Genomic DNA, 115,343 nt, shown 5'->3' with positions numbered 1-115,343 from the left:
TGGCACCGCAACGGCCGGCTCGCCTGCGAGTTGCGAAACGACGCGTTCGGCCGTCGGTTGACCGAACAACGGTGGGCAGAAGACGGTACTCCCGAGGGTTGAGATCTCGGCAGGCGCGGTCGCACTGTACGCCGCTTCGAACAGAGTCGGCGTAGGCAGGACAGTCAATGCGCTGGCGAGCGGCGAGAGAGGAGAGAACCTCACCGCCCGTCAGTGCCAGCGCGACGCCCGTGCCGACGCCGGGCGCCGCCGCGGCCCCGCCGACCGCCGCACCCGTACCGGTCAGGGCGCTGACGTACATCCGCTCCAGGTTGCGGATCACCCCTGCCGGCGTCGCCTCCGGCTTCCGCTGGCGGGCCCGGGCGATGTGCTTGCGCACGAGCGGGGTCTGCAGGGCGATCGCCTTGTCCAGGAGGTCGAGGACCCGCTGCCCGGGCGCAGCCGCATCCGGAACCGGTGCGTCCAAACCGTCTGTTGTCATGCCCCGAACTCCTTCAGGTCGTCAGGTCCCCACCGACTCGCCGCCCGACCCGTAGGTTGACCAGCCTGCGCCGTGGGCGTGCACGCGCCGTCCAGGTCGGATCGCGGTCAGCACAGGTTGCGTCGTGGTACGCGGCCGTCGTCAGATCTGAAGTGGCATCCAAACCGTGCGAACTCACACGCGGCAACCACTGATCGGCCTGCCCGTACCGCCGGCCGGACGAGTTTGTCGGGGGCGGTGGATACGGTGCGACCGTCGATGCGCCGGTGACCGGCGCCGACCATCTGCCACCCTCGCCCTGCCCCCTCGCCGGAAGGTTCCGCCGATGCCTCAGGAGACGACGTACCTCGAGCTGTCCGAAGACAACGGCAGCGCGCACAAGTTCTACGAGGTGACCGTCGACGACGCCCAGCTGACCGTCCGGTACGGCCGGATCGGGGACACCGGCCAGGTCAAGAGCAAGACGTTCCCGGACAACCAGCGGGCCCGGGCCGAGGCGTCCAAGAAGATCGGCGAAAAGGTCCGCAAGGGGTACGCCCCGGCCACGCCCGGCGTACGCCAAAAGCGCAGTGTGTCGCGTCGGCAGATCGTCAGCACCCGGTCCACCGCGCGTACCGCGCCGGTACTGTGGCGGTACCGCTCCGGCGCCCCGGCGTTCGGCATCTTCGTCGACGACGAGCGGTGCATGGTCGGCAACGAGAGCGGGCTGATCACCACGCTGAGCCACAGCGGTCAGGTGATGCAGCAGTTCGGCCTGCCGGACGGGGTGAAGTGCATCGTCGCCGACGACGACTGGCTCTACGCCGGCTGCGACGACGGCAACGTCTACGACCTCTCCGGCAAGGTGCCCCAGTTGGCGTACCGGATCGCCCCGGACATCGACATCTACTGGCTGGACATCCACGACGGCGTGCTGGGCGTCTCGGACGCGGGCGGTGGCATCGCCGCGATCGACCACGAGGACGAGTTCCTCTGGCGGCGGCAGGGCAACGGCACCTCCGGTTGGATGGTGCGCTGCGACGCCGACGCCGTACACCACGGTCACTCGCGCGGGGTGACCAGCTACGACTGGCGTACCGGTCGGGAGGTCTGGCACCAGCCCACCGGCGCGGTGCTGTTCGGCTGGCAGGAGCCCGGCATGCTGTACGCCGGCACCGCCACCCGCCAGGTCGTCCGGCTCGGCAAGGACGGCCGGTCGGAGCGGACCTACCGCTGCGACGCCCCGGTCTACTCGTGCGCCACCGCCGAGAACGGCCGGTACGTCTTCGCCGGCGACAGCCACTCCTCGATCTACTGCTTCGACGCGGCCGGCAACCGGCTCTGGAAGCTCGGCACCGGCTGCGGGTCGGCGTACTCGATGCAGTACCACCAGGAGCGGCTCTACATCGTCACCACCGACGGCTCACTGGCCTGCATAGACGCCAGCGAGACGGCGATCCGCGCCGCCGAGCAGGGCACCGTGCCCGACGTGGTCGACGTCAAGGCACCGCCGATGCGGGCCGTCGTGCCGTCGACCACCGTCGAGGTGACCAGTGACCGGGGCGGCGGTGTGGTGGTGGAGTGTGTCGAGGTCGGCGGCCGGCTGCGGGTGCACGTCGTCTCCGGCGGCTACCGGTCGGACTGGTCGGTGCAGTTCCCGAAGGGCATCCGCCAGCCGGGCGTGCGGTACCTGGTCACCGAGGTACGCGAGTCGGGCCGGGGCGGCTTCTACCGCGCGTACGGCGACATCCGCCGCCTGGTCTGACCCGGTTCGATTCGGCCACCGGCGGTGGCAAGGTGTTCCGGGCCGGAGCCACGTTCTGAGTCGCGCCCGCTCAGAACGTGGCGATCGGGTTGACCGGGCTGCCGGACGTACCGGCGAAGCGGACCGGCGCGACCGCGAGCTGGAAGTCCCACTGGCCGAGCTCGGCAGCCGCCGTCGCACACGCCTCCAGGTCGCAGTTGTCGAGCAGCCACAGACCCATCGCGACGAGACCCACGGCGTGCACCGGCATCAACACGTCGTCGTACCCCGACGGCTGAACGTCCTGAGGGGTGTCGGCGCCGATCAGCGCGACCTCCCGGTCATACAGCCACGGCAGGCAGGACGCGTGCCAACCGGCCTGGGTGACACCGCCGGCCGCACCCGCCTCGTGCCGGACGCGACCGTGACCGGTCCGCAGGAGTACCGCGTCGCCGGACCGCACCCGCACACCCTGGCGACGCTCGGCCTCCTCGAGATCGTCGGGAAACACCGGCTGCCCCGGCTCCAACCACGGCACATCACGGACCCTCGCGATGTCCAGCAGGACACCGCGGGTGACGATCCCGTTCGCCGCCGCGGTGACGGCCGCCCACCCCGACCCTGTCCCGGCGTCGACCAACGCGTGGGACCGTCCGTTGTACAGCATGCCGTCCCAGAAGATGTGGCACGGCGAGTCGACGTGGGTGACGGTGTTGCCGTGGAAGGTGATGCCGAGCCGCTCGGACGAGAAGCCCCAGCGCCGGTCGGCGTGGAAGACGGGCGGCATCTGCTCGGCACCCGGCATGTCGGCGGCGCACGGGAACGTCGTCGTCGACCGTTCCATCTCTTCCGGTACGCCAACCTCCCACGCGCACGACACGCTCCTGCCGTGGCGTACGGCCCGTGCCGCCGCCAGCCGGACGTCGTCGGTGATGTGGTTCAGGGTCCCGAGCTCGTCGTCGTCGCCCCAGCGTCCCCAGTTCGACAGCGTGTCGAAATAGCCGAGCACGTCGTCCTGGGTGGGCATCGGTCGCCTGGCCGTCATCGCAGCATCGACTCCTTCGGCCCCGCGCCTCAACGTACCGCGGGCAGACTATCCCGTGCTGCTCGACCAGGGCGTGTTCGGAACGGGACACGTGCCTACGAACTGTGCGATGACAGGTAGCGACAGTGGTGACCGGGACGCGTGTTCACTGCCCCGCACGGAGGCGTTCGACAGCCTTCGTCGCCAGCTGGCGTAACTTCGGCTCGTCGCCGCTGGCGTTTTCCCAGCCCAGGTCGGCGAGAACAGTGACGTGGTCGCCGACCCGGGCGATCACCGTCGGTGTGGTCACCACGTGCGCCTCGTCGCCGTAGCTGAACCGTTCGGAGACCCGGACGAGGAGCGACTCGTCGCCGGCGATCCCGGTCCCGGCCACCTCCCACCGGAGCTGTCCGGATTCGAGGTTGCCGGGGCAGCCGCGTACCGCCTCGGCGATCTCGTCGAACGCGGCTTCCGCGTGGCCGGGGTGCAGACCGACGTACTGCAGCACCACGTGCGGGGTGTAGCCATCGGCCGGGCTGACGTACGCCCGCATGGCGACGGCGGCGGTCCGGGTCCGGTCGCTCGGATAGCGCGCGCCACACGGCCGGGCCGGTCGCAGGTGCGCACTCTCGCCCTCCGGCACCGGTTCGAGTTTCGCGCCGTGGAGATCGGCGGGTTGCAGCAGCAACGAACCGGCGATCACGTCCGAGGTCGGCGACGGCGACGAACGGGTCGGTGAGGTCGCCGATGCCGGGGACGTCGCGGTGGTACCGGTGGCAGGCGCCGTCGGAGGGCCACCGGTGGCGACCGGATCGGCGCCACCGTCGGTCGTACAGCCGGTCAGCAGAACGAGGCCCACCGCCACCGCGACCGGGGCCTGCAGACGAGTACGGCGCACCGCGTCCTCCGTCCTAATTCGGACTCTTCGCAACGAACTACCCTACCGCTCTCGGCGGCAAACAGCCGGTAACCACGGACGGCGGCGTCCAGATGTCGAGGCGTCTCGGCGATGTCAGGATCGTCGGCGCCTGGAAGGATGCACGGCGGCGGAACCGATTGGCAGATGTCTCGACCGTGCTGGGGGTCAAGCTGACGTCGATGGCGATGGTGGGCATGCGTCGTTCCGGCGCGGCGAGAGCGGTGTGGCGGTGGTTCCGTCCAGGCGCCCGTGGCCATCCGGTCGACGGCGCCGCACGGGGTGGTGGACGCCCGGGCCGGAGAAACCGGACCGGGTTCCGGATGGTCGGTGGCTCGACCTCTGATCGCCGAGGTGGTCTCGGCTGGTCTGGCCATCAGATGGGCGCTCAACGCCGGGACGAAGGGGCGTACTCGGATTTCATGGCCCGGGATCGGTTCAGACATGATTCCGATCCGGTCATGGTGGGACCGACGAGGTCGCGATGAACCATGACGTACTTCGTCGCGAGGCAGACGGTATCGCTCGTGACTTCATCGGCTTCCTGTCCGCCGTGCCGGATTCGGGCGTCGCTCCGGTCGATCCGGAAGAATTCCGGGCGATGGTCTGGGCTGGAGAAGCGAAGCTGGGGACCGAGACGTTGTGTGAGCAGCTCGAGGAGAACCACGCGGCGCTACCGCCCTGGCTTGTGGGAAGAATCCGTCGGTTCGGCGAGCAGGCTGGCGTCGACATTTCCTACCTGAACCGGATCCCGATCGAGCCGACGTGAGCGAGCTGAGGGTCGGTCTGGCGCTGGAGTTCACGGAAGGGTGCGACGGGAAGGAATCGTGTGATGAAGGATTTCGACGTGGCGAACTCTTCGAACACCGTCGAGCGCGCGAGGTGCGTGCCCGGCAACATTGCGGACCGGTGGTGTACAAACTTCGGTCGGTGGCTGTCTCGGTGTGCTTCGTTGCTTTGGCCCGCGTCTCATTCCCCGTTTTCGAAACGTTGTACAGCTTCTATCCGGGCACCGGATCGATTCGGCCCAGCGGCTCCCCTGAGCGTACCGTTCAGTCGTGGATCGACGACTGCCGACAAGTGGGTCCGGTGAGCAGGCGCGGGCGCGGGTACTGGTGGGCGTGTTATGGACGGTTGGAATCCGCTGGTAATCAGAGGGAGGTCGTGGTCGGCCGGTCCACTGTGAATCCGGCGAGCGTCGAGTCGCTTGTGGAACTACGCGGGACATGTCCGGACGGCCCGGACTCGGAATGCCGGTACGGTCGGTCGATGAATTTTCTTTGGCAATTCTACGTCGAGTCTGTATACATGCTGAGTCGGGCGTTGATTATTGTTCTTCTCCTATGCTTTCTCGGATCTCTCTTGTGGGGGGGGTGCTGGGTGCGCCTCGCTACTTTGCCGTCCTGGCCCCGGTGGCCCCGGTGACGGGTGCGTGCGTCCTTCTTTCGTCTGGAGGTGATGGATCTCCTATGCGGGTTGAACCCGCTTGATTTGATGGTTGGCCTGATCCTTTGATGATTTGGAGAATGTGTTGATGTCGACGGTAGACGCGTACGTGGATGACGTTCGGGCCCGACTGGCTGGTGACGGTTGTGCCGTGACCGACGAGATTATGGGGTCGATGCCCGTTCTGGTCGGTTACAAGGCGCAGATGCGTGCGCTGTAGCGGATGCATGTTTTTGTTGTCGTCGCCAAGGCGGATCGTGTTGGCGAGGCTGACCTGGACGCGTTCGTCAAGGCGGCGGTGAACCTTGCAGTGGAGCGTAAGGGGAACTGGCGGGGCATGCAGTCGGGACTCATCGTGCTGCCCGTGCTGGTCTCGACGGCTGCGGATGCTGGCGCGGTGGCTCTGACCAACAAGGCGTACCGGCTCAACAGCGGCGGATTTGCGGTCATCGCACAGCCGGCGATCGTGGACGTCGGTGAGGGCAAGGTATGGACGTTCCGGGGTACCAGGATCTGGGGCTACGCCTTCAACTCGCTGATCAAGCAGAAGTATGTCGCGTACCTGCCGGAGCCGGTCTCCGGTTGACAGGTGTTCTCCGCACCGGCCGGCGAGCGGGTGCGGAGCGGCTGCCCGCACCGGGAACACGGTGACGGTGCGGGCATAGCCGATCGTCGGCCGGCACGCGCTCGTCGAGCAGCACAGATCCGTGACGTACATCATTTCATCGAGAACTTTAGATGTATTTCGATGACGCTAGGTAGTTTGTTGAGGCTGATCGAGTGAGTAAATCGAGGAATATCGATAGGATTGATCTCGATTGACGGCGGCGATGTTGCACCGCGTTGATGCGGGACTGCGGAGAGTGGGAGTGGGTGTCTAGTCTTCCTGCCACTGTTTCTTGATCGACTTGGTGGTGGGTCGTGGGCCGTCGGTGGCGTCGCGGACTGGCTGTGTGGGTGGCGGCAGTGGTCGCCGGAGTTGGAGTGGCTGTCCCCGGAGGAGGCCCGGCGGCTGCGGCGGCACCGGCCTGTACCGGGGTCGCGGACTCTGATGCCGAAGCCTTCGCGCTTGCCGTCGCGTGCGACGAGCCCGTGGTCGTGGATGGCTCACGCACGGAGTTCGCGCAGGTGGTGGCGCAGCCGGATGGCCGGCTGCAGTTTGAGTCCGCGGTCGTGCCACAGCGCACTCGTACGGCAAGCGGTTGGACGGATGTCGACCTCGGGCTTGTTCGTGGTGGCGACGGTTTGTGGCGGCCGGCCGCGTCGGTGGCGGAGGTGGCGTTTTCCGGTGGCGGTGCGGGGCCGCTGGTGACCCTTTCCAACGGTGGGCGGACGATGGAGATGACGTGGTCCGGGGGCGTTCTGCCCGCGCCGGTTGTCTCTGCTGATTCAGCAACGTACCCGAACGTGCTTACCGATGTGGACCTGGTGGTACGGGCGACGCGAACCGGTTTTAGCCACGTCCTTGTGGTCAAGTCGGCGAACGCCGCGGCCGATCCTGCCGTGCGTCAGATCCGGTTCGGGCTCGGCGGTGACGCGCAGGTGCGGTCAGACCCGGCGGGGCGGCTGCGGGCGTCGGCGGGCGCGACGGTTGTCGCGTCGGCAGAGCCACCGGTGATGTGGGATTCCCGTACCACTCAAATGTCGACGCGTTCGGCTCTGCCGCAGACGTCGGATGTGGAGTTCCGGTCTACGGCCGCTGCGGCTGGGGATGCGGCGCAGGTGGCGCCGGTCGACGTGGAGGTAACGGATGGTGAGCTGGTGCTGCGTCCGGACACGGAGCTGCTCACCGCGCCTGATGTTGTTTTCCCGTTGTACGTGGACCCGGCGTGGTCGGTCGACAAGACGCGGTGGGCGTATGCGACGAACAACGGTTCGTCGAACTCCGACACCGGCCGGGCCCGGGTGGGGCGCGACGAGGAAACCGGTGTCCTCTACCGGTCGTTTTTCGAGTTCCCGACGACGGCGAACAACGTGTCGTTGAAGGGCAAGCACATCGAGTCGGGCTACGTACAGATGAAGCTGGACCACTCCTGGTCCTGCGGAAACACGGTCACGACCCTGTACCGGACTGCGGTCATCAACGCGACGCCGAAGGCGTCATGGTCGACAGCGTTGCGGGCTCACATGGCGAGCGCCTCCGGTCATGCGAACGAGGCCGGCGGATGTAGCTCCATCCAGCCCGACATGATCATGAACTTTTCGGGATCCGGTGTGCTCGACGCGTTGCGGATGGCGTCGGACGAGCGGTGGAACACGCTCACGGTCGGGTTGACGGCTCGTGCCTCGGATGGTTCCGGTGAGTCGACCCAGGACCGGTGGAAGAAGTTCTTCCCCAACGACGCGAAGCTTTTTGCGGACTACGACACCAAGCCCGGCGCGCCCCACAGTCTGGCGGTTGCACGCACTGTCTGCCCGGCCTCGGGCGTGTTGACGGTTGGCTCGTTGACCCCGACGTTGGCGGCGAGGTTCCCAGATGGTGACGGCACCAGAGATTCCCTGACCGGGACGTTCGAGTGGATTGAGGTACCGGCTGCCGGGATGGGGGCGGTGACGGACACATCACCGACCCGTAAGACGCCACCGCCGGCCAAGACAGGTCTCACCCCGGACGCGTGGACGGAGAGCAATCCGCTGTCGATCGTGGCGGAAAGAACGTATGCGTTCCGGGCGAGAGGCACCGACAAGGCGCCGTATTCGTTGACCGGGCCCTGGTCGGCTTGGTGTCAGTTCCGGGCGGACACGACGGTGCCGCCGGTGACGGCGACGATGCTGACGGTGCCGGCAGGCCCCGGTATGCGGGGCCGAGTTCGATTCCAATCAACGGCGACCGACGTCATGAAGTTCAAGTACGGCTGGGGTGGCGCGAGCAAGGAGGTCACCGCCCAGGGGACGGGACCGAAGTACGCCGAGGTCGACCTGATCGCGCCGAAGTTCGGCCGCAACGTGCTGCTGGTGCGGGCAGTCGACGCGACGTTGAACGAGGGCAGCGGGTCGGTCGAGTTCACCGTGGGACGGCCCACACCGCCGATCGCCAAGTGGGGCCTGCAGACCTATCCCGGTGTCGACCAGGCGGCCGCACTGGCCGACGGGCAGCAGGTGCCGACCGATTCGCCACTGACAGCCACGAACGTGACCTGGGCTGATGGCGTGCGGTTGGTTGGTGGACAGACGGCCACCTTCAACGGGTCCTCGTCGGTCGCGACGACCACCGCCAGCGTGGTGAACACCGCCGGCTCGTTCAGCGTCGCCGCCTGGGTGCGCCCAGGTGTCCTACCTACCGGCCACTCGAAGGCCGTTGCTCAGGAGGGCGTGGATGCCGGCGGCTTCGATCTGGGGGTACGGCCGGGTACCGGCTCGACACCGTACTGGGCGTTCGTCATGAAGGACACCTCGGCGCAGTCGAGTACGACACGGGCAGCGGCATCCACGACGGCGATCACGGCATCCGACGTGGGGCGTTGGACCCACCTGGCCGGCGTGTACGACGCCACGGAGAAGACGATTCGCCTGTACGTCAATGGTCAGCTGGTGTCGGAGGCGGACCGTACTGCTGCGCCGTGGTCGGCGTCCGGCCGGTTCGTCGTGGGCCGCGGCTTCGGGTACGGCGGGGCGGAGAACTGGTGGAACGGTTCGGTCGCCGATGTGCAGGTGTTCGACCGGGTGCTGGTGCCGCAGGACTTCACCGGCCAGTTGGCGGCCGATCCGTACTCCGGTGGGTTCAACGAGCCGGGCATTCTGTCGCCGGTTCAGGTGGGGAACTGGGACTTCGAGGCGGCGCGGTCCTGCTATTTGACGAACCTGAAACAGACCTGTGAAGCGCCGGACGCGGTGACCAGCTGGGACCGGTGGCTGGCGCTGACTCGGGGGAGCGCGGTGTCCTCGGGACACACGCTTGGGGGTTCAGGCTTGTGGTTGGACTACGAGTATTTCCCGGAGGATGGCTACACCGAGTCGTCTGAGGAGTACGGCCGCAGCGCGGTCAAGACCGGCGCGACGCCGCCGGATGGTGACGGTAACGAGTTCACCACCTGGCAGGAGACACCGGTGCTACGTACTGACGACTCGTTCACAATGTCGGCGTGGGTGATGCTGGACCGTTTGGACGGGGAGCGGACCGCCGTGTCGCAGCGGGGTGTGCACGAGAGCACTGCCTGGCTGAAGTACTCGCCCTCGGGCGGCGGATGGAAGTTCGCCGTCAGCAGCCATGACAGCACCAGTACGACCACGGCGAGTGTCACGTCGACGTCCATGCCCGAGATCGGTGCCTGGACGCACCTGACAGGCGTGTACGAAGCGGGCCGCAAAGAGATCCGGCTCTATGTCAACGGCGAGTTGGAGGGCCGCCAGTCGCTGGCGTTCACCCCGATGGTGTCGTCAGGGCCTTTGCTTGTCGGACGGACCCTGTGGCATGACCAACTTGTCGACCAGTGGACCGGCGCGATCGACAACGTCGCGGTCTTCCAGGGGGCGATGACCGACACCGCGGCATTTGACTGGTACAACTCGCAGACTCCGGTGGACCCGGGAACCAACACCATGACACGGGGAAAGCTGACCGATGGCCAGTATCTCCGCTCGGACATCGGCAACTACCAGCTGCTGATGCAGCCCGACGGCAACCTGGTCCTCTACCAGGCGGGCTTCCCACTCTGGGAGACCGGGACCTCGGGTAACCCCGGTGCCTATCTGCAACTGCAGGCCGACGGAAACCTGGTTGTCTACAGCGCCGACGATGTTGCCCTCTGGAGCTCCGGGACTGCGGATACCCCCGGAGACCGGCTCGTCATCCGCGACGACGGTGACCTGGTTCTGCTGGACGTGAACGGACAGGTCCTGTGGCGCAGGTGACCGGGCGCGACCGTCGACGTCGCATCCCGGACAACCGTCATGCGACATCGGGCGACACTCATCAAACCTCTTCCGCAACTCCGTCACGGAACCCGCTCTCCGGGAAGGAACAGCTGATGTTCGCAGGTTCGGCGCGCCGTTCGTGGCGCGGGCGTCGGGGCCTTTCCACCACCGACCGCCGGCGCTCGGTTCTTGTCGGAGCGCTCGTGGCGGCATTGCTGGCGGCTCTCGTGCCAGGTGTTCCGGCGCTGGCCGCACCAGCGCCGGAGGCACGGAAGCCGTCGGCACCTCCGGTGGAGAAACTGGACGACGATGGTGGACCGGTGACGGGCAAGGCCTGGTCGCAGCAGCGAGTCACCTCCTCGCCCGCGCCGGAGCCGGTGTGGCCTGAGCCGGAGCGGGCCCGGGTCGATCTCGCTGCGGCGTCCGCGCGTACCGCCGGAGCACGGGGAACGCGGGCGGGAGACCTGCCGGTCTGGGTGAGCCCCGCCGACAAGGCGTCAGGTGATCGGCTTTCGAGCCTGGACCTGCAGGTGGTGGATCGGGAACGGGTTCCGCAGGCCTGGCGGGACGGCCTGGTGCTGAAGGTGGCCACGCCGTCCGGAGAGCCGGGCGGTGCGGCGAGGCTGTCGGTGGACTACAGCGGATTCCGGCACGCGGTCGGTGGCTCCTGGGCGTCCCGGCTGCGGTTGTGGCAGGTGCCGGAGTGTGCGCTCACCACACCGGAGGTGCAGGGATGTCGGGCGGCACCGCTGCATACCTTCAACGATCTCGCAGCGGGTGTAGCGTCGGCTGAGGTGGACGTACCGGCGCAACCGTCGCGACCCACTGCCCGCTCTGCCGACTCCGCGCCGCAAACGGCCTCCACGTTCGTGGTCCTCGCAGCCGCGGCCTCGGGCAAGGACGGCGACTTCGGCGCCACCGATCTGGCGCCGTCGTCGACCTGGACGGCCGGTGGGTCGTCGGGTGACTTCTCCTGGAGTTACCCGCTGCGGGTGCCGCCGGCGACGGGGCCGGTCCCAAACATCGGATTGTCCTACTCCTCGTCCGTCGTCGACGGCCGGTCGGAAGTGACCAACAACCAGCCGTCGTTGATCGGCGAGGGCTTCGACTACTCACCCGGTTTCATCGAACGTCGATACGTGCCGTGTGCGGAGGACACCAAGAACGGCGCGAACGGCAGCGAGACCAGCGGTGATCAGTGCTGGCGTTCGGAGAACGCGACGTTGAGCCTGAACGGCCGCGGTGGCGAGCTGATCTTCCAGACCGGCAAGGGCTGGCACTCCCGCAGCGAGGACGGCTCAAAGATCGAAAAGCTGACCGGCGCGTCGAACGGTGACGCCGGTGACTCGGACTACGGGGACGTCGGCGAGTACTGGAAGGTGACGACCACCAACGGCACCCAGTACTTCTTCGGCCTGCACAGCCTGCCTGGCCAGACGGCGAAGACGAACTCGACGCTGACCGTTCCGGTGTTCGGCAACCACTCAGGGGAGCCCTGCCACGAGAGCACGTTCGCTGGGTCGGACTGTAAGCAGGCGTGGCGGTGGAACCTGGACTACGTCGTGGACGTGCGCGGCAACACGATGTCGTTCTGGTACGAGAAGGAGACCAACAAGTACGCCCAGAACGCCACCGACTCCGACGACGTCAGCTACGACCGGGCCGGTTACCTGACCCGAATCGACTACGGCACCTACGACCGCACCACGGCGACGCACGGGGTGACCGAGCGTAACGTCACACCGTACGCCCAGGTGGTGTTCGAAACCGACAACCGCTGCTTCTCCGACTGCGGCACCGAGTCGGACCCGACAAAGGAAAACTGGAAGGACACGCCCTGGGACCAGGCGTGCAAGGACTCGGCGACGTCGTGTCCGCAGCAGTACTCGCCGACGTTCTGGTCCACGAAGCGGCTGAAGAAGATCACGACCCGGGTGTGGGACACCACGAAGACGACTCCGGGCTGGCAGGACGTCGAGTCCTGGACGCTTTCACACACGTTCGCCGCCACCGCCGACTCCACCCATGAGGGACTGTGGCTGGACCGCATCGACCACGCCGGCCTGGTCGGCGGAACGGTCAACCTGCCACCGGTGACCTTCGAGGCGTATTCGCTGCCCAACCGGGTGTTCACCAAGCACAGCCCGACGGACAACTGGCTGCGGATCGCCAGCATCGTCACCGAGACCGGTTCCCGGATCAAGGTCGACTACTCGGAACCCGAGTGCACCGAGGCGATGGTCGAAAACCTCCCGCCGCACACGAACACAAAGCGGTGTTACCCGGTCAGGGTGCCGGATCCGAACGACCCGACCGGCAAGGCCCTGGTCACCGAGTGGTGGCACAAGTACCGCGTCGAGCATGTCGCCGAAGACGACGTCCAACTGGTCGGCGCCAGCCCGGCGCCGTCGAAGCACACCTGGTACGAGTACGTCGGTGACCCGGCGTGGCACTACGCCGACGACGACGGCCTGTCCAAGCCCGACCGAAAGACGTGGGGTCAGTGGCGCGGCTACGCCCAGGTGAAGACCCGGGTCGGTGACGACCCGGCCACCCAGACGTTGGCCGTGACAACCTTCATGCGCGGCATGCACGGCGATAAGGCCAGCCCGTCAGGTGGCACCCGCACCGTCACCGTCCCCGCCTCCCTCGGGTCCGAAACCGTCTACGACGAGGACCAGTTCGCCGGACAAATCCGCGAACAGGTCGTCTACAACGGCGTCGACACCAAACCGGTCTCCAAGACCGTGAACGTTCCGTGGCGATCCAACCCCACGGCCAGCCGCACCATCAACGGCGACCTGGTCGAGGCCCGGTACGTCGACACCCGCATCAGCTACACCGCGACCGCCCTCGGTGTTGACGGCGACCGCGGTTGGCGGGTCTCCCGGGGCGTGCAGGACTTCGACCACACCTACGGCACGGTCAACTGGTCCCAGGACGACGGTGACATCGCCGAAACCGGCGACGAGAAGTGCATCACCTACCGCTACAACCGCAACCTCGGCAAGAACCTGACCGGGATGGTCAAGCAGACCACCACCGCCGCCCTGCCGTGCGGTACGTCGCCGACCAGCGTCGACGACGTCATCACCGACGCGCGCAGCTACTACGACGGCGCGACCAGCGTCGACACCGCACCGACCTTCGGCTCGATCAGCAAGTCCGAGCAGCTCAAGGACTGGGCGCCCGGCACCGGAACGGTGTGGCAGACGGTGTCGCAGGCTAGCTACGACACCACCGGCCGCACGTTGACCAGCACCGACATCAAGGGCAACGTCACCACCACCGCCTACACCCCGACCATCGGCGGGCCGGTGACCAAGACGACCACCACCGGCCCGGCACCCTTCAACTGGACCACCAGCACCGAGTTCAACCCGTACTGGGGCTCCACCACCAAGGGCACCGACCAGAACGGAAAGATCACCTCCGAGGCCGAGTACGACGCCCTCGGCCGGGTTGCCAAGGTGTGGGAGTTCGGCTGGCCGAAGAGCGCCAACCCGACCCGACCGTCGGCCCAGTACAGCTACACGTTCGCGACGAACCGGAACGCCTACCCGTACATCCGGTCGCAGGCGATGAACCCAGACGGCAACTACGTCACCTCGTACCAAATCTTCGACAGCCTCATGCGACCCCGCCAGACACAGTCGATCGCGCTCGATGGCAGCGGCGACCGGGTGGTCACCGACACCCTCTACGACGAGTTCGGGCGAGCGGCGACCACCTACGGCGCACACATCGAGCGGGGAACGCCGAGCGGCGAGTTGTGGGGGGAGCCGGCATGGTCGGTGGATGCCATAACGCAGACTCTCTTCGATCGTGCATCGCGTCCCACCAACCAGATCTTTCTGGCCGGCGACGGGGTCAGCATCGTCGAGGAGAAATGGCGTACCGTCACCAGTCACGAGGGCGACCTGACAAAGGTCACCCCACCACGTGGCGGCACACCCACTACCACCGTGACTGACGCCGAAGGGCGAACGGTGGCGCTGCGACAGCACACCACTCCGGCAGGCGTCTCCGGGCCCCACCAGGAAACCCGGTACGTCTACAACCACAAGGACCAGCTCGTCAAGACGGTCGACACCGCCGGCAACGAATGGGTCAACGAGTACGACGTCCAGGGCCGCCAGTGGCGGACGACCGACCCGGACAAGGGCACCACCACCAGCACCTACAACGAATTCAACGAGCTGGTCAAGACAACCGACGCCCGCGGCAAGTCACTGTGGTATGTCTACGACCAGATCGGCCGTAAGAGGCAGCTACGCGACGATTCCGCCACCGGCGCACTCCGCGCCGAGTGGAAGTACGACACCCTCTTCTCCGGCCAATCCGGGTTCCGAGGCCAGCTGACCCAGGCGATCCGCTACGAGCCGGCCGGCTCAAGCAACGCCTACCGGTGGCAGGTAGCCCAGTTCACCCCCCGCTACCAGCCGAAGGCCGTCGACTACGTCATCCCCGCTGCCGAGACCGGCCTGAACGCCACCTACGGATTCGGCTACGGGTTCTCCGATGCGACGGGTACGCCGACGTCGATCTCGTACCCATCCGGCGGCGGGCTTGTCACCGAGCAGGTGACGACCGACTACGACGCGACGACCGGCCTGCCGGTCCGGCTCGACACCAGCATCACCGGTGGGACGTCCCCCACGACCATGGCCACCGCCTCCTACACCGCCTACGGGGAGCGGTCCGGCGGCATCTACAAGATGAGCGGCGGCTACTTCACGCAGGACACCGTCTACCGAGACGAGGCCACCCGGCGCGTCACCCGCACAACAGTGGAGCGGGAATCCGCCGAAGGAACCGTCTCCGACCGCAACTACCGCTATGACGACGCCGGCAACATCACCTCCATCGCCGACACCCCCACGGACGGTCAGGCTGACACCCAGTGCTTCCGCCAGGACGTCCTCGGTCGGCTGGCTACCGCCTGGACGCCGAAGGACGGCGTGGACTGTGACACCGACCCCACCGTCGCCAACCTGGGCGGGCCGGCACCGTACTGGCACGACTGGACCTTCGACACCACCGGCTCCCGGCTGACCGAGACCAGCCACACGGTCGCAGGTGACACCACCCGCGACTACACGTTCCCCGAGGGCGGTCCGGACGCCGTCCAGCCACACGCCGTCACCGAGATGACCACCACCGCCCCGGGAAAGCCGGCCGCGGTCTCGCAGTACGACTACGACGAGCTGGGCAACACCACCTGCCGGCCGGCCGCCGACACCGCCAACGACTGCACGACCAAGAACGGCAGTCAGACGCTCGAATGGGACGCCGAAGGGCGCCTCGCCACCGTCAGCACCAACGGCCAGACCATCGAAACCAACATCTACGGCCCGGACGGCGGCCGGCTGATCCGCCGCGACGCCACCGGCACAACCCTCTACCTGCCCGGACAGGAAATCCGGCGCGAGGGCGGCGTCAACACCGGCACCCGCTACTACAGCTTTGCCGGCACCATCTGCGCCAGCCGCGCCGGCGGCTCCGGCAGCTCCGCGAACAACGCCCTGACCTGGCTCTACCCCGACCACCAAGGCACCCAACAGGTCGCCATCAACGCCGGGACCCAGGCGGTCACGATCCGCCGGCAGACCCCGTACGGGGAGGCCCGAGGCGAAAACCCGATCTGGGTCAACCCCAAGGGCTTCGTCGGCGGTGACAACGACCCCACCGGCCTGGTCAACATCGGAGCCCGCCAGTACGACAAGACCCTCGGCCGGTTCATCTCCGTAGACCCGGTGATGGACCTCAGCGACCCCCAACAGTGGAACGCCTACGCCTACAGCTACAACAGCCCGATCACCAACTCCGACCCCACGGGCATGCGACCCGAGTGCGGCGGCGGCACCGGCACGTACAAGTGCAGCAGCGGCGGCCCAATGGCCAATAGTGATAGAAGATGGCCTGACACCATCAGTTCAAACACCGAAGCCACCCCGGAGCAGATTGCGCAACATCGCAAACGCGCGGACGATGCGCGTAAAGCTGCGGAAGACGACCGCAAGAAACGCGAATGCCGGGCCAGCTTCTTCTGTCGCCATGCCGGTAAAGTTGGTGCGGCCGCAGGCATCGTTACCGGGGTAGTGGTGGGAGCGGGCTGTTCAGCCGCGAGCTTCGGCGTGGGTACGGTCGGCTGCGCCGCCATCGGTGGCTTTGTCGGTGGCGCCGTGGGCTCCCTTGTCGGCAACGCCCTCGACGGCGAAGACGAGGGCGTTGGGGAACTTGTCGGCGAGGCGCTACTGGATGGCGCTATCGGAGCCGTTGTGGGAGCAGGCGCCGCTGTCGTCGGTGCCGCCGCCTTCGGCGCCGGGGTTGCCTTGAGTTCAGGAATGGGCCTCAAGGCCGCCGGTCAAATGGCGAAGAGTAGCGTGCGTTCGGCTCTTGGGAGGGGATGCCTCAGTAACAGCTTTACGCCCGAGACTCGGGTGGTCATGGGCGACGGTTCGACCAAGGCGATCAAGGATGTCGAGGCGGGAGACTTGGTCCTCGCCACCGATCCGGAGACGGGGAGGTCCTCTATCAAGGCTGTTGCGGCGACGATCGCTGGAGTTGGCAGCAAGAATCTTGTCAGGATCGGCGTCGATTCCGACGGAGAGGGTGGTGACGCCGTAGGCGAGCTGGTCGCTACCGACGGGCACCCATTCTGGATGCCAGCACTCGGCCAGTGGCGTAACGCTAGCGACCTTTTGCCGGGCCAATGGCTGGAAACCTCCGCCGGAACCTACGTACGAATCACGGCAATCAAGCAATGGACGCAAATCGCTCAGGTTTACAACCTTAATGTCGCCGACATTCATACGTACTACGTGTTGGCGAGCGGTACTCCGGTTCTAGTACACAACTGCGGAAAGAATCAGGGCGTCTATATCTTCGACGACCTGAGCAAGCCTGGATACCTGCGTGTCGGCATGACTACGAACTTCGATGTGCGTCTCGCCAGGCATATAAGCGAAGGTAGGTTGCGGAGTAAGGCGGATGCGATCTGTATTCATGTGTGTGGTGCTAATGATAAGCCACTTAGAATCATGGAACACATTATGAAGGTCGAACTGCAGAAGTGGGGTTTCAGACTAAGTAGCGGCATCGAAGGACGAGGGCGGAATCTTTACAACGTTAGGAGTCCTCGGTTTGTGCAGTTGGAGCTTCCGCTAGAATAGGCGAGGCGTGCTGGCTCGAGCCCGGGATGTCTCGCAATCTTCCAGACTCAGGCGGCTCAATGCTTATGGCTAGGCTGGTGTTTTTCTGTGGGTAAGTGGGGTTACGGTCCTTTCGAGAACGACGGAGGCGCTGATTTTCTTGACAGCTTGCCGTTCGTTTCGGAAAGCGATCGCGTTGGTGTGTTAAGGCAGGGGCTTGTCGATGTGGCAACCTCCGTAGAGTGGGTCAATGGATCTGCGGCCGAGGTTGGTTTGGCTGCAGCGGCTATTATTGCGGCTGGATTGGGAGGTGGCGAGGAGTTCCGGCCCCGAGGCCTGAATATTGAAGCAACTATTCCTCCAGTGTCATCTGAGGTCGTAAGCCTGGCTTGTGAGGCTATCGACCGCTTGCTCGTGGGTGACAACGACGTAAGCGAGGATCGGGCCGCAGCGGGTGAGAAGCGCGATCATGATGCCGTGTTGACCCGCTTGCGGGCCGTCCTTAGCAACAATGGTTCTGCTGACCAGCAGACGCTCTGGTAATCGAGTGGGAAGGCTCCGCGACCACCGCTTCGTCCTCGAGCCACCCATGCGGAGGCAGTCGTTCGCCGGATGATCGATTCGGTGTTGCATGATTTTGGCAGGCGGGATTGCTGATCACGTGATCGGGCTTGCTGCGAGGTCAAGTGAAACCGGCACGCTTCCGGCCCTTCGGGCGGAAGGCGTCTGTAGCGCCGGGTGCGGGACGTCCCCTCGGGAAGGGCGGGTCACGGGTGACGGTGCGGGCAGAGCCGATCGCCGGCCGGTACGAACTGGTCGAGGAGATCAACTCCGGTGGCATGGGTCAGGTATGGCGCGGCTACGACGGCGTGCTCGACCGTGAGGTCGCGGTCAAGCTGATCCGGCCGGACGTGGCCGGTACGCCGGAGGAGGCCGACGAGTTCGCCAAACGGTTCCGCCGCGAGGCCAGGGTCACCGCCCGGGTCCAGCACCACGGCGTCCCGCAGGTGTACGACGCCGTCCTGGACCGCCCACACGACCAGGTCTACCTGGTGATGGAGTACGTCCGCGGCACCTCGCTGCGCGCCTTCATCCAGCCCGACCGTCCACTGCCGATCGACTGGGCGGTGGCGATCGCCGCCCAGATCTGCACCGTGCTGTCGCACGCGCACGCCGTACCGGTGGTGCACCGGGATCTGAAGCCGGACAACGTACTGGTCACCGAGGACGGTGCGGTGAAGCTGCTCGACTTCGGCATCGCCGCGATCCTGCGTACCGACGTCACCCGGCTCACCGGCACCGGCGGCCTGGTTGGCACCCACCACTACATGTCGCCGGAGCAGATCCAGGCCGCCCAGGTCAGCCCGCACAGCGACCTGTACGCCCTCGGCTGCCTGCTGCACGAACTGCTCACCGGTCGGCACGTCTTCACCGCCGAGACCGGGTTCCAGCTGATGTACCGGCATGTCAAGGAGCCGCCGCCGGCGGTGCGGCTGTGGCGGCCGGACGTACCCGAAGCGCTGGAGCGGCTGGTCCTGGAGCTGCTGGCGAAGGTCCCCGAGCAGCGGCCTGCGGACGCGTACGCCGTGCACCAGCGGCTGCTGCCGTTCCTGCCGCCGCCCGGGGCCGAGTCGCCGCCCGTCGGTCCCGAGCTGTCCGCGATGCCGGACCCGACCCTGCTCTACCGGCGGCCGAACGCGCCCCGTCCCGCGCCGGCTCCCGCGCCGCCCGCCTCGGCGGTCGAGGAGCAGGCGACCCCACCCGTGGCGGTCCGCGCCGACACCGCGCTCCGCGACGCGATCCGGGAGGCGGTCGCCGAGTCCACCGAGCTGCTGGAGCAGGAGCGGTACGCCCAGGCGGCCGAGGTGCTGGAGAACATCATCGCCCTGGCCGGTGACGCGCTCGGCACGGAGAGCCGGCAGGTGCTGGTGCTCCGGGCCCGGCGCGCCGCCAGCCTGCTCTTCGGCGGCGACTACCGGCGGGCGCTGCCCGAGTTCGACGCACTGGTAGGGGCGTACACCCGGGTCGGCGGGGTCGGGAACCCGGACGCGGTGGACTGTCTGCGGCAGGCGGCGTACTGCCGGGCGGAGTTGGGCCAGGCCACGGCGGCGCTGCGACAGTTCCGGGAGGCGCTCGGCCACGTCCGGGACGAGGGCGGGGACGCGAGCCAGACCGCGCTGGACATCCGCCGCAGCATCGGGCTGCTGCTGCTCTCGGAGGGACGGGAGGCCGAGGCGGTCGCCGAGCTGCAGCCGCTGCACGACGACCTGTTGCTGGTCTACGGCGCCGACGACGAGGAGACCCGGGAGATCGCCGACATCCTCACCCGGCTGCGTCGTCAGCAGCCGTAACGTCGGCCTCCGCGTCGAGGTCTGTCGGCGGGTCGAGGTCGGTCGACTCGTCGGAATCGGTCGGCGGGTCGACCAGGGTCCAGATCAGGTCCCGCAGGTGGCGGGCGAGGGTTTCCTCGTCAGCCTCACTGAGCGCCGGGGTCGCGACGACCCGGCGCATCAGCCACACCCCAGCGATCAGGGAGAGCAGCAGCTCCGCGCGGACGGCGGCGTCCGCGCCGCCGAGCAGGCCGGTGACGTGGCTGCCGACGTGCCGCTCGATGCCGGCCCGGATGATCTCGGCGGCCCGCGGGTTGGCCGCCGAGCGGAGCATCAACAGGAACGGGTCGAGGTCGTCGGCGTCCGACGCGGTTCGCGCGGCAAGGGTGCTCGCGGTCTGCTCGGTCAGCGCCTCCCGGTCGGTGCCGACGACGGTACGCGGCGCGAAGGACCGGTCCACCACCTCGGCGAAGAGCTGCTCCTTCGACCCGAAGTAGCGGTTGACCAGCATGGCGGTCACCCCGGCGTTCCCGGCGACCTCGCGTACTCCGGCGCCGTCGTAGCCGACCCGGGTGAAGGACTCCTGCGCAGACCGCAGGATCGCCTCTCGGGTGGCGGCGGCGTCCCGCCGTCGGGTGCCGGGACTTTTCCCAGCTCCGGGTGCGTTGTGGCTCATGTCTACGAGCGTAGACTACTTCTTCCATCAGGTCTACGGTTGTAGACATAGCAGACTGATGCACAGACGAAACGGGGAAAATCTCATGGATCTGCAACTTTCGGGCAAGCGTGCCCTGGTGACCGGTTCGAGCTCCGGGCTCGGCGTGGCGATGGTGCGACTGCTCGCCGCCGAGGGCGCCGCGGTGGTCGTGCACGGACGGGACGAAGGACGTGCCCGGGCCGTCGCCGACGAGATCCGGGCAGCGGGTGGCACCGCCGACGTCGCGACCGGTGACCTGACCACCGACGCGGGCGCGGACAAGGTGGCGGCGGAGGCCCTGGCCGGCGGACTCGTCGACATCCTGGTCAACAACGCCGGTGCGTACCAGCACCTGTCCTGGACCGACGCCACCCCGGACACCTGGGCGGAGACCTACGAGGGCAACGTCATCTCCGGGGTACGGATGATCCAGCGCCTCGTGCCGCAGATGCGCGAGCGCGGCTGGGGACGGGTGATCACCATCGGTGGCGGCCTCGGCACGCAGCCACTGTTCCAGCACCCGCAGTACAACGCCACCCTCGCCGCCCGGCACAACCTGGCGGTGTCGCTGGCCCGTGAACTGCGCGGCTCCGGCGTGACCTCCAACGTCGTCGCGCCCGGCGCGATCCTGGTCGACGCGGTCAAGGACCTGCTCACCGGACTCGCCCCCGAACGCGGCTGGGGCGAGACCTGGGAGGAGATCGAGCAGGCCGCCACCAACGACCTGGTGCCCAACGACATCCAGCGGATGGGGCGACCCGACGAGATCGCCTCCGCCGTCGCGTACCTGGCCAGCCCACTCGCCGGCTACATCAGCGGCGCCAACCTGCGGGTCGACGGCGGCACCATCCGCAACGTCAACTGACCATCGGTACGTGGAGCACGGCCCGGTCACCCGCCCCTCGAGTGACCGGGCTCCTTCCGTACCTCAGGCGCTGAGCTGCCAGATGGTGAAGTTGAGCGCGGCGGCGAAGGTGACCCAGGCCCAGTACGGCAGCAGCAGCCGCGCGGCCGGCCGGGAACGGCGCCCGAACAGCACCACGGTCACCCCGATGAGCAGCCAGAGCACGACGATGTCGGCGAAGGCGAGCCCGTAGCGGCCGGCACCGAAGAAGAGCGGGGTCCAGATCGCGTTCAGCACCAACTGTGCCGCGTAGACGACGAGCGCCCGGTCGAAGCCGGCCCGCCGCCAGTAGAGCCAGCCGGAGACCCCGATCAGCACGTAGAGCACCGTCCAGACCGGGCCGAACAGCCACGACGGCGGCGCCCAGGACGGTTGCCGGAGGTTCTGGTACTCCTCGGTGGTGCCCTGCACCCCGAGCCCGCCGATCGCGGCGGTGACCGCGACCGCCACCAGGAATCCGAGCAGGACCAACCAGCTGCGGGCCGGCGTCCGACGCCGGGACGGGGTGTGGGTCACCATCCGAGGAGAGTTCCCGGACTCGGCCCCGGACAAACGGCGACAGCGGTGCGACGAACCGGCCACCGCCGGGCGCAGGCGTCGTCGGAGAGGCATGCGATCGTATCCGGCATGACGACGCTGGCCCAGCTCCGCACCACCGCGCTCTCCCTGCCGGAGACCGTCGAGCGTGGCGCCCGGCCCGGCCCGGTGACCTTCACCGTCCACGACCGGGAGTTCGCCTCGGTCGACCCCGACAACCGGGTACGCCTGCACCTGCCAGCCGCCGAGGCGGACCAGGTACGGGCCGAGCACCTGACCGGGGAAACGACGGCGACCGGTGTGCGGGTGCCGCTGCGGGACATCAACGGTCAGCAGCTCAACCACTGGGTACGGCGTGCCTGGCTCGCCCACGCCCCCGAACCGCTCGCCGCGCGGGTGGCCGCCACCGGCACCGCCGCCCCGGGTCAGGTCGGTGACCTGCCCAGGGCCATCGGCAGACCCGCCACCCGGGCACTTGCCGGAGCCGGCATCAGCACGCTGGCCCAGGTCGCCGACCTGACCGCCGCCGAGTTGGCGGCGCTGCACGGAGTCGGCCCGAAGGCGGTCCGGATCCTCCGGGAGGCGCTCGCCGCCACCGGCCGTACGCTCCGGGACGGCTGACCGGCAACCGTCACCGACGGTCGGACAGTTGCCGGCCGACCTGGCCCGGAGCATTGTCGGCTGGCGGCACGACCCGGCACAGCAGGGCCGCGACCGCACCGGTGACCGCGCCGACGAACGCCCCGGTGACGAGGCTGGAGAATACGGCGGCGGTCCGCAGGATGCCCTCCTGCGCCCCCGGGTCGAGGTCGGCGAGGTTGCCGCCGAGAGCCGGGGTGGTCTGGTCGAAGGTCGAGTCCCAGAGCAGTTGGTGGCCGACCGCGAGGAACACGCCGTAGAGCGCGCCGACGAGCAGCACCGTCAGGAACGGGCGGGACGGGCGACGCCACAGCACGGCCGCGATCCAGCACAGCGGCGGCAGGAACACCAGCAGCCCGTTGACCAGACTGCCCTCCTCGATCACCCCAAGGTCGTGCAGCACCACCCGGGGTACGGCCAGCGCGGCCAGCCCGACCAGCACCGGCCAGGAGAATCCGGGGGTACGGGCGGTCCGGCTCATCGTCCGGCCCCCGCGTCCGCCGGAGCCCCCGCGTCCGCCGGAGCCCCCGCGTCCGCCGGGGCAGGCGCGTCCGCCACGGCAGCCGCCCGCGGCGCGGTGTCGCGGGTGAACCGCAGCAGCGCGGTGAACGCGAGCACCGCCGTGACCAGGCCGCCGGCGAGGCGTACCCAGTGTCCGGCGACGAACTCGCCGGCGACCTGACGCAGGTACTCGGGGGAGTGGGTGCCGACCGGGTCGATGAACATGATCTCGTTACGTGGCCAGAAGAAGACCACCGAGAAGAGGAACTCGCAGGCGATGAAAACCGCGGCGGCTCCGGCGACCAGCCAGCGCAGCCGGCGGTTCCGCCAGGCCAGGGCCGTGGCGGCGAGGCTGCTGAGCACCACGGTGGCGCCCAGCGGCGGGAAGTAGTCGCTCGGCCCGCCAGCGACCAGGAACTCCCGGGCCCGGTCCAGCGAGGCGGGCGCGTCACCGAAGATGTTCGGATAGAGCATCACTGTCTCGGCGGCCACCCCGCCGAACGACATCATCGCCGTCCAGACCAGGGCGATCAGAGCAAACCACATCAATCGGGTGCGTAACACTGTGTGCATCCCTTCGGAAGTTGTCGGACAAAGCGGCTCTGTCGAGCCGTCATCGACGCTAGGCAGCCGTACCGCGACCGTCTGCCGCGCGGCGGCGCGATCCGGGGTCGCTTCTCGACGTACGCCGGATCCCGGAACTGACGCCCGGCGACGACAGCGGTCTCACCCCGGGCCGGCCTACGCTCGGCTGCGTGCAGGCCACCCCACCGACCCGGACCGACGCGCTGCTCGGCGCCGCCACCTTCCTGCTGGTCGCCGCCGCCGTGGTGACCGACAACGCCGCACCCGGCCGGGCCGCCCTCGCCTACGGCTTCGCGGTCGGACTCGGCGCCCTGCTGCTCTGCGCCCGGCGGTGGCCGGTGCCCGCCCTGCTGGTCACCGCGCTCGGCATCGTCGCCTACTACATGCTGGACCTGCCGCCGATCGGGCTGGCCGCGCCGGCCGCCGCCGTGCTGTACCGGGCGGCGGAACGTGGCCGGGCGGTGGCGGCGGCCGTCGTCGGCGCGGTGCTGCTGGCGGTCTCGGTCGGCGCCCGCCTGGTCGAGGGCGACGACGTCTCGATCGTCGTCGGCTTCGACCTCGGCTCCGAGGCGGCACTGATCCTCGCGGTCATCGCCCTCGGCGACGCCGTCCGCAACCGGCGGTCACTCCGGGCCGAACTGGCCCGGCAGGCGGCGGTCGCCGACGAGGAACGCCGCCGGGAGGCCGCCCGGCAGGTCGAGGCCGAACGGCTCCGCATCGCCCGCGAGGTGCACGACACCCTCGGACACACCATGTCCGTGGTCACGCTGCAGTCCGCGGTCGCCGAGGAGGCACTTGCCGACAGTCGACCCGACCGGGCCCGAGACGCGCTGGCGGCGATCCGGTCGGCGGGCGGCTCCGCCATGGCCGAGCTGCGGGCCACCCTCGGTACGCTGCGCCGCGACCCCGGCACCCGCGAACCGGCACCCGGCCTCGACCAGTTGGCCACCCTCGTCGACGGCGTCCGCCACAGCGGGCTGGCGGTCGAGCTGCGGGTCACCGGTGACGTCGACACGCTGCCGACCGTCGTCGGGACCACCGCCTACCGGGTCGTCCAGGAGGCGCTGACCAACACCCTGCGGCACGCCGGAGCCACCCGGGTCGAGGTCACCGTCCGGGTGACCGGCGCCGAACTGTCGCTGGAGGTCGTCGACGACGGTCGGGGCGCGCGGGCGGTCCCACCCGGCCCCGACGGACCGCCCGGCACGGCCGGGCAGGGGCTGCGGGGCATGGCGGAGCGGGTCACCCTGCTCGGCGGCACCGTCGAGGCGGGCACCATCGGACCCGGCCGCGACACCCCAACCGCCGGCACCACCGGAACCGCCGACACCATCACCACCACAGGCAACGGCGGCACCGCCGGCACCGTGGCGAGCGGCGGCTTCCGGGTGTACGCCCGACTGCCGCTGCCCGGGAGCCGGACGTGACCCCGATCCGGGTCGTCCTCGTCGACGACCAGCACCTGGTCCGCACCGGACTCCGCGCGCTGCTCGAACGTACTCCCGAGATCGCCGTCGTCGGCGAGGCCGGCGACGGTGCCGGGGGGCTGGCCGTCGTCCGGACGGAACGACCCGACATCGTGCTGATGGACGTCCGGATGCCCGGCACCGACGGGCTGACCGCGACCCGACAGATCCTCGCCGACCCGAAACTGGCCGACGTCCGGGTGGTCATGCTGACCACCTTCGACGACGACGAGTACCTGTTCGAGGCCATCCGGGCCGGTGCCGCCGGCTTTCTGCTCAAGGACACCCCGCCGGACGCGCTCCGGGAGGCCGTCCGGCTCGTCGCGGACGGAAACGCGCTGCTGTCGCCCGCCGTCACCCGGCGGGTCCTCGCCGCGGTGGCCCGGTCACCGGTCGCCGACCCCGGCCGGCTCGCCGGACTCACCGACCGCGAACGGGACGTCCTCGCCCAGATCGGCGCCGGACGCTCGAACGCCGAGATCGGCGCCGCCCTGTACCTCAGCCCGGAGACCGCCCGCACCTACGTCAGTCGGCTGTTGAGCAAACTGCACGCCCGGGACCGTTCCCAACTTGTGGTGATCGCCTACGAGAGTGGGCTGGTCCGCCCCGGTGAGACCTGACCACCGGCCCGCCAGGGGCGAGTTCGCCTGGCAGCCGGACGGGCTCTTCATCCGGCAGGTGACCGACGTCGACACGATCCCGGACGGCACGCCACAGCAGTGGCGGGACAACGCGCCCTTCCCGATGTACGCGCTGATCGGGCTCGACGACACGACCGGCGAGTTCACCATGCTCTACACCGACGGCCGGGGCGTGCACCGGGTCTACCGGATGACGTTCGCGGACGGCGGTTGGCGGATCTGGCGCGAGGCACCCGGCTTCCACCAGCGGTTCACCGGCACGCTCGGCGTCGACGGCAACAGCGTCGACGCCCGGTGGGAGATGTCGAAGGACGGCACGACCTGGAATCTCGACTTCGAGCTGGGTTACGTCCGCCAGCACGGCTGACCGCCGGACCGGCTGACCAGGCGGGGCCGGCGAGCCATCAGGGCGGGGAGCCCGCCGGCTCCGCCGCGAACGGGCCAACCCGGACCGCCGCCGGAAACCTCTCCGGCGTGAAGTGCCGGAACGCCTCGGTCGCCGGGCCCGGATCCAGGTTCAGTGCCGCCAGGATCTCGTGGTGCTGGCATTCGGCGCGCAACCGCGACGAATCGTGCTCGGACACGTCGCCGCGCAGGGCGGCGTGCAGGCGTACCAGGTCGACGTCGCCGACGCCGAGCGGCGCGAACGACGCCGGGTCGTCGCCGGCCGGCCCCGGCGGCGGCAGCGGACCGTCCTCCGGGTACACCGTGCCGTCGAGGCCGATCCAGCACTCGTTGTCGTCGTCGTCCCACCACTCCACGACGTACGACCGGTCCGACACGTAGGAGTGGACCTTGTCGCCGTCGTGGTGCAGGCCGACGCTCAGTACGTCGGAGTCGTGGACGTCGAAGCTCGCGGCGGAGCAGTCGGGTACCAGGCTCAGCAGCCGGGCCAGTTCGTCGGTGTCGGCGTACCCGTGCTCGTCCTCGCGCGGCAGGACAGCCCAGCGGCCCTCGGCGACCGGCGCCACGTACGCCTCTCGCCGGAGCAGGGTCAGCGCGTGGCGGAGGTTGTCGAGGGGGCCGGTCACCAGCACGGTCTGATAGGTCGTCCCCATGCGACGGGATGCTAGACAGCGGCTACGACAACGCCGACCGTGGGGACCGTCAGCCCTGGGCGGTCGGGCGGACCACGATCTCGTTGACGTCCACGTTGCCGGGCTGGGTGATCGCGTAACCGATCGCGTCCGCGACCGCGGATGCCGGAATGGCGAGCTGCTCGGCCGCCGCCCGGACGGCCGCCCGGACCTGCGGGTCGCCACCCCGGTCGGTCAGCTCCGACTCGGTGAAGCCGGGGCTCACCACGGTCACCCGGATCTCCCGGCTCTCCTGCCGCAGCCCCTCGGACAGCGCCCGGACCGCGTACTTGGTGGCGCAGTAGACGGCGGCGGTCCGGTCGACCCGGTGCCCGGCCGTCGAGGCTACGTTCACCACGTGACCGCTGCCCCGGGCCTTCATCAGCGGCAGCGCGGCGGCGATCCCGTGCAGGACGCCGCGCAGGTTCACGTCGATCATCTGGTTCCACTCGTCGACCCGCAGTGCGTCGAGGGTGGACAGTGGCATCACCCCGGCGTTGTTCACCAGTACGTCGATCCGACCGTGCCGCCGGTGGGCGGCCTCGACGAAGCCCCGTACGCTCTCCAGGCTGGTCACGTCCAGCTCCTGGTGGTCGACCCGGCCGCCCGCCGCGCGGATCTCGGCGGCGAGGGCGGCGAGCCGGTCGGTACGTCGGGCGCCGAGCACGACGTGGTGTCCGTCGGCGGCGAGCCGGCGGGCGGTCGCCGCCCCGATTCCGCTGCTCGCCCCGGTGATCAGGACGATCCTGCCGTTGGTGTTCGCTGTCATGGTCACGAAAACTCCTGGTCGCTGTCGCGGTCGCCGCGTGGTCCGCGGCCAGGAGCAATCGTGCGTCGACGGTGGCGCCGGAAGAAGGGCGCGTCTTCCTGGGTGTGGCACCCCCTGGCAGTGCTGTCGGCCCAGGTCAGCGGGACAGGGACGGCTCAGCGCAGGGCGGCGTACGCCAGCGGCAGCGGTGTCGGCTGCCCGTCCCAGCTGCCGGTCAGCACGGCGCCGGTGCCGGTCGGGGGAGTGCCGTCGGCGGCCAGGCAACGGACCACGGCCAGCTCCAGCGGATCCGTCACGATCCGGGTCGGTTCACCCTCGACAACCAGCCGGTGCTCGCCGAGGTGCGGCACCTCGGTACCCGGGTCACCGCTGCTGGCGATCGCCATGCTCGGTGCCCGGACCTCCCGCTTCCCGGCCACCTCGAAGTGCTCTTCCGCCTGACCGGTGGCGGCGAGGACCGCGTCGGCCAGCGCGGCCGCGTAGACCGGATCGCCGCAGCCGTCGTAGACCCAGCGCCGGCCGAGCACGGAATGGTCGGTGGTGCCGATCAGCCAACCGTCGGCACCGTCCAGCGGCGCGTCACGGTAGGTGAGCGGCACCTGGAGCACCGGCCCGTCACCGAAACTGACAAGCATCGTCTCGATCCCCACCCGGCCGGCCGGGTCGTCGAAGCGGTAGGCCGCCACCCGGACCAGTTCGGCGCCGGGCCGACCCTGGTACCAGTCACGGCCGGGCAGCCAGCCGGCCAGCAGTTCGAGCTTCGTGGGACGTATCTCCGCCCGGTGCAGCAGTGCCATGGCGGGATGGTAGTCCCCGTTCCTGGTGGTGCTGCCGTGACGTGACCTACTGGTGCTGTGACGTGACCCGCGTCGCTGCCAGGTAGGTGAGCGCCTCGGCGCTGCGGCTGCCCGGCTCCGGCGTACCGACAAGAAGCTGCTGACCGGGGGCGTCCCGTACGTCGAACGTCTGGTACGTCAACTCGACCCGGCCGACCTCCGGGTGGACGAAGACCTTGAACAGCCGGCCCAGGCCGCGTACCTGCTGGTCGGCCCAGAGTGACCGGAACTCCACCGAGTCCCGCCGCAGTTCGTCGACGAGGGCCCGTAACTGTTGGTCACGCGGAAAGAGGCCGGCGTTGAGCCGTAGTGCGTACACCACGTTCTCGGTCAGGGTCGGCCACTCCGGGAAGACGATCCGTCCCTGCGGATGCTGGAACAACGCCCGGACCATGTTGGTCTGCGGGGCGAACGGGCTCAGCAGCGCGGCGGCGATCCCGTTGGCGGCGAGGACGTCGAACGCCGGACCGAGCACGTAGGCGGCCGAGGTCGGGAAGGCGTCCAGGAGTTGCCGCAGCGCGGGATGGACCCGGTCCGCCGCCCGGTCCGGGCCGAGCCGCGGGTTGAGTCCGGCGAGCCGGAACAGATGTCCCCGGGCGTCCGGTCCGAGCCGGAGTGCCCGGCCGATCGCCTCCAGGACCTGCGGTGACGGGTTCCGCTCCCGGCCCTGTTCCAGCCGGGCGTAGTAGTCGACGCTCACCCCGGCCAGTACGGCGACCTCCTCGCGGCGCAGCCCGGCGACCCGGCGGTCACCACCGCCGCGCAGGCCGACCTCGGTCGGCTCGACCCCGGCCCGCCGGGCCCGGAGGAAGTCGCCGAGCGGGTTGCTGTCGCGGGCAGCGCCGGCCATGCTGACCAGCGTAAACGCTTCTGGTCCAGGACTGGCAGGGTGTGGTGCACCCAGGCGGCGAGACCCTGGCAACCGTCGTACCCGGCGCGCAGAATGGTCCGCGCCGATCAACGGACCACCCGGGAGCAGCAGATGCCCTTCGCCGACGAACTCATCGGTGCGCAGACCGCCAGGGCGCTGGTGAGCGCGGTCGCCGTGGTCGCGCCGCAGGCGCCGCTGTCCGCGTTGCGCCGGGCCGCCGGCGACCTGGCCGGCCGCTCCCTGCGGGAACGCAGCGACCTGCTCGGCGAGGCGCTGCGGCGGGACCTGCCCGGCGACTACGCCACGTTCGCCCGGACCATCCGGGCGGCCCGGGACGGCGCCCTGCCGTTCCACGGCTGGCTGGTCTGGCCGGTGACCGAGGCGGTCGCCGCCGCCGCGGTAGCGGACGGGACACTCACAGCCTTCGACGACGCGATGGCGTTGCTCGCCGACCTCACCTCCCGACTCACCGCCGAGTTCGCCCTCCGTACGCTGCTCCACCACGACCTCGACCGGGCCCTGGCGATCATCCGGGGCTGGACCGACAGCCCCGACCCGGACGTCCGGCGACTCGCCTCGGAGGGGACCCGGCCGTTCCTGCCGTGGGCGAAACGTGTCCCCGGGATCCTGACCGACCCCCGGGCCACGCTGCCCATCCTCGACGCGCTCTACCGGGACGAGAGCGAGTACGTCCGACGGTCGGTCGCCAACCACCTGAACGACCTGAGCCGACAGCAACCGGACATCGTCGCCGAGACGGCCCGGTCCTGGCTGGCCGCGCCAGACGAGAACACCGACCGGGTGGTCCGGCACGGGCTGCGGACCCTGGTCAAGCAGGGGCATCCGGGGGCGCTCGCGCTGCTCGGCTTCACCGCGTCGGCACCGGTCGAGGTGGTCGGGCCGGCGCTGGCGGCGACGGAGATCCCGTTCGGCGGCAGCGTCGGGTTCACCGCCACGATCACCAACACCGGCACCGGGCCGGTGACCCTCGCGGTCGACTACATCGTGCACCACAGGAAGGCGAACGGCAGCCAGCGGGGCAAGACCTTCAAGCTGACCACCATGATCCTCGCCCCGGGCGAGCAGCGTCGGCTGGTCCGTGAGCATTCGTTCCGGCAGATCACCACCCGGCGCTACCACCCGGGCGCACACGCGATCGAACTCCAGGTCAACGGGGTCGCCTCCGGGCGTACGGAGTTCACCCTGCTGCCGGACGTCGACGCCGCAAGAGAGTGACCGTGGCGCCCAGCGGCGGCAGATCCGGACATTCGTCGTACGCGGTCGTACCCAGCACGCTCATCGACCGATGGTGATACCTGCCGTGCCGATTGAGGTCGTGACCAGCGGGTACGCCCGGAACCTCGGACAACGGGAGGGTGGCTCATGGGGGAACGGCACACGATGTTGCGCTCGATGCACGACCTCGGCCTGGCGGCCTGGTTCGGCGGCACGCTGATGGGGGCGGTCGGGGTCAACGGCGCGGCGGAGAAGGTCACCGACAAGAAACAGCGGCTCGGTGTCGCGTCGGAGGGGTGGGCCCGGTGGACCCCGGTCAACGCGGCCGCGATCGGCGCGCACGTGGTCGGCGCGGCCGGAGAGTTGATCACCGAGAGTCCGCGGGTGTTCGCCCAGGCCGGTGTCGGCAAGATGAGCGCCGTCAAGACCGGTCTGACCGTCGCCGCGCTGGCGGCGACCGGCTACAGTCGACTGCTCGGGATGAAGCTGCAGAAGACCGCCGAGGCCCCGGTGGTGGCCGGCACCGCGCCGATGAACGGCACACCGCCGGACGTGGCGGGCCGGCAACGCCAGCTGCGGGTCCTGCAGTGGGTGATCCCGGCGCTGACCGGCGGGTTGATCATCGTCACCGCGTTCGCCGGGGAGCAGCAGAAACCCGGGCAGGTCCTCCGGGGCGTGATGCGGCGGTTCGGCGGCATCAACCACGCGACCAGGGGCGTGCGCCAGGTTGTCGGGCAGGGGATCGGCAAGCAGACGCCGGTGCTGCGCAAGATGGTGGGGATGCGGATCGGGCAGCAGGCACTGGCGAAACTACGCCACTGACCCGGGCGCCCCGCGCTCGATGACCTCCGTCGGCCCTGACCGCAGGGGCGGTCGACGCAGCAGGGCGCGGATCCGGCCCGGTCGCCGTACCTCGACCAACGGGTGCGGCACCGGGCCGTCGGCAACGCCGTCCAACGACTGCTGCAACGCCCGCAGGGCGGGCCACCAGGCAGGGTGAGCCTCCACCACCTCGGCGAGCACCGGACTGTTCCGTAGCATGTGCGCGGGCCACTCGTGCCACTGCTGCGCGAAGTCGAAACCGGGCAGCAACGCCGTCGTCCGCAGGTCGCCCTCGAGAACGTCGGCGAGCAGCTCGGCGAGACTGACCAGCACCGCCCGCTCGTCGCCGCGCGGCGGGCAGGACCGGCCAGCGAAGAAGTACGGTCGCAACGAGGGATCCCTGACCAGGTGTTGGTACCAGCCCTGGGTCAGGGTGGCGAGCCCGCTGGTGGCGGTGACTCTGGTGATGCCGTTGTTGAGCCGGGTCTGTTTCGCCAACTCCCGGGTCTGTACGGCGGCGAAGAGCAACGACACGACCACCAGGACCAGGCCGACAACGTCGACGATCGTCTCCATGAGGTCACCCATCCGATCGACTGGTGTCGAGGCTCGTGGTTCGACCCTAGAACGGGTCTGCAACAGTGCCGGCTCGGAAAAGTCGGTTGATCCCGCCCGGCCCAGGTCGGCACAATCGCGCACCATGCGGGACAGACCGGCGGAGATGACCGAGTCAGACCTGGTCGCGGCGTTGTCCGACGGCTGGGGGCTCGACGTGGCGGGGTTGACGTACCGGCCGGTGGGGGCGGGCAGCTACCACTGGTCGGTACTCGACGACACCGACCGGACGTGGTTCGTCACCGTCGACGACCTCGGCGCCGACCCCGAGGGACGGGACGCCGTCTTCGCCGAGCTCGGCAGAGCCTTCGACACCGCGCTCGTCCTGCACCGCGACGCCGGACTCGGCACGGTGGTCGCGCCGGTTCCGACCGGGGACGGCACGTCGGCGTACCGGCTCGACCCCCGGTACGCCGTCTCGGTCTTCCCGCTGCTCGACGGCGTCGCCGGCAGGTTCGGTCCACACCGGCCGGCCGACCTGCCCGAGGTGCTGGACCTGCTCGTGACACTGCACCAGGCCACCCCGGTGGTCGCCCGGACCGCCGGCCGGTTCGTACCGGATCTGCCCGGCCGGCAGCGGCTCGAGGCGGCCCTCGACGACCTCGACCGACCGTGGCACACCGGCCCGTACGCCGAACCGACCCGGAAACTGCTGACCGTCCAGACCGTACGGATCCACGGGTGGTTGGCCGACCTCGACCGGCTCGCCGCGCGGGTGGCGCAGACCGGTGCCGAACCGGTCGTCACGCACGGCGAACCGCATCCCGGCAACCTGCTGCGGACCGCCGACGGGTTGCGGCTGGTCGACTGGGACACGGTCCGGCTCGCCCCGCCGGAGCGGGACCTGTGGCTGGTCACCGAGGATCCCGACCTGCTCGCCGACTACTCCCGGGCGACCGGACGCCCGGTCGACGTCGCCGGGCTGGCGTTCCACCGGCTGCGGTGGAAGCTCGCCGACATCGCGATCTACGTCGACGAGCTGCGCCGGCCGCACGGGGAGAGTGCGGACAACGCCGCCTCGTGGAGCTATCTGACCAGCTACTTCGACTGACCAGGCTCGGCGCGGCGGGTCGCGCCGGACCGCGAGCACATTGTCACGGGGTTGTCGGGATGCCGCGCTCGACGATTCGGATGATTCGTGGTCGCCGATCGTTTCGTTTTCGGACGGCGAAACTGGTGACGCTGTCGAAAATGGTCCCGCCTGCGGGACCAGGTCTTCCCGCGATGCGGGAGGAACTGTCTGTCCCCGACCCCTTCGTGCGCTATTGGCGGAGCCGCAGGATCTGCGCCCGAGTTGACCTCCGGTGCTGTCGGGGTGCGGACTCAACGGTCCTGCGCCGGGTCGTGACCAGGCGTCATCAGCCAAAGGGGAGCCGACCTCCGCTGTCGGGTAAACGGGCGGGGATTGCGGCCATAGATTCCAGGTGCGTTGCTGTCAATGGACTGATGACCGATTTTAGTCCGCCCTGATCGGGTCTGGCATCAATAACGGTCAACGCGGTTATCTCGGCACGCAGGCTTTCCGATGCCCCCGGAGGTGCCGTGTGTCGATCCAATCTGTCCCGGAACCGTCCGCCGTCCCGAGACCCGCTGTCGGAACACCCACCGCGACGAGATCCGCCGCCGGCCCGGCGGTATTCGTCGGGCGGGACGACGAGTTGGCCCGGACGGTCAGACTGCTCGACGACTCGTCGCAGCCACGCTTCCTGACCCTGGACGGCGAGCCCGGCATCGGCAAGAGTCGACTCCTCGCCGAACTCGTCCGAACCGCCCAGGGGCGCGGACGTGTGGTGCTCTCCGGCCGGGCCACCGAGTTCGAACGCTCCCTCCCGTACGGCGTGGTGCTCGACGCCCTGGCCGGCGTACCCGCGCAGCGCACCGAACTGCAGGCGTTGCTCGACGCCGTCGCGGGCCGGGACCTCGACGCGGCCGGCGGGCCCGGCGCCGAGCCGGTCGGCGCCGGTCCCGCGGCGGCGGTCGAACGGCACCGCCGGCACCGGCGGCTGTGCGAACTGCTCACCGCCCTCGCCCGGCCGGCCCGGCTGCTGCTGGTCTTCGACGACGTGCAGTGGGCCGACGACGCCTCCGTCGAGTTCTTCGGTTACCTGCTGCGGCACCCGCCGGGAAACGGTGTGCTGGTGGTCTTCGCCTACCGGACCGACCAGTGCCCGGACCGGTTGGCCGACGGACTCGCCCACCTCACGCCCGCACCCACCCGGATCCGACTCGGGCCGCTCTCCGGACCCGACCTCGACCGCTGGCTGCCGGCCGAACCGCCGTCCCGCCGCCGGCTGCTCCACCAGGTCAGCGGCGGCAACCCGCTCTACCTGGAACTGCTCGCCGGCACCCCGACCCAGGTGCTGGCCGCGCTGCGGCGGGGCGACTTCCCGGACGAACCGGTGAGCACCGCCCTGCACGGCGCGATGGCGGTGGAGGTACGCGGGCTGAACCCCACCGAGCGGCTCGTCCTCCAGGCCACCGCGGTGGTCGGCACCGGACTCGACGTGCCGGCGGTGGCCGCCGCCGCCGAACTCGACCTGTGCCGCACCGGCGTCGTCCTCGACAACCTGGTGGCCCGCGACCTGCTGCGCCAGGCCGGTGGCACGTTCGACTTCCGACATCCGCTGGTCCGGGCGGTGGCGTACTGGATGGCCGGCCCGGCGTGGCGGCTCGCCGCCCACCGGCGGGTCGCCGCGCACCTGCAACAGCGGGGCGCACCGTTGACCCTGCGGGCCCACCACCTCGCCCGGGCCCTCGAACCGGGTGACGAGGACGCCGTCGAGGTGCTCACCCTCGCCGCCCGCAGCACCATGGGCAGTGCACCGAGCACCAGCGCCACCTGGTTGCGGGCCGCGTTGGCGGCCCTGCCCGACCGCCCCGACCAGGCCGACCGGCGGGCCGAACTACGGCTGCTGTTCGCCAAGGCGCTCAGCGTCACCGGGCGCTTCGACGAGTCCCGGGCCGTGCTGCACGACCTGGTCGCGATCGCCGGACCGCACCGGCACACCGCCGTCGAGCAACTCGCCGTGCTGGAGCGGCTGGCCGGCCGGCACGACGTCGCCAGCACCCTGCTCAGCGCCGAACTGGACCGGCTCGGCGTCACCGGCGCCAGCCAGGCGATGCTCCGGCTGGAACTGGCGGTCAACGAGATGCTCGCCGGTCGCTGGCGATCCGGTGCCCGGCACGCGGCGAAAACCGTCGAACGGGCCCGGCGTGGCGGGCACCGGGGGTTCGAGGCGGCGGCGAGCACCGTACTCGCCGCCTGCGCCCTGGCCAAGGGCCCGTTCCCCACCGCCCGGGTACGGATCTCGCACGCCGGCCGGATGATCGACGCCCTCGGCGACGTCGCGCTCCGGGACGAACTGGGGGCGATCGCACTGCTCGCCTGGGTCGAGGCGATGGTCGACCGGTACGCCGACGGCCTCGCCCACGCCGAACGCGGCATCGACGTCGGGGTGCGGTTCGGCCGGATCCACGTCCTGCCGGTGCTCTACGCGGCACGGTCGGTGCTGTACGGCGCGGCCGGCCGGGTCGACGAGTCGCTCCGGGACGCGGAAGAGGCCGAGGAGATCGCCCGCTGGCAGGGCAGCGCCGAGGCGGCGACCCTGGCCAGCGCGGTCCGGCTCCGGCCGCTGCTCTGGGTCGACGGCCCGGAGGCGGTACGCCCCGTCCTGGACCGGCTGCGGGGCAGCGCTCCGCCGCGCTCCACCCTCTACCGGGCGGTGGTGCAACTGCACCTGGCGGAGGCGTGCCACGCGCTCGGCGAGTACGACGACTGTCAGGAACTGCTGGCGGACGCGGAGACGTACCGCTGTCTCGGACCGGCCGAGGCCAGCGTCCTGGCGCTACGCGCCCTCGCGGCCGCCGGTGCCACCCCGGCCGGGGCGGCGAACGTCCCCCCACCCGCCGGTGCCGGCCCGGCCACCAGCGCCGGATCGGCCACCGGTGCCGGCACGTCGGCACAGCTGCGGCGCTGGCTGGGCCGGGCCACGGACGTCGCCGCCGGCATGCCGGCCCGGCTCGGCCACGTCGGCCTGGCCCGGGCCGGACTCCTGATGGCACAGAACCTGCCCGCCACGGCGGTTGCCGAGATCACCCCGACCATCGGCTGGTTCACCCGGGCCGGCACACCCGTGGCCGAGGGACAGGCCCGGATGCTGCTCGCCGAGGCGGAGTTCGCGTCCGGACATCCACAACCGGCCCGGGAACAGCTGGGCCGGGCCAAGAAACTCTTCGCCGGCAGCGGGGCGCGCTGGCTCGCCGGTCAGGCGGACCGGGCCCAGCGTCGACTGGCGGCCCGACTGCCCCGGCAACGTACCGAGGGCCCGGTGACGCTCTCCGCCCGCGAGCGCGAGGTCGCCGAACTGGTCGCCCAGGGCCTGACCAACCACCAGATCGCCGGTCAGCTGGTGCTGAGCCCACGCACGGTGGAAACCCACGTCACCCGGATCATCGCCAAACTCGGCGTCCCGTCCCGGGCCGCGGTCGCCCGCCAACTCGGCGACCACTGACCGCACGGAAGGGGTCCTTCCCGTTGCCGGGTGGCAGTCGGCGCTGCGGAAGGACCCCTTCCTGACCGGTCGATCCCGGGGGGCGGCCGTCGACGACTCAGCGTGCCGGACCCGTACGGGTTCCGTGTTTCTCCGGATCCTAGGGCGGCCGACGGCGGGCAGAGTGGGGCACCTACTCGTCGAAGGAGGTGAATCCCATGTCCCACCCGCAGACCCGGCCGCTGAAGAAGCTCGTGGTGCGCAAGGCGGGCCCGGTCCGGCTGACCGCCGCCGCTTCCGCGATCTACGGCGACACGTGCGGCCCGTCCCTGCCCGGTCCGATCTGGCCCTGGGTGAACTGATCCGCCGGAGTCGCCCGGCCGGGGCAGGCCCGGTTGGCCGGTCAGGTGGCCGGTCACGCGGCCGGGCGACGCCGTGGACGCGGTGGGCGTTCCCGCGGCGGTGCCGCGGATGCGGTGCCGTTTCTGAGGCGGTGCCGTGGCGGCGGTCGAGTCGCGAGGGTGATAGGAGGGACCCCGATGGAGACCGGTCAGCTCGACCGGGTGGTACGCCTGCACCCGCTCGTCTACCTCGAGGAAGCCGACGCGGTCACGGTGGGCCGGCCGGACGTCGACTCGTACGCGATCTTCCCGCCCGACGGCGCGGAACTGGTCCGCCGGCTCGCCGCCGGGACCACGCCCCGGCAGGCCGCGCAGTGGTACGCCGACACCTACGGCGAGCCGGTCGACGTCGCCGAACTGCTGGACACCCTCGCCGAACTGGAGTTCATCCGCCCGGCCGGGGACGACCGGCCGGCCGGCGGCGACGGGTCGGCCGGCGGCGACGGGTCGGCCGGTCCGGGCGGATCGTCCGACCTGGCCACGGCACCGGGCCCGGTGCGCTGGCAGCGCCTCGGCCGGGCCCTCTTCTCCCCGGTCGCCTTCGCCGGGTACGCGCTGCTGGTCACCGCCGCGATCGCGGTGATGGTGGCCCGACCCGACCTGGCACCGCACTACGACCACATCTTCTTCACCGACTACTACTCGGTCATCGAACTCACCCTCTTCCTCGGGCAGATTCCGCTGATGCTGCTGCACGAGGGCGCCCACGCGCTCGCCGGCCGCCGGCTCGGGTTGCGGTCCCGGCTCTCGCTCAGCCACCGCCTCGGCCGGCTGGTGCTGGAGACGTCGCTGGACGGACTGGTGGTGGTGCCCCGCCGCAAGCGGTACCTGCCGATGCTGGCCGGGATCGGTGCCGACGTACTCACCGTGGCAGCGTTGACGCTTGTCGCGGCGGTGCTCCGGGAACCCGACGGCAGCATCCCGCTGGCCGGTCGGATCTGTCTGGCGTTGGCGTTCGGCACCGTGCTGCGTACCGTCTGGCAGTTCTACTTCTTTCTCCGTACCGACCTCTACCACCTTTTCACCACCGTCTTCGGCTGCGTCGACCTGCACACCACGGCAGTGCGGATGCTGCGCAACCGGGTCAACCGATGGCTCGGCCGCCGGGACCGGCGGTACGACGAGTCGCTGTTCCATCCGGTCGACCGCCGGATCGGCCGCTGGTACAGCTGGCTGGTGGTGGTCGGCTACGCGGTCGGCCTGTCGACGCTCGTCTACATGCTGCCGGCGGTGTACCGGTTCGCCAGCGGCGTCCTCGGCCGCTTCTTCACCGAACCGGACCTGGTGGGCCTGGCCGACTCGGTCGTCTTCCTCGGCCTCAACGTCGGTCAGCTGGTCCTGCTCGTCGCGGTGATGGTCCGGGAGCGCCGGAACCGTGCCCCGCAACCCCGTCACGTCATCGCCTAGGGAGGCGCGACCGCATGCCTGACATCGAACCGGCTGGCGCACCAGCCGGGCCGCCGGACCCGCCGGACCGCCGGAGCCGACCGGCAGGCGACGGGCCGTCGGGGCCGGCGCACCACTGGATCAGGGCCCGACACCGGCACGACCGGCGGCGGTTGCTCACCGCGGTCGCGGCGGGCGAGGTGCTGGTCGGGGTGGACGCGCACCGGAGCCGGTTGCCCGGTGCCGTGCCGGCGGGGACGATCCCGGCGGGGGCGGTGCTGGCCGAGGTGGACGCGCACCGGAGGCGTCGCGGGCCGTACACGGCCGCGGGTCAACTGCTGCGGACGGTGGTCCCGGAGGCGTGGCGCCGCTACCCGGAGCTGGTCAGCCGGCACGAGGTGGAGGTGCTCTCGCTCGCCCCGGAGCTGCGGGACCTGATCCCGGCGACCCGGCACACCCTGACCTCGCTCGCCGTTCCGGAGGAACGGACCCGGTTCTACTCCCGGCTCCGGACGCTGCGGATCGCGCACGGTCTCGTCGAGTTCCTCAACGACCACCTGCGCCGGCTCGGCGGCGGACCCCGGTATCTGCTGGTCGACAACCTGCACCGGGCCGACCCCACCGACCAGGAACTCTGCGCCGTCCTGCTGCGCCGCGCCGACCCGGAGCTGCTCCGGCTGGTGATCGCCACCGACACCGACGACCTTGTCGCCCCGCCGGGTCCGCTGGCGGCGTCCCTGTCCGAGGCGTTGCGCCGGTACGCCACCGAGGTGGTCGCCGCCGCGACCCCGCCGCCGGGGCTGCCCGAGGGGTCCGACCTGGACCTGGCCCGCCGGTACGTCACCGACGACTGCGTCGACGACGACCCCCGGGTACGGGCGGCGTACCAGCGGCTCGACCCGGCGGACCGGGCCCGGCTGCACGACGAGCGGGTGGCCGAACTGACCGGGCATCCGGAATGGTCGGTGCGGCTCGGCGCGCTCCCGTACCACGCCGAGCACGGGACCGACCCGGCCGGCGCCGGTGCCGACGCGCTGCGCGCGGCCCTCGACTACTGCGTCGACATGGGCTTTTACCACGCCACCGTCGACTACGGGGAACGCGGACGCGCGGCCGTCGACTGGACCGGGCAGCTCGACCACTGGTGGGCGTTCACCACCAAGATGACCACCTCACTGGCCGCGCTCGGCCTGCCCGAGCAGGCCCTGGCGCTCTACCACGAGGCCCGGGCCCAGACCACCGCCCCGATGGTGCACCTGCAGGCGGCGTACGCGACCGCCATGCTGCACACCCGCTACCTGCCGAAGGAGCACCAGGACCACCACACCGCCCGGGGCTGGGCCAACCTGGCGATCGCGATCGCGCAGTGCCTGCCGGACCCGAAGATCCGGGCGTTCAAGACCGTCTTCAACCAGAACGGGCTGGCGCTGGTCGCCGTGCACGAGGGCCGGCTCGACGAGGCGTTGACCCTGGTCAGCAACGGCATCGACCGGCTGGAGCAGGACCTCGACGACACCGAGCACGCGTTGCACCGCTCGGTGCTGCGGCACAACCGCTCGCAGGTGTACGCCGCCCTCGGCCGGTACGACGACGCGTTGACCGACCTCGACGCGGTGATCGCCGCCGACCCGCACTATCCGGAGTACCACTTCGACCGGGGCAACCTGCTGCGCCGGCTGGGCCGGCCCGCCGAGGCGGTCGACTGCTACGAGCGGGCGTTGGCGCTCTCCCCGCCGTTCCCGGAGGTGTACTACAACCGGGGTGACGCCCGGGTCGAACTCGGCGACCTGGCCGGGGCGCTCGCCGACTTCGGGTACGTGCTGGAGCTGGACCCGACCCACCTCGACGCGTACGTCAACCGGGCCGGGCTCCGCCTCGACCTCGGCGACGCCGACGGCGCCTGGCACGACGTACGGGACGGGCTGGCGCTGGATCCGGAGAACCCGCACCTGCGCTGTGTCCAGGGGCAGCTGCTGACGGCCGACGACCCGACGGCGGCGACCCGGGTGCTGACCGGACTCGTCACCACACATCCCGACTTCGCCGACGGTTGGGCGGCCCGGGGCGCGGCCGCGTACGACCGGGGTGAGCTGGCCGACGCGGTGACCGACTTCGGTCGGGCGCTCGCCCTCGCCGACAACCCCGCCGTCCGGTTCAACCGGGGCACGGCACTCGCCGGAGCCGGCCGGTACGAGGAGGCGCTCGTCGACTTCACCGAGGTCCACGCCGCCACCGGTGACCCGGAGGCGCGGACCCAGATCGGAATCTGCCTGGAGCGGCTCGGCCGGGCGACGGTGCGGATGGGGTGAGTGGTGGTGACCCTGACGGTGGACTTCCCGGGTCCGGCGCCGTTCGTGGGCCGGACGGCGGAACTCGCCCGGATCGAGGCGGCGGTCCGTGGGCTGGACACCGGACGGCAGGGGATCGTCGAGGTGGTCGGCGGCCCGGGTACCGGCAAGTCCCGGCTGATCGTCGAGGCGCTGCGCCGGCTGGACCGACCCGGCACCACGGTCTGTGCCGGGTCGGCGGCCGAGGCGGAGCGGCGGATCCCGTTCCACGTCTTCCTGCACGCTTTCGGCGACGAGGTCGCCGAGCACCTGGGCGCGAAGCACCAGCTGTGGGCGGTGGTGGCCCGGGAGGGCTGCGGCGAGCGGCTCAGCGTGGCCCGCTACCAGCTCTACCGCGCCTGGCGGCGGGCGGTGGCCGCCCGGGTCGGTTCGGGTCTGGTGCTGGTCCTCGACGACCTGCACTGGGCGGATCCCGCCTCGGCGGACCTGATCGCGCACCTGGCCCGGTATCCGGTCCCGGGGCCGCTGCTGCTCGTCCTCGCCGGCCGGCCGGGCGCCGGACCGCCGCGTCGGCCCCGGTGCGCGGTGGCCGAGCCGGTGCCCCGCTGCCGGATCACCTTGGACACCCCACCGTCGGTCGGTGCGGATCCGCTGACGCTGCTGACCGACCGGGAGCGTGAGGTCGCCGGGTTGACCCTGACCGGGGCGACCACCCGACTGATCGCCCGACAGCTGCAGCTCAGCCCCCGTACCGTGGACGCGCACCTGATGCGGATCTACCGCAAGCTCGGGGTCGCCTCCCGGGCCGCGCTGGTCTGCCTGCTGGCCGCCCGGACCTGGGACGCGGCCGGATGACGGGACACCCGGCGACCCGGTCCGTCGTTACCGGGCCCGGTGTCGTGGCCGGGACGACGATGACACCGATCCGTGACACGGTTGCGGGGCGTCGGCACGGTCCGGCGCCAACCGAAGATCCAACGCCGCGACCGGCCGATACTCGCTTCGACGGTGGTGCATTCCGGACGCCACCGCCGGGGTGGTGGGAGGCCAGCGTGGAACGTCGGCGACAGGGGTGGGCACTCGGACTGGTCCTGCTGCTCGGTCTCGGCGGCTGCGGCGCAGACCAGGCGGTGTCCGCCGGCGGCACCCCGTCGGCGGCCGCGTCGGGATTCGGCGCGACCCAGGCGGCCGAGGTGCTGGCCGCGTTCGACGAGGGCGACTCGGCGGCCTCCACCGCCGGCGACCCGGACGCGCTCGCCCGGTTCGAGACCGCCCCGGCCCTTGACGCCAGTCTCGCCGGGGTCCGGCGGGCCGATTACCACAAGCGGACCCAGCCGGCTTTCCAGCACGTCGACCCGAAGTTCGCCCTGCCCGGCACCGACCCCCGGTGTTTCCTGGTCAGCGCCACGCTGCGGATCACCGGCGAGGAGTCGACCTACGTCGACTTCAGCCAGTTCGTCCGTACCCCGGTCGGCGACTGGAAGCTGAGTCACCACGTCCAGGTGAGTCGGGAGGCGGTGCCGGCGATCGGTGACCTGTCGGCCAGCCCGGCGGTGCCGTCGGCCGAGGCGGTCGGCGAACGCAGCCGCAAGGCGATCGCCACCGAACTGCTGGCCCGGACCATCGCCACCGACCGCGCGGACACCTCGCTGGTCGCCTCCAGCCCGCTGCTCGACCAGCAGTTCGCCGCCGGCTGGACCATCTACCAGCAGCAGATGGCGGCGGCGAGGATGACGGTCGAGCGCACCATGCAGAGCGCCGAATGGTCCGCCTGCGCGGCCCGCACCCCGGGCGGCACCCTCGCCCTGCTCACCATGTACGTCACCGACCGGGTCGCCCCGGCGGCCGGCAACCGCGCACCGGTCGTCCTGCCGGCCGAGAGCCCCGACATGATCGCCCTCGGCGAGCGGGACGGGGTACGCGGTCCCGCCGTGTCGGTGTCCCGGGTGGAGGTCTTCCTGCTGCTGGTTCCGGACGCCGAGGGCTCCCCGGCCCGGGTGCTCGGGCTCAGCGACGCCCCGACCAAGGTGACCACGTCCTGACCGACGGTACGGCGACCCGGAGGCACCGATGCGACGACCACGGTTCCGAGCCGACTACCAGCCCGTGCCGGTTGCCGGCGACGACGGCGACTACCTGGTCGTGGTCGGCGAGGAACGGAACCTGCTGATCGAGGACCCGGTCGCCGCCGAGTTGGCGCCGCTGCTGGACGGCACCCGGGACGTCGGGGTGCTCACCGCCGCGCTCGCGCCCCGCCATCCGGTCGCCGCGGTGGCCGGCGCGCTGCGCCGGATGGCGGAGCTGGGACTGCTGACGTACGGGCCGACCGGGGTGGGGGCCGCCCGGGCCGCCGGCTGGGACGCCCGGGAGATCGCACCGGACGCCGCCGAGTGGTGGGGCCGGACCGGGCAGGTGCTGCTGGTCGACGCCGGCTCCCCGGGCCTGCGCGGACTCGCCGCCGCGCTGACCGGCTGCGTCGACCGGGTCGAGGTGGTCGACGTGACGGCCCGGGACCTGACCCGACGACTCCGGGATTTCGCCCCGACCGGCGCCGCCCCGACCGACGCCGCCCCGACCGACGCCGCCCCGACCGGCGCCGCCCCGACCGGTCCGGCGGACGGGCATGGGACAGCGGCGGCGGGACCCGTCGTCGGTCCGGCGGGGCTCGTCGTCGCCGTACCGGGAAGTGTGCTGGACCCCCGACTGGCCGCGCTGAACCGGGCCTGCCTGGACGCCGGTGTGCCGTGGACGCTGGTCCGACCGCACGGCGGCGTCCTCGTGCTCGGCCCGCACCTGGTCCCGGACGAGACCGGCTGCTGGGAGTGTCTGCGTCAGCGGTGGACGGACAACGAGCAGGTGGAGAGCTTCCTCGCCGGCCACGCCCCGGACCGGCCCCGCCCGGTCGCCGCCCGGGCCGCGCTGCCGGCGACCAGCCTGGTCGCGGCCGGACTGCTCGCCGCCGAACTGCCGGTCCTCGGCCTCACCGGCCGGTCCGCCCGGCTGACCGGCCGGATGCTCACCTTCGACACCCGCGACCACACCGCCACCCAGCACGAACTGGTCCGGCAGCCACAGTGCCCGGCCTGCGGCGACCCGGACCTGACCCGCAAGGCCGACGCCCGGATCGTGCTCACCGGCGGCACCCCGACCGGCGAGACCGACGGCGGCACCCGGCTGCGGGACACCGCCGACACCTACCGGCTGCTCTCCCGGCACGTCAGCCGCTACCTCGGGGTGGTGACCCGCCTCGACGCGCTCGACGAGGAGGAGAACCTCACCTACAGCTACCTCTCCGGGCACAACTTCGCGCTCGCCCGGCACCCGGTCGGGCTGCGCAAGAGCCTGCGTGGCCTCTCCGGCGGCAAGGGCCGGACCCGGCTGCAGGCCAAGGTCAGCGCGATCGGCGAGGCGATCGAACGGTACAGCGCGGTGTGGCGCGCCGACCGCCCGGTGCACCGGGCCAGCTACGCCCAGCTCGGCGCGGACCGGGCGGTGCACCTGCGGGACCTGCTGCTCTTCTCCGACCGGCAGTACCGGGACCGGGACCGGTTCAACCGCTCCGGCGGCCACTTCCACCAGGTGCCGCTGCCGCAGCCGGACGATCGCGAGATCGACTGGAGCACCGGCTGGTCGCTCACCGCCGACGCGCCCCGGGAGATCCCGGCCGCCTACTGCTGGTACGGCCACCCGGAGGTCAACCTCGGGATCTGCGGCCCGGACTCGAACGGCTGCGCCGCCGGCGCCACCGTCAGCGAGGCGATCCTGCAGGGCTTCTGCGAACTGGTCGAGCGGGACGCGGTGGCGCTGTGGTGGTACCACCGCTCCCGGGTGCCGGGGGTGGACCTCGACTCGTTCACCGACCCCTGGATCGACGCGCTGCGCCGGCACTACGCCGACACGCTGGCCCGGGACCTGTGGGTGCTGGACGTCACCGCCGACCTGGGCGTCCCGACGTACGCGGCGGTGTCCCGGCACACCGCCCGCCCGACCGAGGACGTCATCGTCGGCTTCGGCGCCCACCTGGACCCCCGGGTCGCGCTCGGCCGGGCACTGACCGAACTCAACCAGTTCCTGCCGATCGTCTCCCGGTTCCTCGACGGCCGGACCCGGTACGGCGTCACCGACCCGGACACCGTGCGCTGGTACCGCACCGTCCGGGTTGCCGAGCAGCCGTGGCTGGCACCCGACCCGACGACGCCGCCGAGCACCGTGGCGACCCGGCCGTCGCTGACCACCGGCGACGTCGCCGGGGACGTCCGGCACTGCGTGAGCCTGGCCGCCGACGCCGGGCTGGAGGTGATCGTGCTGAACCAGTCCCGGCCGGAACTGGAGCTGGCGGTGGTCAAGGTGCTGGTCCCGGGACTGCGGCACTTCTGGCGGCGGCTCGGCCCCGGACGGCTCTGGACGGTGCCGGCCCGGCTCGGCCGCACACCGTACGCGGCCGACGAGGACGCGGTGAACCCGCTCAGCGTCTTCTTCTGACCTTTTCGTGTGAGGCGACGACCTCTGACCGACGGTGGGAGTGTGGAAGATGAGGGACCCCCACGACGCCGGGGCGGCCACCGACCGGCCCCGGGTCCGGGAGAGCTACCGGCTGCGGACCGACGCCCAGCTGCTCGCCGCCGACGGCGGACTGGCGTTACGGCAGACCCGGTTCCGGCTGCCGTTGGACAACCTCGGGGTCGGCGGCCGGGCACTGGTGCTCCGGCTCGCCGAACGGTGGGTCGACGACCTCGAACTGCACCGGCTGGTCAGCGGCCTGGAGGGGGAGGGACAGGTGCTCCGGGCCCAGGTCCTGTTACGTCGACTGGTCGCGCACTCCTGGCTGCGGCGCCGGCTGACGGTGGCGGACCGGGTGCTGCTCGACGTCGTACCCCGGGGACTCGGCGCCGGCAGTGCCCCGGTCTCCCGCCGCCACGATCCGGCGACCACGTACCGGCTGAGTCGGTTCGCGACGCTGTGCCCCGGCGACGACGGGCTGACCGCCCGGACCCCGCTCGGCCGGACCGTCCTCGACCGTCTCGACCCGGCCCTGGTCACCCTGCTCGGCCTGGCCGCCCGGGGCGTCACGCCGACCGATGCGGCGACCGCCCTCGACGTCGACGAGCAGACCGCCGGACGGGTCCTCGACGAACTGCTCACCGCGGGGATCCTGGGCACCGCCGCCGAGCGGGCCGAGGAGGAGACCGACCCCCGGTTGGCGTACTGGGCGACGGAGGAACTGGCGGTGCACGACCGGTCCCGCCCCGGCGGGCACGTGGCACCGGTCGGCGCCACCTACCCGTTCCGGGACACCTTCGCCCCGGCGCCGCTGCGCCGGGTCTTCCCGGGGGTCCGGACCGTGCCGCTCGCCGTACCGGACATGGAGCTGGCGGCGAAGCGTGACGACCCGCTGACCGAGGTGGTCCGGGCCCGACGCAGCATCCGGGAACACGACGACGCCAACCCGCTCACCGTCGACCAGCTCGCCGAGTTCCTCTACCGGGTGCAGCACACCATGCACCTGGGCGAGGCCGCCGGGCAGCAGGTGGGGCGGCGGCCGTACCCGACCGCCGGCAGCCTCTGCGAGCTGGAGATCTATCCGGTGGTGACCCGGTGCGCGGGGCTGGCCGCCGGGCTCTACCACTACGACGCGGTCGGGCACCGGCTGGAGCTGCTCGCCGAGCGCGCGGTGGTCGGCAGCAAACTCGTCGAGTACGCCCGCAGCGCCGGGGCGATGACCGCGCCACCGCAGGTGCTGCTCGTGGTCACCGCCCGGCTGGAGCGGTTGAAGTGGAAGTACGAGGGGCTGGCGTACCCACTGCTGCTCAAGGACGCCGGCGTGCTGACCGGCCTGATGTACCTGGTGGCGACCGCGATGGGACTGGCGCCGTGCGCGCTCGGCGCCGGCCAGTCCGCGGCCTTCGCCGACCTGGCCGGGGTCGATCCGCTGGTCGAGCCGAGCGTCGCCGACTTCCTGCTCGGCTCCTGCCGTGCCGCGACGGCCGCCGACGGATCCGGATCGCGGGAGGGACGGGCATGAAGTACCGACGGCAGGCGCTGCGCCGGCTCGACGCACCGGAGCAGTTGGACGAGGCGGTCCGGCTGGCCGGGGTGCCGACCTGGCTGACCGCGGTGGCGCTCACCCTGGCGGTCGGCTTCGCCGCCACCTGGTCCACCACCACCGAGGTACGGCGGGTGGTGGAGGCGGCCGGGGTGCTGATCCACTCTGCCGGGGTCTCCCCACTGGACGCCGTCGAGGGCGGCCAGGTGATGGAGGTGTGGGGGGCACTCAACCACCGGGTCGCCAAGGGCACCCCGCTGTACAGCCTGCGTACCGCCGACCAGCGGATCGTGATCGTCAACGCCCCCTGGGACGCGTACGTGGTCAGCTGGATGATCTCCGAGGGGCAGCTGCTGCAGCCCGGTACCCGGATCGCCGACATGGAACGGCTCGACTCGCCGGACGACAACCTCCAGGCGGTGGTCTACGTCGCCGCCTCCTCGGCACCGCTGCTGCGCCCGGGCAACCAGGTCGAAGTGGTCGCCGAGGCGGTGCCGAGCACCATCTTCGGCAAGCTGCGCGGCACCGTCGCCACCGTCGGCGCGTTCCCGGAGACCGAGGAGTCGCTGCGGGCGTTCCTCGGCAGCGGTGCCGACGTACGACGGCTGCTGGCCGGCGGCAGCGTGATCCGGGTCGCCGTACCGCTGGAACCCGACCCGGACTCCCCGACCGGGCTGAGCTGGTCGAAACAGTCCCCGCCGTTCCAGCTCAACTCGGTCAGCGCGGTGACCGCGAGCTTCACCGTCGCGGTCGAGCACCCGATCGACTGGTTGCTGAAGCGGTGACCGCGCCGACGATCGACCTCGGGGACGTCGCCGCCCCGACACCGCCCCGGCCGCGTCGGCGGCGGGTCCGCACCCCCACCCTGATCCAGATGGAGGCGGTCGAGTGCGGGGCCGCCGCGCTCGGCATCGTCCTCGGCCACCACGGCCGGCACGTGCCGCTGGAGGAACTGCGGGAGACCTGTGGGGTGAGCCGGGACGGCTCGACCGCGGCCAGCGTGCTCAAGGGTGCCCGCCGGTACGGCATGGAGGCCAGGGGCTTCCAGATGGAGATCTCCGGGCTGGCCGACGTACCGCTGCCGGCCGTGCTGTTCTGGCGCTTCGAGCACTTCCTGGTCCTCGAGGGACTCGGTTGCAAGGTCTGGCTCAACGACCCGGCGACCGGTCCCCGGGCGGTGAGCTGGGACGAGTTCGACGGCTCGTTCACCGGAATCGTGCTGACCATGCGTCCCGGGCCGGACTTCGCCCGGGGCGGCAGCCGGTTCCGGGTGCTGCGGGCGCTCGCCCAACGCTGGCGCAACCTTGGCTCGGTGCTGCCGCTGACCGTCCTGCTCGGACTGCTGATCGCGGTGGTCGGCCTGACCACCCCGGCGCTGGTCCGGGTCTTCGTCGACCGGGTGCTGCTGGCCGGCGACGACTCCGCGTTCGCCGGGCTGGCCGCCGCGATGGCGGTCGCGGTCGGCTTCACCCTGGTCGCCGGGCTGGTCCAGCAACGGCTGATGGTCCGCGCCGAGTCCGCGCTGGCGTTGTCGGCCAGTGCCCGGTTCTTCCGGCACCTGCTGCGGTTGCCGATCTCCTTCTTCAACCAGCGGCAGGCCGCCGACCTGGCCCAACGGGTCCGCGGCAACGAGGTGGTCGCCGAGGTGCTCACCCGACGGGTCGCCACCACCGTCGTCGACTGCGCGCTGGTCGGCGCGTACGGGATCCTGCTCTGCCAGTACGACCTGCTGCTCGGCCTCTGTGCGGTCGCCTTCGCCGGGCTCAACGTGCTGGTGCTGCGGCAGGTCTCGGCGACCCGGTCCACCGCGGTCGCCAGCCTGCAGGCCGACCGCGGCAAACTCTTCGCCAGCGTCTACACGAACATCCAGATGATCGAGACGATCAAGGCCGGTGGTGAGGAGGAGGTCGGCTACCAGCGGTTCGCGGCCCGGGGGGCGGCCGTCGCCTCCGGCCAGCAGCGGCTCGGGGTGCCGACCGCGGTGCTCTCCGTGGTGCCGGCCCTGCTGGCCGCGCTGAACACCGCCGTGCTGCTGATCCTCGGCAGCGAACGGGTGGTGGAGGGCGCGCTGTCGATCGGCGTACTCGTCGCGATGCAGGGCCTGGTCGCCGCGATGAACCGGCCGGTGGCCAACCTCACCGCGCTCGGCTCCCGACTGCAGGACATGAGCGCCGACCTGAACCGGCTGCGGGACGTGGAACGGTATCCGCTGCCCGCCCAGCCGGCACACGTCGGCCCACTCGCCCCGCTGGAGGGCCACCTGCGGATCGAGAAGCTGACCTTCGGCTACAACCCGCTGACCGCGCCGCTGCTCGTCGACTTCGACCTGGACGTGCCTCCGGGCAGCCGGGTCGCGCTGGTCGGCGGCTCCGGCAGCGGCAAGTCCACCATCGGCCGACTGGTCGCCGGCCTCTACCAGCCGTGGTCCGGGCGGATCACCGTGGACGGCCGGCAGCGGCTGGAGACCGACGTGGAACTCTGGGCCGCTACCGTGGCCATGGTCGACCAGGACCGGCTGCTGTTCGAGGGCACGGTCCGGGACAACGTCACCCTCTGGGACCCCACCATCGACGACCAGCAGGTGATCGCCGCGCTGCGGGACGCCGCCATCCTCGGCGAGGTCGCCGGCCGGCCGGGCGGGTTGGCCAGCCTGGTCAAGGAGGGCGGCCGGAACTTCTCCGGCGGGCAGCGGCAGCGGCTGGAGATCGCCCGGGCCCTGGTCCGCAACCCCCGGGTGCTGATCCTCGACGAGGCGACCAGCGCGTTGGACGCCGAGACCGAGCAGCTGATCGACCGGAACCTGCGCCGCCGGGGCGCCACCTGCCTGATCGTGGCGCACCGGCTGTCGACGATCCGGGACTGCGACCTGATCGTCGTCCTGGACCGGGGCCGGGAGGTCGAACGGGGCAGCCACGACGAGCTGATCGCCCGCAACAGCGCGTACGCGCGACTGGTCCGCGAGCACTGACGCGTCCACAGGAGAGGGCAGGGATCGCCGTGCACACCGTCAACGCGCGCAGGATCGCCGGCTGGGAGCGGCTGGTCGGCCTGGCCACCCCCGCACCGTCCGGCACGGTACGACTCGACGGCGGCCAGGCCGCGTACGTCGTACTCGGGGGCGAGGCGGACCTCTTCGCGGTGCGGGCGGACACCCCGGACGGCGGGGGCGGAGCCGCCGGAGCCGCCGACGAGAGCCCTGCCACGGTGCCCGTCTCCCGGCGGCACTTCGTTGCCCGGCTGCCCGAGCAGGCGATGGTGCCCAGCCCGGCGGTGCTCGGCCGGTGGCGGCTGATCCTCGTACCGCTGCCCGGCACCGAGATCCGCTGCCTCGACGAGCCGGGCCGGCGCCGGATCGAGGAGGCGGCCCGGGCCGACCCGGCCGAGGACGGCGCGGCCACCCAGACCGGGCGCGCCGCGGTCTTCGCGCTGGAGCGGGGGCTGACCGCGGTCGCCGACTCGCTGCGCCGGGGCCAGGCCCCCCGGACCGCCGCGACGCTGCGCCCCCGGGAGATCTCGTCGCTGGCCGGCGGCGCGACTCTGACCGGTGCCGCCGGCCTGTGGTGGTTGCGGATCATCGGCGGGACCGTGGTCCGCAACGACGGCGGTCCGGCCGACACCTGGGGCAACGACGGGCTGCTGCTGCTCGCCCGCCGGGACTGGATCTCGGCGCGGGCGGACTGCACCGTCGAGGCGCTCAGCGGCTGGCAACTGCTGCGGGCCGGGCAACTCTGGGACGCCCTCGACGACCACTTCGTCCGGCTGGTCGAGCTGATCGGGGTCCGGATCGCGGCGGCGGACGTGGACCTGGTCGCCGGGCTGGACCGGCGCAAGCGGGTCAACGCGGCGGTGGTGGCCGGCGCGGCCCGCCAGGCGTACGGCGTGGTCGGCGGCGGCGGCCGGGGCGCGCCGACCGCCGAGGTCGCCCACCTGGACCTCTACCAGCGGGTCGCCGCGGTGCTCCGGCTGCTCACCGCGGAGACCGGGGTGACGGTGAGCGAACCGGCCGACCGCCGACTGGCGGTCCCGGACGAACGGGAGGCGATCCGGGCGGTCGCCCGCAGCTCCGCCCTGCACCTGCGCGACGTACGCCTGCCGGCCCAGTGGTGGCGGCGGGACCTCGGCCCGCTGATCGGCTGGTGCCGGCCGGCGCCCGCCCCGGCCACGTCGGACGGGACACCGACCACGTCGGACGGGACACCGACCGCCGGTACGCCGGAGCCGGCCGTACCCGACGAGGCGGCGACCGACGACGAGCCGGGGCCGCCGACGGCGGTCGCGCTGGTGTTCCGGCGCGGTCGGTACCGGGCGGTCGACCCGCAGACCGGGGCCGCGGTGGTGATCGACGCCGCGCGGGCCGGTCGTTACGAACGCGCGGCCACGGTGATCCAGCTGCCGCTGCCGCAGCGGGCCGGGTTCGGGCACCTGATCCGGGCCGCGACCCGCAGCGGCCGCCGTGACCTGGTCGGCCTGTTCGGCGCGGCGGCGGTCGCCGCGACCCTCGGGCTCGCGGCACCGATCGTCACCGGCAAGGTCCTCGGCTCGGTAGCCAGCGACAACGCGTCGATCGGGCTGGTCCAGCTGGCCAGCGTGCTGGTCGCCTGCGCCCTGCTCGCCGCGCTCGCCGCGGTCGTGCAGAACCTGCGGCTGCTCCGGCTCGAGGGCCGGGCCGAGGTCGGCGCCCAGCTTGCACTCTGGGACCGGCTGATGCGGCTGCCGGTCCGGTTCTTCACCCGGACCTCCAGTGGGGAACTCGCCAACTCGATGCTCGGCGTCACCTTCGTCCGGGAGTCGCTCAGCGGCCTGGCCCCGGCCGCGGTCACCGCGCTGGCCACCGTCGTCGCCGACCTCGTGCTGCTGGCCGTGGTGAGCCCGCCGCTCGCGGCCGGCGGTCTCGCGATGGTCGCCCTCGCCGCGGCCTTCACCGCCGGTATCGGCCGGGCGGTGATCCGCCGGCAGCGTCGTGCGCTGCCCGCCGAGCACCGGGCCGCGGCCCGGACCAACCAGCTGCTCGGCGCGATCAGCAAGGTCAGGCTGGCCGGCGCCGAGGACCGCGCCTACAGCTGGTGGTCGGATGCCAGCTCCGCCGCCCGGGCCGAGCTGCAACGGGTACGCCGGGTGCAGGCGACCCTGGCCGCGGTCGCCGGCGCGCTGCCGATCGGCGGCATGCTGGCGATGTTCGCGCTGCTCGCCGGCCCGCTCGACGGCGCGGTCGACGCGGCCGGCTTCTTCGTCGTCAACCTGGCCTTCACGCTGCTGCTCGGCGCCCTGCTGGTGCTGGTGATGACCGGGGTCGAGGTGGTGGCCGCGGTGCCCCGGCTGGAGAACCTGCACGACATCCTGGCGGCCGAGCCGGAACGGCAGCCGCAGCGGACCGACCCGGGTGAGCTGCGGGGCGGGGTCGCGATGCGGGAGGTGACCTTCGGCTACCACCCGGACGCGCCGCCGGTCCTCGACGACGTCTCCTTCGAGGTGCAGCCCGGCGAGTTCGTGGCGATCGTCGGCCCGAGCGGCTGTGGCAAGTCGACCCTGCTCCGGCTGCTCCTCGGCTTCGAACAGCCGCGCAGCGGCGCCGTGCAGTACGACGGCCAGGACCTGACCGAACTCGACCTGCAGGCGGTACGTCGGCAGTGCGGGGTGGTCCTCCAGGACGGGATGCTCTTCGCCGGCACGTTGCGGGAGAACATCTGCGGCGCATCGAGCTTCACCCTGGACCAGGTCTGGGAGGCGGTCCGGCTGGCCGGCCTGGAGGAGGACATCGGGCAGCTGCCGATGGGGCTCGGGACGATGGTGCCGGTCGGCGGCGGCACCCTGTCGGTCGGCCAGCGCCAGCGGGTCCTGATCGCCCGGGCGCTGATCAACCGGCCCCGGATGCTCTTCTTCGACGAGGCGACAAGCGCGTTGGACAACCGGACCCAGGAGGTGGTGACAGCCAGCACCCGGGAACTCGCGGCGTCCCGGATCATCATCGCGCACCGGTTGTCGACGGTGATGGACGCGGACACCATCCTGGTGATGGACCGGGGTCGGATCGTGCAGCGCGGCAGCTACCGCAGCCTGATGATGGACGAGAGCGGGCTGTTCCACCGGCTCGCCTCCCGCCAGCTCCTGCAGGCCAGCTCCCAGGCGCTGGACACCCCGGAGGCGATGGACCGGGAGCTGGGCGGGGAGGGGTGAGCCGACCGGGGCGGGCCGGACCGACCCGCCCCGGTCAACCGTTGTCGACCGGCTGTCCGTCCTCGATCTGCAGGTCGAGGGCGACCGGTGCGGCGACGAACTCGGCGATCGCGGCCTCGCCCGAATTCTCGGCCACCACCCGGAACGCCTCGCTGAGCAGCCCGATCAGGCTGCGGGTCAACGCCGTCGTCTCCTGGTCCAACTGCTCCCACGAGGTCGCGGTCGGGCCGGTACGCCGCAGCGCCAGCATCCGGGTGCCGGTGCTGCGGACCACCTCCTCGGCGACCACCCGCAGCGTGTCCAGCACCTCGCCGAGCAGGGCCAGCGCGGCCGGGACCGGCACCCCGGCGTGCCGCAGTTCGAGGGCGGGCTGCACGGCCCGGGCCCGGGTGACCCGGATCGAACCGTCCCCGGTGCGCTCCAGCACGCCGTGCCGGGCCAGGGTGTAGACCAGCGAGGGATGGTCGGCGGCGAGCCGGGAGAGCGCGGCGGCGAGCGGCTCGGTCGGGGTCGCGGTGGGCCGGCGTACCCCGAGCATCGCCTCGATGGCGACCAGGTTGAAGCCCTGCCGCTGGAGCAGTTTGATGCTCTCCAGCCGGCGTACGTGCGCCGGCGTGTAGTAGGCGGTCCGGCCGACCCGGGTCGGCGGGGCGAGCAGCCCCCGGGCCTGGTGCGCCCGGATGTTGCGGGGCGACATGCCGACCGCCCGGGCGAGACCGTCGATCGTGTACCGCTCGGGGACCGGGGCGGCACCGGCGCGGTCGCCGACGGGGGACAGGCTCGCCGTCATGGCACTCCTCGGGTCGCGCGGGCGATGCGAACCTATCAATGCGTACGGCCGACGGGTATAGGTGAAACTACTACTGCCGGGCGCCGGTCCGAATCTCGTACAATCCGAGCACGGACGACCCGTGTGGTATGTGCGTGGGCGGAGTGGGATCCGACACCGATTCGTGCCACGCGTCGCGTCGTCGTGGACCGTATTCGTGCCGTCCGGTCTCTTCTCTGGCGCGTCTCCACCATCTGGTCGCAGTATTTTCCGTGCCGGCCGTACCCATTTTCGTCACGGCTGGCGGCGTATCCGAAACGGTCCAAGGAGGACAACTGATGGCGCCGAAGGACAGGGCGATGTTCATCGCCGCGTACAGCAGGCTGGTCGCCGAGGTCTGGGCCGACCCGGCGGCCGAGCGGCAGCTCACCGACGACCCGCGGGGCCTGCTCGCCCAGCACGGCCTGCCGGTGCCGGAAGGGGTCGAGATCCGCGTCGTACGGGAGACGGCGGATGCCGAGCCCAACATCGACGTCCAGGTACGGGCCTGGGAGGCCGCCGTGGACAGCGGTGTCCTCACCCTGTTCATCCCCCGCGTCGAGCCGCTCGCGCCGGGGGAGCTCGACGAGGACGAACTGGACCGGGTGGTCGGCGGAATTGACGCGAGTTGCGCCTGCTGCTGCCCGTGCTGCAGCACGACCTGACGATTTCACGGATCAGTGGCAGCAATGACCCGTGCCGGCTCGGAACGATGTAAACCGCACCCGTTTCCTTGAGTCGGCGATTCCGTCGCTTGTACGTTTTCGACATCAGCCGGGACTGCCAGTCGTCAATCCCTGCGGAAAGGAAGCGCCGTGAGTGCCGAACAGGAAGAGTTCCTGAGCAAGTACACCACCATCATGGGCAAGGTGTGGCAGGACGAGGCGGAGGAGCGCAAGCTGCTCGCCAACCCGAAGAAGTACGCGATCGAGGCCGGCCTGCCGGTGACGCCGGACGCCGAGGTGGTCCTCGACCGCAGCCAGGCCGACGGGCTGTTCGCCTCGGCGCAGCTGGTCGACGACTGGAACAGCACCCCCGGTCGGCACATCCTGCACGTGCCGGCGGCTCCGCTGGTCGACCTCAGCGAACTCGACGAGAAGGAGCTGGAGACCGTCGCGGGCGGTGGCGCCGCCGCCGACGCGCCGGTCGTCATCATCGCCTGCTACGTCAGCACCTGATCGACCACGCGTCACCGGACGGCTCGACACCGGCGGCCCGGGCGGCTCACCACCGCCCGGGCCGCCCGGTTTCCGCCACCGGTGACGGTGACGGGCCGGTCGGGGTCGGGTGTGGAGAGGAGCCGAGATGTCGTACGAGCGGGGAGCGGCGGTGGCGGTGGCGCCGCCCGGCACCGGGCCGGTGACCAGTCCGTTCCGCAGCGCGAGCCCGGAGCAGACCCGGGAGCGGGTCCGGCCGGTCCTGTCCCGGTTCGGGATCACCCGGGTCGCGGACGTGACCGGCCTGGACGAGATCGGACTGCCGACCTGTGTGGCGTACCGGCCCTGCGGGCGGACCCTGTCGGTGAGTCTGGGCACCGGACTCGACCCCGTGCAGGCGTGGGTCAGCGCCGCGATGGAGAGCATCGAGACCTGGCACGCCGAGAACGACCGGCTGACGGTCGTGGCCCGGGGCGCCGCCCGTGACGTCGGCGTCGGGTACGACGTACGCGCGCTGAAGCTGGCGCAGCGCTCCCCGCTGACCGACACGACGGTGCTGGACTGGGTCGTCGGCCGGGGCCTGCTGACCGGGGCCACCTACCTGGCGCCGATCGACCTGGTCCGGCTCGACTTCACCGGCGTGCTGCCCTGGCACGACGTGCTGTTCCACCCCAGCAGCAACGGCCTGGCCACCGGCAACACCGCCGCCGAGGCGACCCTGCACGCCCTGCTCGAGATCATCGAACGGGACTCGATCACCCCGTACTGCACCACCCCGCTCGCCGAGCGCCGGTACGTCGACCCGGAGACCGCCCGCCACCCGGTCGCCGAGGCGGTACTCGCCGCGCTGCGCGGCGCCGGCTGCTGGGTGGAACTGGTCGAGGCGACCGGCCGGCTGGGCGTGCCCACCTACGCCTGCTCGATCTGGTCACCGGACCTGCCGATCGTCTGCGGCGGTTTCGGCTGCCACCTCGACGCCGGGCTCGCCGCGGCCCGGGCGATGGCCGAGGCCGCCCAGTCCCGGCTCGCCGTCGTCTCCGGGGCCCGGGACGACATCGACGCGGCGCACTACGTCACCGCCGACCCGCTGGCCAACCCGAACGTGCACCGCCGGACCCTCGGCCCGGTGACCGGCTCGGTCGACGTCGGCGGCCACGACGTCGAGGCGACGGTACGACACTGCGCACGGCGGATCATGGACGTCACCGGCATGGAACCCTTCGTGGTCGACATGACCCGGGCCGACGTCGGCATCCCGGCCAGCAAGGTGATCGCGCCGGGGCTCGACTTCTACACCCTGCACGAGATGTCCCGACGGCCGGGAGAACACTGATGCCCCACGACTACGTCTTCGTCGGTCCGACCCTGCCGGCGGCCGAGGTCACCGCGCTGCTGCCCGGCGCCACACCGCTGCCGCCGATCCGGCACGGCGACCTGCTCCGGCTCGCGCCCCGCGCGAACGACCGGGTGCTGATCATCGACGGGTTGTTCCTGCTCACCGCCCCGATTCGGCACAAGGAACTGCTCGACGCCCTGGACCGGGGAGTCGTCGTCGCCGGCAGCAGCAGCATGGGCGCGCTGCGCGCCGCCGAGCTGTGGCCGTACGGGATGCGGGGGGTCGGCCGGATCTTCGAGTTCTACCGGGACGGCGTGGTCACCGACGACGACGAGGTGACCATCGTGCACGGGCCGGCCGACGAGGGCCACCGTCCGCTCAGTGAACCGCTGGTCAACCTGCGGGTCTCGCTCGCCGCCGCGGTCGACGCCGGGGTGCTCGACCGGGCTGGGGCGCACGCCCTGCTCGACTGTGCCCGGCAGGTGCCGTTCCGGGCCCGGGGGCCCCGGATGTTGCGGCGTCGGGCGTACGCGGCGGGGCTGCGGGACAGCCACGACCGGTACGCCGCCTGGGCCGCGGCGCACCCGATGGACGCCAAGGCCGACGACGCCCGGGAACTGCTGCGGCTGGCGGCGGCCGGGGACCCGCGGCTGCGCCCACGGGACGAGGCCGACACCCCGATCGAGTCGGTCGGCACGGTCTTCTTCGAGGCGTGGCGGACCCGGCACCACGGTGCGACGGTCGGGGAGCGCTGGGTGAACGACGCCAAGGTGATCAACGCCCTGATGATCCTGCATCCCGAGTTCCCGGTCCTGCACCGCCGGCACGTCCTGCGACTGCTGGTCGGCGCCGATCCACGGACTCCGCTGCCGGAGGTCGAACGTCGGGCCCTCGACCTGGCCCGGCAGCGGGGGCTGACCGACGAGGGGATCGCCGGATCGGGCTGGCTCACCACCGACGAGCGGGACCTGCCGGCGGCCGAGGCGATGCTGCGGGTGCTGGTCCGCGCGTTCGGCACGGTCAACAGCAAGGTCCTGCCGTACCGCTGTCTGCCGCCGGAGCTGACCGGCCCGGAGGTGCGGGAGCGGACCCGCCGGATCGTCGCCTCCGCGCTGCGGCTCACCGACCGGCTGCCGCATCCCGACCCGCACCGGCCGCTGTTGCGGCTGCGCTACCGGCCGGCGGTGGTCGACGAGGTGCTCTGCCGGTTGTGGGGGTGCCGTCCGGAGACGCTGGAGGCGGCCGGCTGGGACCGCGGATTCGGCGACCTGGGGTGGCTGCGCGGCAACGCCGAGCCGCTGGTCTCCTGGCTGAAGGTGGCCACCGCCCGGCCCGAACCGCGGTATCCGCCGACCGGCACGGCAGAACCGACGCTCGTCCCGGGCTGACCGCCGTCCGGCCTGACCGCCGTCCGGCCTGACCGCCGTCCGGCCTGACCGCCGTCCGGCCTGACCGCCGTCCGGCCTGACCGCCGTCCGGCCTGACCGCCGTCCGGCCTGACCGCCGTCCGGCCCGGCCACCGCCCGGTCCGCCGGGATTCGCTGGAACCGTCCGGAACCCCAGGATGCCCGTGATACACCTCGGGGAGGCGACCGGGGGCGGGTGGAGCGTCGGTGACTGGATCTCCTTCGTCCGGGATGCGTGGGCGGACGGTGTGGCGGGACGACATCTCCGCCCCGCTGCGCCGGTTCCTGCGCACCGAGTCGGGCAGCGCGGGCATCCTGGTGGCGGCGATCGTCGCGGCCCTGGTCTGGGCGAACGTCGACAGCCACTCGTACGAGACGCTGTGGGGGACCGACCTGTCGATCCGGCTCGGCAGCGTCGGCGTCACCCAGGACCTGCGCACCTGGGTCAACGAGGGGCTGATGACGTTCTTCTTCCTCGTCGTCGGCCTGGAGGCCCGCCGCGAGTTCGACCTGGGAGACCTGCGGGACCGGCGACGGTTCGTGCTGCCGCTCGTCGCCGGCCTGGCCGGCATGGTGATCCCGGTACTGATCTACCTGCTGCTCAACCGGGGCGGCGCCGGAGCGCACGGCTGGGGGGTGGCGATGTCCACCGACACCGCGCTCGCCCTCGGCCTGCTCGCCCTGCTCGGTCGCAACGTCCCCCAGCAGGTACGGGTCTTCCTGCTCACCGTCTTCGTGGTCGACGACCTGGTCGCGCTGGTCGTGATCGGGGTCGTCTACAGCGAGAACGTCAAGGTGACCCCGCTCGTGGTCGCGGTGGTGATGTTCGCGGTGCTGCTCGGGCTGCGCCTGCTCGGGGTCCGGCGCGGGCTCCTCTACCTGCCGTTCGGTGTCGCCCTGTGGGCGGCGCTGCTGGCCGGCGGGGTGGAACCGGTGGTCGCCGGTCTCGCCCTCGGGCTGATCTCCTCCGCCTACACCCCGAACCGCGGGGCGCTGGAACGGGCCAGCGAACGCTTCCGGCTGTTCCGCGAACAGCCGACCCCGGAGCTGGCGCACTCCGCCGCCTGGGGGCTGGCCCGGTCACTGTCGCCCAACGACCGGCTCCAGCGGATCTACCACCCGTGGGCGAGCTACGTGATCGTCCCGATCTTCGGCCTGGCCAACGCCGGGATCAGCCTCGGCGGGGGGTTCCTCGCCCACGCCTTCACCGCCCCGGTCACCCTCGGCATCATCCTCGGCTACGTCCTCGGCAAGCCGATCGCGGTGGTCGGGATCGCGTGGCTGCTGAGCCGGCTCACCCGGGGCCGGATCCGCCCGGCGGTCGGCTGGGCGGCGGTGCTCGGCAGCGGCACCATCGCCGGCCTCGGTTTCACCGTCTCACTGCTGATCGCCACCATCGCCTTCGACGGTCCCCGGCTCGCCGAGGCGAAGGTCGGGGTGCTGAGCACCGTGTTGATCGCGTCCCTGGTCACCTGGGTGGTGTTCCGGATCACCGCGGCCCTGCCGTTGCCCCGGCGGGCCCGTGCCCTGCTCGGCGACGTCGACCAGCTCGTCGACCTGGTACCGCCGGTCGACCCGGACCGGGACCACGTGCGGGGGCCGGCGACGGCCTCGGTCACCATCGTCGAGTACGGCGACTTCCAGTGCCCGTACTGCGGGCAGGCCGAGCCGGTGGTCCGGGAACTGCTCACCGACGCCGACCTGCGCTACGTCTGGCGTCACCTGCCGCTCTCCGACGTCCACCCGCAGGCCCGGCTCGCGGCGGCGGCGGCCGAGGCGGCGGCGGCCCAGGGCGCCTTCTGGCCCATGCACGACCTGCTGCTCGACCACCAGGACGCGCTGACCGCCGACGACCTGATCGGGTACGCCGACGAACTCGGCCTCGACCGGGACCGGTTCTCCGCGGACCTGCTCGGCGGCGCCCACGACGACCGGATCTCCGACGACATCGACTCGGCCGACGTGAGCGGGGTCTCCGGCACACCGACGTTTTTCATCAACGGCCGCCGCCACTACGGCGCGTACGACATCGGGACCCTGACCAGGGCGATCAAGACGGCCCGGGCCCGGGCCCGGATCCAGGCCGCCCGGCGTCGGAGCGGCGACGGGCGGTGACGCGGTTCGTCGGCAACCCGCCCGACCCACCAGATCCACCCGGTGCCGCCGGTGGCGCCGACTGGGCCGACCAGCCCGGCCGACATATGCTCGGCACATGGGGCCGATCAGGATGACCGGCGGTCTGGCGCCGTCTCCGCCTCACCGGCACGTCTGCTGGTCCTACGACAACCCCGCCGCGTTCGACGCCCGGGCCCGCGAGTTCCTGGCCGAAGGGCTCGCCGCCGGTGAACGGGTCTGGTATGTCGGGCCGGAGGAGCCGGACCGGCTGGTCGAACGGATGCGCGACATCCCCGGGTTCGCGGACGCGCTCGGTCGCGGCGCCGCCCGGGTCGTCTCGTCGACCACCGCGTGCGCCGACCGGGTGGTCGACCCGCCGGCGCAGGTCGCCGCCTACACGGCCGCCACCGACGAGGCCCTGGCCAGCGGCTACACCGGGTTCCGGGTGGTCGCCGAGGTGACCTCGCTGGTCCGGACCCCGACCCAGCTCGCCGCCTTCTCCCGGTACGAGCATCTCGTCGACCGCTACATGCGGGTCCGCCCGATGTCGGCGATGTGTGCCTACCACCGCCCCGAGTTGGGCGACCGGGCGATCGCCGAGCTGGCCTGTCTGCATCCGCAGACGAACGCCGAGGACGTCCTGTTCCGGTTGCACGCCTGTACGCCCGACGAGGGCGTCGCCGCGCTCCGGGGAGAGGTGGACAAACTGCACCAGGAGCTGTTCGTGACCGCGCTGGAGCGCGCCGACCTGGCACCGGTCGACGGTGAGTTGGTGGTGCAGGCCCACGACCTGCGGTTCGTCGACCACCGCTGCCTACTGCAGTTGCGGGAGTACGGCCGCCGACGCGGCGCCGAGGTGGTGTTGCGCGGCGGTCGGACCTCCGCCGCCCGCCTGGTCGACCTGCTCGGCCTGACCGGCATCCGGGTGGCGGCGGTCTGATGAGGACCGGCGCCGCAGCAAGGCACGACGGCTACTACCACGAGGCCGTGACGTACGCCTCGCCCGAGGAACTGCTCGCCGTCGCGGTGCCGTTCCTGCTCGGCGGGGTCGAGGCGGGCGAGCCGACGGTGGTCGCCTTCGGTGAGCGGAACGCGGCACTGCTCCGGGCCGTGCTGCCGGCCGACTCGGGGGTGTCGTTCCTCTCCGGCGGGGACGTGTACGCCCGTCCGGCCGCCGCGATCCGGTCGTACCGGGAACTGCTCGCCTCGTACGTGGCCGGAGGCGCCGGCCAGATCCGGATCATCGGCGAACTGGACCCGGTGGTGTTCGGCCCGACCTGGGACTGGTGGGCCCGCTACGAGTCGGCGATCAACCACGCCTACGACGACTTCCCGCTCTGGAGCATGTGCGCGTACGACACCCGGATCACCCCCGATCCGGTGCTCGAGGACGTGCTGCGCACCCATCCCCGGGTCGCCACGGCCGACGGCCGGCACGTGCCGAGCGTCGGCTACGTCGAGCCGAAGGCGTACCTCACCGAGCGGCGGTCGGTGCCGCCGGATCCGTTGCAGGCGACGACACCGCTGGTCGAGTTGACCGACCCGACCCCCGCCGAGGCCCGGCACGCGGTCCAGGGCGCCGACCGGGGACAGGTGCCGGCCGACGAGGTCGAGGACCTGGTCGTCGCGGTCAGCGAGACGGTGACGAACGCGCTGCGGCACGGCGAGCCGCCGGCCCGGTTCCGGATCTGGACCGGGGACGACCGGATCGTGGTGGAGATCAGCGACACCGGCGACGGGCCGGACGACCCGTTCGTCGGTCTGCTGCCGACCGGTGACGGCGCCCGGGGCGGGCTCGGCCTCTGGATCACGTACCAGGCCTGCAACCATGTGGCGTTGAGCCGGGAGCGGGGCGCCTTCACCCTGCGGCTGACCGCCGGCAACCCGCACGGGCCGGGCCGCCCGGTCGGCTGACCCCAGGACGGGGCTGCGTAGGCTTGCCGGTTGTGCTGATCCTGTTGCCGCCCTCGGAGGGAAAGACCGCCCCGACCACCGGCGGCCGGGCCGAGCTGGCCGGGCTGGTCCGGCCGGACCTGACCGCCGCCCGGGAGCGGGTGCTGGACGCGCTGGGCCAGCTCTGCTCCGGCGCCGACCGGGAGCGGAGCCGGGCGGTACTCGGGCTGAGCCTGGGGCAGGACCCGGAACTGGACCGTAACGCCGCACTGCGGTCCGCGCCGGCCCAGCCGGCGGGCCGGATCTACACCGGGGTGCTCTACGACGCCCTCGACCTGTCGGGCCTCGGCGGGTCCGCCCGCGACCGGGCCCGGCGCGACCTGCTGGTCTTCTCCGGGTTGTGGGGCGTGCTGCGGGTGGCGGACCGGATTCCGGCGTACCGGCTCTCCGGCGGGGTCACCCTGCCCGGGGTGGGCGGGCTGGCCTCGTACTGGCGGAAGCTGCTCGGCCCGGTGCTGCCCGAGCTGGCCGGCGGCGGCCCGGTCCTGGACCTGCGCTCCAGCGGGTACGCGGCGATGTGGCGGCCGACCGGCCCGGTCGCCGAGCGGACGGTGACCGTACGGGTCCTGCACGAGCAGGTCGTCGGCGGGGTGGCCCGGCGGTCGGTGGTCAGCCACTTCAACAAGGCGACCAAGGGGCGGCTGGTCCGCGACCTGCTCTGCGCGGGTCCGGCGCCGCGCACCCCGGCGAAACTGGTCGAGGCGCTGCGGGACCTGAAGTACACCGTCGAGGAGCAGCCGGTCGCGGCCGGCCGGCCGCGTCAGCTCGACGTGGTCGTCACGGAGCTGTAACCCTGATGGGCATGCCGGACCACTCCGAAGACCACCCGACGGTTCCGGACGACGCCACGCCGCCCGGCCGTCGACCGCCGCTGCGGACGATGCTCGCGCAGGCGCGCACCGGCATCCTGCTCTTCGCGGTCACCCCGCCCCGGCGCAGCGCCTCCGCCGAGCAGATCGCGGAGGTGGCCCGGGTCACCGTCGGCCGGCTGGCGCCACTGGACCTGGACGGGCTGGTCCTCTACGACATCGACGACGAGAGCGACCGGAACCCGGCCGACCGCCCGTTCCCGTACCTGCCGACGATCGACCCGGCGGTCTTCCACGCCGACCATCTCGGCGACTGGCGACGTCCCGTGATCGTCTACCGCTGCGTCGGCAAGTATCCGGAACCCGAGCTGGCGCGGTGGCTCGGCGGGGTCGACGCCGACCGGGTGGCCGGCGTTTTTGTCGGCGCCTCGTCCGGGCAGAAGACCGTGCACACCCGGCTGCGGCGGGCCCACGAGCTGCGCCGGGAACTGCGGCCCGAGCTGCCGCTCGGCGCGGTCGCGATCACCGAGCGGTACAGCCGGAGCGGGGACGAGCACCTGCGGATGCTGGCCAAGCAGGAGGCCGGCTGCGACTACTTCGTCACCCAGGTGGTGTACGACGTCTCCGCGACCAAGAGCCTGCTCTCCGACTACCGCTACGCCTGTCGGGAACGGGGCCTGGCCCCCCGCCCGGTGATCCTCACCCTCTCGGTCTGCGGCTCGCTGAAGACCCTCGCCTTCCTGCAGTGGCTCGGTGTCGAGGTGCCCCGCTGGCTGGAGAACGCCCTCCGGCACGCCGAGGACCCGCTCACCGAGTCGTACGAGCAGTGTCTGGCGACCGCCGCCGAGCTGATCGCCTTCTGCCGGCGGCTCGGTCTGCCGTTCGGCTTCAACGTGGAGAGCGTCTCCATCCGGAAGGTGGAGATCGACGCCGCCGTCACGCTCGCCGCCGAGCTGCGCCGGATGCTCGCCGCCGCCGGCTGAGCATCCGGCACACCCGGGCGGGTCACCGCAGCCGTGACTCGATGGCCTCGATGACCCGGGGACGAAGCTCGGCCGCCCGGATGACGGCGTCGACGGAACCGACCTCCACAGCCCGCTGGATGTTGTGGATCCGGTCGAACTCGGCGGCCACCTCACGGAGTTTCTCCGTCCGGACCGTCGAACGGATCTCGTCGAGTTCCGCGGTCAGCGCCGCGCGTTCGGTACCCGAGGTGGCCGCGGCCCGGGTCTCCAGGTCCCGTACCCGTGGGTCGGCCGCGGTCCGGGCGTCGACGTCGCCGGCGAAGACCACCGCGGCGGCCGGCGCGCCGCCGAGCACCGAGGCGAACGAGCCCTCCAACGCCAGCACGGTCATCTCCGGGTTCAGCGCCTTCGAGAAGACCACGAACGCGCCGCCGTGGTACCGCGAGATCACGCAGAACACGATGGGGCCGCGGAAGTTCACGATCGCCCGGCCGATCTCGGCGCCGTACTCCAGTTGCAGTTTCCGCATCGACTCGGGGGAGCCGTCGAAGCCCGACAGGTTCGCCAGTACGACGAGCGGCCGGTTGCCGCTGGCCGCGTTGATCGCCCGCGCCGCCTTCTTCGACGACCGGGGGAACAGCGTTCCCGCCGTGTAGGTGTCCGGGCCGTCGGTGGGCGGGAAGCCGCGCCGCGGCACCGCCCGGGACTCGATGCCGAGCAGGCAGACCGGGATGCCGCCGAGGTGCACGTCCTGCACCACCGCGGTCTCCGCGTCGGCCATCCCCGCCCAGCGTTCCAGCACCGGGTGGTCCTGGTCGGCCAGCGCCCGCATCACGGTCCGGATGTCGAACGGCTTCTTGCGGTCCGGGTTGCTCTCGGCGGAGAAGATCTCGCCGACGGTGGTGAAGTCGCTGCCGGCCACGGAGTGCGGGAAGGTCGAGATGTCGCGGTCCACGGGGTCGGTGGTGGTGGTCCGTCGTGGTGCCGTCTCGCCCGGGGCGACGTACGTGTGGTCGTAGTGCGACATCAGCACGTCCCGCGCGGCGGTCAGGTTCGGCGCCCAGTACTGCGCCTGGCCGTTCGGGCCCATCACCCGGTCGTAGCCGCCGATGCCGAAGTTGTCCTCGGCGGAGACGCCACCGGAGAAGTCGAGTGACTGCTTGCCGGTGAGCACCATCGCCGAGTCCGGGGTCATCACCAGGATGCCCTTGGTGTGCATGAGCATGGTCGCCTCGGCGTTCCAGTACGGCTGCGCGCCGACGTTGATGCCCGCGACCACGATGTTGATCTCACCGCCGGCCTGGGTGAACTCGACGATCCGCTTGAGCGCCGCACCCACCCAGTCCATGTTCTCGGTGCCCGACGTCATGGAGATCCGGGCACCGGCGGAGAGCGCGTACCACTCCAGCGGCACCCGCATCCGTTCGGCCAGGTCGAGCGCGGCGATGACCCGGCGGCACTCCGGTTCGGAGAGGGCCCCGAGCGACTTCGTGGGGTCGCCGAGCAGCACGACCCGGGTGACCCCCTGTGGGTGCCGGGACGTCGGGGTGGTGACCACACCGGCGACGATCGCCGCGCTGTTGCGCCCCTTCGGCCGCTCGACCGGCACCAGGACGTGGTTGTCGTCGAGGTCGTGTTCGACGAAGTCGCCGAGCAGACCGGTCAGCTCGTACGGGTACACCGTGTTGCGGCTGCTCGCCCGCAGCACCTTGAGCCGGTAGTCGTCGAGCGGCTCGACCGGGTCCACCGGTGGCTCGCCGACGGTCAGCTGGGCGGCGCCGGTGGCGTCGAAGGAGATCCGTACGGCGATCTTGATCAGCTCGCCGGTCGTCCGGTCGCGCTGCCGCGCGATGAACAGGATCTCCTCCAGTCCCGCGCCAGCGGTCGTCGGGCGGACCCGCCCGGCGATCGTCTCCATCTCCTCGCGGGTCAGGTTGCTCGGCGGCCAGACGTAGATCACGATCCGGTTGGTGTTGAACCGGGTCTTCGACGGTCGCCGGGACTGGGCGCGGCGGATCGAGTCGAGGCAGGCGGCGACGGTGTCCTCGGTCGTCGGCAGCGCCACCAGTCGGCCGTCCTGCTCACGCAGTGCGGTCAGGTCGCGTACCTGCGCGAACGCGACGAGACGCTGGTCCGACGGGTTCTCCCGGGCCACGCACTGGAAGAGGTAGACCTCCTCGTCGGCCGACGGCAGCCGGGTCAGGTCGAACCTGTGCAGCCGCTCCAACTGCATCCGCTGGGCGATGTACGGGTGCAGGCCCCGGATCAGCCGGTCCTCGACCATCCCGGACTCCGCGGGCCGGAACGTGAAGTGGTGGTGCATCACCGCACCGGCGCGTCCCGCGACGGTGGTGGTGAGCCGGCGGATCCGGTCCGGCAGCGGAGCGGCGGTGATGGCCGCGAGCAGGCGCTCGGCCATCGTGTCGAAGTCCTCCGGCTGGTTTTCCCAGGCGAGGTAGATGTCGGCGTCGACGGCGTCCCCGCCAGCCGCGAGTTCGGCGAGCCCGCGCAGCGCCTCACCCAGCGCGTCGAACCGTACCCCGGCGGAGACGACGGCCGAGTCGGCGCGCTCGGCGACCACGAAGGTGCAGTCCGCGACGGTCCGGGTACGCACGGCGGTGAGTCCCTTGTTGCCGTAGTACCGCCGGGTCAGCACCTCCAGCATCACCGCGTTGTCGAGGTGGTCGCGGACCAGTCGCCGGCCGAGCAGCCGGACCAGGGGTTCGGTGCTGCGGACCATCTCGGCGATCCGTTCGGCACGGTCCGGCGCGTCCGGGTGGGTGTCCAGGTGACGCAGGTGCTCGCGGACCTTCGCGTAGACGGTGGCGCGGTTGCGGCGCAGCAGCGGCTGGGCGAACCAGGCGAACACCACACCCCGGGCCAGGTCGGCGATCACCGGGAAACGGACCTGGGTGGCGGCCACCAGCCGCTCCAGGGCGAGACCGGCGGGCTCGCGTACCGTCTCGTCCGGCGGCGGCTCCTGCAGCCAGCTACGCAGCAGCGCCGTCACGATCGAGGCGTCCACGGCGGCGCGCTGCTGGGCGAGGAAGATCCGGAAGACGGCGGCTTCGAGGTCGGGGGAGCGTTCCAGGTCGGTGACCCCGTAGTGCCCGAGAGCCCGGGCGAGTCGGGCCTGGAACGCGGCCGGCAGCCCGGCCCGTTCGACGTCGAGGCTCTGCAGGTACGTGTGGAAGTACTCGCGGTCGCTGTGGACGTGGCTGCCGGCGCCGCTGTCCTCCCCGGTCGGGCGGTTACGGCTCAGCACGGCGAGGTCGGCGAAGACGTCGAGCAGGTCGAGTTCCTCGGCCAGCGGCCGGTGGCCCTGCGCGACGACGGCCCGCCGGGCGGTGAGGTACCCGTCGAGTACCCGGCGCTCGTCGTGCGGGTCGACGTCGAAGCCGAGCAGCAGTCCGCGCAGGTCCTCCTGCCCGCGTGCGGTGCGCTGGCGCGCCGGGACCTCACCGGCGGCCCCGGGCAGGTCCAGTTCGACGGACGCGCCCGACCCGGCGGGGTCCTGGCCCGCCCCGGTGTCGTCGGCGAGCGGCTCCAACCGCAGCAGCGGCGCGCCGGCCTCCACCTGGCTGCCGACCGAGACGGGGCACTCCTTGAGCCGTGCCCGGAACGGTGCCCGCAGCACCGTCTCCATCTTCATGGCCTCCAGGACCAGCACCGGCGTGCCCGCCTCGACCTCGGCGCCGACCGGCACCGGCGTGGCGACGACAAGCGCGGGCATGGGGGAGCGGACAACGCCGCCCTCGTCACGGCTGACCCGGTGCGTCACCCCGTCGACCTCGACCAGGTGGATCGGCCCGTGGGTCCCGCTGACCACGCGGTACCGGGCGTCGTTGACGACGATCTGTCCGGTGTGCCGGTCGAAGCGGTCGAGTTCGACGTCGGCGGTGTGTACGGTGCCACCGACCTCGATGCCGACCCGGAACCGTCGGGCGCCGGTCCGGGCCACCCGGGTGCGGTAGCCGACCCCGCGCAGCTTGAGGTCCAACGGCCGGCCGCTGGCGTGCCGGACCTGCGGGCGTCCGCCGGAGGCGGTGGCCAGCAGCCGCTGCCGTTCGGCGCGCTCCTCCTCCTCGTACGCCTCGATGGCCGCCGCCGCCAGCGCGACGCCGGAGTGCCGTTGCGCGACGAGCCGGCCCTCGCCGCGGACGCGGTCGATCCAGCCGGTGTCCGCGCTGGCGTCGATCACCTCGGGCTGGTCGAGCAGGTCGATGACGAAGCTCTTGTTGGTCGCGCCGCCCTCGATGATCACCCGGGTGTCCGCCATCGCCCGACGCAGCCGGCCGAGCGCCTCGTCGCGGTCGCGGCCGTACGCGATGATCTTGGCGATCATCGAGTCGAAGGCGGCCGGGATCGTGTCACCCTCGCTGACGCCGGTGTCCACCCGGATACCCGGCCCGGCGGGCAGGTCCAGCCGCGCGATACGGCCCGGCGAGGGCGCGAAGTCGCGGTCCGGGTCCTCGGCGTTCAGCCGGGCCTCGACGGCGTGCCCACGCTCGACCGGCGGCTCGCCCTCGAGCCGGCCACCGGACGCCACCAGCAGCTGCGCCTTCACCAGGTCGAACCCGGTGGTCGACTCGGTGATCGGGTGCTCGACCTGCAGTCGGGTGTTGACCTCGAGGAAGGCGAACATCCGCTCGCCGGGGTGGTACAGGAACTCGACGGTGGCCGCGCCGCGGTAGCCGACCGCGAGGGCCAGCCGCTCCGCCGACGCCTTGAGCTCGGCGGCCTGCGCCGGGCTGAGCACCGGCGACGCCGACTCCTCGATCACCTTCTGGTTGCGCCGCTGCACCGAACAGTCGCGGACCCCGAGCGCCCAGGCGGTGCCCTGCCCGTCGGCGATCACCTGGACCTCGACGTGCCGGGCGCCGGTGACCAGGCGCTCCAGGAAGACGATGCCGCTGCCGAACGCCCGCGCCGCCTCCTGGCTGGTGCGCTCGTACGCGTCGACGAGCTCCGCCTCGGTGGTGATCAGGCGGATGCCGCGCCCGCCGCCGCCGGCGGTCGCCTTCAGCATCAGCGGATAGCCGATCTCGGCCGCCGCCGACCGGGCGGCGTCCAGCGTGCCGACGGCACCCCGGCTCCACGGCGCGACCGGAACCCCGACCTCCTCGGCGAGCAGCTTCGCGCCGATCTTGTCGCCGAGCTGGCGCATGGCCTCCGCGCTCGGTCCGACGAAGGTGACCCCGATCTTCTCGCAGAGCTCGGCGAACGCCGGGTCCTCGGCGACGAAGCCCCAACCCACCCAGGCGGCGTCGGCGCGGGTCTCCACCAGGGCCCGCTCCAGCACCCCCAGGTTCAGGTACGGACGCGCGGAGGCGGGACCGAGGTCGTAGGCGACGTCCGCGGCGCGGACGAACATGGCGTCGCGGTCGACGTCGGTGTAGAGGGCGATGGTCTCGATCCGCGTCGCGGTCTCCGCGGCCAGCTCCTGGACAGCGTGGATGAGCCGCATCGCGGCCTCACCACGGTTGACGATGGCGATACGGCTGAACACTCGACCGATCCCTCTGGTAGGCCTGCGACGGACGCGCCGGAGGACGGCAGCCCTCGGCAATGATCACTTTCCTGGCTACGGGCCTGCGGCGCCATGCCGTAACCACTGAACCCTGTGCGCTGGCCATTGTAGGAACCGAACAAAATCCTTTGGTGATCAGCGTCCCCGTTGTGGCGTCGCTGACGGTGGCGCCGCCGCCGGGCCGGCGGTCTTGCCCGCCTTGCCGTGCTGGCGCATAGTGTGAATGCGCTTTCAGCGGACCGGCCTCCCCGCCGGACCCTGTACCCCGTACCCCGTCGGCACGGTTCGCCGGCATCCCGCCCGAGAAGGAAAGGAACCCGGTTCCTTCATTGAGCACTGTTCCCACTGTCTATGACGTCGCCGAGCGGTCCGGTGTCTCGATCGCCACCGTGTCGCGGGTCTACCGCACCCCGGAATCGGTCCGTCTGCAGACCCGGATGCGGGTGCTCGAGGCCGCTCGTGAGCTCGGTTATGTCCCGAGCGGGAACGCCCGGGGATTGGCCAGCCGCTCCACCGGAGTGCTCGGGCTGTGCTTCCCGGACTACTCCGATCCGGACGCCGAGCACGAGGTGGGCGACGACGAGGACGACGTCGCCATGCTCTACTCCGACCAGATCATCCGTGGGATGGAACGGGCCGCCCGGCGGCACGGCTACGCGTTGCTGATCGCGGCCTCGCTGAAGGGCGGACCGGAGAGCCTGGTCGCCAAGGTGGCGGGGCGGGTGGACGGGTTCGCGGTGCTGGCCGAGACCGTGTCGACCGAGGAACTGGAGGCGGCGTCGCGCCACCAGCCCGTGGTGGTGCTGGCCGGCCCCGGCGAGGACGGCCAACTGGACCACCTCGACCATATCGCGGTCGCCAACCGCGACGGCCAGCGGGAACTCACCCGGCATCTCATCGAGGACCACGGGCTGCGACGGCTCGCCTTCGTCGGCGGTGACAAGATCTCGCCCGACGCGCAGGCGCGGTTCCACGGCTACCGGGAGGCCTGTGCCGCGGCCGGGATCGTCGTCGGTGACGAGCCCGACCTCCGGGCGGACCCGATGACCCAGGCGGAGGGCGCCCGGGCGGCGGAGGAGTTGCTCGACCGGGGCGGGCAGCCGCCGCAGGCCATGGTCTTCGCGAACGACCAGATGGCGGTGGGTGCGCTGCACACCCTGGAACGCCGCGGTGTGCGGGTGCCGGAGGACGTCGTGGTGACCGGATTCGACGGCCTGCCGCTGGGCCGGCTGGTGCGGCCCGCGCTGACCACCGTCCGTCAGCCCATGCGAAGTCTGGGCGAGCAGGCCGTCGAGTTGCTGGTACGCCGGCTGAGCGGCGGACAGGCCGAGTCGCCCCGGTCACTTGTGCTCCCGGTCACGGTTGTCTGTCGCGAAAGCTGTGGCTGTTCCCGCTGATTCCGGTCGATCCGACAGAATTCGCCCCTGATTCCGCCCCGGGGTAAGCCGGGTGTCTGCCGGGCGTCCGCCCGGATGGAGGGGGCCGTGTGAGGTGTCCCGCCGGCGCTGCCCGCACCTCCCGTTTTTCTGCGTCGCCGTCCTGACCAGGGCATCCATCTGTCTCGCGCTTGTTACAAGAGTGTGACCAACGCCCACTTGTGCGGACCGGCATCGTGCACAAGGGTTCATGTATGCGCTTACAGGAAGCGCTTACATGTCGTGTATGCGTACATCGGAGTCGTATATGCGTTCAAGGAGGAACACGCTCATGCATCGCGCCGTCAGAACCTCAGCGGTCGCCCTCTCCATCGCCGGGCTCGCCCTGGCCGCTGCCGCGTGCGGTGACTCCAGCGGAGGCGAGGGAGTCGCGGCGGACCAGAAGCAGACGCTCACGGTCTGGGGCATGGGGACCGAGGGCCAGAAACTGGCCGAGGTCGCCGCGCGGTACGAGGCGCAGCACCCCCACATCACGATCGAGGTGACGCCGATCGGCTGGGACGTTGCCCACCAGAAGCTGGTCGCCGCGGCTGCCGCCCGTACCCTCCCGGACATCGCACAGATGGGCGGCACCTACGTCGGCGAGTTCGCCGACCTGGGCGTACTGGAGCCGGTGGACACCACCGTCTTCCACCAGGAGGACTTCTTCAAGGCCGGCTGGGACCAGGGTGTCGCCGACGGCACCGCCTACGGCGTCCCGTGGTACGTCGACACCCGCGTGCTCTACTACCGCACCGACCTCGCCGAGAAGGCCGGCATCACCGAACCCCCGGCCACCTGGCAGAAGCTGCAGGAGGACGCGGCCGCCCTGCAGCAGAAGGCCGGCAGCCGTTGGGGCATCTACCTGCAGCCGAGCGGCCTGGACACGGTGCAGAGCTTCTACCCGTTCCTGTACTCCGCCGGCGGCGCGGTCATCGACGACAGCGGCAAGGCCGCCATCAACAGCCCGGCCGCCGTCAGGGCGTTCGAGTACTACGGCAGCTTCTTCGACAAGGGCCTGTCCCGCAAGAGCGTGCAGCCCGGCTACGACGTCACCAAGGACTTCAACAGCGGCGACGTCCCGATGTTCTTCTCCGGCCCCTGGCACATGGGCATCCTGAAGGAGCAGTACCCGCAACTGGACGGCAAGTGGGCGATCGCCCCGGTTCCGGCCGACCAGTCCTCCACCTCGATGGCCGGCGGATCCAGCCTGGTGATCTCCGAGGACAGCGAGCACAAGGCCGCGGCGAAGGAGTTCATCAAGTACCTGACCGACGCCGAGAGCCAGGCTGAGTGGTACAAGCTCACCGCCGACCTCCCGGCCAACAAGGCCGCCTGGAACTCCGGTGACCTCGCCCAGAGCCCCCAGCTGCAGATCTTCCGCCAGCAGATGGAGACCGCGAAGGCGGCGCCGACCCTGCCGAACCTGACCGAGATCACCTCCAAGGTCGACGACGCGCTCGGTGCGGTGGACCAGGGCAAGTCCTCCGCGAAATCGGCGGCGGACACCGCTCAGTCCCAGATCGAGAGCCTCGTGAAGTAGGGGTCATGAGCATCCCGACCGAAGTCGCCGCGAACGCGGCGACAAGATCCGCCGGGCCGGGGGCGCGTCCCCCGGCCGGCGGGCCGCGCCGGCGGCGCGGCTCGCTCGGCGTGCAGAACCTGGCAGGATGGCTGTTCTCCACGCCGTTCCTGGTGCTGTTCGGCGTCTTCATGGCCCTGCCCATCATCGCCACCCTGCTGATGAGCTTCACGGACTTCAGGCTGCGCGACGTCACCGACCCGTTCCACGCCCGGTTCATCGGCGTCGACAACTACGTCAAGCTCTTCCAGGACGACAAGTTCCTCACCGCCCTGTTCAACACGGCGTACTTTGTCGTCGTCGGCGTACCGTCGACCATCGTGCTGGGCCTGCTCGCCGCCCTCGCGCTCAACAACGGCATCAACCGGGCCCGGACCTTCTTCCGGATCGGCTTCTACGCGCCGGTCGTCACCAGCATCGTCGCGGTCGCCGTCATCTGGCGCTTTGTCCTCGACCCGCAGGACGGCCTGATCTCCGGCCTGCTGGCCGAGATCGGCGTCACCGCCCCGGACTTCCTGGGCAGCGGGGCGCTGGCGATGCCGTCGCTGATCGTCATGGCGGTGTGGCGCAACCTCGGCACGGTCATGGTGCTGCTGATCGCGGGCCTGCAGGCCATTCCCGCCGAGGTACGGGAGGCCGGCCGGCTCGACGGCGTCGGCACCTGGCAGGAGCTGCGCCGGATCACCGTCCCGCTGCTACGGCCCACGCTGCTGTATGCGACGGTCATCACCACGATCGGTTACCTCAACGTCTTCGAGGAACCGTTCGTGATGACCCAGGGCGGCCCCGGCAACCACACCCTGACCGTCTCCCTGCACATGTACCGCGAAGGCTTCAACTTCTTCCACATGGGCTACGCGAGCGCGATGGCGTACGTCCTCTTCGTGGTGATCCTGGCCATCACGGCGCTCCAGCTCCGACTGCTGAAGGACAACACCCGATGAGCGTGACCCGCACCGAGGCGGCGCGGACCGGCCCCGGCTTCCGCAGGCCGCTGATGTACGTCCTGCTCTCGGTGGCCCTGCTGGTCATGTCCGCGCCGTTCCTGTGGATGGCCCTGTCGGCCTTCAAGACCAACAGTGAACTGACCGCGTCACCGCCGGTGTGGATCCCGACCGAGTGGACGTTGGACAACTTTCGCGAGCTGCTCGACCGGCTCGACCTGCCGCGCCACTTCGCCAACTCGGTGATCGTCGCGGTCCTCACCACCGTGGCCAACCTGCTGTTCTGCTCGATGCTCGGCTACGCCCTGGCGAAGCTGCGGTTCGCCGGACGGAGCAAGGTCTTCGGGCTCGTGCTCGGCGCCCTGATGGTGCCCGGCAACCTGATGCTGCTGCCGTTGTTCGTGCTGATGAGCAACCTCGGGCTGCTGGACTCGTACGCCGGCCTGGTGCTGCCGTTCGCCGCCGGCGCGTTCGGAGTCTTCCTGATGCGGCAGTTCATGCAGTCGATCCCGGACGAACTGCTGGAGGCGGCCCGCCTCGACGGAGCCGGCGAGTGGTACATCTTCTGGCGGGTCGCGATTCCGCTGGTCAAGCCGGCGCTGGCGACGCTGTCGATCTTCACGTTCCTGGCTTCCTGGAACAACTTCGTCTGGCCGCTGATCGCCACCAACGATCCGGAGAAGTACACCCTCCCGGTCGCTCTGGCCACCTTCGCCACCGACCCCAACCGCTCGGCGGGGTCGAACGGCATGCTGATGGCCGGGTCCCTCCTGATCGTCCTGCCGGTCCTGGTCGTCTTCGCCGCCCTGCAGCGGCACTTCACCCAGGGCATCGCGACGGCCGGCCTCAAGTAGCCGACACCACCCCCGGCCCTGTTCACCGGGCCGGATCCGCCCGGGGCCGGTCCCGCCGGCCCGAACCTTCCCCATACCAGAAAGACGCAGCGATGACGCACGCCGTGACCCCCTTCCCGGACGGTTTCCTCTGGGGAGCATCCACCGCCGCCCACCAGATCGAGGGCAACAACACCAACAGCGACTGGTGGCGTAAGGAGGTGGCCGGTGCCGCGGGCATCAAGGAGCCCAGCCTGGACGCCTGTGACAGCTACCACCGGTGGCGGGAGGACATGGACCTGCTGGCCGAACTGGGCTTCACCGACTACCGGTTCAGCATCGAGTGGGCCCGTATCGAACCGGCCCCGGGCCACTTCTCCCGGGCGGAACTGGCCCACTACCGCCGGATGGTCGAGGGCGCGATCGAGCGCGGGCTGCGACCGATGGTCACCCTCCACCACTTCACCGTGCCGCAGTGGTTCGCCGACCGGGGCGGCTGGACCGCCAGCGGCGCCGTGGAGCTGTTCGAGCGGTACGTGACGGCCACCGCACCGGTCATCGGTACCGGCGTACGGCACGTTTGCACCATCAACGAGCCCAACATGATCTCGGTGATCGCCGGCCTGGCCAAGTCCGGTGAGCACGGCTTCCCGCCGGCCGGTCTGCCCGCCCCCGACGCGGAGACCACCGAGGCGGTCATCGCCGCCCACCACGCGGCGCGGGCGGCGGTCCGGGCGATCAATCCCGAGATCCAGGTCGGCTGGTCCGTGGCGAATCAGGTGTACCAGCCCCTGCCCGGTGCGGAGCAGGTCACCGCCGCCTACCGCCACCCCCGGGAGGACGTTTTCATCGAGGCCGCCCGCGGCGACGACTGGATCGGCGTGCAGTCCTACACCCGGACGAAGATCGGACCCGAGGGTCCGGTACCGGCGCCGGCGGATGTCGAGCGCACCCTCACCCAGTGGGAGTACTACCCCTCGGCGGTCGGCCACGCGCTGCGCCACACCGCGCGGATCGTCGGCGACGTACCGCTGATCGTCACCGAGAACGGCATCGCGACCGCCGACGACACCCGCCGGGTCGACTACTACACCGGGGCCCTGGACGAGGTTGCCTCGGCCCTCTCCGACGGCCTGAACATCCAGGGCTACCTGGCCTGGAGCGCCCTGGACAACTACGAGTGGGGCTCGTACACCCCCACCTTCGGCCTGATCTCCGTGGACCCGGAGACCTTCGCGCGTACCGCGAAGCCGTCGGCGGTCTGGCTCGGCGCCATGGGCAGGTCCCGGGAACTGCCGCGTGTCACGAACTGACCGGTGACGGATCCCGACCGGCACCCGCCCGCGCAACCGTTCGTACTCATCCCGCCGCGGATGACGCCGCGAGGTGGGCGTCGAGTCACGCCCCACCCGACGAACCCACCCGTACGCGGTGTTCAGGTTGACACCGGCCTCCCGCGCAGCAGCAGCCACGCTCCCGACCCGATCGAGAATCTCGAAGAACTTCACCTTGAGTTCAGCGGATACGGAGACGGTCCTCGCAACGGGGCACAGTCAGTCGACCCAGGGGATCTGCGGCGACCGGTAGAAGTTCACCTCCTGGGCCGTCCAGCGCGGCGCCTGCTGGGCCAGTCGCTGCCGGAACGACTCCCAGTCGTGGCTGTGTGGCGTCGACCAGCCGAGCTCGGCGATGGCCGGCAGCCGGGGGAAGGCCATGAACTCGATGTCGTCGATGCTGCGCAGGGTCTCCGACCAGAGCGGCGCCTCGACCCCGAGGATCGACTCCTCGCCGACGCCGGGGACCCGGGTGGCGGGATCCCAGTCGTACGCGTCACGGACCTCGATCAGACCGGCCCAGCTCAGGCCGAGCGGGGTGGAGCGGTCGTACTTCATGTCCAGGTAGGCGCGGTTGGCCGGCGACATCAGCACCTTGTTGCCCCGGGCTGCGGCGGCGGCCACCGAGGCGTCGGTGCTGCCGGTGCCCCAGTACTGCGGGACGACCGAGGTGGGGGGCGAGACCTTGGCGATCTCGTGCCAGCCGAAGGCCCGCTTGCCGTACCGGGCGACCATCGGGATCACCCGGTCCATGAAGGTCCGGTACTGCTCGTCGGTGGTGGCGTGCGCCTCGTCACCGCCGATGTGCAGATACGGGCCGGGGGTCATCGCGGCGAGTTCCCGGATCACGTCCTCGACGAAGGTGTACGTGAGCTCGTCCTCCACGCAGAGCGAGCTGTAGCCGACCGCGATGTCGGTACGCGGTGGCACCGCCACCCCGTCACAGTTGAGTTCCGCGTACGTCGACTGGGCGGCGTTGGTGTGCCCCGGCATGTCGATCTCGGGCACGATCGTCACGTACCGGGCGGCGGCGTACGCGTTCAGTGCCCGGTACTCGGCCTTGGTCAGGTAGCCGGCGCCGACCCCGTCCACTCCGGTGCCGGGGCCGCCGCCGACCGTGGTCAACCGGGGCCAGCTGTCGATCTGGATCCGCCATCCCTGGTCGTCACTGAGGTGCAGGTGCAGGTGGTTGACCTTGTACTGGCTGATCAGGTCGATGTAGGTGCGGATCTCCGCCGGGGTGTGGAAGTGCCGGGCCAGGTCCAGCATGGCGCCCCGGTAGCCGAACCTCGGCTGGTCGACGATCCGTCCGCCCGGCACCGTCCAGCTCCGCCGGGTCGGCCGGGGCGACTCGATCGCGGCGGGCAGCAGCTGCCGCAGCGTCTGGACGCCGTTGAAGAGCCCTTCGCCGGAGGTGGCCCGGATGGTGACCCCGGACCGGGCGACGTCGAGCTGGTAGCCGCCCCGACCGACCCGGCCGTCGGCGCCGCCGAGCAGCAGGGTGATCCCGGCGGGACGGGCGGAGACCGCCGGCACCACCGGCAGCGGGTAGCCGGTGGCGGGACGCAGCACCCCGGCGAGGTGTTCGCCGACCCGGCGCGCCTCGGCCGAGCCGAACTGGGTCCGGATCAGGGTGGCCGGGCCGAGCCGGTAGTCCGCCCTCGGGTCGGCGGCGGTCTGCACCGGCGCGGGGATGACGCTGTCGAGGGCGCGGACGTCCCCGGCGGTGGCCGACCCGCCGCCCAGGGCGGGTGGTCTGGTGGTCGCGGGACCGGCGGTCGCGGGGCCGGCCAGCGCCGGGCCGGCCAACAGGGCCAGGAACAGGGCGGACGCCCTGCGTAGGACGGTCGAGGGGGAACGCATCAGCACCTCCGGCAGGCGGTGGCGCCAGATCGCCGCTCGACCTGCCCGGGCGCCGCCGCGTCGGCTCAGGCTACATGCGGGGCGGTCGATCCGTAAGCCTTGTTAAATATTTTTGGGGTCGAGCCCGGTGGCGGCGACGGACGCAGCGGCATCGACCACCGCTACCCGCTGGCGCTGGCCTGGCTCGCCGGGCGCCTCGCCCGGTAGCGCCGACCACCAGCGGGGCACAGCCGGCCCGCCGGCCACCAGCGCGGCAAGGGGCGGTCCCGGAGCGGGCCGTCACCGGTCGGCCACATCGGCGGCCGACCGGTGACGGTGAGGCTCAGCGGGCGAAGGTGGTCAGGAAACGGTCCCGGAAGTCGTCCATCCGCCACACCGGGGCCGGCGCGCCCGGCCGCAGACCGTCCTGCCACCTCCAGTCGGCGATCCGGTCCAGCGTCTCCCGGTCCCGGGTGACGATCGAGATCGGTACGTCCCGACTCGCCCCCTCCCCGGTCACCACCGGAGCCGGCTGGTGGTCGCCGAGGAAGATCAGTACGAGGTCGTCGTCGCCGTACGTCTCCACGTAGGAGACCAGGCTGCTGACCGAGTACTCGATGGAGAGCCCGTACTGGGTGCGGACCCGGGCCGGGTCGCGGTACACCTCGTCCTTCGACGGTCCCGCCTCGGCCATCGGCCGGAAGATCGAACCGTTGCCGAGTTCGTCCCAGCCGACCATCCGGGGCAGCGGGGTCCAGGGCGAGTGGCTGGAGATCAACGGAATCTCCGCCATCACCGGCGCGTGCTCCGGATCCGCCCGCTCCAGCCGGTGGAACGCGGCGAGGGTGTACTGGTCGGGCATGGGTGCGAAGCTGAACTTCGGGCCCCGGTAGCCGAGGTCCTTGGCGCCGTACAGCCGGTCGTTCTGGAAGAAGCCCGCCTCCGGCCACGGAGCGGTGAGCGCCGGCATCACGGTGACGGTCCGCCAGCCGGCCCGCCGGAACGCGCCGTTGAGGGTCAGCCGGTCGGTGGCCAGCAGGTCCCGATACCGCTGCTGGTTGTCGGTCCACGCTCCGGAGAGCAGGGTGGCGTGGGCCAGCCAACTGCCACCACCGGCGGTCGGCGAGGTGAGGAAGGCGCTGCGGGTGCCGTACCCGGCCGCGGCCAGCCGTCGGGTGCCGTCGTCGAGCACCGCACCGACCCCGGCGAACTCCGGCTCCTCGACCGCGTCGCGCCCGTAGCTCTCGACGAAGGCGATGATCACGTCCTTGCCGCGCAACGCGGTCAGCAGTTCACTGCCCGGAGTGTCGTGGAACGCGTCGGCGGCGGTCTCGGCGGCGAACTTCTCCCGGTCCTCGAGCCCGGCGCGGACCTGCAGCACGCGGTGGACCGCGAGGCCGCCCGCGCTCTTCGCCGCGACCGGCAGATCCGGCACGATCTGCACGCCGAGCACCACACAGACCAGCCAGGCCGCACCGAACGCCAGGCCGGCCCGGCCCGCCACCCGCCGGTGCCGTACGACCGTCCGGGCCAGACGCCGCAGCGCGAGGACCATCAGCACCGGGAGGGCGACGGCGAGCAGCACCGCCGCGGCCACCGCGCCGATCGCCCCGGCCCGGCCAACCGCGTCGGTGAGGAAGTTGACCGCGTCGTCGAGCAGCATCCAGTCGACCAGCGGGTCGAACTGGCGGTCGAAGGCGGTGTAGAAACCCATGTCCAGGAACTTCAGGATGCTCAACAGGCCGAGGCCGACGCCGATCAGCACCGCCGCGACCCGACGCGCCCGTCCGGGCAGGACGAGCAGCAGGGCGAGCGCGAGCAGTGCCTCGACCGGGATCCGGGCGAACTGTCCGGGGGTGAACCGGCTGGGCTGGTTCGGGGCGACCAGGGCGACAAAAACCAGCAGACCGGCCAGGCTGGTGAGGACCCCGGCGGCGATCCGCCGCACGATCCGACGCCGCGGCGCGGGCGCCGCCGTCGTCTCCTCCGCCGTCCCGGCCGGCGCCCCCTTCTCCGGCGTCCGGTTCTCGGCCACCTCGGCCGGCGTCTCGACCCCGCCCGGCGTCCCGACCTCGGGCGCGGCCGTCGGGGCGGGCGGCGTCGGGTCCTGCACCGGCGTCGGGGCCTTCACCGGGCGAACCCGGCGGCCGGGGTACGGGCCTGCTCCACCCGGGCCAGCGGGGCACGACCCGGCCTGCCGCCGTCCCGGTGCCGCCACCGCCAGCGGACGTCCCGGCTGAACGACTCGACGAGGAGCAGAAGGGCGGCGGCGAGTGCGGCGAGGGCCAGCGGCCGGGGGAGCACCTCGGCGGCCGCGAACACCAGGACGATTCCCTGGGTCGCCGCCACCACCTTCCGCCAGTACCGGGGCGGCAGCGGTCCACGCAGCCAGGGCAGCACCCACAACGCCACGACGAAGGCGTACCGCATGCCGCCGATCGCGAGCACCCAGGCGCCGACGCTCGGTGCGACGTAGACGCTGAGCACCATCAACAGGACCGAGTCGATCTCCATGTCGAACCGGGCGCCGAGCGGATTGGCCGTACCGGTCCGTCGGGCCACCTGACCGTCGACCCCGTCCAGGGCCAACGCGACTGCGGCGAGCACCACCAGCAGGGTGACCGGGATCGACCGGTGCAACGAGTCGACGGTCAGGGCCGCCACGCCACCGACGAGGGTGCCCCGGGCCGACGTCACCCAGTCGGCCGGGGCGAACCCGGCCGCACCGGCGGCGCCCAGGCCCCGGACGAGGGCGGCGCAGACGACCACCCCGTACGCGATGCCGACCAGCCAGCCCACGACGCTCAGCCCGACGGTCCCGGCGAGGCCGGCCAGCACCAGGATCTGGACGACGAGCCCGGCCAGCGGGCCCCTTTGAACCTTTGCCACCGTTCCTCCGTGTCTATCGTTGCGCCCCTGATCATGGGTACGGAAAATCCGGCCGAACAGTTCGACGGGATTTCGGATGAGTCGAGGTGAGTTCGGGTGATGGATCCCGGAAGCGGGTTGACGTGGTGCGGATGAGGAGGAGCCGGTGAGCCGGCACGCCGACGCCTTCTGGCTCAGCGCCCCCGGCGAGGGCGAGATCCGGTCGACGACGCTGCCCGAGCCCGGCCCGGACGAGGTCCTGGTCCGCAGCCTCTTCTCCGGGATCAGTCGGGGCACCGAGACCCTGGTTTTCTCCGGCCGGGTGCCGCAGAGCCAGTACGCGGTGATGCGCGCCCCGTTCCAGGAGGGCGACTTCCCCGCCCCGGTCAAGTACGGCTACCTCAACGTCGGGGTGGTCGAGGCGGGTTCGGCGGAGCTGTGCGGGCGTACCGTCTTCTGTCTCCACCCGCACCAGACCGCGTACGTCGTCCCGGCCACCGCCGTCGTCCCGGTGCCGGACGGGGTGCCCCCGGCCCGGGCGGTGCTGGCCGGCACGGTGGAGACCGCGGTCAACGCGCTCTGGGACGCCCCGCCGCTGGTCGGCGACCGGATCACCGTGGTCGGCGCCGGCATGGTCGGCGCCTGCGTCGCGGCCCTGCTCGCCCGCTTCCCCGGCGTCCGGGTCGAACTCGTCGACACCGACCCCGGGCGGGCCGGGCTCGCCGCCGCGCTCGGCGTCGACTTCGCGCTTCCGGGCGACGCCGCAGGCGACCGTGACCTCGTGGTGCACGCCAGCGCCACCGCCGCCGGACTGCGACGGTCCCTGGAACTGCTCGCCGCCGAGGGCACCGTCCTCGAACTGAGTTGGTACGGCGACCGTGAGGTCACCCTGTCGCTCGGCGGCGCGTTCCACTCCGGGCGGCTGGCGATCCGGGCCAGCCAGGTCGGCACGGTGGCGCCGGCCCGCCGGTCCAGTCGCGGCTACGCCGACCGGCTCGCGCTCGCCCTGGACCTGCTCCGGGACCCCGCGTTCGACACCCTGCTCACCGGGCGTTCCCGGTTCGAGGAGCTGCCGGACGTCCTGCACCGACTCAGCTCGGGCGACCTGCCCGCGCTCTGCCACCTCATCGAGTACGACGGAGAGTGATTCGTGTTCAGCGTGACCGTCCGGGACCACATGATGGTCGCCCACAGCTTCCGGGGGGACGTCTTCGGGCCCGCCCAGCGTCTGCACGGGGCGACGTTCGTCGTCGACGCGACGTTCCGCCGGGCCGAGCTCGACGCCGACGGGATCGTGGTCGACATCGGACGGGCGGCGACCGAGCTGAAGGACGTACTCGGGGAGTTGAACTACCGCAACCTCGACGACGAGCCGGCGTTCGCCGGGACGAACACCACCACGGAGGTCCTCGCCCGGACGATCGCCGACCGGCTCGCCGAGCGGGCGCACGACGGACGGCTCGGCGCCGGCGCCGACGGGCTCGCCGGGATCACCGTCACCCTGCACGAGTCGCACATCGCCTGGGCGAGCTACGAGCGGCCACTGTGAACAGCCCGGCCCGGCCGGGTCCGCGGACCCGGCCGGAGACCGACATGGTTCCCGCCCGGCCGGAGACCGGCACGGATCCGACCCGGCCGGTCGTCGGTGCCGATTCCGCACCCGGCCGTACCCGGCCGACCGTCGGCACCGACGTCGTCCACGTCGTCCTGCCGAACGACATCGACGATCCGGCGACGCCCAGCGGCGGCAACGTCTACGACCGCCGGCTCTGCCAGGCGCTGACCAGGGCCGGCTGGGCGGTCCGGGAACATCCGGTCTCCGGCGGCTGGCCCCGACCCGGTGCCGACGAACGGGCCGGGCTCGCCGGTCTGCTCGACGGCCTGCCCGACGACGCGGTGGTGCTGCTCGACGGGCTGGTCGCCTCCACCGTGCCCGAGGCGCTGCTCCCGAGGGCACACCGGCTGCGCCTGGTGGTCCTGCTGCACATGCCGCTGGACGCCGAGGATCCGACGCTCGGCCGGGCCGAGCGGACCACCCTGGCCGGGGTCGCCGCCGTCGTCACGACCAGCGACTGGACCCGCCGCCACCTGCTAGACCGGTACGCGCTGCCGGCCGACCGGGTGCACGTGGCGACGCCCGGCGTGGACCCGGCACCGCTGACCGTCGGCACAGACACCGGGACGCGGCTGCTCTGCGTCGCGGCACTCACCCCGAACAAGGGGCACGACGTCCTGGTCAGCGCCCTGGCCTCGGTCGCCGACCTGTCGTGGAGCTGCCGCTGCGTCGGGTCGACCGGACGGGACCCGGCGTTCGTCGCCCGGCTGCGGCGGCAGGTCGACGCGGACAACCTCGCCGACCGGGTACACCTGCCCGGCCCGCTCACCGGGGCCGAACTCGCGGCCGCGTACGCCGGCACCGACCTGCTGGTGCTGGCGTCCCGGGGAGAGACGTACGGCATGGTGGTCACCGAGGCGTTGGCGCGGGGGATCCCGGTCCTGGTCACGGCGGCGGGCGGGCTGCCGGAGGCGGTCGGTCGGACCCCGGACGGCCGCCTGCCGGGCCTGCTGGTGCCACCGGACGACCCGACCGCGCTGGCCGCCGCGCTCCGCCACTGGCTCGGCGACGCCGGGCTGCGCCGGGCCCTGCGGCAGGCCGCCCGACAACGCCGGGACGCCCTCACCGACTGGACCGTGACCGCCGCCCGGGTCGCCGACGTGCTGACCCGGGTACGCGCGGCCGGCCCCGTCGGGCGGCCCCTGTCACCGGCCTGAGCCAGGGGTGTCCCGCCCCCGGACTTTCCCGGCTTCCGACGACACACGTAGCGAGGAGACAGATGAGCACCGAGACGCTGGGATTCGCCGCCTGGCTGGCCCTGCGCGAGCCCGCCGACGCGGCGGCCCGGTCGACGGACCTCGTCGAGCAGGTCCGTCGCCACCTGGGGGAGACCGGCCCGATCGTCGTCCACGACCTCGGCACCGGTACCGGCTCGATGGGACGCTGGCTCGCCCCCCGGCTGCCCGGTCCGCAGCACTGGGTCATGTACGACCGCGACCCCGACCTGCTGGCCCGGGCCCGGGCCGGAATGGCCGGCCGGGCCGCCGACGGCAGCCCGGTCAGCGTCCGGACCAGGGAGTGCGACATCACCCGGCTCACCGCCGACGACCTCGACGGCGCCTCGCTGATCACCGCCTCCGCGCTGCTCGACATGCTGACCGCCGACGAACTGGACCGGATCGTGGCGACCTGCGCCGACACCGGCTGCCCGACACTGTTCACGATCTCGGTGCTCGGCCGGGTCGAGTTCACCCCGGCCGACCCGCTCGACGGGGAGATCGCCGAGGCGTTCAACGCCCACCAGCGCCGGACGGTCGACGGCCGCCGCCTGCTCGGACCGGACGCCGTCGACGCCTGCGTCGAGGCGTTCCGCCGGCGGGGCGTACCGACCGTGGTCCGGTCCAGTCCGTGGCTGCTCGGCCCGGACCAGGCCGCGCTGGTCGGCGAGTGGTTCACCGGCTGGCTCGACGCGGCCGTCGAGCAGCGACCGGAACTGGCCGGGCGGGTCGACGCGTACGCCGACCGGCGCCGGGCCGAGGCGGCAGCCGGCGCACTGGAGGTGGTCCTCCACCATCAGGACATCCTCGCCGGTGGGGGAATGAACCTTTGACGGTCCGACCGCGTATAGCAGGTCGATGTTCACCACGGAGAGCACGCTCGCGCGGCGTCCCGGCAGCGTGTCCCCGGCGCCGACGCCGACGCCCGGGACACCCACCCGTCGGCCCGGCTCGACAACCCCGGACCGCCGGCCGGGCTCGGCCGGGCCGGGAATCCCCGACCGCCGTCCCGGCCGGGTCCTCCGGCCGGTCGGTCGTCGACGCGGCCACCGGCCCGTCCCGGCACCGGCTCCGGCCGGAAACCCGGCCACCCCGGCCGCGTCGACCCGACGCCGTTTCGGCTGGGCCTGGCTGCGACTGGTCGCCGCGGTGGGGATCCTCGGCTTCCTGGTCTGGCGACTCGGCGCCGGCCCGTTCCTCGACGGACTGCGCCTGATCGACGGCGCGGCGATCGCGGCGGCGCTCGGCATCGGTCTACTGACCACGGTATGCGGCGCCTGGCGGTGGAGTCTGGTCGCCGGCGGCCTCGGCGTACGGCTGCCGCTCGGCAGCGCCGTCGCGCACTGCTACCGGGCGCTCTTCCTGAATGCGACGCTGCCCACCGGGGTGCTGGGAGACGTGGATCGCGCGGTGCGACATGGACGGGACGCCGGCGACGTCGCCCGCGGCCTCCGGGCGGTGTTCTGGGAACGGCTCGCCGGGCAGGCCGTGATGGTCGTGATCGCGCTGGGGCTGCTGCTCGGACTCCCGTCACCGGTGCGGTCGTACCTGCCGGGCGCCGTCGTGGCGGTGACGGTTGTCGGGATCGGCGTCGCCGTCCTGCTCCGCGTACTGTCCCGGGACGGCGGGGCGCGGTGGACCCGGCCGCTGCGTACCGCCGTGGCCGACGTCCGCGACGGGGTGCTCGCCCGTCATACCTGGCTGGGGGTCCTGCTCGCCTCCACAGTGGTGGTGCTGGGTCACCTGGCGACCTTCCTCGTCGCGGCCCGTACCGCGGGCGCCACCGCACCGCTGTCCCAACTGGTGCCGCTGACCCTGCTGGCCCTGCTGGCCATGGCGGTACCGGCGAACATCGGCGGCTTCGGGCCACGGGAGGGGGTGGCGGCCTGGGCGTTCGCCGCCGCCGGCCTGACCGCCGCCCAGGGGGTCGCCACGGCGATGGTGTACGGGGCGCTGGTGCTGGTGTCCAGCCTCCCCGGTGCCGCCGTCCTGCTGGTCCGTCGACGCCGACGCGGTCCGGCACCGTCCTAACAAAGGAGAACAATGTACGCACCACTGCCCGCCGCCACCATCCGTACGCAGGTCACGGTCCCGCTCCGGTTCCCCGACGGGTACGCCACGACCGCCCGGGTCTTCTCCTTCGACGGGCTGGTGGATGGCCGGGAGCATCTCGCGTTCGGGCTCGGTGACTGGGTGGGGGCGCGGGACCGGGACGGTGTCGACGGCGTGGCGCCGCTGGTCCGCCCGCACAGCGAGTGCCTCACCGGCGACGTCTTCGGCAGCCAGCGGTGCGACTGTGGACCGCAGTTGCGGGAGGCGGTGGAGCGGATCGCCGACGCGGGCGGGTTCCTGCTCTACCTCCGCCAGGAGGGGCGGGGCATCGGCCTCTACCCGAAACTCGACGCGTACGCGTTGCAGGACGCCGGCCTGGACACCTACCAGGCGAACGTGGCGCTCGGCCACGGCGAGGACGAGCGCGACTACACGGTGGCCGCGCAGATGCTGGCCGTGTTGGGGGTGTCCCGGCTCGCCCTGCTCAGCAACAACCCGGAGAAGGCCGAACAGCTCGCCCGACTCGGCGTGACGGTGACCGAGTCCGTGCCGACCGGCCTGTTCGTCTCCCCGGCCAACGCCGGCTACCTGGCGGCGAAGGCGAGCCGGGCGGCCCGTACCGCCGACCGGCCGTTCGTGGCCTGAACGGGCCGGCGCCATGAGTGATCGGAGCGAGCGGCCGTACGTGTTGCTCAGTTGCGCGACCTCGATCGACGGTTACCTCGACGACGCCAGCGACCAGCGCCTGCTGCTCTCCAACGACGAGGACTTCGACCGGGTCGACGGGGTCCGGGCCGGCTGCGACGCGATCCTGGTCGGCGCGAACACCGTACGGCTGGACAATCCACGGCTGCTGGTGCGGTCCCGCCAGCGCCGGGACCGGCGGGTCGCCAGCGGGCTGCCGGCGTCGCCGACGAAGGTCACCGTGCTGGGGTGCGGAGAACTCGACCCGGACGCCCGCTTCTTCACCACCGGCGAGGTCGACAAAATCGTCTACTGTCCGTCCACCGCCGTGGAGAAGGCCCGGGAGTGCCTCGGTGACCTGGCCACGGTGGTGGACGGCGGCGAACCGGTGGAGCCCGGCTGGCTGCTGGCCGACCTCGCCACCCGGGGGGTACGCCGACTGCTGGTGGAGGGCGGGGCGACGATGCACACCCAGTTCCTCACCGCCGGCCTCGCCGACGAACTGCACCTGGTGATCGCCCCGTTCTTTGTCGGCGACTGCCGGGCACCACGGTTCGTCGGCGACGGCCGGTTCCCCTGGCACTCCGGGCGCCGGGCCCGGCTGGTGGAGACCCGGCAGATCGACGACGTCGTACTGCTGCGCTACGCCCTGTCCGACCGCTTCCGGAGGTGAGGAAAGCCCTTCCTGTCGATTTCTGGGCTCTTGTGACGTTGTCGTGGGTGGGTTGAGCATGTCGTAGCGGCGCACGCCGTTCTCCGGCCCACGGTTCCGGTTGTCACGACTGGAATCGGGCAGAACGGAGAACGGCGTACGGCGCGCCTGGTACCCATTTGACGACGATCTTGGCCTGGCCTACGCCACCAACTCCTCGCTGAGGGCCCACAGACGCGCGGCGGACCCGGGGTCACGGCCCAGGGAACTCGGCTCAATCTGCTTGCCGCGAAAGAAGTAGCCTCCGGTAACCTCGCCCGCCTCCGGGGCGCTGGCCAGGTAGACCGGGGTGGCCGCGCCGGTCTGGACGGTACCCATGAAAGGCTTGGCGGCGGCGACGAGCAGCTTCACGACGCCGCGGGCCTCACGGCCCAGCTGGGTACGGATGAGGCCCGGGTGCAGGCAGTTGGCGACCACGCCGGTGCCGGCCAGGCGCTTGGCCAACTCGACTGTGAACAAAATGTTCGCCAGTTTCGACAGCGGGTAGCTCGGCTCGCCGCGGGCCAGTTCGTTCCACGGGATCCGCTTGGCCGACCTGTGCACGTTGGACGAGACCGTGATCACGCGGGCCGGTGCGCTGGCCATCAGCCGTTCCCGCAGCAGGCTGGTCAGCAGGAATGGCGCCAGATGGTTGACGGCGAACATGGTCTCGTAGCCGTCGACCGTGATCTGCCGCTTCAGCGTGATCACACCAGCGTTGTTGTCGAGCACGTCGAGCCGGTGGTATTTCTCCAGCACCTCGGCGGCCAGCCGGCGCACTTCGGCCATGCTCGACATGTCGGCCGTCAGAAGCTCCACCTCGGCACCGGGTGCCCGATGCCGGATTTCCTTGACGGCCGCTCGCCCACGCTCGGCGTCGCGCCCGACGACGACCACGGTGGCCCCCAACTCGGCCAGCCGGGCCGCCGTCTCCCGGCCAATCCCGCTGGTCCCGCCGGTCACCAGGCACACCTTGCCGACCATCGTGGTCATCGCCCCTCCGGGAAGTATCTGCCGCGGCGCCGTCTTCGCCACGGCGACGCCCCGGGTACCAGGTGTGGCGCCACGCCGCCAGCTGACCTGCCCTCCCGGTCCGCCCCCTTCTCCTGGCCATCCTCGATGCTGCCGTCAACCGCCGCAACGTCCAGATCGCTGCCGTTACACCGACCCACACACCACCATGTGCCACGACCGAAGCGGTAACAACCTGGACCGCCGCGAGTGCGCTGTCATGCCCAGTTGAGGGAGCGTTCGTATGGTGAGTCACCGCAGTGCTGCTGCGAGTTCGGTGGCGTTGTCGAACGCGGGTGCCGCCCTTTCGGATTCGTCTTCGGTGAGCGTGACGGACCGGGCGCGGGCCAGCATCTCGGCCGCGGTCTCTGGGTCGTGTAGCACCATCGCGAGTTCGGCGCGGTAGACCAGGACCTCTACCTGCTCGACCGGGTCGTCGTCGGCTTGCGGGCGGGCCAACGCGCTGTCGAGGATCCGAACGGCCTGTCCGACGCTTCCCCTGGAGTCGGCCTGTACGACAGCATTCGCCAGGGCCTTGGCCAGCCGCCCAGCAGGCGTGGTGGCCGGCACGGGCGCGGTGGCAGGGTCCCGAAAGACGCGGATCCAGTTGCCGCCCGGGTCGATGACGCTGAACCCGCCCAACCCGTCGGCGTTCTTCCGCGCCCTCGGCCGGGTCATCCGCGGTGTTCCGGACACCAGTACCTTGCCGTACGCGGCGCGCATGCCGGCTGCGAATGCCCGGTGTAGTCCCTCGATGTCCGCGGTGATGACGAGACAGGAGCCGTAGGACTGCTCCGGGTCGAATCCGGCGATCTCGAAGAACTGCAGATGCAGGTCTTCCCGCTGCACCCCCACACACGGGTTGGGCTTGCGCTGCTTGTACGTGGTGCGGAAACCGAGAACCCCGTAGAAGGTTTCGATGTCGTCAATGGATGCGCACGGCAGCAGGGGAACGGTCCGCTCGTTGGTCATGCCTCCTTCCTAAGCGTCGCAGGGTGTCCGTCGCACATGGAAATAGCCGATCGTCGCCTTCGGGCATCCGATCGGCTGATGACCCAGAACGCACGACGTACCCGTCACAGGTGCGCGGGTCGGCGCGACCGTCCTGTGCGCAGCGGCCCGACACGATCCGGGCCAGGCGGTGTGCGGCAGATCGGGGCGCCGTCGGTGAGGGGTGCCAGGAAGCGAGGTCGTCAGGCGGACCCAGGACGAGCGCCGTCATGTCCGACAGCCGTTGGGAGTGGCTCCTCTCGTAGCCGGCCAACTGCGGTACCACTCGGGCGAGGTCCTGCTCACGTGCGGCAAGAACCTCCCACCACCAGTCATCGAGATCGCCGCCGTTGAGCAGCCAGGTACTGATGCAGCCCGCGGCATCGGCATCGAGCGCGTCCGGGTCGTGTGCGTGAGGGCTACTCCGCGAGGTAGCCGGTGGCCGGGTCGACCTCGGCGAGAAAGCCGCGGATGGCCTCCTCCATCTCGGCCCGGCCCATCCGCGGCTCGACGGGTCCGCCGAGGGTGAAGCCGTACTCGTGTGGTCCGGTGAGCCACTCGAAGTCGTACGTGCCCGGCTCGTCGGCGCGTACCCGGACCCGGAAGTCGTGCCCGTCGACGGTGAGCAGGACCGGCTCGCCCCGGTGGGCGGGGCGCAGGTGCTCGGGCGCCCGGCCCGCTTCCGGCCCGCCCATCGCCGCGCCGTCCGGCCCGCCCGCACCCTCGCCGAACGGTCGGAACGCGCCCGGTGTCGGGTAGCGCGACGGCATCGACCGGCCGGACCGCGTCGACGGGTACGCGTCGACAACCGCGAAGTAGTGGTCGAGGACGGCATTCGGTCGTACGTCGACCGCGACCTGGTGCCGGCCCTGCCCGGTGCCGTCCGCGTCCGGCTGCCACACCGTGACCCCGGAGTCCGGACCGGGCTCCCGGACGACCGTCACCTCGCCGGCGGCGAAGGTACACAGTGACGGCGCGACGATGGTCATGGCGGCCAGCGGGTCGTGGAAGGTGACGGCCCGCCGTTCGGTGAACCAGGAGCCGGCCAGGTCGGCGACGGCCGCCAGCAGCGGATGGGCGCCGCACCGGGCCAGGAACGTGTCGGCGTCCATCCGTACCCGGGTGGTGACGTCGAGACCGACGCAGCGGTGCACCGGGACCGGGGTGGCGTACACCCGGGCGGCGGCCTCGGGGTCGCAGCGGACGTTCCACTCCGGGCCGGGCACGGTGTGGAAGGCGCCGCCCATCGTGACCAGGGCGCGCAGCAGCGACGGAAGCTCCGGGTCGGCCGCGAAGAGCAGGGCCACGTTGGTCAGCGGGCCGACGGCCAGCAGCGTCACCTCGCCCGGATGGGCCCGGACGGTCCGGCGCAGGAACTCCACCGCGTCCCCGGTGGGGAACGAGGTCTCGTGGTCCCAGCGGGCGAGCGCGGCGGCCTGCGGCGGCGGTCCCTGCAGCGGTGGACCGACCAGCGGCCGGTGCGCGCCGGGCAGGATCGGTACGTCCCGTCCGGCGGCCCGGCAGAGCACGCTGGCCAGCGCGGCCCGGGCGGTCGGGTCGGCGCTGACCGTGGTGATGCCGAGCAGGTCGCAGCGCGGTTGCGCCAGCAGGTAGGCGAGGCAGACCGCGTCGTCGATGTTGTTGCCGATGTCGGTGTCCAGCAGGACGAGGTGCCGGTTCTGCACGACTTGCTCCACGGTCGGTCGGGGCCGCGTCGGTCGGTTGGGCCGGCGGGTGCTAGCCGAGCGTCGAGCCGGTCACGGTCGGGTTCCGGGCGCCGAGGAAGAAGATGCCGGGAAAGCCCCGCGTCTCGAAGCCGTCGCTGGGATTGCGGCGCAGCGTCGATCCGTTGATCGTCATCGTACCGGTCCGGTCGTTGCTGACGAAGAAGATCGCACCGCCGCCCTCGTTGGCGTGGTTGTTCTCGACGACACTGCCGGCGATCGTCACGGTGAACCGGTTGCCGTCGGTGTAGATCGCACCGCCGCTGCCGCCGCCCGGGGTGCCGCCCCGGGCCGGGTTGGCGCCCCGCCCGACCGCCTTGTTGTGGCTCAGCACGCTGTTGAGCACCACCCAGGAGACGCCGATGCTGCTCAGCGCGCCACCGTTGGCGCACGTGCCGCCCTGCCCTGACGCGCCGCCGAAGGTGCTGTTCACGACGTACACCGGTAGGCCCTTGGACTGGCTCAGCACCCGGATGGCGGCGCCGCCGAGGTCGGGGCCGGTCTGGTCGCAGCGGTTGCGGACGAACCGCGAGTTGACCACCTTGAACCGCCCGCCCCGGACGAAGATCGCCCCGCCGCCACCGCCCTCGACCCGGTCGCCGGTGGAGTTGCCGTCCGCGAAGACCAGATTCTGTACGGTGAGCCGCGGGTGGTCCTGGTCCTGGCAGTGTGAGGTGGTCCAGCCCTGCGCCTGGTCGCAGGTGTTCATGTAGAGGATCCGGCGCTTGCCGCCGCCGCTGAGCGTGACCTTGCCGCCGCCGTCGAGCACGATCCGGGGACCGGTCGAGTTCCGGATCTTCGCGGTGGCCTTCATGGTGATGGTGACCGGGGCGGGACCGCAGGAAAAGGTGATCACCCCACCCTTGGCGACCGCCGAGACCACCGCCGCCGAGGTGCAGCTGGCCGGCGTACCGTTTCCGATCACCCGGTCCGGCTTGCGGGTGTCCTCCGCGCGGGCCTCGGCCGGCACCTCGGCCCGACCCTTCGGGTTGCCCGGCCGGGGCAGCGATGCGGCCGATTTGGTCGGCGACGATGTCGCGGTGGGGGAGGGCCGGACCGAGGCGGAGGCGGTCGGAGTCGGGGCGATGTCCGCACCCGGCGCCCATGCCGGCCCTGCCGCCGGCTCCTCCGACGACGAGCCACAACCCGCCAGTACGACGGCGGCCAGCACTCCGGCGACGGCCGTCGCGGCCGTGATCCTGATACGCATCGGCAGATGGTACGGCCGCCCGGCCAACGCGAGGTCCGGCCGTCGGACCGCCCGACCACCGTCCTGGTTTGTCGGGCCCGCGCCGTCCTGACCGGACGGATGTCCGGTCGGCCCCGATGCCAACTTTTGTCAGTTTAATCAGAACTTCTGTTGGATCGATGGAAAGTGTTAAAGTCGGCGATCGATCTTGGGTGTTACGAGGTCGTAGCAACCGGGGCAGGGAGGAGCCCGCCACCACGCCTCCCTGCCCCGGGATCCGCGCTCACCAGGAGGAACCGTGACCGCACCGAACCGACGGCGCCCGCGCCGTCGTGGCGTGCTCGCGGCCGGGGGTGCCGCTCTGGCGACACTGCTCGCCGGAGTCGCCGTCACCCCCGCCGCGTCCGCGTCCGCCGCCGACATCCCGCCGCAGGAACCCGGTGTCACCCTGCGCTCGTACGACATGGGCACCCCGCTCTCGGCACTGTGCACCCTCAAACCCGCACAGACACCGAACATCGACAAGCTCATGCCGCAGATCAACTGGACCGGCACCGACGAGTTCGGCCTCGCCGACCGGTTCATCAGCCACGTCACCGGCAACCTCACCGTGCCGGTGGACGGGACGTACACGTTCCGGCTCACCAGTGACGACGGGTCGCGGCTGACCATCGGCGGCCAGCGGGTCGTCGACCACGACGGCCTGCACGGCGAGACCGCCATGGAGGGAACGGCCACCCTGACCGCCGGCCTGCACCCGCTGTTCGTCGAGTTCTTCGACAACGGCGGCGGCCAGGTGCTGCGACTCGAGTGGCGGACACCCGGCGCCGACAACTTCGCACTCGTACCGACCTCCGCGCTGAGCACCGACGCCGGCGTCGTCCGCGTCACCGCGCCCGGCTGGAAATACTGTGAGGGCGCCAGCGACTCGGCCGGTGACGGTCTGCCGCTGGACCGGGTGCACCCGGGCTACACCCTCACCGATCTTCGCCCGGACGGGTTCGAGCCGCAGGTCACCGGCATGGCGTTCCTCCCCGACGGCGACCTGGTGATGTCGACCTGGGGCGGCACCGACAACGCGACCGGTGAGATCTACGTGGTCGAGGGCGTCACCGGCCGGACCGGTCCGGAACGGGTGACCCACCGGAGGTTCGCCGACGGGCTGCGGGAACCGCAGGGCGTCGCGGTGGTCGACGGCACCGTGTACGTCAGCCAGAAGCACGAGCTGACGGCGCTGCGCGACACCGACCGGGACGGGGTCGCGGACACCCGCCGCACGGTCGCCACCTGGCCGTGGGGCGGCAACTTCCACGAGTTCGCCTTCGGGCTGCTCTACCGGGACGGCCACTTCCACCTGAACCTCTCGGTCGCGATTAACTACGGCGGTGCCACCACGGTGCCGCAGCCGGCGCCGAACCGTGGCACCTCGATCAAGGTGAACGCCAGAACCGGGAAGATCATGTACCTGGCCGGCGGGCTGCGTACCCCCAACGGGATCGGGTGGGGTCCGAAGGGCGAGGTCTTCGTCACCGACAACCAGGGGGGCTGGCTGCCCGCATCCAAGCTCGTCGAGATCAGGAAGGACGCCTTCTACCACCACTACACCACCCCGGCGGGCCCGTTCGACGACAACCCGGTGACCCGACCGGTCGCCTGGCTGCCGCAGAACGAGATCGCCAACTCCCCGTCCACCCCGGTACTGCTGAGGAAGGGGCCGTACCAGGGGCAACTCGTCATCGGTGACGTGACGTACGGCGGCCTTCAGCGGGTGTACCTGGACAAGGTCGAGGGTCAGTACCAGGGCGCGGTGTTCCGGCACAGCCAGGGCCTGGAGGTCGGCGTCAACGAGGTGACCCTCGGCCCGGACGGCGCACTCTACGTGGGCGGCCTGGGCGCCGGCGGCAACTGGGGCCAGGAGGGCAAGCTGACGTACGGCCTGCAGAAGCTGACGCCGAACGGCACCTCGGTCTTCGAGGTGAAGCGGATGCGGGCGTCCCGGGTCGGGTTCGACCTGGAGTACACCGAACCGCTGTCGGCCGAAACCGCGCAGGAACTCGCCGACGCGTACCAGGTGACGCAGTGGCGCTACGGTGCGACCAGCCAGTACGGCGGCCCCAAGCTCGACCTGGAGACGCTCGACGTCACCCGGGCCGAGCTGTCCCGGGACCGGCGTACTGTCCGGCTCACCATCCCGGGCCTGAAGGAGGACCGGGTGGTACACCTGCGGTCGCCTCGCCCGTTCAGTTCCGCCGACGGCGAGGAGCTGTGGAACACTGAGGCCTGGTACACGCTCAACCAGATTCCGGGTCACGTGACGCAGCCGCAGACGTTCCACGAGGCCGAGGAGGGCCGCACGGCCGGCGTCGGCATGGCGACCGACCACGCCGCATACTCCGGTTCCGGGTTCGCCGCCGGGTTCGCCGAGGACGGCTCGTCGACCAGGATCGCCGTCGAGGTCGGCAAGAGCGGCCAGTACGACCTGGCGATGCGCTACAGCAACGGCCCGAACCCGTACTCCGGCGAGAAGCAGCTCAGTCTGTACGTCAACGGTGAGCGGGTGGAGCAGACAGTCTTCCCCTCCACCGTCACCTGGGAGGAGTGGGGCACCATCAGCACGACGGTGCGGCTGGTCAAGGGCCGGAACCTGGTCGAGTACCGTAAGGAGGCCGCCGACTCCGGCCACGTCAACCTCGACGTGCTCGCCGTCCGGCCGCGGGGTGAACGCATCACCCTCTTCGACGGGAGTGGACTCACCGAGTGGCAGCACACCGACGGACGTGAACCCGAGTGGACGATCGCCGACGGTGCGATGACGGTACGCAACGGGGACCTGCGTACCGTTCAGGCGTTCGGTGACTTCCGGCTGCACGTCGAGTTCAACCTGCCGCTGTATCCGCCGGAGGTGACCGGGCAGGCGCGCGCCAACAGCGGCGTGTACCTCCAGGACCGCTACGAGATCCAGGTGCTGGACTCGTACGGCATCGACCCGCCGCAGACCAACGACGCCGCCGCCATCTACACCCAGAAGGCCCCGGACGTGAACGCGGCCCGGCCGCCGCAGACCTGGCAGACGTACGACATCGTCTACCGGCAGGCCCGCTACGACGCGGCCGGCACCAAGGTCGAGAACCCACGGGTCACCGTGGTGTGGAACGGCGTCACCGTGCACGACGACGTCGAGATCCTCGGCCCCACCGGCGGCAGCCGCCCGGAGGGCCCGGCCGCGGGCGCCATCCGACTGCAGGACCACGGCAACCCGGTGCAGTACCGCAACATCTGGATCGAGCCGCTCGACCGGTAGTTCACCGACCGTCCGGGACAGGGGCGGCCGGGCCGGTTCGCCGGCCCGGCCGCCCGCGCCGGTTCCGGCGGCTCTCCCGGGTCAGGGGCTGCTGTCCGGGTAGACCTCCACGTCGTAGAGCAACTGCACGTGGCGTCGGCCGTTCGTGACGCCCACGAACACCGGATCGCCCGCAGGGGTGCGGCCCTGGCGCCACACCTGCTCGCGGGCGGCCTCCCGGGACTCGTCGTGGACCTTGCCCGCTCGGTGCATTTGCCACACGCGTCGGGCGGTGATTCGGTCGCTGTCGAGGTGGACTCGTATCAGGGGCATGCGGCTCCTCCGCCTGTTCGCCTGCCGGAGCGGTCCAGGCGAACTAACTTACCATCGTTAAGTCAATTGAACGGCGTGCTAGGTTGACTGGGTGATCGCCGCAGAGCCGGACCCCTCGGGGAACGCCACAGACGAGCAGGAGAGCCACGGCAGCACGGTGTCGGTGTGGCTCCGAACCGATCGGACACGTGCCCGACGGGCGCCGCAGCTGACCCTCGGTCGCATCGTCGACGCGGCGGTGGCCGTACTCGACGAACACGGCACGGTGGGCCTGACGATGCGCCGCCTCGCCCAGTTGCTCGACGTCACGTCCACCGCGCTGTACTGGCACGTGAGAACGAAGGACGATCTCCTCGACCTCGCCCTGGACGAGGTCTTCGGCGCCGTGCCCGTACCGGAACCGAGCGAGGACTGGCGGGAGGATCTCCGCGCCCTCGTCCGAGGGTGGCGGGCGGCCATGCTGAGGCATCCGTGGGCACCGGAGCTGATCGGACGCCCGATGCTCGGGCCGAATGTGCTCGCCCGTACCGAGTTCCTGCAGTCGGCGCTCGTACGCGGCGGCTACTCAGGGCGCCAACTCGCGGTGGCAACCCGCACCCTGGCCAACTACGTGATCGGCGCCGCGCTGACGGAGGCCACCTGGCGCCGGACCGCGAACCCCCGGTTGCGGGCTGCGGCCCGCAACCACATCACCGCGAGCGCCGACACCTACCCGACCCTCAACGCCTCCGGCCATATGGACGAGACCCGATGGAGCGACGACCTGCTGTTCGACGAGGGCCTCGACAGCATCCTGACGGCACCCGGACCGGTAGCCGGTGAGCCCGCCGGTGCTGGTGTCGATGACGAACCGGGACAGCTGGATACCGACGACCCGAACTGACGATACGGTCAACCCGGTTCGTCCCAGTCCAGTCGCTCGATCCATCGACGTACTGCGGCAAGATCGCTGTCAGTCAGTCCCTGATGCGGGTCGACGCGGTGCAGCAGCGCCGGCCCTCCGTGGTGTGCGGCCACCCATCGTCGGTCGGCGTCGGAGATCTCGTCGTCGAGCCAGACGAACGGACGTCGTGCCGCCCAGCGGCTCAGGGGTTCGGTCTTCCAGTGCACGCCGCGTGGTGGGTTCCCGTCGGTGTCGGGCCACTCGACGACCGGCAGCACAGGGAGACCGAGCCGGGGTGCGACGACCTCGTTCGCCTCGGCCATCCAGGTACTCGCCCAGACCAGTTCGCCCGACAGGGCGAGCAGACGACGACCGTCGTTGTGGTCGAGACGATCCGCCAGCGGGTTCCCGGAACGGTCGGGAATGTCTGCCGCACCGCTGTTCAACCGTTGATCGGTGCCGCCGGGACGGGCGCGGAACGGAATGAGTACGCCGTCGACGTCGACAAAGACCAACGGCCGACGGCCACCGCCACGCCTGGCCGATCCGTTCCGCTGAGCGTGACCGTGGGCCGATGCGGCCGGAGTCTGCCGGTCCACCGTCACCCGTTCTCCTCCGGGTCGAGCCCGGCGATGGCGGCCAGGTCCTCGGCGGAGATCCCCAGGACTTCCGGTACGTACGCGAGCACCGCCCGATGCGGAACGATGCCCCCGGCACGGAGTCCTCTGATCGTGGACTCCGACCGGAAGCTTCCCCTGGCCATGTCCCGGACAGAGATTCCGCGCAGGTCTATCAGCCGGCTGAAGACCACTCCGAAGGGGTGCGGCTCCGGTTTGCCGGGAGCGGCGACGCTGGGGCCGACGACCATGTCGCCGAGCTTCGCCTGGAATCTGATCAGCCGATCGCCGTCGAACCGGACCTGGGCCGAGAACGGCAGGACATCGTCGCTGCCGCAGCTCGCCGTTCCCGGCACCGAGACCTCGACAACTCCCTGCTCGCGATCGTTCCACGGAGTCTCGTGTGGGTGGGCGGGCTCCACCCGGTCGATCCGCCAGGCCTGGTTCCACCACGGCAGTTCAGCAAGCAGGTCGGTGAAGAAGGGCGGTAGAACCGCGAGGTCCACGGGGGCCGGCCTGACAGAGTGGACAACTCCGGGCCAGTACCGCAACGCCTCGACCACGGCAGGAGTCAAGGTACGCCCGGCGAAGGTCATCAGCAGAGCGTAGCGCCGGCTGTTTAGGGTCACGGTCGATGAGAGACCGGGTACGCAACGCCCTTCGTCGCCACGATGGTCGTGCTGATGTGCTGCGGCGGTCTACTGATACTGGCCGCAGTCAAGATCGCGGCCCAGCACTACCCGCTGGTCGCGATGGTCGTCGTCGGGACCGGCTACGCCGCTCGGCGAGTGGTTCACACAATCCGTGCCCGGCGCACGGCGCGTCGGCTCGGGATCGAGGGCTGGCGACCCGCCCCGATCGACCAACCGTGGCCGTGGCTGCCGTTGAGCGAGCGACCCGACCAGATCCGGGTGCATCGGGCCTGGGCCCGGACCGTCGACCGGCTTCCGCTCACCGTCGGCGAGATCACCTGGAACGGGAACGCGCTCCACGGCTCGGTCCCGGACTGGCAGGGTCGGGGCGTGTTCGTCGTGGTCCAACTGCCCGTACCGGTCGAACCGATGGCGCTGCGTCGACCGCACCGGATGATCGGCACCGCCCGCCGGCTCGACGCCCCCGGAGTTGCACGCCGCGTACGAGGCCAACCAGATTCCACCATGGACGGCCGACCGCGACCTCCTCTTCACTTTCCACGTGACACCCGGATGGATGCGGCCCGGTGAGGTCCACGAAGCGGTGCGGCGTACGATGCTCGTGGTGCGGCTGCTGGACCTGGACCCGGTGCGCCCCGGCCGCGGCAGCCCGGTCCACGGGGACGTGACGTGACCGGGCGTTGTCCGGAGTGTGGGGCGGGGACGGCTCGTGAGGTCACCGAGACGTTCGACGGGGACAGGCTCGGCTGGGCGGTCTCGACGCGCTGCGGCGGCTGTGGCGGTGTCACCGAGCGGTGTGGCCGGGATGAGATGCCCGACGACGTGCGCAGAATCCTCGTCGCCCAGGTCGGCCTGGTCCGGTTGCGGGTCGACCCCGTTGCCGCCCGTCCGATCAGAGTGCGGCTCCTCGGCGTGTTCCGCCGCAGGGGGCCACGATCGCCGAGGCGAGCAGCACCTTCGCCGCGCTGACCAGCGGTGGCATCCTCGGGACGCCCGCCGAGACGAGGTTGCTCGCCGAGCGGCTCACCGCCGTGGGTGCGATCGTCTCGCTGGACCCCCAGCCGGGCCACCGGTCGGTAGGCGGGACACCGGGTACCCCGGGGCCCACCGCTCGAGTCGGACCGCTCGCCCCGGACGGACGAGGCTGAGGAAGCCCAGGCACCCACCAATCTCCTCGTCCTGCACTGACAATCCGCGTCCCCTGTCACGGTACAGAATTCACTGAATACAGCAGTTGCTGTACAGTCCGTGTGTGGAGACGTTGACGCACGGGCAGGTGTTGGCGCGCTTCGGCCATGCCCTGTCCGATCCGGTGCGGGCCCGGCTTCTGCTCGCACTGCGCGAGGGGCCGGGGTATCCGGCGGAGCTGGCTGAACTGCTGGGCACCAGCCGGCAGAACCTCTCCAACCATCTGGCCTGCCTGCGCGGCTGTGGGTTGGTCGTCGCCGTGCCGGAGGGGCGGCGAACCCGCTACGAGCTGGCTGACGCGCGGCTGGCGCACGCCCTGGGGGACCTGCTCGGACTGGTGTTAGCGGTGGATCCGGCGGCGTGTCCGGCCACGTCCGACCAGGGCTGCTGCTGATGGCCACCCCGATCCGGTTGGAGCCGGTCGGCCCGGCGGCGGCCCGGCGGGCTCTGCTCACCCGGCGGGTGCGGCTGCTGGTCGCCGCGACCATCGTCTACAACGTCGTCGAGGCGGCGGTGGCGATCACCGCGGGGTCTGTCGCGTCGTCGACGGCGCTGATCGGCTTCGGGCTGGACTCGGTCGTCGAGGTCGCCTCCGCGACCGCGGTGGCGTGGCAGTTCTCCGCCGCCGACCACGAACGCCGCGAACGCACCACACTGCGGATCATCGCGGTGTCGTTCTTCGCCCTCGCGGCGTACGTGACGGTCGAGTCGGTGCGTGCGCTGTCCGGCGCCGACCGGGCCGAGCACTCCACCGTCGGCCTCATCCTGGCCGCGCTGTCCCTGGTCGTGATGCCGGTGCTGTCGGCCGTGCAGCGCCGTACCGGTCGTGAACTCGGCTCGGCCTCGGCGGTGGCCGACTCGAAGCAGACCCTGCTGTGCACCTACCTGTCCGCGGTACTGCTGGCCGGGCTGGTGGTCAACTCGCTCTTCGGCTGGTGGTGGGCCGACCCGGTCGCCGCCCTCGTCATCGCCGCCGTGGCGGTCAAGGAAGGTCGCGAGGCGTGGCGCGGGGACGTCTGCTGCGCGCCGGTCAACCCCGGGTCCACGCCCACCACGACGGTGGACGGCTGCGGCGACGACGGCTGCACCGGCAGGAAGTGAGTCGATGGCCGCGATCGCACTACTGATCTATCTGCTCGCCCTCGGACTGGCGTTCGGGTGGCGCAGCCTCGCACAGTGGCGCCGCACCGGCGACACCGGACTCCGGCTGGACGCCGGACCGGTCGGCACGCTGCGCTGGTGGGCCAAGCTGCTGTTCGTCGCCGCGCTGCTGCTCGGCACGGCCGGCCCGGTTGCCGCGCTCGCCGGCATGAACCCGGCCGCCGTCGTCGTCGACCGGACCGCGATGTGGATCAGCGGACTGGTGCTCGCCGTCGCCGGAGTGATCGCCGTCCTCGCCGCCCAGACGGGCATGGGCACCTCGTGGCGGGTCGGGGTCGACCCTGGCGAACGTACCGACCTGGTCACCGGCGGAGCGTTCGCGGTGGCCCGCAACCCGATCTTCACCGCGATGATCGTGACGAGCCTCGGCCTGACCCTGATGGTGCCGAACCCGATCTCCCTCGCCGCCACAGTGGTCCTGGCCGTGTCGATCCAGTTGCAGGTCCGCGCGGTGGAGGAGCCGTACCTCGCCCGTGTGCACGGCGCTGCCTACGCCGCCTATGCCTCGCGGGTGGGCCGGTTCCTGCCCGGCATCGGCCGCCTCACCGGACCCGTCGAGGCCGCGGACCACCGATAGCAGCCGACATCAGGACCTGATTTTGGATCGGGGTACGCCGACATTTGTCCAAGACCGGTGGCGGCAGGCCCCCGCACCATCGGGGGCATGAACGTCGACGACGTCGAGTCTCCGCAGGGTCTGCACGTGGTCCACGACGGTTCCCGGCAGGCACCGCCGCTGCTGCTCGTCCACGGTTCCGGGTTCTCGGGAAACTCCTGGCACCCGATGGTTCCGGCGCTCGCCGGTCACCACCACGTCATCCGGGTCGACCTCCCCGGCTGCGGCAAGTCCCCGCCCGCGCCGTCGTACGCGGTGCACGCACAGGCGGGTCGGGTGGCCGCACTGCTCGACGACCTCGGCCTGCGGCGGGTCGCCGTGGCCGGACACTCAAGCGGCGGCTACGTCGCCACCGCGCTCGCCGAACAGCGCCCCGACCTGGTCGGATCACTCGTCCTGGTCAGCACCGGCCCGAGCCCCGACGCGCTGCTTCCCCAGCCGGCCCTGCTCCGGGTCCTGCTCGCCCCACCCCTCGGGCCGCTGCTCTGGCGACGGCGGACGGACAAGATGATCCGCCGGGGGATCGGCCTGACCTGCGTACGCCCGGTGGAGGTCCCGGACGACCTGGTCGCCGACCTGCAACGGACCACGTACCGCGCGACGAGGGGAGTACTGCGGGCCAACAGCGCCTATCTCGCCGAGCGGAGTGTGCCGGAGCGGCTCACCGCCGTCGCCGTGCCCGTACTGGTGATCTTCGGCGCCGCCGACCCGCGCTGGGATCCGGCGTCGGCCCGTCGGTACGACGCGGCGCCGACCGCCCGGGTCGAGATGCTGCCCGGCGTCGGACACCTTCCGATGCTCGAAGTGCCCGACGCGACCAGCGAGGTCCTGCTGAACTTCACGGCGCCGACGGCGAACACCCCGCCCGACAACCGTCGCGCCTAGACTCGGCCCGTGGTGTCGACCGGGACATCGCCCGACTGGGCATCGGTGGAGATCGCGGTCCCGCGCTCGCCGCGACCGCTGCCGGGAATCAGCATGGCCGGCTTCCACCAGCGGGTTCCCGGGCCCGTCGACATCGCGATGGTCGCGCACCCGGCCGTCACCCTGCTCGTCGACCTGAGCGGAGGCGGGTGCCTCGCCTACCGGGCCGGTGGCCGCCGCGAACACGGCAGTGTGGTCATCGGGCTCGCTCCCGGCGACCTGCGGGCCAGCGGCTCCGGAGTCGGCGAGTGCCTCCAGATCCGGCTGGAACCGGTTGCGGCGGCGACGGTGTTCGGAGCCTCGGCCGAGCTCGGTGGGGCACTCGTGGCCTTGGACCAGTTGTGGGGCCGGCACGCTGGCCAGGTCGAGGAGCGGCTGAGCGCCGCGACGTCCTGGGCGGAACGCTTCACCATTGCCGGGAAGATGCTCGGTCGACGCTGGGAGACCCGCCGGCCCGTCGACCCGGAGGTGGCCCAGGTCTGGCGCCGCACGCTCGCCAGCCGGGGACGGGCCCGGGTCGAGGCTCTGGCGGACGAGGTCGGTTGGAGCCGTAAGCGCCTGTGGTCCCGGTTCCGGTCCCAACTCGGGATCACCCCCAAGGGCGCCGCCCGACTGGTCAGGTTCGACCACGCCGCGCACCTGCTGGTCGCCGGGCACGACGTCGCCCGCGTCGCCGCCGAGAGCGGGTACGCCGACCAGTCCCACCTACACCGCGACGTCAGGGCGTACGCCGGGACCACGCCGACGGCCCTGGCCGTCGCGCCGTGGCTCGCGATCGACGACGTCGCCTGGCCCGGCTCGTCACCGGCCCTCCGCCCGTAGCTCGTCGATCAACGCCACGATCGCCGGATCGGCCGGTGCGCGTACGTCCGCGGGCCGAATTACCTCGTCGCCCTGCGGATCGTAGATCGTGAGTTCGTGGCGCTGGGCGAGTTCGTCGATCAGCCCCAGTGCCGGCGAGCCGTGTTCGCCGTAGCTCAGGTGCATGCTGACGTGGTCGATGCCGACCGCCAAGGGCGTCATCATCCACGGTGAGTCGGGATCGTGGGGTGGGACGTCGGGGAAGCAGGCGCGGAGGTCCTCGTAGAATCCGACGACACGTGCGTCCAACTCGCCGTCCGGGTGATCCGGGCTGGTGCAGCGGTCCGCCATGGTGCGTATGTCGGCGTCCGTCGCGGTCGGCTCGACAGCGATTACCACGACATGGAAACTCATGGCCGCATGGTGCGTCATCGGGAGCGACCCGTCGAGCCTCTCCGGACCCGGGCAGGTAGCCGACGGTGCCCGGGCCGCTCCTACTGTCGACTCTCCAGGTGTTGCGCGACCCGGAGCAGCGGACCGACCAACGCGGGAATGTGTTCCGGCATGTCGATCACACCCGGACGGTAGCTGAGCAGCTCGGGACCGTAGACACTCCAGGACGGCACGGTGCCGGCGAGATGTTCGTCGATCAGCGCCGGCCCGATGAGCCGGGAGATCGTACCGGGATCGCCGCCACGGACCCGGTACCGTCGGTCGAACCCGTCGTGCCCGGTGGCCTTCCCACCACCGGTCAGCCGCTGCCCCAGTCGGGACATCGGCGGCCGAGGCTCGACCGTGAGCCCCGGATAGGCGCGCGTCAGCCGTACGACGACAACGGTGAACGAGTGCGTCTGGGTCGTCTGCGTGGTGCTGGTGCCACCCTGACCGTCCGATGTCGTGGTCGTCTGTGTCTCGGTGTAGGAGTACTCCGCGACACTGACCGGCCGACCAGCCACGACCGCCGAGACCGCCAGCGACACCCCACGAGGGTTGCCGCCCGGAAGTCGTCGCCCCCAGTCCACCGCCGGGTACGGCGTGATCGTCCAACCGTGCTGGTGGGCCCACCGCGTCAACCGGTCGCGCCGCTTCCGCTCGCGCTTCGCGGTCGACACCATGGCCACAACAAACAGGACGGTCACTCCGAGGCAGGCGATACCGACGAACAACGGCAGATGATCCACGTCCGTTACTACCTCCCGGTGAGGCCGGGTTCCGCCTCGGTCAGGTCATGACGGCGGTCGGTCAGATCGCTGGTGATGGCACGTGCAGCCGATCAGCGTGCCCAGTCAGGGCCGGACGGGCAGAGCGCACAACCGATGCCACGGTGTAGCACGGCCTCTTCGTGCGGCACATGGTGCGCCTGACGGCGGGCACAGACCACTCCTCGGGTGCATTCGTCGTTCAGTTCGTGGACGACGACCGTGCCTGAACAGACCTTTGAGGCTCGACCTGTCGGGCCGGGCGGAACCTGCGGCGACGAGGCCGCCGGCGACGCGCGGAGTGGTGGCGGCTCGAAGTCGTCGGGAGCTGCCGCGTACCGACGATGGAAGGCTCGTTCGAGCCCGTTCTCCAGGCCGAAAAAGGCGTGGTTGAGCCGCCGCTCCCGCCCGTCGTCGAAGTCCGCGTCGGTGAGCCGCCGGGTCAACTCGGCGAGGTCGGTCAGACCGAGATAGTCGAACGCGTCCGCGGCACGGAGGATCTCTTCGGGGGTGCACGTATCGGCCACGGCCGAGGTGCCGCTGCCCATGATCCGGCCGTACGGCTTGGCCATCGCGTGCAGGTGCCGGTCGCCGACGCCACGCCCCGGCTGGTCGCTCAGCGCGCGGTTCCAGACGAGGTCGGCCGGGGTGAGAACGCTCGCCATAATGCCGAACCTAGCCGACATCCACCAGCTGCTTATGCCGGGACAACGCACGATGCCGCAGGACGGCGTCGGGTGTGACAAGGTCGAGCACCCCGCCGTGGTCACCGGACAGTGCCGCGAGCACTCCGACAGCCCGTCACTCCCGGGCGCCCCGGTTCCGTCTCCACCCGCGCTCAGGGCTGAGCGTACGGGGAACCGACGATCCGCAGGTCGTTCACACTGTAGGCGGGCTCCCGGGGGTACAGCATGGTCTCCGCATGGTCGGTGCGGTACCGGGACAGCGCCGACGCGCTCACCGCGGTGTCGACCAGGGTGAGCTGACGGAGGTCGTACCGCGCGAGGACGGGGAGGACCGCATCGCTGACGGGTGTCCCGCGCAGGTCCAGCGACCCGAGCCGCGTGACACCCTCGAGCAGCGCCACGACCTGCTGGTCGGCGTCGTGGCCGAGCCGGATCCGCAGGTGGTCGAGCTCGGTAGGGAGCCGTGCCGAGCCGGCGATCGCCGGGGCGACGAGCTCCACGTTCCGCACCGACGGGCCGAAGGCGCCGTCCAACCACAACGTCTCGGCCGCGGCGAGGTCGACGCGGGTCAGGCCCGGGGCGACCTCGGCGATCGCGGCCTGGCCCCAGGGGCGCGGCGGCAGGCCGGTGACGGTCAACTCCGTCAGGGTGTCGAGCCGGTCGGCCGGACTGACCTGGAACTCGCTCGGCGTCGCGAGGTGCAGGCGCAGGAGCCGAAGTTTCGGAAAACGGGCGAACGTCGACAGCGCTCCGACGCCCGACCTGCACCGGCCGCACTCGACGATCTCGGCATGGGGCAGCGGCGGCAGCGCGTCATGGTCGTACCCGTCGCCCGCTACGGTCACCGACCAGATCCGGTCGGCGACGCTCGCCAGGTGCCGGAGGTCCTCGCTGTCACCGCACTCGGTACGGGTGTGGAGGCTGAACGGGCTGCCGTCGTGGACCGGAGGCAGCGCCGGACCCAGGACGTGGAATGGGGGTACGCCCTCCCGGATGTGGTAGAGCCGCGACTCGTCGTCGGTGAACCGTCCACAGCAGACCAGCTCGATGATGGTCGCCGTGCCAGTCTCGCCGACGACCGCGACGTTCACCCACTCGGGCACCCGACCGTCACGCCACAACTCGTCCACGACCGTTCCGGCGTCACACCGCCACAACGCGTTCCGGCGGTCAGGCTCACTGTCCTGCGGATAGCGGACCTCGCCGGGACGTGGCGGATGCCCGTCGTACGACTGGTTCAGTCGTACCCGGAACACCAGGGGTGCCGGCAGCCGCTCGACCACCAGCGTCTGCGCGAAGCTCCGGGCAGCCTCGGCCGACTCCGCCAACCGAGCGGCGAACAAGTCTCGATCCATCCGGTCAACCTAACCACCGCTGGGACCTGCGAGCTGCCTCACGAGGTCCGGATGGCGAGGACCTCCGGCGTCGGCGGTGCCGGGGGCAACCGTCACCGCTGCCGGTGGGCCGTGGAGGCACACCGGGTGTCCGGGACACCCGGTGTGCTGATCCGCCTCTGTTAGTTCTGCAGTACGGTAGCGTCGAGGTGACGGCTCACCCGACCGATCCGGGTGAGGTAGCTTTCCACGTTGTTCCAGGCGCCGGTGTGGCCGCCCCGGGCGGTGTTGCCGAAGAACCACGGGCCGCCGCTGTCGCCACCGGCCGAGATGTCGGCGTCGGTGATGTCCAGGCCGCACCACCGGTCGCCGTTGGTGAACGTCTGGCAGGTGTCGGTGTCGGCGATGTAGGAGCAGCGGTATCCGCTGGTGCGGCCCCAGTGACAGACGGCCGAGTTCATCGGCGCGTTGGCGACGGCTGTCACCGTCCGGTCGCCGCCCGCCTGCCGGTTGGTCGCCCGGAACTGCTTGTTCGTCGAGTGACCGTTCCCGGTCAGCGTCCGGTGGAACTGGAAGTCGATCGCGCTGTTCGACGTCTGGGTCGGGCTGGTAGTGATGATCCCCGTGGCGTTGCCGTACCGGAGGGCGTTGGCGCAGTGCCGCGCGGTCAGCACACCCCGGGTGCCGTTGCGGACCGCGGTGAAACCGGCGGTGCATTCGGCGTCGCCGTTGGCCAGGTTGAGGTCCCGTCCGCCTTCGACGGTGCGTTCGGTGACCGCGTCCCGGTCAGGGTCGAGTTCGAGCACCACGTCGATCGGAAGCTGTCCTCCGACGGTGCCCGCGGTCAACGCCTGCTCGAAGATCGAGCTGAGCGCGCTCAGCCGCGACGATCCCTCGACGGGCGCGTACTGGAGGCGCATGACGCGTCGCTCGGGGTCGTAGCGGGTGCCCGCGGACCGGATGACGTCGGAGCGCGCCGCAAGGGACGTGGTGAGCGCGTAGGCCAGGTTGGCCAGCTCCGCAGAGCTTGCCGGCGCGCCGTACTGCACCTCGGTGTTCACCGGCAGACGTTCGAGTTCGGCAACGACGTCGGCGTCCGGCTTCGCGGTGAACTGGATCCAGTTGCTGCCCGCGCTGTCCGGAGCAGCCAGGCCAGCCCGGACGAACGTGTCCGGCCTCGTCTCCTCCAGTTCCGTGACGTAGGCACTGAACTCGTGGATGCCCTGGTGGGCCGCGACGACGGCGGACAGGTCCCGCCCGCTCTCCTTGGCGTACGTGGCCAGGTCCTGCATCGACGCGTCGTCGAGAGCCTGTGCGGACAGACCCGTCCCGGTCACCCGGAACGTGCCCGCCGAGGCCGGCACGGTCCGCACCGGTACGGACGCCTGGACGACGGTTCCCGCGCCGCTGGTGTCGAAGCCGTTGGTGTCGAAGCCGGATAGGGCTGCCTGGGTGGGCGCTGCCGCCACGACCAGCGTCAGGCTGACGGTGACCGTCAGCGCGGTGGACAGGGGGAGAACTCGCCGCATCCGTGGTGTCCTTTCGGAGAAAACTGGTGATTTCCAGCTCGGTGCACTGAAGTACGCTGATCATTGCGTTTCGCGGATCGGCTGTGACCCAACGAATCCGCGAACTTCTGTCGGCCTGGACCGCCGTCCACCTGAGGAGGGCCATGAGCGGCCGGATCGGGCTGTGGCGCGTCACGGAGCTGCCGACGACCAGAGCCGGTGTCGAGCGGGCGTTCTCGTACTTCATCGCGGGTGTCCGCCTGGGCACGGTGGCGCAGATGGCCCCGGCGGTGCACCTCGGCGCGGCGACGTCACCGCACGATGTCGCCTATCTCGCGTGCTGGGCTGCCGCGGCATGCGCGTCCGTCGCGGTCAGCGTGGTGGCGCTGGTGCGCCGCCGCCCGCTGGGCACGGCGGCTTCCGTAGCGGACTTCGCGCTCGCCTGCGGCCTGCTCGTGCTCGGGCCGCTGGTGCTCGCACCGGGGGTACGCCTTGGTACCTGGGTCGCCTACCAGCCGGGCTACGCGCTGTCGGTCATCCTCACGGCCAGCGGTGTCCGCAGCCGTACCCTCTGCGTGGGTGGCCTCGTCGGCATCGTCGTCTGCTACGTGGTGTTCCTTCGCGGCGAGGTCGGGGAGGACATGACCTCGACCGCGGTCGGCAACATCCTCACCTACGTCGTGTATTCGCTGGTCGCGCGAATGCTCTTCGGATACACGCGTCGCATCGCGTCCGACGCCGACGCCTCGCGTGCCCGCGCAGCGGAGCTGGCCCGGCGTGAGGAGGAAAGACGTGCCCAGGTGATGATGCACAACGGCGTCGCCCTGATGCGCCTGCTGACCGAACCGGGGACCGACGCCGCACGCTCCCGGCTCATCGACCAGGCGGAGGTGGAACTGCGGCGCATGCGCTCCTACCTGCGTGGCCAGGCGCCGGAGGAAGACCGGGCCGCCGGCTATCCGGCGGTCGGCTCCGGCTCGCCGGTGATGCTCGCCCCCATGATCGGGCGGGTGTGTGACCGGTTCGCCGACCTGCACGTCGACACACTGCTCGACCTCGGCGCCGAGCTGGAACTTCCCGCCGCGCAGGCCGAGGCTGTCGAACGCGCGCTCGAGAGCCTGCTGCTCAACGTACGCGTGCACGCCCGGGCGGACACCGTCGTGGTCCACCTCGACCAGGGCGGGGACGGGAGCTGGACGTTGACCGTGCGCGACGACGGCGTCGGGTTCGACTCGTCGTCGGTGACGGCCGGGGTCGGCCTGCGCCAGGTTGTCGTGGGCGAACTGCGGCTGCGGGGACTCGACGTCGAAGTCGAGTCAACAGTGGGGGAGGGGACGACGGTGACGATCTCGTCCGGTCTCGGGCCGGCCAGCGTTTCCCCGGACCGGGACGCCTCCGTGGACGCGGCATGAGGCGCCCGGTGGCGGTCGTCGACGACGCGTCGCTGATCCGCGAGTCGATCGGCCTGCTCATGCCCGGCCTCGACGTCGTCGTCGCCGTCGCGACCGTGGAGGAACTGCTGCGCCGTCGCCCGGTGGTGGAGGTGGTCCTGCTCGACCTGCACCTGGCGAACCTCGAACAGCAGCCTGACGTCCGGCAGGGCATCGCCGCGATCCGTGCGCTGACCGGTCGCGGCTACCGGGTCTGCGTCTACAGTCAGGAGGAGCGCCGGTTCGTCCTCGCGGCCTGCATCGCGGCGGGTGCGAGCGGCGTCGTCTCCAAGGCGCTGCCGACCGGCCGGGCCGAGCAACTCCTCCTCGAGGTCGCCGCCGGCGGCACGGTAGTGCCGCAGCCGGTTGTCGGGATACTCGAGGTCCTGGTCCGGCGCGACTGCATCACCCTGCTCAGTGAGCGTCAGCGTCAGCTCCTCCACGGCCGTGCCCGCGGTTTGAGCTACGCCCAGATCGCCAGGCAACTGTTCGTGAGCGAGTCCACGCTGCGTGGCTACTGGCTCGACCTGACCCGGTCGTTGTCCGACTCCCTGCGTAGCCTCACCGCCGGCGAGATCGAACGCGCTCTCGGGCTCGCGCCGGGAGATCTTCTGGAATTCTGGTCCGAAGACGCGGCGGACGCGCGGGACTGGTGGCGCGTCGATACGGGCAGGTGAGTCGATCTGACCGGGCCGCGCCGCAGCCCTTCCCGGACGACCGCGATGACGGTCGTGGCTCGGACGAGAACCGCGCCGGTGTCGTGGTCGAAGCCGGTGATCAGGTCGGCGTCGTGGTCCCAGTGCGTCTGTCCGGTCACGAAGACCCGCCACGACGGCCCGCAGCGGAGGGGCTCTCCGCGCACCACCGCTCGTCGCACCGGCGCGCGAGATGGACGGTGAGGTCGGCGACCACCTCGACCGTCGTCGGCAGGACCCGTCTGATCGCGTCGAACACCTGCTCCTGGTGTGGGCTCGGCAACTCGAGGTAGGCCGAGACGGTCGTCAGGTAGCCGACATAGTCGTCGGCGTCCATCGTCAGCCGGCGTTCGAGCACGGACTGCCGTACGTCGACGAACCATGTCGAGCGTCGAAGCTCCGTACCTGGCCACTGCAGGTCCTGATCCGGTGGCGTGCCGTCGGGGGACGGGATCTCGTCGCTGGCCAGGAACGGCGCCCGGGCCACGCGTACGGCCTCCCGCACCGCCGGGTCAGCCAGTTGCAGTGCTCCACCACACGAGGCGAAGGTCCCGCCCGGCGCCACCAACGCGGCCATCCGCGACCACCGCCGCTCCGGTTCTGTCCAGTGCAGCGCCGCCGCCGCGTAGACCAGGTCGTAGCTCTCGTCGGCTCGGACGTCCTCGAACGCGGCCTGCACGGTCCTGACGTCGGCCGGCACGTGTTTCCTCAGCTCGGCGAGCATGGCCCCGTCCGGGTCGGTGGCGGTGACCGCGATCCCTCGCTCGGCGAACAGCCTGGTTGCCTTTCCTGTCCCGGCGCCGATCTCGAGGGCGGTCCGCACCGGCCTACCCGCGTACGTGAGCACCAGGTCGGCAAGTTCCACCGGATACCCGGGCCGGAACCGCTCGTACGCCTCCGCTACGGCCCCGAAACTCGTCGCCCGACCGGACATGCCGAGCATCCTGACACGATCCACGCCGCCGACGGACGGGTTTTTGCAGGTCCTCCGACCGCCTCACGGTCGCCGGTCCGGACGGCGGTCGGGTGGTTCGGCGCCATCCAACCTGGTCACCGTGATCGACTGTGCTGGTGGGACGGCTTCCGTCGCCACGACTCGTTGTCGAGGCGGGTTCCCCGCCTCGCCGGATGGGGAATTGATCGTGGATTTCAGTGCGCGGGTGCGGTCGGCCTTCCGGCGGGGTAAGACCGACGCGGCGGCGCGGATGAGCGAGGCCGAGATCGAGCGGGCACAGGCGGCCGGCGACCCGGGCGGGCGAGGTCGAGGCCAGGTACGCCCTGGCCCGGGTCGCCGTTCGTCGTGGTGACCTGCCCGGCGGGGCGGCCCGGGCCCGGGAGCCGTACCGGGAGAGCGTTCTGGCCGCCCCAGCACTTCCGCCATGGGAATCCATTCAACGGCACCGCCCGGGTACCGTCGTCTCCCGTGACCCTCTACTGGGACCCGACGACAGCGATGCGGCCCGAGCAGCGGGTCGGCTTTGACGGCAGGTGGGAGGAATTGCTCTGGCTGAACGTGCCCGGCCCCTTCTGGACGGGACAGACCGACAACTGCTGGACCGGACGGCTGCACGCACCCAGCAACGTCTTGTACGGCGGCGAGTACGTCACCGAGTTCGTCTTCCGGCAGCCCCGGACACCAGCCGAGGTCAACGCCCTCCTGGACGCTGCCTGGGAGGACCCGTACGGAGGTTACGGCTGCGACGGCGACGACCGCTGGACTCCCGCCACCGTCCGCGCCTGGTGGCGCGAACGTGGCCGGGTGCGCGAGCATCTCGACGATCTGCTTCCGCGTTGGAGCGCTGGTCGCGCCGAGGAGCAGGAGGCGGCCGAGGGGCTGCGTGACTTCCGCTCCTATCTCGCTGGACCTTTGGCGACCGATCTGCGGCGCTATTTGTTCTGGCTCGAGGAACGCCGCTCGCCCACCCCCGTCGACGTGTTACCTGATCTCTGAGCCTTCACGAACCGTCCAGGCTGATGGAGCTTCCGTTGTCGCCTCCCGCCCGACGCGACCGGCGCGAAGAGGACCTGCGGAGACGTGGTCGCGGCGTCGGCCCAAGCCTGGCTGGCTGGTCTACCCGCGTACCAGCCGGATCCGCCACCACTGACGGACGCCACGGGTTCGGTATCGTGAGTCGAGCCCAGGCGGGACGGCCGCGAAAGGACCTAGGCCGCGATGCCGCACATCGACAGCGCTGCCAGTGACCTACGCGTGCTCGTCGCCGGCCTCGACAGGGCAAGGGCAATCGTCGCGGCCGCCGACGACGAAGCCCGGAGGATAACCACCAGCGCTCTCGGGGGTGGCCTTACCGCCGTCGCTGCCGGCATGTCCCGGGTACGTGACGCCGTCAACGAGGTTCGGGCACAGGTCGACACGGTCGTCAACGCGGTCGATGAGACAGTCCTGTCCGTGACCGCCGCACAAACCGAGGCGTCACCGCAGGCGGTGATTGCCGTCCTGGCCTCCGCGCTGCACAGGATCGACGCCGTACAGATCGGGATCACCAAAACGCTCGGCAGCACCCACGACGTGTCCGGGCTTGTGACCCGGATTCTCCAGGGCGGCGACCCCACGACGATGATGTCGGTGCTCGGCGACCTCAAAGAGGTCCTCCTTGTGGCGCGGCAGCGGGCGGGACAGGCCAGAGAACACCTTCGGGTAGCCGTCAACGCGGCGCGAGAAGTCGGTCGACCGGGAAATCGGCCGGGGCTGGCGGTTCCGGACCGACCAGCCCCTCACCAGCCCAGGGTGCGGATGCGGATCCGAGTCGTTCCGAAGGGGGTGATGTGCCCTGGGCCCGCCGAGCCACCGGCGTTCCAGGTGGTACGCCGACCGGACCCCGTACCCGGATCGCGGCCAACGAGCAGCCCAGAGAACGCCGGTCGCTGGAGTTGGAAAACCAGTGTGCCGACACGATCGCCGGGCAAGGCTACCGGGTCCACCAGAATCCCACCAGGCGTGAGGTCGCCGAAGCGCGTGGCATCACCGGCGATGCCGGCGACCCGCAGAGGGCGCCCGATTACCTGATCGAGGGGCACGTTTTCGACTGCTACTCGCCGACACCGCCGGTTTCGCCGCGCGCTGTGTGGAATGCGGTCTCGAAGAAGGTCAGCAGCGCCCAGACACAGCGGGTGGTGCTGAACCTTCACGACTGGCGCGGCGACCTCGACGATCTTCGGCGACAGTTCGACACCTGGCCCGTGCCAGGGCTCAAGGAACTGGTGGCGGTCACACCATCCGGCAAGATTGTGCAGGTCGTCCGGCAGGACTGAGAAGAGGTCTGGCATGTCCATCCACTACCGGCTGACCCTGGCCGGCGACATCCCACTGGAACGGGTGGCCCAACTGATCCCCGCCGAAGCCACCGAGGTTCCTGCCCCGGGCGGCGACCGGGTGCTCAGCGCAGACCTGGACGACGAGTACGGCTATGTCCTCACCCTCACGTCTGGCGTACACGGCTACTACGAGGCGGAAGCCGACGGCATCATGTGGCAGTGGGAGCCCGAGACGTACGTCGACGTCACCTTCCACATGAACAAGGACCTGCTCACCGACCTGGGCAGGCCTCGGATGCTGAGGAATGTCGCCGAGATCCTCGCCAGCACGACCGAGGACGCGGCCCTGATTCTCGATGACAACTGGTTACTGCTGACCCGCAGCGGGGGCAGGCTCCAGAAGCACAACACCGCCGACTGGGACGACGGGGAGCTTTTCGACAGTCGCTCGGACTGACACGGACATCGTTCGGTGTCGTGGGGTGATGGCGCAGGATCGGTGCTGTTCTCCGGGCCGGGGACAGGAGGTTCACGGGCGACCGCCGCCGTCGCTAGCGTAGGTGCCGTGCAGATTGGTGTGAACGTACCGAACTTCGCCCCGGGCACCGACCCCGAGACGCTGCGACGGTGGGCGCAGACGGTCGAGGACCTCGGCTTCGACCTGCTGATGGTCTCCGACCACATCGCGGTGACCCCGGACGTGGCCGAGCAGTATCCGGCGCCGTTCTACGAGCCGTTCACCACGCTGTCCTGGCTGGCCGGGGTGACCCGCCGGGTTCGACTGGGCACCACGGTGCTCATCGTGCCGTACCGGCATCCGCTGCTCACCGCCCGGATGGCCGCGAACCTCAACCGGCTCAGCGGCGGCCGGCTCGTCCTCGGTGTCGGCGTCGGCTGGGCCCGGCAGGAGTTCGAGGCGCTCGGTGTGCCGTTCCGGCGACGTGGCGCGCTGACCGACGAGTACCTGCGAGCGATGCGCGACGCCTGGCGGAACACCGACGACTACGACACCGCGCCGATCCCGATCTGGGTCGGCGGCAACAGCGAGGCAGGCATCCGTCGCGCGGTGCTGCTCGGTGACGCCTGGCACCCGCTGCGGTTCACACCAGGATGGCTGGCGGACGCGGCCGGGCGGCTGAAGGCCACCGCCGACGAACTGGGCCGTCCGGCGCCCGCGCTGATGCCCCGCATCGCACTGCGGGAGACCCGTGAACCGGTCACCGACCCGGACCGGCTCGCCGGGGTCGGCACCATCCACCAGATCGTCGCTGACCTCGAACAGCTGCGGCTGCTCGGCGCGGAGACGGTGGTGCTCGACCCGTTCAACGGTGACCTGACCGAGATCCGCCAGCCCGAACGCGCCTGGCAGACCCTTGCGGCCGTGGCCGCGTACCACAATTCCCAGGAGGACCGATGAAGCCCGACGACGAGAAGTTCCTCCGCCGTGCTGTGGAGATCGCCGGCGAAGCCGGAGTGCTGGGCGAGCGCCCGTTCGGCTCGTTGCTGGTCGGCGCGGACGGCACCGTCCTGGTCGAGGACCACAACACCGTGGTCTCCGACAGGGACATCACCGCTCACCCGGAACTGAAGCTGGCCCGCTGGGCCGCCCGGGAGCTCACGCCCGACGTGGCGGCGACCACCACCATGTTCACCAGCTGCGAGCCCTGCCCGATGTGCGCGACCGCCATCGCCCGGTCCGGCCTTGGCCGGGTGGTGTACGCGTTGTCCGCCGAGCAGTTCGAGGAGGTCAAGCCGGCCACCCCGCCGCTGCCCCCGGTGCGGTACGAGGGGCCGGCGCTGTTCGCTGAGGCGCGCCAGCCGATCGACGACTATTACTAGGAGTGCGCCCCGGTCTCAGGCCGACGTGTCCGCTGACGGTGTCGGGCTGGCGAAGATCCAGGTCTCCCACTCCTCGCTCGACACGTAGGTGCTGGCCCGGCCATCGGGGGAAAGGGCGACGAAACCCCCTGCCTCCTCCGGCAGCCGCACCGCACTGGCCCGTGGTCGTGGGTCGCCGACCCTGACCCGCAGCCAGGGGAGCTGTCCGGCACCCTCGACGGCGAGCAGCATCGTGCCGTCCGCGCCGAGCGTGCCGTTATGAACGCACAGTCGCCACCACTCGTTGTCCACCCGAACGTCGGCGTCCGGATCGGCGTACGGGATGCGGACCGTTGGCGTGGCCGAGACCAGGATGAACGGCTGCCATACGGCCATCGGCGTCGGCAAGCCCGGCATTTCCAGGAAGTCGTCGACGGTGAAGCCTGCGTCGGCGACCGCCTTCCGCACGCTCTGCGGGTCGACCATGTCGGGACCCTACCTGCTGGTTCTCCGTCGAGACTGCTGGGCGTGCTCGTTATGGCGTACGCCTCCGGGTCAGTCCGGGGGCGTACGCCATGAGTGAGGGGCCGGTCATTGGGGGAGGACGCCGGTCTTGACGGCGGTGACGAAGGCGGACCAGTCGGCGGGGGCGAAGGCGAGGACGGGTCCCGTCGGGTCCTTGCTGTCGCGCAGCCCGACGAGACCAGGCAGGTTGTCGGCGACCTCGACGCAGTTGCCGGCGTTGTTGCTACGGGTCGACTTGCGCCAGGTGGCGTCGGCCAGGCTAGGCACGGGAGTACTCCTCTGCGATTTCTTTGATCATGCTCTTCGACCGGGATTCGGTGAGGGCACGTCGGGTCATGTCGGCCCAGATGAAGTTGTACGCCTCGGTTTCGTGCGGCTTGTCGAGGTAGACCGCACCGGTGACCGATTCCAGGTAGGCGACCGTCGGCTCCACCTCCTTGCCCCTCTCGTCCCGGTCGAAGTCTAAGATCGAAAACGCTCCGGTCATCGCTCCGGCGTGCAGCCCGGCAGAAAATGGCAGAACTTTGATGGTGACGTTCGGTAGTTCTGTTGCCTTGCCGAGCTGGTGAAGCTGCTCGGCCATGATCGCGGGATTACCGACCGGTCGCCGCAGCATCGCCTCGTTCATTATTACGTTCAGTTGCGGTGGGTTGAAGCGGGTGAGCAGTGCCTGGCGACGGCTGCGAAGCTCGATGAGGCGCTCCCGCTCCTCGTGATCATCGGGGCTGATGGCACCGCCGGGCATCCGGAAGATCTCCTCGGCATAGCGGCGGGTCTGGAGCAGCCCGGGTACCAGTTCCGCCGCGTACTCCCGGATCGTGGCGGCGGACGTCTCGAGTCCGATGTAGAGCTGAAACCAGCGCGGCATGCCCGACCCGAGCCAGTCGTGCCACCAACTCTTCTTCTCTCGGGTGGCGGCGGTCATCGCGAGGAGCAGCTCCCGCTGCTCGTCGGAGGCGCCGTAGAGCTGGAGCATCTGCTCGACGTCCGCCTGCCGAAAGCGGACGCTCTCCGCACCGTTTTCGATCCGGTGCAGGGTCACGCGGGCCCGGTCGAGCTGGACCGCCGCCTGGTCCATGGTGATGCCCGCTGCCCGCCGGAGCGCGGCGAACTTCCGACCGATCTGGCGCCGGAGCATCGTCGAGGCGACTACTGGCTGTGACACCGGCTGGCTCCCGTCCTGGGTTTCCTGGTCAGTGGTCCGTCCAAATCAAATAGCCATTGTCTAACCGCGAATAGACACGTGACAGAGTGTACTGACGTTGAGAGATCATCGGCAATAAGTGTCTCTGATGAAACATTGCATTTCCCGTGGGTCAATGAGGTGATCTCAGCAAGGATCCGGGGGCGGTTCGGGATGACACGGGCGTACCGTCCATAGCGGACAGCTTTTGATAAGGACGTGGAGCCATCGGTAGACAGGTTCTTGCGACGGAATCGGTCT

Annotated in this window: 95 protein-coding genes and 1 pseudogene (1 of these 96 running past the window's edge); 62 read left to right on the top strand and 34 right to left on the bottom strand. The window is 71.1% G+C overall.

Annotated features, from left to right (window positions below; all coding sequences use genetic code 11):
- On the top strand, positions 1-102 hold the end of the coding sequence (locus ABGB21_RS23815) for a hypothetical protein (protein ID WP_347655993.1). The gene continues 228 nt to the left of window position 1, outside the view; only the last 102 of its 330 coding nucleotides appear in the window; its start codon lies beyond the left edge, outside the window; its stop codon occupies positions 100-102.
- Positions 103-806: 704 nt separating this feature from the next.
- Positions 807-2,225 carry a WGR domain-containing protein gene (locus ABGB21_RS23810; RefSeq protein ID WP_347679631.1) on the top strand — a complete coding sequence of 473 codons (1,419 nt, stop codon included), beginning with the start codon at positions 807-809 and terminating at the stop codon, positions 2,223-2,225.
- A 70-nt stretch (positions 2,226-2,295) separates the two neighbouring features.
- Here the strand turns inward: ABGB21_RS23810 and ABGB21_RS23805 are convergent, their stop codons facing one another.
- Together ABGB21_RS23805 and ABGB21_RS23800 are read right to left on the bottom strand one after the other, a co-directional pair.
- Positions 2,296-3,249 (bottom strand): cyclase family protein, encoded by a 954-nt coding sequence (locus ABGB21_RS23805; protein ID WP_347679629.1) that lies wholly within the window; start codon positions 3,247-3,249, stop codon positions 2,296-2,298.
- A 145-nt stretch (positions 3,250-3,394) separates the two neighbouring features.
- Positions 3,395-4,126, bottom strand: a complete 732-nt coding sequence (locus tag ABGB21_RS23800) for a hypothetical protein (protein ID WP_347679627.1) — start codon at positions 4,124-4,126, stop codon at positions 3,395-3,397.
- A 502-nt stretch (positions 4,127-4,628) separates the two neighbouring features.
- Between ABGB21_RS23800 and ABGB21_RS23795 the strand changes: the two genes are divergently transcribed.
- The 5 genes from ABGB21_RS23795 to ABGB21_RS23775 all read left to right on the top strand — a co-directional run bounded on the left by ABGB21_RS23795 (position 4,629) and on the right by ABGB21_RS23775 (position 19,949).
- Positions 4,629-4,913: a hypothetical protein gene (locus ABGB21_RS23795; RefSeq protein WP_347679625.1), complete on the top strand. Its 285-nt coding sequence runs from the start codon at positions 4,629-4,631 to the stop codon at positions 4,911-4,913.
- A 900-nt stretch (positions 4,914-5,813) separates the two neighbouring features.
- Entirely contained in the window at positions 5,814-6,176 is a 363-nt protein-coding gene (locus tag ABGB21_RS23790; RefSeq protein ID WP_347679623.1) for a hypothetical protein, read from the top strand.
- A gap of 398 nt (positions 6,177-6,574) precedes the next feature.
- A complete protein-coding gene (locus tag ABGB21_RS23785; RefSeq protein WP_347679621.1) occupies positions 6,575-10,441 on the top strand; it encodes a LamG-like jellyroll fold domain-containing protein in 3,867 nt (1,288 codons plus the stop codon).
- A gap of 116 nt (positions 10,442-10,557) precedes the next feature.
- A complete protein-coding gene (locus ABGB21_RS23780; RefSeq protein WP_347679619.1) occupies positions 10,558-17,619 on the top strand; it encodes a polymorphic toxin-type HINT domain-containing protein in 7,062 nt (2,353 codons plus the stop codon).
- 752 nt (positions 17,620-18,371) lie between these two features.
- Positions 18,372-19,949 carry a serine/threonine-protein kinase gene (locus ABGB21_RS23775; RefSeq protein WP_347679617.1) on the top strand — a complete coding sequence of 526 codons (1,578 nt, stop codon included), beginning with the start codon at positions 18,372-18,374 and terminating at the stop codon, positions 19,947-19,949.
- Here ABGB21_RS23775 and ABGB21_RS23770 read toward each other — a convergent pair.
- Positions 19,921-20,604: a TetR family transcriptional regulator gene (locus ABGB21_RS23770; RefSeq protein ID WP_347655999.1), complete on the bottom strand. Its 684-nt coding sequence runs from the start codon at positions 20,602-20,604 to the stop codon at positions 19,921-19,923. The genes ABGB21_RS23775 and ABGB21_RS23770 overlap by 29 nt on opposite strands.
- An 85-nt stretch (positions 20,605-20,689) precedes the next feature.
- Here ABGB21_RS23770 and ABGB21_RS23765 point away from each other — a divergent pair, with 85 nt between their 5' ends.
- Positions 20,690-21,490 carry an SDR family NAD(P)-dependent oxidoreductase gene (locus tag ABGB21_RS23765; protein ID WP_347679615.1) on the top strand — a complete coding sequence of 267 codons (801 nt, stop codon included), beginning with the start codon at positions 20,690-20,692 and terminating at the stop codon, positions 21,488-21,490.
- 63 nt (positions 21,491-21,553) lie between these two features.
- Here ABGB21_RS23765 and ABGB21_RS23760 read toward each other — a convergent pair whose 3' ends face one another.
- Positions 21,554-22,048 carry a TspO/MBR family protein gene (locus ABGB21_RS23760; RefSeq protein ID WP_347679613.1) on the bottom strand — a complete coding sequence of 165 codons (495 nt, stop codon included), beginning with the start codon at positions 22,046-22,048 and terminating at the stop codon, positions 21,554-21,556.
- Between the two features lie 108 nt (positions 22,049-22,156).
- Here ABGB21_RS23760 and ABGB21_RS23755 point away from each other — a divergent pair, with 108 nt between their 5' ends.
- Entirely contained in the window at positions 22,157-22,687 is a 531-nt protein-coding gene (locus ABGB21_RS23755; protein ID WP_347679611.1) for a hypothetical protein, read from the top strand.
- A gap of 10 nt (positions 22,688-22,697) precedes the next feature.
- Here the strand turns inward: ABGB21_RS23755 and ABGB21_RS23750 are convergent, their stop codons facing one another.
- Together ABGB21_RS23750 and ABGB21_RS23745 are read right to left on the bottom strand one after the other, a co-directional pair.
- Positions 22,698-23,186 (bottom strand): hypothetical protein, encoded by a 489-nt coding sequence (locus tag ABGB21_RS23750; RefSeq protein ID WP_347679609.1) that lies wholly within the window; start codon positions 23,184-23,186, stop codon positions 22,698-22,700.
- Positions 23,183-23,752, bottom strand: a complete 570-nt coding sequence (locus ABGB21_RS23745) for a DUF1772 domain-containing protein (RefSeq protein WP_347679607.1) — start codon at positions 23,750-23,752, stop codon at positions 23,183-23,185. The genes ABGB21_RS23750 and ABGB21_RS23745 overlap by 4 nt, the downstream gene beginning before the upstream one ends.
- Before the next feature lie 209 nt (positions 23,753-23,961).
- Here ABGB21_RS23745 and ABGB21_RS23740 point away from each other — a divergent pair, with 209 nt between their 5' ends.
- Genes ABGB21_RS23740 through ABGB21_RS23730 form a run of 3 tightly spaced genes read left to right on the top strand, consistent with a single transcriptional unit; the run spans position 23,962 to position 26,265 of the window.
- A complete protein-coding gene (locus ABGB21_RS23740; protein ID WP_347679605.1) occupies positions 23,962-25,218 on the top strand; it encodes a sensor histidine kinase in 1,257 nt (418 codons plus the stop codon).
- Positions 25,215-25,877: a response regulator transcription factor gene (locus tag ABGB21_RS23735; protein WP_347679603.1), complete on the top strand. Its 663-nt coding sequence runs from the start codon at positions 25,215-25,217 to the stop codon at positions 25,875-25,877. Before ABGB21_RS23740 ends, ABGB21_RS23735 begins: the two co-directional genes overlap by 4 nt.
- Entirely contained in the window at positions 25,867-26,265 is a 399-nt protein-coding gene (locus ABGB21_RS23730; protein WP_347679601.1) for a hypothetical protein, read from the top strand. The genes ABGB21_RS23735 and ABGB21_RS23730 overlap by 11 nt, the downstream gene beginning before the upstream one ends.
- 37 nt (positions 26,266-26,302) lie before the next feature.
- On the opposite strand, the gene ABGB21_RS23725 is transcribed toward ABGB21_RS23730, so the two are convergent.
- The 4 genes from ABGB21_RS23725 to ABGB21_RS23710 all read right to left on the bottom strand — a co-directional run bounded on the left by ABGB21_RS23725 (position 26,303) and on the right by ABGB21_RS23710 (position 29,429).
- A complete protein-coding gene (locus tag ABGB21_RS23725) occupies positions 26,303-26,956 on the bottom strand; it encodes a hypothetical protein (RefSeq protein ID WP_347679599.1) in 654 nt (217 codons plus the stop codon).
- 49 nt (positions 26,957-27,005) lie between these two features.
- Positions 27,006-27,743: an SDR family oxidoreductase gene (locus ABGB21_RS23720; protein ID WP_347679653.1), complete on the bottom strand. Its 738-nt coding sequence runs from the start codon at positions 27,741-27,743 to the stop codon at positions 27,006-27,008.
- Between the two features lie 155 nt (positions 27,744-27,898).
- A complete protein-coding gene (locus ABGB21_RS23715; protein WP_347679597.1) occupies positions 27,899-28,540 on the bottom strand; it encodes a hypothetical protein in 642 nt (213 codons plus the stop codon).
- Between the two features lie 46 nt (positions 28,541-28,586).
- Entirely contained in the window at positions 28,587-29,429 is an 843-nt protein-coding gene (locus ABGB21_RS23710; RefSeq protein WP_347656015.1) for a helix-turn-helix transcriptional regulator, read from the bottom strand.
- Between the two features lie 132 nt (positions 29,430-29,561).
- On the opposite strand from ABGB21_RS23710, the gene ABGB21_RS23705 reads away from it, so the two are divergent.
- The gene (locus ABGB21_RS23705; RefSeq protein WP_347679595.1) at positions 29,562-30,686 is read left to right on the top strand and encodes a DNA alkylation repair protein; all 1,125 of its coding nucleotides are present in this window, start codon (positions 29,562-29,564) and stop codon (positions 30,684-30,686) included.
- A gap of 147 nt (positions 30,687-30,833) precedes the next feature.
- A complete protein-coding gene (locus tag ABGB21_RS23700) occupies positions 30,834-31,508 on the top strand; it encodes a hypothetical protein (protein WP_347679593.1) in 675 nt (224 codons plus the stop codon).
- Here the strand turns inward: ABGB21_RS23700 and ABGB21_RS23695 are convergent.
- Positions 31,497-32,096: a hypothetical protein gene (locus tag ABGB21_RS23695; protein WP_347679591.1), complete on the bottom strand. Its 600-nt coding sequence runs from the start codon at positions 32,094-32,096 to the stop codon at positions 31,497-31,499. The genes ABGB21_RS23700 and ABGB21_RS23695 overlap by 12 nt on opposite strands.
- A gap of 112 nt (positions 32,097-32,208) precedes the next feature.
- Between ABGB21_RS23695 and ABGB21_RS23690 the strand changes: the two genes are divergently transcribed.
- The 12 genes from ABGB21_RS23690 to ABGB21_RS23635 all read left to right on the top strand — a co-directional run bounded on the left by ABGB21_RS23690 (position 32,209) and on the right by ABGB21_RS23635 (position 52,905).
- Entirely contained in the window at positions 32,209-33,174 is a 966-nt protein-coding gene (locus ABGB21_RS23690; protein ID WP_347679589.1) for a phosphotransferase, read from the top strand.
- Between the two features lie 493 nt (positions 33,175-33,667).
- Positions 33,668-36,634 carry an AAA family ATPase gene (locus ABGB21_RS23685; RefSeq protein ID WP_347679587.1) on the top strand — a complete coding sequence of 989 codons (2,967 nt, stop codon included), beginning with the start codon at positions 33,668-33,670 and terminating at the stop codon, positions 36,632-36,634.
- Positions 36,635-36,831: 197 nt separating this feature from the next.
- Positions 36,832-36,975, top strand: coding sequence for a hypothetical protein (locus ABGB21_RS23680; RefSeq protein ID WP_331216643.1), 144 nt, complete (start codon positions 36,832-36,834; stop codon positions 36,973-36,975).
- A 177-nt stretch (positions 36,976-37,152) separates the two neighbouring features.
- Positions 37,153-38,421 (top strand): hypothetical protein, encoded by a 1,269-nt coding sequence (locus ABGB21_RS23675; RefSeq protein ID WP_347679585.1) that lies wholly within the window; start codon positions 37,153-37,155, stop codon positions 38,419-38,421.
- Positions 38,422-38,435: 14 nt separating this feature from the next.
- Positions 38,436-40,709, top strand: coding sequence for a tetratricopeptide repeat protein (locus tag ABGB21_RS23670; protein WP_347679583.1), 2,274 nt, complete (start codon positions 38,436-38,438; stop codon positions 40,707-40,709).
- A gap of 6 nt (positions 40,710-40,715) precedes the next feature.
- The gene (locus ABGB21_RS23665; protein WP_347679581.1) at positions 40,716-41,543 is read left to right on the top strand and encodes a LuxR family transcriptional regulator; all 828 of its coding nucleotides are present in this window, start codon (positions 40,716-40,718) and stop codon (positions 41,541-41,543) included.
- 197 nt (positions 41,544-41,740) lie between these two features.
- Positions 41,741-42,730, top strand: a complete 990-nt coding sequence (locus ABGB21_RS23660; protein ID WP_347679579.1) for a hypothetical protein — start codon at positions 41,741-41,743, stop codon at positions 42,728-42,730.
- Positions 42,731-42,758: 28 nt separating this feature from the next.
- Complete coding sequence (locus ABGB21_RS23655; protein ID WP_347679577.1) at positions 42,759-45,170, top strand: TOMM precursor leader peptide-binding protein; 2,412 nt, start codon at positions 42,759-42,761, stop codon at positions 45,168-45,170.
- Between the two features lie 49 nt (positions 45,171-45,219).
- Positions 45,220-46,710, top strand: coding sequence for a SagB family peptide dehydrogenase (locus ABGB21_RS23650; protein ID WP_347679575.1), 1,491 nt, complete (start codon positions 45,220-45,222; stop codon positions 46,708-46,710).
- The gene (locus ABGB21_RS23645) at positions 46,707-47,516 is read left to right on the top strand and encodes an HlyD family efflux transporter periplasmic adaptor subunit (RefSeq protein ID WP_347656036.1); all 810 of its coding nucleotides are present in this window, start codon (positions 46,707-46,709) and stop codon (positions 47,514-47,516) included. Before ABGB21_RS23650 ends, ABGB21_RS23645 begins: the two co-directional genes overlap by 4 nt.
- On the top strand, positions 47,513-49,699 hold the full coding sequence (locus ABGB21_RS23640) for an NHLP family bacteriocin export ABC transporter peptidase/permease/ATPase subunit (RefSeq protein ID WP_347679573.1): 2,187 nt from the start codon (positions 47,513-47,515) through the stop codon (positions 49,697-49,699). Before ABGB21_RS23645 ends, ABGB21_RS23640 begins: the two co-directional genes overlap by 4 nt.
- Before the next feature lie 29 nt (positions 49,700-49,728).
- Positions 49,729-52,905: an ATP-binding cassette domain-containing protein gene (locus ABGB21_RS23635; RefSeq protein ID WP_347656039.1), complete on the top strand. Its 3,177-nt coding sequence runs from the start codon at positions 49,729-49,731 to the stop codon at positions 52,903-52,905.
- 34 nt (positions 52,906-52,939) lie between these two features.
- Here the strand turns inward: ABGB21_RS23635 and ABGB21_RS23630 are convergent, their stop codons facing one another.
- Entirely contained in the window at positions 52,940-53,695 is a 756-nt protein-coding gene (locus ABGB21_RS23630) for a MerR family transcriptional regulator (protein WP_347656040.1), read from the bottom strand.
- Positions 53,696-54,012: 317 nt separating this feature from the next.
- Here ABGB21_RS23630 and ABGB21_RS23625 point away from each other — a divergent pair, with 317 nt between their 5' ends.
- From ABGB21_RS23625 to ABGB21_RS23585, 9 genes are all read left to right on the top strand, one after another.
- A complete protein-coding gene (locus ABGB21_RS23625) occupies positions 54,013-54,378 on the top strand; it encodes a hypothetical protein (protein ID WP_347656042.1) in 366 nt (121 codons plus the stop codon).
- Positions 54,379-54,528: 150 nt separating this feature from the next.
- The gene (locus tag ABGB21_RS23620) at positions 54,529-54,891 is read left to right on the top strand and encodes a hypothetical protein (RefSeq protein WP_347656044.1); all 363 of its coding nucleotides are present in this window, start codon (positions 54,529-54,531) and stop codon (positions 54,889-54,891) included.
- Between the two features lie 127 nt (positions 54,892-55,018).
- Positions 55,019-56,203, top strand: coding sequence for a YcaO-like family protein (locus ABGB21_RS23615; RefSeq protein ID WP_347679571.1), 1,185 nt, complete (start codon positions 55,019-55,021; stop codon positions 56,201-56,203).
- Entirely contained in the window at positions 56,203-57,594 is a 1,392-nt protein-coding gene (locus ABGB21_RS23610) for a TfuA-like protein (protein ID WP_347656047.1), read from the top strand. Before ABGB21_RS23615 ends, ABGB21_RS23610 begins: the two co-directional genes overlap by 1 nt.
- Before the next feature lie 225 nt (positions 57,595-57,819).
- Positions 57,820-59,727, top strand: a complete 1,908-nt coding sequence (gene nhaA, locus ABGB21_RS23605; RefSeq protein ID WP_347656049.1) for a Na+/H+ antiporter NhaA — start codon at positions 57,820-57,822, stop codon at positions 59,725-59,727.
- A gap of 97 nt (positions 59,728-59,824) precedes the next feature.
- Positions 59,825-60,667 (top strand): MEDS domain-containing protein, encoded by an 843-nt coding sequence (locus ABGB21_RS23600; protein ID WP_347679569.1) that lies wholly within the window; start codon positions 59,825-59,827, stop codon positions 60,665-60,667.
- Positions 60,667-61,641 carry a sensor histidine kinase gene (locus tag ABGB21_RS23595; protein ID WP_347679567.1) on the top strand — a complete coding sequence of 325 codons (975 nt, stop codon included), beginning with the start codon at positions 60,667-60,669 and terminating at the stop codon, positions 61,639-61,641. The genes ABGB21_RS23600 and ABGB21_RS23595 overlap by 1 nt, the downstream gene beginning before the upstream one ends.
- 32 nt (positions 61,642-61,673) lie before the next feature.
- The gene (gene yaaA / locus ABGB21_RS23590; RefSeq protein WP_347679565.1) at positions 61,674-62,471 is read left to right on the top strand and encodes a peroxide stress protein YaaA; all 798 of its coding nucleotides are present in this window, start codon (positions 61,674-61,676) and stop codon (positions 62,469-62,471) included.
- Positions 62,472-62,482: 11 nt separating this feature from the next.
- Complete coding sequence (locus ABGB21_RS23585) at positions 62,483-63,472, top strand: methylenetetrahydrofolate reductase (RefSeq protein ID WP_347656056.1); 990 nt, start codon at positions 62,483-62,485, stop codon at positions 63,470-63,472.
- Between the two features lie 22 nt (positions 63,473-63,494).
- Here ABGB21_RS23585 and ABGB21_RS23580 read toward each other — a convergent pair whose 3' ends face one another.
- Positions 63,495-68,963, bottom strand: a complete 5,469-nt coding sequence (locus ABGB21_RS23580; protein ID WP_347679563.1) for a carboxyl transferase domain-containing protein — start codon at positions 68,961-68,963, stop codon at positions 63,495-63,497.
- A 350-nt stretch (positions 68,964-69,313) separates the two neighbouring features.
- Here ABGB21_RS23580 and ABGB21_RS23575 point away from each other — a divergent pair, with 350 nt between their 5' ends.
- The 5 genes from ABGB21_RS23575 to ABGB21_RS23555 all read left to right on the top strand — a co-directional run bounded on the left by ABGB21_RS23575 (position 69,314) and on the right by ABGB21_RS23555 (position 75,071).
- Positions 69,314-70,381, top strand: a complete 1,068-nt coding sequence (locus tag ABGB21_RS23575; protein WP_347656059.1) for a LacI family DNA-binding transcriptional regulator — start codon at positions 69,314-69,316, stop codon at positions 70,379-70,381.
- Positions 70,382-70,691: 310 nt separating this feature from the next.
- Entirely contained in the window at positions 70,692-71,942 is a 1,251-nt protein-coding gene (locus ABGB21_RS23570) for a sugar ABC transporter substrate-binding protein (protein ID WP_347656061.1), read from the top strand.
- Positions 71,943-71,947: 5 nt separating this feature from the next.
- A complete protein-coding gene (locus ABGB21_RS23565; RefSeq protein WP_347679561.1) occupies positions 71,948-72,925 on the top strand; it encodes a sugar ABC transporter permease in 978 nt (325 codons plus the stop codon).
- On the top strand, positions 72,922-73,779 hold the full coding sequence (locus ABGB21_RS23560) for a carbohydrate ABC transporter permease (protein ID WP_347656065.1): 858 nt from the start codon (positions 72,922-72,924) through the stop codon (positions 73,777-73,779). Before ABGB21_RS23565 ends, ABGB21_RS23560 begins: the two co-directional genes overlap by 4 nt.
- 92 nt (positions 73,780-73,871) lie before the next feature.
- Positions 73,872-75,071, top strand: a complete 1,200-nt coding sequence (locus ABGB21_RS23555) for a family 1 glycosylhydrolase (protein WP_347656067.1) — start codon at positions 73,872-73,874, stop codon at positions 75,069-75,071.
- Positions 75,072-75,311: 240 nt separating this feature from the next.
- Here the strand turns inward: ABGB21_RS23555 and ABGB21_RS23550 are convergent, their stop codons facing one another.
- The 3 genes and pseudogenes from ABGB21_RS23550 to ABGB21_RS23540 all read right to left on the bottom strand — a co-directional run.
- Positions 75,312-76,955, bottom strand: coding sequence for a beta-N-acetylhexosaminidase (locus ABGB21_RS23550; RefSeq protein ID WP_347656068.1), 1,644 nt, complete (start codon positions 76,953-76,955; stop codon positions 75,312-75,314).
- Between the two features lie 322 nt (positions 76,956-77,277).
- Positions 77,278-79,065, bottom strand: coding sequence for a sulfatase (locus ABGB21_RS23545; RefSeq protein WP_347656070.1), 1,788 nt, complete (start codon positions 79,063-79,065; stop codon positions 77,278-77,280).
- Positions 79,066-79,139: 74 nt separating this feature from the next.
- Positions 79,140-79,823, bottom strand: a pseudogene (locus tag ABGB21_RS23540) (CDP-alcohol phosphatidyltransferase family protein); the annotation flags it as partial.
- Between the two features lie 145 nt (positions 79,824-79,968).
- Between ABGB21_RS23540 and ABGB21_RS23535 the strand changes: the two are divergent.
- The 7 genes from ABGB21_RS23535 (at position 79,969) to ABGB21_RS23505 (ending at position 86,043) form a co-directional block, all read left to right on the top strand.
- Entirely contained in the window at positions 79,969-80,949 is a 981-nt protein-coding gene (locus ABGB21_RS23535) for an NAD(P)-binding protein (RefSeq protein ID WP_347679559.1), read from the top strand.
- A 3-nt stretch (positions 80,950-80,952) separates the two neighbouring features.
- The gene (locus tag ABGB21_RS23530; protein ID WP_347656073.1) at positions 80,953-81,351 is read left to right on the top strand and encodes a 6-carboxytetrahydropterin synthase; all 399 of its coding nucleotides are present in this window, start codon (positions 80,953-80,955) and stop codon (positions 81,349-81,351) included.
- A gap of 44 nt (positions 81,352-81,395) precedes the next feature.
- Complete coding sequence (locus ABGB21_RS23525) at positions 81,396-82,574, top strand: glycosyltransferase family 4 protein (RefSeq protein WP_347679557.1); 1,179 nt, start codon at positions 81,396-81,398, stop codon at positions 82,572-82,574.
- A 62-nt stretch (positions 82,575-82,636) separates the two neighbouring features.
- Positions 82,637-83,467, top strand: coding sequence for a class I SAM-dependent methyltransferase (locus tag ABGB21_RS23520; RefSeq protein ID WP_347656077.1), 831 nt, complete (start codon positions 82,637-82,639; stop codon positions 83,465-83,467).
- Positions 83,468-83,492: 25 nt separating this feature from the next.
- Positions 83,493-84,665, top strand: coding sequence for a lysylphosphatidylglycerol synthase transmembrane domain-containing protein (locus ABGB21_RS23515; RefSeq protein WP_347656078.1), 1,173 nt, complete (start codon positions 83,493-83,495; stop codon positions 84,663-84,665).
- Positions 84,666-84,677: 12 nt separating this feature from the next.
- Complete coding sequence (gene ribA / locus ABGB21_RS23510) at positions 84,678-85,331, top strand: GTP cyclohydrolase II (protein ID WP_347679555.1); 654 nt, start codon at positions 84,678-84,680, stop codon at positions 85,329-85,331.
- A 13-nt stretch (positions 85,332-85,344) separates the two neighbouring features.
- Complete coding sequence (locus tag ABGB21_RS23505; protein WP_347679553.1) at positions 85,345-86,043, top strand: dihydrofolate reductase family protein; 699 nt, start codon at positions 85,345-85,347, stop codon at positions 86,041-86,043.
- Positions 86,044-86,223: 180 nt separating this feature from the next.
- Here ABGB21_RS23505 and ABGB21_RS23500 read toward each other — a convergent pair whose 3' ends face one another.
- The 4 genes from ABGB21_RS23500 to ABGB21_RS23485 all read right to left on the bottom strand — a co-directional run bounded on the left by ABGB21_RS23500 (position 86,224) and on the right by ABGB21_RS23485 (position 90,996).
- Positions 86,224-87,054, bottom strand: a complete 831-nt coding sequence (locus ABGB21_RS23500; RefSeq protein WP_347679551.1) for an SDR family oxidoreductase — start codon at positions 87,052-87,054, stop codon at positions 86,224-86,226.
- 270 nt (positions 87,055-87,324) lie between these two features.
- Positions 87,325-88,044, bottom strand: a complete 720-nt coding sequence (locus ABGB21_RS23495; RefSeq protein WP_347679549.1) for a VOC family protein — start codon at positions 88,042-88,044, stop codon at positions 87,325-87,327.
- Positions 88,045-88,481: 437 nt separating this feature from the next.
- Positions 88,482-89,747, bottom strand: coding sequence for a nucleoside hydrolase (locus ABGB21_RS23490; protein WP_347657059.1), 1,266 nt, complete (start codon positions 89,745-89,747; stop codon positions 88,482-88,484).
- Positions 89,748-89,799: 52 nt separating this feature from the next.
- Positions 89,800-90,996, bottom strand: coding sequence for a hypothetical protein (locus ABGB21_RS23485; protein ID WP_347679547.1), 1,197 nt, complete (start codon positions 90,994-90,996; stop codon positions 89,800-89,802).
- A 277-nt stretch (positions 90,997-91,273) separates the two neighbouring features.
- Between ABGB21_RS23485 and ABGB21_RS23480 the strand changes: the two genes are divergently transcribed.
- On the top strand, positions 91,274-94,276 hold the full coding sequence (locus ABGB21_RS23480) for a family 16 glycoside hydrolase (protein WP_347679545.1): 3,003 nt from the start codon (positions 91,274-91,276) through the stop codon (positions 94,274-94,276).
- Positions 94,277-94,357: 81 nt separating this feature from the next.
- Here ABGB21_RS23480 and ABGB21_RS23475 read toward each other — a convergent pair whose 3' ends face one another.
- Positions 94,358-94,588: a hypothetical protein gene (locus ABGB21_RS23475; RefSeq protein WP_347657063.1), complete on the bottom strand. Its 231-nt coding sequence runs from the start codon at positions 94,586-94,588 to the stop codon at positions 94,358-94,360.
- 91 nt (positions 94,589-94,679) lie between these two features.
- Between ABGB21_RS23475 and ABGB21_RS23470 the strand changes: the two genes are divergently transcribed.
- Positions 94,680-95,471 (top strand): TetR/AcrR family transcriptional regulator C-terminal domain-containing protein, encoded by a 792-nt coding sequence (locus ABGB21_RS23470; RefSeq protein ID WP_347657064.1) that lies wholly within the window; start codon positions 94,680-94,682, stop codon positions 95,469-95,471.
- Positions 95,472-95,479: 8 nt separating this feature from the next.
- On the opposite strand, the gene ABGB21_RS23465 is transcribed toward ABGB21_RS23470, so the two are convergent.
- Positions 95,480-95,986 carry an HAD domain-containing protein gene (locus tag ABGB21_RS23465; protein ID WP_347657065.1) on the bottom strand — a complete coding sequence of 169 codons (507 nt, stop codon included), beginning with the start codon at positions 95,984-95,986 and terminating at the stop codon, positions 95,480-95,482.
- A gap of 86 nt (positions 95,987-96,072) precedes the next feature.
- Positions 96,073-96,594: a hypothetical protein gene (locus tag ABGB21_RS23460; protein ID WP_347679544.1), complete on the bottom strand. Its 522-nt coding sequence runs from the start codon at positions 96,592-96,594 to the stop codon at positions 96,073-96,075.
- 165 nt (positions 96,595-96,759) lie between these two features.
- Between ABGB21_RS23460 and ABGB21_RS23455 the strand changes: the two genes are divergently transcribed.
- On the top strand, positions 96,760-97,311 hold the full coding sequence (locus ABGB21_RS23455) for a hypothetical protein (RefSeq protein WP_347679542.1): 552 nt from the start codon (positions 96,760-96,762) through the stop codon (positions 97,309-97,311).
- 322 nt (positions 97,312-97,633) lie between these two features.
- Here ABGB21_RS23455 and ABGB21_RS23450 read toward each other — a convergent pair whose 3' ends face one another.
- Positions 97,634-97,768, bottom strand: a complete 135-nt coding sequence (locus ABGB21_RS23450; protein ID WP_347657068.1) for a hypothetical protein — start codon at positions 97,766-97,768, stop codon at positions 97,634-97,636.
- 225 nt (positions 97,769-97,993) lie between these two features.
- Here ABGB21_RS23450 and ABGB21_RS23445 point away from each other — a divergent pair, with 225 nt between their 5' ends.
- The 5 genes from ABGB21_RS23445 (at position 97,994) to ABGB21_RS23425 (ending at position 101,452) form a co-directional block, all read left to right on the top strand.
- A complete protein-coding gene (locus ABGB21_RS23445) occupies positions 97,994-98,323 on the top strand; it encodes a metalloregulator ArsR/SmtB family transcription factor (RefSeq protein WP_347657069.1) in 330 nt (109 codons plus the stop codon).
- Positions 98,323-99,030, top strand: coding sequence for a cation transporter (locus ABGB21_RS23440; RefSeq protein ID WP_347657124.1), 708 nt, complete (start codon positions 98,323-98,325; stop codon positions 99,028-99,030). Before ABGB21_RS23445 ends, ABGB21_RS23440 begins: the two co-directional genes overlap by 1 nt.
- A 4-nt stretch (positions 99,031-99,034) precedes the next feature.
- Positions 99,035-99,667, top strand: a complete 633-nt coding sequence (locus tag ABGB21_RS23435; RefSeq protein ID WP_347657070.1) for an isoprenylcysteine carboxylmethyltransferase family protein — start codon at positions 99,035-99,037, stop codon at positions 99,665-99,667.
- Positions 99,668-99,754: 87 nt separating this feature from the next.
- A complete protein-coding gene (locus ABGB21_RS23430; RefSeq protein WP_347657071.1) occupies positions 99,755-100,591 on the top strand; it encodes an alpha/beta hydrolase in 837 nt (278 codons plus the stop codon).
- 9 nt (positions 100,592-100,600) lie between these two features.
- Positions 100,601-101,452, top strand: coding sequence for a helix-turn-helix domain-containing protein (locus ABGB21_RS23425; RefSeq protein WP_347657072.1), 852 nt, complete (start codon positions 100,601-100,603; stop codon positions 101,450-101,452).
- On the opposite strand, the gene ABGB21_RS23420 is transcribed toward ABGB21_RS23425, so the two are convergent.
- From ABGB21_RS23420 to ABGB21_RS23400, 5 genes are all read right to left on the bottom strand, one after another.
- On the bottom strand, positions 101,432-101,845 hold the full coding sequence (locus ABGB21_RS23420) for a hypothetical protein (protein WP_347657073.1): 414 nt from the start codon (positions 101,843-101,845) through the stop codon (positions 101,432-101,434). The two genes, ABGB21_RS23425 and ABGB21_RS23420, sit on opposite strands and share 21 nt — an antisense overlap.
- 80 nt (positions 101,846-101,925) lie before the next feature.
- A complete protein-coding gene (locus ABGB21_RS23415; RefSeq protein ID WP_347679540.1) occupies positions 101,926-102,612 on the bottom strand; it encodes a hypothetical protein in 687 nt (228 codons plus the stop codon).
- A 92-nt stretch (positions 102,613-102,704) separates the two neighbouring features.
- Positions 102,705-103,295 (bottom strand): hypothetical protein, encoded by a 591-nt coding sequence (locus ABGB21_RS23410; RefSeq protein ID WP_347679538.1) that lies wholly within the window; start codon positions 103,293-103,295, stop codon positions 102,705-102,707.
- Positions 103,296-103,468: 173 nt separating this feature from the next.
- On the bottom strand, positions 103,469-104,671 hold the full coding sequence (locus ABGB21_RS23405; RefSeq protein ID WP_347679536.1) for a hypothetical protein: 1,203 nt from the start codon (positions 104,669-104,671) through the stop codon (positions 103,469-103,471).
- 161 nt (positions 104,672-104,832) lie between these two features.
- The gene (locus tag ABGB21_RS23400) at positions 104,833-106,179 is read right to left on the bottom strand and encodes a S1 family peptidase (RefSeq protein WP_347679534.1); all 1,347 of its coding nucleotides are present in this window, start codon (positions 106,177-106,179) and stop codon (positions 104,833-104,835) included.
- 143 nt (positions 106,180-106,322) lie between these two features.
- On the opposite strand from ABGB21_RS23400, the gene ABGB21_RS23395 reads away from it, so the two are divergent.
- On the top strand, positions 106,323-107,570 hold the full coding sequence (locus tag ABGB21_RS23395) for an ATP-binding protein (RefSeq protein ID WP_347657078.1): 1,248 nt from the start codon (positions 106,323-106,325) through the stop codon (positions 107,568-107,570).
- Positions 107,567-108,265 (top strand): LuxR C-terminal-related transcriptional regulator, encoded by a 699-nt coding sequence (locus ABGB21_RS23390; RefSeq protein ID WP_347657079.1) that lies wholly within the window; start codon positions 107,567-107,569, stop codon positions 108,263-108,265. The genes ABGB21_RS23395 and ABGB21_RS23390 overlap by 4 nt, the downstream gene beginning before the upstream one ends.
- A 136-nt stretch (positions 108,266-108,401) precedes the next feature.
- Here ABGB21_RS23390 and ABGB21_RS23385 read toward each other — a convergent pair whose 3' ends face one another.
- Positions 108,402-109,226, bottom strand: coding sequence for a class I SAM-dependent methyltransferase (locus ABGB21_RS23385; RefSeq protein ID WP_347679532.1), 825 nt, complete (start codon positions 109,224-109,226; stop codon positions 108,402-108,404).
- Positions 109,227-109,706: 480 nt separating this feature from the next.
- On the opposite strand from ABGB21_RS23385, the gene ABGB21_RS23380 reads away from it, so the two are divergent.
- Complete coding sequence (locus ABGB21_RS23380) at positions 109,707-110,234, top strand: hypothetical protein (protein ID WP_347657081.1); 528 nt, start codon at positions 109,707-109,709, stop codon at positions 110,232-110,234.
- A gap of 480 nt (positions 110,235-110,714) precedes the next feature.
- On the opposite strand, the gene ABGB21_RS23375 is transcribed toward ABGB21_RS23380, so the two are convergent.
- Positions 110,715-111,020 (bottom strand): hypothetical protein, encoded by a 306-nt coding sequence (locus ABGB21_RS23375; protein ID WP_347657082.1) that lies wholly within the window; start codon positions 111,018-111,020, stop codon positions 110,715-110,717.
- A 110-nt stretch (positions 111,021-111,130) separates the two neighbouring features.
- Here ABGB21_RS23375 and ABGB21_RS23370 point away from each other — a divergent pair, with 110 nt between their 5' ends.
- The 4 genes from ABGB21_RS23370 (at position 111,131) to ABGB21_RS23355 (ending at position 113,395) form a co-directional block, all read left to right on the top strand.
- Positions 111,131-111,553, top strand: a complete 423-nt coding sequence (locus ABGB21_RS23370; RefSeq protein WP_347657125.1) for a hypothetical protein — start codon at positions 111,131-111,133, stop codon at positions 111,551-111,553.
- A gap of 13 nt (positions 111,554-111,566) precedes the next feature.
- Positions 111,567-112,013, top strand: coding sequence for a SitI3 family protein (locus ABGB21_RS23365; RefSeq protein WP_347657083.1), 447 nt, complete (start codon positions 111,567-111,569; stop codon positions 112,011-112,013).
- 108 nt (positions 112,014-112,121) lie between these two features.
- Positions 112,122-112,973: a TIGR03619 family F420-dependent LLM class oxidoreductase gene (locus ABGB21_RS23360; protein WP_347657084.1), complete on the top strand. Its 852-nt coding sequence runs from the start codon at positions 112,122-112,124 to the stop codon at positions 112,971-112,973.
- On the top strand, positions 112,970-113,395 hold the full coding sequence (locus ABGB21_RS23355) for a nucleoside deaminase (RefSeq protein ID WP_347657085.1): 426 nt from the start codon (positions 112,970-112,972) through the stop codon (positions 113,393-113,395). The genes ABGB21_RS23360 and ABGB21_RS23355 overlap by 4 nt, the downstream gene beginning before the upstream one ends.
- A 15-nt stretch (positions 113,396-113,410) precedes the next feature.
- Here ABGB21_RS23355 and ABGB21_RS23350 read toward each other — a convergent pair whose 3' ends face one another.
- The 3 genes from ABGB21_RS23350 to ABGB21_RS23340 form a co-directional block, all read right to left on the bottom strand.
- Positions 113,411-113,860, bottom strand: a complete 450-nt coding sequence (locus ABGB21_RS23350) for a hypothetical protein (protein ID WP_347657086.1) — start codon at positions 113,858-113,860, stop codon at positions 113,411-113,413.
- A 105-nt stretch (positions 113,861-113,965) separates the two neighbouring features.
- Complete coding sequence (locus tag ABGB21_RS23345) at positions 113,966-114,166, bottom strand: DUF397 domain-containing protein (protein ID WP_347657087.1); 201 nt, start codon at positions 114,164-114,166, stop codon at positions 113,966-113,968.
- Positions 114,159-115,037 (bottom strand): helix-turn-helix transcriptional regulator, encoded by an 879-nt coding sequence (locus tag ABGB21_RS23340; RefSeq protein ID WP_347657126.1) that lies wholly within the window; start codon positions 115,035-115,037, stop codon positions 114,159-114,161. Before ABGB21_RS23340 ends, ABGB21_RS23345 begins: the two co-directional genes overlap by 8 nt.
- Positions 115,038-115,343 lie beyond the last annotated feature (306 nt).

The sequence above is a fragment of the Plantactinospora sp. B24E8 genome (genome assembly GCF_039871735.1).
Lineage (GTDB): Bacteria > Actinomycetota > Actinomycetes > Mycobacteriales > Micromonosporaceae > Plantactinospora.
The sequence above is the reverse complement of the archived record's forward strand: the minus strand, read 5'-3'. Positions and strand labels throughout refer to the sequence as shown.

Coding starts and splice junctions, on each gene's coding strand:
- ABGB21_RS23810 (WP_347679631.1), top strand. CDS start 807: ATGCCTCAGGAGACGACGTACCTCGAGCTGTCCGAAGACAACGGCAGC.
- ABGB21_RS23805 (WP_347679629.1), bottom strand. CDS start 3,249: ATGACGGCCAGGCGACCGATGCCCACCCAGGACGACGTGCTCGGCTAT.
- ABGB21_RS23795 (WP_347679625.1), top strand. CDS start 4,629: ATGAACCATGACGTACTTCGTCGCGAGGCAGACGGTATCGCTCGTGAC.
- ABGB21_RS23790 (WP_347679623.1), top strand. CDS start 5,814: ATGCATGTTTTTGTTGTCGTCGCCAAGGCGGATCGTGTTGGCGAGGCT.
- ABGB21_RS23780 (WP_347679619.1), top strand. CDS start 10,558: ATGTTCGCAGGTTCGGCGCGCCGTTCGTGGCGCGGGCGTCGGGGCCTT.
- ABGB21_RS23770 (WP_347655999.1), bottom strand. CDS start 20,604: ATGAGCCACAACGCACCCGGAGCTGGGAAAAGTCCCGGCACCCGACGG.
- ABGB21_RS23765 (WP_347679615.1), top strand. CDS start 20,690: ATGGATCTGCAACTTTCGGGCAAGCGTGCCCTGGTGACCGGTTCGAGC.
- ABGB21_RS23760 (WP_347679613.1), bottom strand. CDS start 22,048: ATGGTGACCCACACCCCGTCCCGGCGTCGGACGCCGGCCCGCAGCTGG.
- ABGB21_RS23755 (WP_347679611.1), top strand. CDS start 22,157: ATGACGACGCTGGCCCAGCTCCGCACCACCGCGCTCTCCCTGCCGGAG.
- ABGB21_RS23750 (WP_347679609.1), bottom strand. CDS start 23,186: ATGAGCCGGACCGCCCGTACCCCCGGATTCTCCTGGCCGGTGCTGGTC.
- ABGB21_RS23745 (WP_347679607.1), bottom strand. CDS start 23,752: ATGTGGTTTGCTCTGATCGCCCTGGTCTGGACGGCGATGATGTCGTTC.
- ABGB21_RS23725 (WP_347679599.1), bottom strand. CDS start 26,956: ATGGGGACGACCTATCAGACCGTGCTGGTGACCGGCCCCCTCGACAAC.
- ABGB21_RS23720 (WP_347679653.1), bottom strand. CDS start 27,743: ATGACAGCGAACACCAACGGCAGGATCGTCCTGATCACCGGGGCGAGC.
- ABGB21_RS23715 (WP_347679597.1), bottom strand. CDS start 28,540: ATGGCACTGCTGCACCGGGCGGAGATACGTCCCACGAAGCTCGAACTG.
- ABGB21_RS23710 (WP_347656015.1), bottom strand. CDS start 29,429: ATGGCCGGCGCTGCCCGCGACAGCAACCCGCTCGGCGACTTCCTCCGG.
- ABGB21_RS23705 (WP_347679595.1), top strand. CDS start 29,562: ATGCCCTTCGCCGACGAACTCATCGGTGCGCAGACCGCCAGGGCGCTG.
- ABGB21_RS23700 (WP_347679593.1), top strand. CDS start 30,834: ATGGGGGAACGGCACACGATGTTGCGCTCGATGCACGACCTCGGCCTG.
- ABGB21_RS23695 (WP_347679591.1), bottom strand. CDS start 32,096: ATGGGTGACCTCATGGAGACGATCGTCGACGTTGTCGGCCTGGTCCTG.
- ABGB21_RS23690 (WP_347679589.1), top strand. CDS start 32,209: ATGCGGGACAGACCGGCGGAGATGACCGAGTCAGACCTGGTCGCGGCG.
- ABGB21_RS23680 (WP_331216643.1), top strand. CDS start 36,832: ATGTCCCACCCGCAGACCCGGCCGCTGAAGAAGCTCGTGGTGCGCAAG.
- ABGB21_RS23675 (WP_347679585.1), top strand. CDS start 37,153: ATGGAGACCGGTCAGCTCGACCGGGTGGTACGCCTGCACCCGCTCGTC.
- ABGB21_RS23670 (WP_347679583.1), top strand. CDS start 38,436: ATGCCTGACATCGAACCGGCTGGCGCACCAGCCGGGCCGCCGGACCCG.
- ABGB21_RS23655 (WP_347679577.1), top strand. CDS start 42,759: ATGCGACGACCACGGTTCCGAGCCGACTACCAGCCCGTGCCGGTTGCC.
- ABGB21_RS23650 (WP_347679575.1), top strand. CDS start 45,220: ATGAGGGACCCCCACGACGCCGGGGCGGCCACCGACCGGCCCCGGGTC.
- ABGB21_RS23645 (WP_347656036.1), top strand. CDS start 46,707: ATGAAGTACCGACGGCAGGCGCTGCGCCGGCTCGACGCACCGGAGCAG.
- ABGB21_RS23630 (WP_347656040.1), bottom strand. CDS start 53,695: ATGACGGCGAGCCTGTCCCCCGTCGGCGACCGCGCCGGTGCCGCCCCG.
- ABGB21_RS23625 (WP_347656042.1), top strand. CDS start 54,013: ATGGCGCCGAAGGACAGGGCGATGTTCATCGCCGCGTACAGCAGGCTG.
- ABGB21_RS23615 (WP_347679571.1), top strand. CDS start 55,019: ATGTCGTACGAGCGGGGAGCGGCGGTGGCGGTGGCGCCGCCCGGCACC.
- ABGB21_RS23610 (WP_347656047.1), top strand. CDS start 56,203: ATGCCCCACGACTACGTCTTCGTCGGTCCGACCCTGCCGGCGGCCGAG.
- ABGB21_RS23600 (WP_347679569.1), top strand. CDS start 59,825: ATGGGGCCGATCAGGATGACCGGCGGTCTGGCGCCGTCTCCGCCTCAC.
- ABGB21_RS23595 (WP_347679567.1), top strand. CDS start 60,667: ATGAGGACCGGCGCCGCAGCAAGGCACGACGGCTACTACCACGAGGCC.
- ABGB21_RS23585 (WP_347656056.1), top strand. CDS start 62,483: ATGCCGGACCACTCCGAAGACCACCCGACGGTTCCGGACGACGCCACG.
- ABGB21_RS23570 (WP_347656061.1), top strand. CDS start 70,692: ATGCATCGCGCCGTCAGAACCTCAGCGGTCGCCCTCTCCATCGCCGGG.
- ABGB21_RS23565 (WP_347679561.1), top strand. CDS start 71,948: ATGAGCATCCCGACCGAAGTCGCCGCGAACGCGGCGACAAGATCCGCC.
- ABGB21_RS23560 (WP_347656065.1), top strand. CDS start 72,922: ATGAGCGTGACCCGCACCGAGGCGGCGCGGACCGGCCCCGGCTTCCGC.
- ABGB21_RS23555 (WP_347656067.1), top strand. CDS start 73,872: ATGACGCACGCCGTGACCCCCTTCCCGGACGGTTTCCTCTGGGGAGCA.
- ABGB21_RS23550 (WP_347656068.1), bottom strand. CDS start 76,955: ATGCGTTCCCCCTCGACCGTCCTACGCAGGGCGTCCGCCCTGTTCCTG.
- ABGB21_RS23525 (WP_347679557.1), top strand. CDS start 81,396: ATGGTTCCCGCCCGGCCGGAGACCGGCACGGATCCGACCCGGCCGGTC.
- ABGB21_RS23520 (WP_347656077.1), top strand. CDS start 82,637: ATGAGCACCGAGACGCTGGGATTCGCCGCCTGGCTGGCCCTGCGCGAG.
- ABGB21_RS23515 (WP_347656078.1), top strand. CDS start 83,493: ATGTTCACCACGGAGAGCACGCTCGCGCGGCGTCCCGGCAGCGTGTCC.
- ribA (WP_347679555.1), top strand. CDS start 84,678: ATGTACGCACCACTGCCCGCCGCCACCATCCGTACGCAGGTCACGGTC.
- ABGB21_RS23505 (WP_347679553.1), top strand. CDS start 85,345: ATGAGTGATCGGAGCGAGCGGCCGTACGTGTTGCTCAGTTGCGCGACC.
- ABGB21_RS23500 (WP_347679551.1), bottom strand. CDS start 87,054: ATGACCACGATGGTCGGCAAGGTGTGCCTGGTGACCGGCGGGACCAGC.
- ABGB21_RS23495 (WP_347679549.1), bottom strand. CDS start 88,044: ATGACCAACGAGCGGACCGTTCCCCTGCTGCCGTGCGCATCCATTGAC.
- ABGB21_RS23485 (WP_347679547.1), bottom strand. CDS start 90,996: ATGCGTATCAGGATCACGGCCGCGACGGCCGTCGCCGGAGTGCTGGCC.
- ABGB21_RS23475 (WP_347657063.1), bottom strand. CDS start 94,588: ATGCCCCTGATACGAGTCCACCTCGACAGCGACCGAATCACCGCCCGA.
- ABGB21_RS23455 (WP_347679542.1), top strand. CDS start 96,760: ATGGTCGTGCTGATGTGCTGCGGCGGTCTACTGATACTGGCCGCAGTC.
- ABGB21_RS23440 (WP_347657124.1), top strand. CDS start 98,323: ATGGCCACCCCGATCCGGTTGGAGCCGGTCGGCCCGGCGGCGGCCCGG.
- ABGB21_RS23435 (WP_347657070.1), top strand. CDS start 99,035: ATGGCCGCGATCGCACTACTGATCTATCTGCTCGCCCTCGGACTGGCG.
- ABGB21_RS23430 (WP_347657071.1), top strand. CDS start 99,755: ATGAACGTCGACGACGTCGAGTCTCCGCAGGGTCTGCACGTGGTCCAC.
- ABGB21_RS23420 (WP_347657073.1), bottom strand. CDS start 101,845: ATGAGTTTCCATGTCGTGGTAATCGCTGTCGAGCCGACCGCGACGGAC.
- ABGB21_RS23410 (WP_347679538.1), bottom strand. CDS start 103,295: ATGGCGAGCGTTCTCACCCCGGCCGACCTCGTCTGGAACCGCGCGCTG.
- ABGB21_RS23405 (WP_347679536.1), bottom strand. CDS start 104,671: ATGGATCGAGACTTGTTCGCCGCTCGGTTGGCGGAGTCGGCCGAGGCT.
- ABGB21_RS23400 (WP_347679534.1), bottom strand. CDS start 106,179: ATGCGGCGAGTTCTCCCCCTGTCCACCGCGCTGACGGTCACCGTCAGC.
- ABGB21_RS23395 (WP_347657078.1), top strand. CDS start 106,323: ATGAGCGGCCGGATCGGGCTGTGGCGCGTCACGGAGCTGCCGACGACC.
- ABGB21_RS23390 (WP_347657079.1), top strand. CDS start 107,567: ATGAGGCGCCCGGTGGCGGTCGTCGACGACGCGTCGCTGATCCGCGAG.
- ABGB21_RS23385 (WP_347679532.1), bottom strand. CDS start 109,226: ATGCTCGGCATGTCCGGTCGGGCGACGAGTTTCGGGGCCGTAGCGGAG.
- ABGB21_RS23365 (WP_347657083.1), top strand. CDS start 111,567: ATGTCCATCCACTACCGGCTGACCCTGGCCGGCGACATCCCACTGGAA.
- ABGB21_RS23355 (WP_347657085.1), top strand. CDS start 112,970: ATGAAGCCCGACGACGAGAAGTTCCTCCGCCGTGCTGTGGAGATCGCC.
- ABGB21_RS23350 (WP_347657086.1), bottom strand. CDS start 113,860: ATGGTCGACCCGCAGAGCGTGCGGAAGGCGGTCGCCGACGCAGGCTTC.
- ABGB21_RS23340 (WP_347657126.1), bottom strand. CDS start 115,037: ATGCTCCGGCGCCAGATCGGTCGGAAGTTCGCCGCGCTCCGGCGGGCA.